Here is a 115,343-nt window from a genome sequence, read left to right as displayed (position 1 = left end):
CCGCGTCCGTGACGAACTGGCCCGTGGCCGGGTTGTAGACCTCGATGGCCGCGATCGGCGCGCCGCTTCCGCGGTTGCTGCTGCCGCCAACGACGACGACGGCCGGCGGCGGGGACGCCGGGGCCGGGGACGGCGCCGGGAGCCTGGCGAGCGCCGTGGCGGTGTGGGCGCCGCGCGCCGCGTCCATGGAGTCGGTGCTCGCGAAGGTGCGGTCGAGGGGGAAGTACAGCTCGGCCGTCGCCAGCGCCGCGCCGGAGGCGCTGAAGCCGCCGGCGATGAGCACGGGGCTCGCCGGGTTCGTCGGGTCGATGACGGTGGCGGTGTGCCGCGTGCGCGGCGCGATCATCTGGTTGCTCGTCGAGACCCATTGTGGATCGAGGAGCGCCGGATACTGCACGCCGGCGGGCTGCCACGCGACGACAACGGTGCACGCCGGCGCGCCGGGCGGCGTGACAGGCCGGCCCCACGGGGCGCGGGGGCTCGCGTCGAACGCGCAGCCCTCGACGGAGAGCGAGGCCGGGACGCGCGCGCCGGTCGCGTCGACGAGGTAGGGCGGCGCGACGCGCAGCCGGGGCGAGCCTGTGGCGTCGAGGAACTCGAGCGTTCGCTCCACGAGGCGGAGGCCTGAAACGGCCGTGACGTCGACGCGGTAACGGAGCTCCTTGCGCTCCGGCTCCTCGTCGAAGACGACGAAGTCCTCGGTGCCGTTCGGCAGGACGCGGTGAAGGACGTCGCGGGCACGACCGCCCTCGGCCCGGAGCGCGCCCGCGTAGAGGACCATGTCGCCATCGACGGCGGCGGGCGCGTCGGTCGTGTCGGCGAGGGAGAAGGCGATCGCGACGCGAGAGGCGCTGTCGGCGAGGCGCACGGGGCCCGCGGCGCGCGGGGGGAGCTCGAGGGTCGCCGCGGCGTCCGGCGCGGCGGCGCGCAGCGCGCCGGACGCGGCCCGGGCGACGGCCACGGCGGCGCCGGGGCCGAAGGCGCCGGCGAAGCGCGCGCGGAGCGCCGCGACGCGGGCGCGCGCGGCGGGCTGCGCCGCCTGCGGCGACGCGGCGCCGGGCGGCGGAGCGCGGCGCGGGGCGCTCTCGTCGGAGCAGCCGAGCACCTGGGGGAGGACGGCGCACGCCGAGAGCAGCGCAGCCGTTCGCAGCCTGGAGCCGAGTCGCAGCACGCGGGGGTCTTGCAAGGGGACGTTCCGTGGTCGGCGCGGCGCGCGCGACGTGAGGGGGTCGGATTGGGCCATCCTAACAGAAGGCCGCTGGCGGCCGAACAGGAGGCGGCGCGCCCGGCGCGGCAGGTGCTTCGAAGCACCGACCGCACCGGTTCTCACCGATTCTCGTAGAGCGCAGCGCGCGGCAGAGGAAAACTTCCCAGGCCGATGGGGAACCCGGATACGCTCGCGGGGGGCGCTGTCGTGTACGGCGCGATCTGTCTGGAGGAGCCGCGATGACCTTCCCCGCTTCGCCTTTCCCTCGCCACCACGCGCACGCCGGCGCCCTGAGCCGCGGCATCTTGCCGCTGCTCGCGGGCCTGCTCGCGCTCGTGGCGCTCGCGCCGACGCCGGCGTGGGCGGCGCTGTGGGACACCGACAACGACCAGGTCGCGAACGAGGTCGATAACTGCCCCGGCGTCAGCAACGCGAGCCAGTACGACGGCGACGGGGATGGTCTCGGTGATGCCTGCGACAACGACGACGACAACGACGACATCCCGGACGACGCGGATACCGACGACGACAACGACGGGATCGAGGACGATACCGACGGGTGTCCGACAATAGCCACGCCCATGGGGGCGATGCCGAACTTCGACGGCGACGGCGACGGAGTCCCCAACGTCTGCGACAATTGCCCCACCGACCGCAACGAGGATCAGCTCGATAGCAACAGCGACGGGGAAGGGAACATCTGCACGTCGGACAACGACGACGACGGGCGCAACGACTTTTCGGACAATTGCATCAACGTCTCCAACCCCGGCCAGGGGAATAGCGACGGCGATGATTTCGGCGACGCCTGCGACAACTGCCCCGGCGCGAGCAACGACAACCAGCGGGACAGCGACAACGACGGCATCGGCGACGCCTGCGACAACTGCGCGAACATCCCCAACACCGCGCAGAGCAACGCCGACGGCGACCTCTATGGCGACGCCTGCGACAACTGCCCCGGGAGCGCCAACACCAGCCAGGTAGACAGGGATGGCGACGGCATCGGCGACGCCTGCGACAACTGCCCCGGCCGCGCGAACCAGAGCCAGGCCAACGTCGACGGCGACACGATCGGCGACGCCTGCGACAACTGCCCTGGCGCTGCCAACAGCGACCAGGCGGACACGGACGGTGACGGGGTCGGCGACGCCTGCGACAACTGCGCGACCCGCGCGAACGATCAGGAGAACGCCGACGGCGACGCCTTCGGCAACGTGTGCGACAACTGCCCTTACGTCGCCACCCTGACCCAGGTCGACACCGACGGCGACGGCGTGGGCGACGCCTGCGACAACTGCCCGCTCCTCATCACCGGCAACCAGGCCGACGGCGACGGCGATGACGTCGGCAACGCCTGCGACAACTGCCCCGAGACGCCCAACGCGACCCAGGTGGACAGCGACGGCGACGATCTCGGCAATGCGTGCGACAACTGCCCCAGCATCGCCAACGCAGGCCAGGCGGACGACGACGGCGATGGAGTCGGCAACGTCTGCGACAACTGCCCGGCGACGCAGAACGCGCCAGGCGCCGACGGCCTTCAGCGCGACAGCGACGGGGACGGGATCGGCGACGCCTGCGACAACTGCCCGGCGGTCCGCAATGCGACCCAGATCAACACCGACGCGGCGACCGGCGATCTGGACGGGGACGAGTGCGACGACGACGACGACGCCGACCTCGTGCCCGACCTGAGCGACAACTGCCCGCTCGTTCCGAATACGAACCAGAGGAACACGGACCGGACCTTCGCCGGCGGCGACGACAGGGGCGACGCGTGCGACAACGACGACGACGCCGACGGCGTACCTGACGCGACCGACAACTGCACGGTCACGCCGAACCCGGATCAGGCGAACACGGACGAGCACCTCTTGGACGGCGACGGCTTCGGCGACGCCTGCGACGACGACGACGACGCAGACGGCGTGCCCGACGTCAACGACAGCTGCGTCACGACGCCGAACCCCGCCCAGCTGAACACCGACGAGAGCCTCCCCGGCGGCGACGCGCTCGGCGACGCGTGCGACGGCGACGACGACGCCGACGGCGTGCTCGACGGGAGCGACAACTGCCCGCTCGCGCCGAACCCCGCCCAGCTGAACACCGACGAGAGCCTCCCCGGCGGCGACGCGCTCGGCGACGCGTGCGACAACGACGACGACGCCGACGGGGTGCCGGACGGCTCCGACAACTGCCGTACCACCCCGAACCCGGACCAGGCGAACAACACGAAGAACGGGCCTGAGGACCTGCTCGGCGATCTCTGCGACGCGGACGACGACAACGATCGCGTCGAGGACCTGGACGACAACTGCCAGTACGACGTCAATACGAACCAGCTCGACACGGACCGCGACGGCGAAGGCGACGTCTGTGACGGCGACGACGACAACGACGGCCTCACGGACGCCGAGGAGGCGGCGCTCGGGACCGATCCGACCAGCGTCGACTCCGACGGTGACACCATCGGGGACATCGAGGAGGTGGCGAACCGCGATGACCCTGCCGATCCTGCCAACAACACCGACGGGGATGCGGCCATCGACGCGGTGGACCCGGACAGCGACAACGACGGGCTGCTCGACTCCGAGGAGGCCGGAGATGCGCTGCTGACGACGCCGGCGTTCGACACCGACGACGCGGACGACATCCCGAACTACCGGGACACCGACTCGGACGACGACGGCGTCCTCGACGGCGACGACAACTGCCCGCTCCTCGCGAACGCCCCGCCGAGCCCGGGCGAGCCGCAGACCGACACCGACGGCGACGGCAAGGGCGATGTCTGCGACGGCGACTCGGACAACGACGGCGTGCTCGACGTCGACGACAACTGCATGCTCCTGCCGAACGCCGGGCAGGAGGACGCCGACGGCGACGGCACAGGCGACGTGTGCGATCCGGACGCCGATCCGGACGGCGACGGGGTGATCAACGCCGACGACAACTGCGACTTCGACGCGAACGCGCCGTCGGCGCCGGGCGAGCCGCAAGACGACCTCGACGGCGACGGCGACGGCGACGCCTGCGATGACGACACCGACGGTGACGACATCCCGGACGCGGCGGACAACTGCCGGGTGATCGTGAATGCCGGGCAGGAAGACGCCGACGGCGACCGCAACGGCGACGCGTGCGACAGCTGCCCGAGCGTGGCGAACGCCGGGCAGGAAGACGAGAACGGCGACGGCATCGGCGACGCCTGTGATCCCGACGGAGACGGGCTGACGAGCGAACTCGACAACTGCCCGAACGTGGCGAACGCCGAACAGGAAGACACCGACGAGGACGGCGTGGGCGACGCCTGTGATGAGGAGGCGCCGACCGGCGGCGGGATGGGCGGCGCTGGCGGCGAAGGCGGCGCGGGCGGCGCGGGCGGCGCCGGTGGCGAGGGCGGGACGACGACGGCGACCACCGGCGGCGGGACGGCGTCAGGGTTCCAGGGCGGCTGCGACTGCCGCACGGGGCGCGCGTCGACCTCTCAGGAGGCGTGGGGCTTGCTGCTGGTCGTCGCCGCCGTGCTCCGGCGGCTCGGGCGGCGGCACCCGCGGCGGGCGGCGTGACCCCGCCCGGCAGCGATTGCGGTATGGCGATCACCCGAGGCACATGTGCGGCGAGCGCGACGGCTTCTCCTCGAAGGAGCCGCCCGGTTCGTCGAGCTGATCACGTAGCTTCAAGGAGGACCCTCATGCAGGCAACTCGGTGGATCGCGGTGTGGATGGCAGTGGGCGCACTCGGCCTCACGGGCGCGGGATGTGGTGGTGACGACCCGCCCGCGAGCTGGACATCGACCACCAGCACGGGCGAGGGAAGCACGAGCAGCGCGGGAACCGGCGGCGACGGCGGCTCGGGAACGGGCGGCGACGGCGGCTCGGGAGCGGGCGGCAACGGCGGCTCGGGAACGGGCGGCGACGGCGGCTCGGGAACGGGCGGCAGCGGCGGCTCGGGAGCGGGCGGCAGCGGCGGCTCGGGAGCGGGCGGCGACGGCGGCTCGGGAGCAGGCGGCAGCGGCGGCTCGATGGGCCAGAGCTACAATTTCACGCTGCGTGGCACCGGGTACGTCCCCGCCTATGACGCCGGCACCGACGTCTACGTCGAGATCATCGCCGCGGGCGAGACCGTGGCGGCCCTCAGCGAATCGGACACGCTCGAGGAGGACGGGACGTTCTCCGTCACGGGGCAAGTGCTCGGCGGCAGAGCCTACAAGATGCACTGGTACGTGGATCTCGTCCCCGACGGCGAATGCACCCCTGAGGATCACGTCTGGACGCAGGACATCCCGATCGTCACCGCGGATGTCACGCGCACCGTCGCCCCCAACACGGCCTTCGGCGCCTGCCCGTAGGGCATCGCGATCGGCCATCCCATGGCCACGGACGCCCTCGACGCGTCGCGCGCCGCTCACGGACCGGCGCGCCATGGCAGCCCGTGGCTTGCAATGGCCGTGATGGCGATGAAAGGCGGAAGGAGATCGAGCGAGATCGACAGGCTCGCCACCCGCCGTCTGGACCGCCCAGCCCCGCCGCCGTGCCGGAGGGAAACCGGATATTGCCCCCCGCCTCGCGCCCCCGCTATCGTGGCCGCCTGATGAGGTCGTCCTCCATCGCAGCGGCAGCGTCCGCGGCCGTCCTGCTGACGCTCGCCAGCGCTTCGAGGGGCCAATCCACCGGCGGCTTCGCGCTGAATCGCCTCGAGCCGGCGCCCGCCGGCGACGTCTTCTTCGGCGTCCCCTCCCCCGCCGCGCCCGGCCAGCTCACGCCGCGCGCCCACGTGATGTTCGATTACTCCCATCGGCCGGTCCGCACCGAGCCCCCCGCGGGGGCCGTCGATGTGCGCGAGGTGGCCGTCGTCGCCTCGCAGGCGTTCCTTCGCCTCGACGCCTCGCTCGCGCTCTGGGACCGCGTGCTGCTCTCCGTCGATGCGCCGCTCGCCGTCGCGCAGAGCGGCGACGACCCCGGGTTCTCTGGCACGCAGTTCACCAGGCTGACCGCGCCCGTGTTCGGCGATCTCCGCCTCGGCGCCCGGGTCCGCCTGCTCGGGCAGGACGCGGGGCCCATCCAGCTCGGGATCGGCAGCTACCTGTTCGTGCCCACCGGATCGCCCGAGCAGTACACCGGTGATCCTGCGGCCCGCGGCAACCTCCACGCGAGCGTCGGCGGCCGTGTCGGCGCGCCGGTCGCGTTCCTCTGGAGCGCGAGCGGCGGCGTGGAGCTCGGCGGCGGCTCGAACAGCCCGTCGCTGTTCACGTTCGGCGGCGCCGCGGGGCTCCTGCTCGCCGGTGATCTGCTCCAGCTCGGCGCCGAGCTGTACGGCGCGGCGCCGCTCGGAGGCGATCTCCTGCTCTCGAGCACACCGCCCACGCGAGCCGACGCCGGCGTCAACGCCGAGCTGCTCTTCGGCGCCAAGCTGCGCGTCCTCGGCGGCCTCACCTTCGGCGCAGCGGCCGGGCCAGGGCTCTTCGACGCTGTCGGCACGCCCAACGTCCGCGCCCTCGGCATGATCGGCTGGGCGCCGCTCCCCGAGCCGGCGCCCCCCGAGCGCGCACCGGCCGCCGCCGCGGGCGACAAGGACGACGACGGTATCAACGACGACATCGACGCTTGCCCCGACGTGAAGGGCGAGCCGTCGCCCGATCCCGCGAGGGACGGCTGCCCCCCGGCCGATCGCGACGGCGACGCTGTGCTCGACGTCGACGACGCCTGCCCGACGACGCCCGGCCCCCGCAGGGCCGAGGCGACGAAGAGCGGCTGCCCGGACGACGCGGACGACGACGGCTTCCACGACGGCATCGACGCCTGCCCGACCGTGGCCGGCGCCGCGAGCGACGACCCGAAGAAGGTCGGTTGCCCGGGCGACGCGGACGGCGACGGCATCGCCGACGCCTCGGACGCCTGCCCGACGGCCAAGGGCCCCGCCAGCCGCGATCCGAAGCAGAACGGCTGCCCCGACGATCCGGACGGCGACGGCATCCGCGGCGCCGCGGACGCGTGCCCGAGGGAGCGCGGCCTGCCCGACCGGGATCCGAAGCAGAACGGCTGCCCGCGGTTCGTCCGCGTGAGCGCCGACGAGATCACCACCTCGAAGCCGGTGCAGTTCATCCCGTACGGCAAGACGCGCAGGGAGACGGTCGACCCCATCTCCGACGAGATCCTCTACGAGGTGCGCGACGTCATCCTGCAGAACCCGGACATCGAGCTCGTCGAGGTGCAAGGGCACACGGACGACAACGGCACCGAGGAGTTCAACCTGCGCCTGTCCCAGGAGCGCGCGGACGCCGTCCTCTCGTGGCTCGTGGCCGCCGGGGTCCCGCGGGAGAAGCTCGTCGCCAAGGGGTACGGCTTCGAGCAGCCGCTCGCGGACAACCGCATCAAGACGGGGCGCCAGAAGAACCGGCGCGTCCAGTTCATGATCATCAAGCGCAAAGGGCAGCAGCCCTAGTTCCGGGCGTCAGCAATCCCTGGCGGGACTCTTCCGCGGGGGCGAACCGTCGCGATCCGTCGCTTCCGCGGGGATCTCGGGAGAGCGTGGCGACTGATCGCACCCGCGCGGTGGGCGTGGACCCAACCCGGGCCCAGCGGCCAAGCCCCGGGCTTGGGGGCGTCGAATGGACGACTCTCTTCGTGAAGAGCACTACCTTACCAGCGTGGTGTAGACAATAGTGTACAGCCGAGTGCCCTCGTTGGATCTGCTGGTGAGGTGGGGGATCGGCGGCGGCCGGGCGCAGGCTGGCCTCGCGCGCGAGCGCCACGAAGGCGCGGAGCTCAGCCGGTCAGACTTTCGCTTCCTACCCGGGACAGGTAGATTTCGACATCATGTTGGCTGTCGCCACCCGTCGTTCTCATCCCATGGGTGCCGCACTTCTGCTTGCCCTGCTCCTCGCCGGCTGCGCTCCGCCGGCGGCGTCCGCGCTCACAACTTGCCAGGCGCTCGCCGCCGCGCGCCTCTCGCGCAACGCGCCCCTGGCCGGCATGCTCGCGGGCTCGCCCGACGCGCTCGCGCGGGCCCTCGCGAAGGCCGCGGGTGACCCCGTGACCCAGGGGCCGCGCGCGGCGGCCGACTTCACGGGGCGTCCGGTCACGCGCTGGGACACGGGCGAGGGGCGCGTCGAGCGCTACAACGACGAAAACGGGCGCTTCCTGCTCTTGCGCTGGTGGAGCAAGCGTCACTTCACGCCCCTCGACGGCTCGCGCGCCGAGAGCGACATCACCAGCGTGCTCACCGCGCTCGGGCTGACGCCTGACGCGCCGCCCGTCCTGCGGCAGCAGCCGGACCGCCTGACCATCCACGTCTCCCGATCCTACCGCGGGACACAGCTCGTCTACTACAAGAGCGACCTCGACGGCGCATTGCAAGCGTACGAGATGGAGCGTGGCAATGAGCCCGAGGGCCTGCGCGCGCAGATCTCTGTCGGGCCGTTCTTCGACCTCTCCAAGGTGACGACGACGATGTCCAGTGAGGACGCGAAGCGCGTCGGGCTGCTCGCGGCGCGGTGCCTGCACGGCGCGCCGGACGACGCGACGTCCGGGAGCCAGCCGATGTTCGGTATTGCCAACGAGACGCTAGCCTACGTAGTCGGCGTCGGCTGGGGTGACGAATGCGAAGATCGACGCTACGTCCCAATACATGTGGACGCGGTCACCGGCGCCGTGGCGGACCCCGGCGTTGTCGGCTCAGGCTGCATCCAATGACGCTGGTCCTCTACCGAGGTTCCACCGAGGTCTTCATCGCCCACGTCACCCGGAGCACCACGGACACCGCCTGCCCGAGGAGCTGGCCGAGGAAGATGCCTTCGTCAGCGCATTGAAGCGCCCGGAAACGGGGCGGCGAGCGAAGGAGAATCCCTCGGCGCGGCGCCGCCGGATGGGCGCTTCGAGATAGATAACGGCGAGGTCGAGCGGCAGCCAAGACGTGTAGCCGAACCAATAGCCGGGGTCACGCCGCGAGCTCCTCAATTTCGGCTCGAACGGCGTGCGCCGCGAATCTGCTCGAGCGTTGGTGGCGTTCGCCCTTCGATTTCAGCGGAGGTACGGGCTCAACGCCTGGAACCAAACCTCGGCCATGCGGTTATACCCCGCCTGGTTCGGGTGGAGATTGTCGGCGAAGAGGGACTGCTTGTAGTTCGGGTCGTTGGTGAACGCTGTGTACATGTCCACCAGCACGATGTGCTGCCCCTTGCTGACGCGCGTCGAAACCAGGTCGGGCATGGCCGCGTTGTAGGCCTTGACGGCGTTGTTCGTGGCGTCCGTTCTCGTCGGCACGATCTGCGCGAGCACCACGAGGATGTTCGGATCACGCATGAAAATCGAGTCGAGCAGCTTGCCCAGGCGATTCGGGGCGTCCGCAACGTTGATGTTACCGTTGATGTCGTTCGTTCCGATCATCAACGTGATGATGTGGGGCTGGTAATTCGGAATGCTGGTGCCCACGAGCTGCGCGATGCCGTTGTTGCCCTCGATCGTCCAGCCGCCGTGACCCTCGTGGTTCCTCGGGAACGTCACTCCGTCCACCATGGGCACGCTGTAATCACTGGCGGAGCCGACGAAGGTGATGTCGCGGTTCGCTTCGAGCGCGAGGTGGAACAGCGGGGCGCGGTAGCCGCCGGCGACGTTGAAACCCTGCGTGATCGAATCGCCGAAGGGCATGATCTTGCAGGGGCCGCTCGCCGGGCAGGGCTGGAATTCCGGGCCGCCGCTCGCGCCAGCGCTGCCCCCTGCGCCTCCGTCGCCCGCGGCACCTCCGCCACCGTCGGATACGCCGCCCATGCCACCCGAGCCCGCTCCGCCGGCGCCGCCGGTGCCGCCGCCGGCCGTGCCTCCACCGGCGTTCTCCGTGCCCCCGCTGGTCGCGCTCGAGCTGGAACTGCCGGTCGAGCCGCCGCCACCCGTCGCTGTCCCGCTGCCGCTCATGGTCCCGGAGCTGGACGTGTTCGCGGTTCCGCCCGTCGTCGTGCCCGGCGAGTCGGCGTCGTCACCGCACGCTGCGACGAGCAGCACCACACACGCGAGGACGGCGGAAGAAGAGAATTTCAGTCGGTGTACGAGCATGTGCTACGCATAGCACGATCGCGTGCTCCACCGCGATTGTGAGGCGCGGCTTACCGAAGTTGCCGTCGTCGTTGAACAATTTCATCGCGAGGGGAACCTGGAGCTCGTGAAGGCGTTCGCGGATGAGGCGTGGGCCGCCACGCACAACGACGTCGAAGGTCGCTCGCAGTGAGCGGTGAACGAGGCCGCCGCCGAGCGAGCGGCCTCGCTCTCGTCGTCTTCTTCGAGCGCGCTCGCGTACGACAAGCCGCTGTGCGCTGCGCTCGATGGCTTCACCTTGCACGCAGCGACGCGCGCCGGTGCGCACCATGCGGCGGCGAGGGAGGCGCTGCTGCGGTACCGATGTCCTCGAGTGCCCAGCTTGCAAGGGGCGGATGACGCTCGTCGCCGTGGTGGCCGAGGCAAGGAACATCGCCCGCTTTCTCTCCGCGCTCGGCGAGCCGACCGATGTTCCAGCACGCTCTCCCAGCGTCCACGCGGCGACCACCGTACTGGAAAAGCACCGTTCTGCGCCGCAAGGCGCCCGGTGACGCCGCATAGCGTCTCGCGACGCGCCTCCCGGGCCAGACCAAGGCCCCGGACGCACACGTGTGCCCATGGCACGCGCGATGCGCCCCCGTAGCGGGCTCGGCGCCGTCCGGACCACGCTCTTTCGACCCAGGACCGAGCCATCACGACGCTCGCGGTCCCACCCTTTCGCTCTGCCGCGCTACACTTCCTCGCGCTGCGATCCGGCTTGATTTGCCTACGCGCCCGCCGGCCCGAGGATCGCGCTGCCCGTCGGTCTCTCGCTGCCGGCGAGTCGGGCTTCGCCGCTCGCCCCGGCGCCTCAGGCGACCGCGTTCTGCCTTGCTGCATCGCTTCGCGATCCTCGGAGGCCGCTGCGCTCGCCCGCTCCTCGGCCGCCGGGGCGGCTCAAGGCTGATAGCGCCTCGGCCATGTGCGCGTGTCCCTGTGGCAAAAGCCGCAGATTTCATTCACCATGGCGCTGCATGCGGCCAGCCGGCATACGGAAGGAATCTTCAGATGTCGTCGCGCCCTCGCCCGATGGCAGCGCCCTGGACGCGAGCGCCGATGACTGCCTCGCCGGGGGCGGCGAGATGGGCGCCCTGATGCGCTCGATCGACTGGTCGAAGACGAAGCTCGGCCCCGTCGCCAACTGGCCGATAAGCCTCAAGACCGTGGTCGGCCTCGTGCTCGGCAATCGGTTTTCCATGATCGCGTTGATCGGGCCGGAATTGCTGCAGATATACAACGATGCCTATCGGCCTATCCTGGGAAATAAGCACCCTGCGTCGATGGGCGCCCCGGCGGCCGAGGTCTGGGCCGAGGTCTGGGACGTCGTAGGTCCGATGGCGCTGAGCGTGCTCGACGGCGGGCCCGCGACGTGGAGCGAGCACCTCCTGCTCCCGGTGCAGAGGCGAGGCTTCGTCGAAGAGACGTATTTCACGCTCTCCTTCAGCCCGATACCGGGCGACACCAAGCGGGTCATCGGCGTCCTCATCACGGTGAAGGAGACCACGGAGCAAGTGCTCGATGCGCGCCAGCTCCATATGCTGCGCGATCTCGCGACCCGCTCTGCCCACGCGAAGTCTGCCGAGGAGGCGTGCTCCACAGCCGCGGAGATCTTCGCGGCGAACGGCGCCGACCTGCCGTTTTCGCTGCTTTACCTCTCGGACGGTGACACGGGCGACGCGCGCCTCGTCGGCGCGAGCGGGCTCGACGAGTATCAGGGAGCCGCGAAGCCTGAGCGCGTCTCCCTCCACGAGCACGCCGACGCGTCCTCGACCTGGCCGCTCGCGGAGGCGGCGCGCGCCTCTGGCGAGCTCCTCGTCGGCGATCTCGCGGCCCGCTTCGGCGCCCTGCCCCTCGGCCGCTGGGGCAGCGCGCCCGAGCGAGCGATCGTTCTGCCCCTCTCGCGGCCAGGACAACCTCGTCCGTATGGCTTCGTCGTCGGCGGCGTGAGCCCGCATCGCCTGCTCGACGAGTCGTATCGCGGGCTGTTTCGGCTGATCACCGATCAGGTGGTAACCGCCATCGCGAACGCGCGGGCCTACGAGGAGGAACGCAGGCGCGCCGAGGAGCTCGCCGCGATCGACAGCGCGAAGACGCTGTTCTTCAGCAACGTCAGCCACGAGTTCCGGACGCCGCTGACGCTGATGCTCGGCCCCATTGAAGACGCGCTCGCGTCGCCGGAGCGCGCGCTGAGCGGTGAGCACCTTTCGCTCGTCCACCGCAACGCGCTGCGCCTGCTCAAGCTGGTCAACACGCTGCTCGACTTCTCGCGCCTCGAGATGGGCCGAGCGCAGGCGTCCTACGAGCCGACGGACCTCGCCGGCCTCACGGCCGATCTCGCGAGCGCGTTTCGCTCCGCGATCGAGCGAGCGGGGCTCGCGTTCAAGGTGGACTGCCCGAAGCTGCCGGAGCCGGTGTTCGTCGACCGGAACATGTGGGAGAAGATCGTCCTGAACCTGCTGTCCAACGCCCTGAAATTCACGTTCGAGGGCGAGGTTCTCCTGTCGCTTTGCTTGCGCGGGGACCACGTCGAGCTCGCGGTGCGCGACACGGGCACAGGCGTCCCCGAGCGCGAGCTGCCGCGCCTCTTCGAGCGCTTCCACCGCGTCCAGGGGGCGCGCTCGCGCACGCACGAGGGCTCCGGGATCGGGCTCGCGCTCGTGCATGAGCTGGTGCGGCTGCACGGCGGCAGCATCCGGGCGGAGAGCCGCCTGGGCGAGGGGACGGCGTTCACGATCGCGATCCCGCGCGGGTGTGCGCACCTGCCGGCGGAGCGCATCCGCGCCGAGAAGACGCTCTCGTCGACGGCGACCGGCGCCGCGCCCTACGTCGAGGAGGCGCTGCGGTGGCAGCTCGTCACGGAGGCGCCCGCCCAGGTGCTCGCCCCGGCCGATCGCGCCGAGCCTGCCCCTGTCGCGGTCCCGCTCGACCCGAGCACGCGCATCCTCGTCGCCGACGACAACGCCGATATGCGCATGTACGTGCGGCACATCCTCGATGAGCGGTGGACCGTCGAGGCCGCCAGCGACGGCGCCGGCGCGCTCGAGATCGCCCGGCGATCGCCGCCGGATCTCGTCATCGCCGACGTGATGATGCCGGGGCTCGACGGCTTCGGCCTGCTCCGGGCGCTGCGCGCCGATCCGGCGACGCGGAGCGTGCCGGTGATCATGCTCTCGGCGCGCGCGGGCGAGGAGTCCCGCGTCGAGGGGCTCGCGGCCGGCGCCGACGATTACCTCGTGAAGCCGTTTTCGGCGCGCGAGCTCATCGCCCGCGTCGCGACCCACCTGCAGCTCGCGGCGCACCGGCGGGAGGCGGAGCGGGAGCGCGAGAGGATGTACGAGCTGTTCGAAAGCGCGCCCGTCGGGATCGCCGTCTACCGTGGCCCGGAGCACGTCGTCGAGATGGCGAATCCGCAACTCGTGTCCATGGTGGGCAATCATCGTGAGGTGATCGGACGCACGTTGGCGCAAGCCTTCCCGGAGATCGTCGGCTCGCCGCTCCGCGAGATCTTCGACCGGGTCTACGCGACGGGCGAGCCGTTCGTCACCCACGAATCCCGGTTCGACCTCGATCGCGGGCGCGACGGGCCGGAAGAGTCGTACTGGAGCTTCAACATGCACCCCATGCGTGAGCCGGGCGGTGCCGTCGTCCGGATCCTGGTCATTTCGCTCGACGTCACCGAGTACGTGCGGGCGCGAAAGAAGCTCGAGGAGGCGGCGCGGGAGCGCGAGGAGCTGCTGCGCCGCGCGGAGGACGCGCGGCGCGACGCGGAGCGAGCGAACCGGGCGAAGGACGAGTTCCTGGCGATGCTCGGCCACGAGCTGCGGAACCCGCTCGCCCCGATCGTCACGGCGCTTCACCTGATGCGCCTCCGCGCCGGGGGGCACGCCGAGCGCGAGCGGCTCGTCATCGAGCGGCAGATCAAGCACCTGACGGCGCTCGTCGAGGACCTGCTCGACGTCTCCCGGATCACGCGGGGCAAGGTCGAGCTGAAGAAGCAGCGTATCGAGCTCGCGGAGGTCGTGGCCAAGGCGGTCGAGCTGGCGAGCCCGCTGATCGAGCAGCGGCGGCACCACCTCACGGTCGCGGTCCCCTCGAGCGGCCTCGCCGTGGACGGCGACGTCACGAGGCTCGCCCAGGTGATCTCGAACCTGCTCACGAACGCCGCGAAGTACACCGAGATCGGCGGCGAGATCGCCGTCCGGGCCGAGCGCACGGGGGGCGAGGTCGTCCTCTCGGTGCGCGACAACGGCATCGGCATCGCCCCCGAGATGCTGGCGAGCGTCTTCGAGCACTTCGTGCAGGAGCGCCAGGCGCTCGACCGCGCCCAGGGCGGCCTGGGCCTGGGCCTCGCCATCGTCCACAACCTCATCGCCTTGCACGGCGGCCGCGTGAGCGCGCACAGCGAGGGCCGCGGGCGTGGGAGCGAGTTCACCGTCCGACTGCCGGCTGTGGCGACCGCGCGCTCGCCCGAGGCCGCCCCGGCGCGCCCGCCGGCCGAGATGCAGGCGACTCCGTCTCCCGCCGACGCGCGCCGCATCCTGCTCGTGGACGATAACCTCGATGCGGTCGAGCTCCTGGCCGAGTCGCTGGGCGCGCTGGGGCACACGACGCGCGTCGCCCCCGACGGCCCGTCCGCGCTCCGGATCGCGGAAGAGTTCGCGCCCGACGTCGCGCTGCTCGACATCGGGCTTCCGGTGATGGACGGCTACGAGCTCGCGCGGCGCCTCCGCGAGCAGCCGGCGGGTGAGCGCGTTCGCCTGATCTCGATCAGCGGTTACGGGCAGGAGGCGGATTTCCAGCGCTCGAAGGGGGCAGGCTTCGAGACGCACCTCGTCAAGCCCATCCAGATCGATCGGTTGACGGAGCTCATCGAGGAGCCTCCGGCCCGCAGGCTCGAGTGATCCACGTCAGAGATCCTCGGCGACGATACGACGTGACCGCGCCCGGACCGCTCTGGCGACGCGCGCCGCGGCGAGATCGAGGCGGCTTCTGACGGAGGAGGAACGATGGCTACGCAACGCATGCGAATTGCGAGGATGGGTGTGCTGATCGTAGGATTCGCCGCGACCGCGGGATGCACGCTGATCTCGGGGGTAGGATCGCTTGATTTCAACGGTGAGGCCGCTGGAGGAGCTGGCGGAAGCGGTGGCGCCGGTGGCGGCGGCGCCGAAGCGGGAGGCGGCGAGGCGGGCGGCGCTGGCGGCGGCGGAGGCGAAGCGGGAGGCGGCGGGGCGGGCGGCGGCACGGGCGGCGGCGGGGCGGGCGGCGACGTGATGGTCCAAGAGTGCGTGCCTGGCAAGGGGGTCGCCGTGGGCGCCCGCGTCTGGGGTGACGCGTGGCTCAACGGGTTCGTTCTTCATTGCGCCGACTTTCAGAGCGACGGTCACACGGGGAACGGATACGATTCCGGCCCGGTGCTCGGCAGCATGGCGGGCTCGCACGTCTCCAAATTCTGCGACTATCCCATGAATGTCGTGGCGTTCAGGTATACGTACGACGCAGAGCATGTGTACCAGGTCCAGTTCGGTTGCTCGACGCCCGAGGTATGGAAATCGTCGACGCCTGGCGTCGAACAATGGCTCGATCCCATCGGCGGGACGACGGCCGGCCCGCAGCAGTACGAAGAGGAATGTGATGAGGGGTCCGCCTATAGCTACTTCACGCTCGACGTCAGCGAAGATGGTCAATCCATACGAAGCTTCGAAGAGCCTCGCTACTGCTTGCAAATGCCCTGATCCCTCCCAAGGCCGTCTCTGGAGACCTGCGCCTCAGCGAGATGATTCCCCTCTGCGAGGCGGCAGCGACCGGGGCCGGACGCGGCGGCGTAGCTCGGCGAGGTTTGGGATGCGGTTGCGGCCGAGGCACTTGGAGGCGGGCGGCGCTGTTCGCGGCCGACGCGGGGCGCGGCGCCGCGGTCGCCGAGGAGGACCTCAAGGAGGCGCTGCACGAGCTCCTCGTCGACGGGGGCCGCTCACCCGGAGCCTCCTCGGCGCTCAGGGCCACCGCCCATCGTGATCACCCCCTGGCCTGACTTCCGGCGGGTGAAACCAGGCCTCACCCCCCCTCCTCGCCGTCGTCCCCCCGCCGAACCAGCGCTGCAGCGTCCGCCGGTCGACGCCGAGCAGCGCCGCCGCCCGCTGCTTCTTGCCGCCCCGCGATCGAGAACCGGTGCGCCACCTCCGAGCGCAGCTCGGTCAGCTCGACCGTCATCGCGCGCTGCCCGAGCGCCCAGTCCATCCGGAGCGCCATGTCCGATGAGCTGTGGCGAGGTCGGCCGCGGCTCGACCTGACGCGCGCCCCGGCCGCCGGAGCGCCGGCCGGTCAGGCGCGTCGCGCCCGGCCATCGGGCGACGCTGCGTCCACACGCGCGAGATGGCCGCGCCTTCAGCGAGAACGCCGCCCAGGTGCGGGCGCAAGGTCAGGCCAGGTTGAGCGCTCCGACCCTGGCGCTCGGGGGCGACGTCCTGCGGCAGCAGCTCGTGCTCGGTTTCTCTGGCGGGATTCCTGACGCACGGAGCGCTCAGAAGTCGTAACGAAGGCTCACGCCGGGCGCGACCATGAACACGAGGTCGCCCATCACGGGCTCGGGCCTGTAGGTGCCGATCCCGTCGGTCGACGCCGGGATCTCGATGGTCGGATCCCACCTGGGCGGCTCGGGCGCGATGAGCACGAGCAGCTTCACCCCGGCCGAGACCTCGAAGTGGTCGGCGAAGCGGGCGCCGATCCGCGCCTCGGGATCCAGGTAGACGTACGTGGCCGACGAGAACGCCGCGGCCGGCTCGGCGTAGATCGCGCTGCCGTCCCGCGCCGTGAACTGGCCCCTCCGCTCGTCGCGCACCTGGCCGAGCAGCACCCCCGCGCCGAGCCGGAACTGCAGGGGGAAGCGCTGCTCCACGTGGTAGCCGATCGTCGCGCCGAGGAGCGCGCCGCTCAGCCGCAGATCGTCGTCCGCGCGGCCTCGATCCGGCTCGGACACGCCCACCGGATAGAGCTCGGCGTCGCGGCCCTCGACCCCCTGGAACGCCATGAGCCCCCCGACCTCGACCCCGAACCCGAGCCCCGAGCCGAGCTCGTAGGCGCCGTGGAGGAAGGCGGCGGCGCCGAGCCCGAGCGAGCGCGAGCAACCGCCGGAGCAACCGGCGACGTCGCCCCCGAGCGTCGGCGCGAGCAGGAACGACGCGCTCGCGTCGAGCGCGATCTTCGGCGGCTTGCGCCAGACCGGCGCGTCCTCGTCCTGCTCGAGCTGCAGCGTGACCACCTCGCGCTCCCCGCTGTCGAGCGTCACGGACCGCGACGCGGTGAGGAACCCGTCGGCCTTCACCTCGACCTGGTGCCGGCCGCTCTTCAGCCGGCCGAGCCACACGCCGTTGCCGACGTTGACCGAGTTGATCCACACGCTCGCGCCCGGCGGCGTGGGGTTGACGCGCAGCGAGGCGTCGAGCTCCTCGGCGAGCAGCGACAGCGTCGTGAGCTCCTGCGGCCGCACCGGCGCGGCGGTCGGCTGGGAGCCGAGCTTCCCCTCCCCGCGCAGCGTGACCATGTGGTTGCCGACCGACAGCGTGCCGAGCCACGGCGTGCGCCCGACGACGACGTTGTCGACGAGCACGTCGACCGTCTTGCCGGTGCGCTCGACGACGCGCAGCCTGCCGGCCCGGGTGAGCCTGCGGAGCCTGGCCTGCACCGGGATCGTCTGGCCGCCGGCGACGTCGACGCGCCGCTCGAACGGCTCGAACCCCTCCTTGAAGACGCGGATCACGTGCGGCCCTGCGGGCACGCGGATCGGCTTGAAGGGCGGATACTGGCCGCGGTCCTCGCCGCTCACGACGATGGACGCGCCGGGCTCGGCGCCGGTGATGTCGATCGTCCCGACGCGCGTCCTGAGCTCGGCGATGTCGCGCTGGACGGCCGCGCGCTCGGCGGCGGACACGTTGAAGTCGCGGAGGAACGCCTCGAACATGTCGAGCGCCTCGTTGTGGCGCCGCAGCTCCCGCAGCGCGATCGCCGCGTTCCTCGTCGCGGCGCGCGTCGGGAACAGCTTGCGCGAGAGCATGAACTCCGCGAGCGCGGGCCCGAGCGCCCCCTGACCGAGGAGCGCGAGCCCCTTCTCGAAGTGCTGAAGCGCCTCCTGGCGGACGGCCTCGGACACCGGGACCTCGTCCCCCAGCGAGCGGGGCGCCGCCGGGTCCTGCGCCGGCGCGGCCTCGCCGGAGGCCGCCGGGGCCGGCCCTGCCCCGCCGGGCGACGGCGCCGCCTGGCCCGGCGACGGCGCCGCCCCGCCCGGCGGCTGCGCCGCCCCGCCCGGCGGCTGCGCCGCCCCGCCCGGCGGCTGCGCCGCCCCGCCCGGCGACGGCGGCGCCCCGCCCGGCGACGGCGGCGCCCCGCCCGGCGACGGCGGCGCGCCGGACTGCGCCCGCGCCGGCAGCGGCGCGAGCGCCGCCAGCAGCCCCGCCGCCAGCGCCGTCCGGAGGGCCGCGCGCCCGCGGGGCGCGCCCCTCGAGCCCGGAAGATCGGCTGCCTCGGATCCCTGCGTCGGCCCGCTTCGCCCGGCCGACGGCCGCTCACGCTCGCCCATCACGTTCGTCTGTCCCGCCCTGCTCCAAGGAGGCTCACTGCTTGAATTCGTCGGTGTCGTGCGTGAACCCCGGAGGCACCGCGGGGCGCGTCGTGCTCGGCGCCGGCGCGGCGCTCGCCTTCGGCGTCGACGCGGGCCGCGCGTGCGCGGTGGGGAGCTCGACCTTCGCGGGGTACGCCCCGCCCTCGGTGATGGCGATCTCGGTCGTCACCTGGGACGAGCCCTTGAACACGCGGACCTTGTACGTCCTGCCGAGGCGCCCGTTGATCTCGAGGACGCCGTCGGAGGTGGCCGCGCGCTCGCCCTCGAGCTCGACGAGCGCGTCTTCCGGCCAGATCACGACGCGCACGCGCCGCTCCGGCGGCGCGTCGGGCGGCTTCGTGGTGCTGGGCGTGCTGGGCGGCGCCTCGACGACCGCGACCGGGGTCGGGGGCGCGGCCTGGCTGGCCGACGCGACGGGCTCCGGCGCCGTGATCGGCGCCGGGGCGACCTCGGGGGTCGCGGAGAAGCGCTGCGCCGCCATCACCCCCAGCCCCACGACGGCGCCGAGCGCGGCGACGCCGCCGACGAGCGCGATGCCCTTGGCGGACCGCCCGAGGCGCGCGCCGCCGCCGGAGCGAGACGCCGTGAGCCCGCCCTGCGTGCCTGCCGGCACGGCGGGGTACGCCCCGCTCGGCAGCGCCGCGCCCGACGCGGCCGGGTACCCGCCGCTCGCGTTCGCGCCCGACGCGGCCGGGTACGCCCCGCTCGCGTTCGCGCCCGACGCGGCCGGGTACGCCCCGCTCGGCAGCGCCGCGCCGCTGACGGCCGGGTACCCGCCGCTCGCGTTCGCGGGGGGTATCGACGCGTGCGGGTTGCTCTGCCGCAGCTCGGGGCCGATCGCGCCGAGGCGCGGGGCCACGTGGTGGCGGTGCGCCTCGGTCAGGGGGCCGAGCATGTCCTCCTGGATGGCCCACCCGTAAGGCAGCATCGGCCGGAGCGTGGCCAGGAGCTCCTGCGCGCTCTGGAACCGGCGCGCCGGGTCCTGCTGGAGGCAGCGGTGCACGATCGCCGCGATCTCTGCCGGGACCCACGGCGCGAAGTCCTGGAGCGGCGGCACGGGCGACGAGCAGATCGAGAGGATGAGCTGCCCGAGCGCCTTGATGTCGTGGAAGGGCGTGCGCCCGGACAGCGCCTGATAGAGGACGGCGCCGAGCGACCAGATGTCGGTGCGGTGGTCGATCTCGCGCTGCCCGACGGCCTGCTCCGGCGACATGTAGAGCGGCGAGCCCACGAGGCTGCCGGTCTTCGTGAGATCGGCCCCCTCGGTGTCGTTCGCCTGGTCCATCTTGACCTTGGCGATCCCGAAATCGAGCAGCTTGACGATGATCTCGCCCGCGTCGCGCCGCGCGAGGAACAGGTTGTGCGGCTTGATGTCGCGGTGGACGACGCCCGCGTCGTGCGCCTTCTGCAGCCCGAGGCAGCAGTGCACGGCGATGCGCAGCGCGACGTGCGGCGCGAGCGGGCCGGTGCGGAGCAGGAGGTGCTGGAGGTCCTCGCCGGAGAGGAACTCCATCGCGAGGAACGGCAGCTTCGTCTCGCGATCGACCCCGGCGTCGAGCACCTGGGTGATGTGCTGCGTGTCGATGGCCCCGGCGGCGCGCGCCTCGCGCTGGAAGCGCTGCACGATCTTCGGATCGCGGGTCAGGTCGAGCGAGCTGATCACCTTGATGGCGCAGCGCCGGCCCGTGGCTGTGTGCTCGGCCTCATACACCGAGCCCATCGCTCCCTCGCCGAGGAGCTTGGCTATCCGGTACTTGCCGTCGATGACCGTGCCGATCACAAGGCTACGATCGACTGTATGCGGTTCCGCCCGGGATCGCAACGCTCGCCCGCCGCGGGGCGAGGCGCCGTGGGGCGTCAGCGCGGCCGGATTTCCAGTGCGGCTACGTCCATGGCTGGCCCGGGCGAGGCATCCGGAGAAAGAGCCGAAATTTCAGCAAGTTGTGCGGCAACACGCGAAACCACGCGCCAGCCACGCGGCGACAGGTCCGGGCGCGGCGCCGGGCGCGCTCGATCGAGCTGTCCTGTCAGCGCGTGTTGCTCACTTGCCGCGGAGCGTCTTCATCGCGCCGCCCCAGGCGAGGAGCTGGTCGAGCATGTTGCCGACCGACTTCTCGTGGCGAGGGTGGGGCTTGAACACGCTGAAGTTCTCGAAATCGTCGTACAGGGAGAGCATGACCTGCGCGCGCACGTCCGCGACCTGGAGCTCGGCCATCACGAGCCGCAGGTGCTCGACGGCGCGAGCGCCTCCCGCGCTGCCGTAGCTCACGAAGCCGGCCGCCTTGTTGTTCCATTCCTTGTACAGGTAATCGATCGCGTTCTTGAGCGCGCCCGAGGTGCCGTGGTTGTACTCCGGCGTGACGAACACGAAGGCGTCGAAGGAATCGATCTTCGCCGCCCACGCCTTCGTATGAGGCTTCGTGTACTGTCCCATCGACGGCGGCGCCGGCTCGTCGAGCAGCGGCAGGTCGAAGTCCTTGATATCGACGAGCTCGTACTCGGCGCCTCCCTTCTTCGTCGCCACGCCGTGGACCCACTTCGCGACGGCCTCGCCGTTTCGTCCCGGCCGCGTGCTCCCCAGAATGATGGCCACCTTCAGCATGATTGCGCTCCAGTCGGTGGCCCCGCTCCGATCGAGCGAGCGGATCGCGCGAACGGGCGGCGGGGCGCACGTTCGCGCGAGCTCGCGGTGATCGACGGGGGCCGTTCGAGGTTGCTACGAACTGCGGTTCAAGGGCGTGTACGTACCGTACCTCCTGGGCGTCAAGTGGGCGGCCAGCCGGAGCTCAGCAGCCAGCGCGGCGACGCCGGCGAGCTCGACCGCCTCACGGTGCGCGCGGCGATGAGCCCGGCGACGAGTGCGGCGATGAGGCGGCGGCCCTGGCCCTGCGGGCGAGGGCCACGTACCGGATGATCAGGCTGACCGCCGACCACAGCGCGAGCACGGCGAGCGGCCACGCGAGGAGCTTCGGAACCCACAGGGCGACCGCCGCGCTGCCGAGCAGCAAGAGCGCCCCGCCGAGCAGGATCCCCCCCTCGGCCGCGCCGAGGACGCGGCGGTTCGTGATCGCCGCGCCCACGGTGTTCGCGAGGCGCAAGGCGCCCGCGGCGGAGCGCCCCGTCCCGGCGCCCTGCGGGGGGCGCGCCCTGCCGGGGGCGGCGCGGCGCCGCGCGTGGAGGACGATCTCCGTCGCGCCGCGGAGGTCTTCCTCGAACTGCGCCTGCATGCGCCCGGCGAACTCCTCATCTTCGATCGCCACGTCGATCTCGCAGTTCTCCAGCCAGCTCGCGATATTGAGGTTGCTCGATCCAACGCGCGCCCAGCGGCCATCCGCCACCGCGGTCTTCGCGTGGAGCATGGATCCGTTCCACTCGTAGACGCGGACCCCGGCCTCGAGCAGCGGGCGATACCCGGCCCGCGACAGCGTGCCCACCGCCGGGATATCGCTCGTGCCCGGGACGAGCAGGCGCACGTCGACTCCATCGCGCGCCGCCGCCGCGAGCGCCTGCACGTACGGCGCGATGCCGACGAAGTACGCGTCCGTGAGCCAGAGCGATCGCTGGGCCAGCGCGGCGATGAGCTGATCGAGCCGGTAGAGCCCGGTCGTGCTCGGCAGCTTCGCCACGACGCGCACGTCCACGTTTCCCACCGGCGGTGGGGCGTCGGCGAGCACGGGCAGGTCGGGGGGCAGGCCGTCGCCGAGCGTCGCCCAGTTGTCGGCGAAGGCGACCGCGAGCGCGTGGACCGCGGGCCCCCGCACGGCGACCCCCGTGTCGCGCCACGGCGGCACGCGGCGCGCCGGGTCGCCGAGCCACCTGCCGCTCACGCAGATGCCGGAGACGAAGCCGACCTCGGCGTCGATGACGAGCAGCTTGCGATGGTCGCGCGTCACCCAGCCGAACGGGCTCGTGAAGCTGAACGGGTTGTAGGTGCGGACCTCGCCGCCCGCCGCGCGCAGCTCTCTCCAGAAGTGGTCCGTCGACGACCCGATGCACCCGAACCAGTCGCGGATCACGCGGACGTCGACGCCCGCCGCGGCGCGCTCGCTGAGCGCGCCGCGGAACTCGCGCGCCAGCGCGTCGTCGTCGAAGATGTAGTTCTCGAGCAGGATCGAGGTGCGCGCCGCCCGTATCGCGGCGAGCCAGGCGTCGAAGTTGGCGCGCCCGTCGATCAGCAGATCGACCGCGTTCCCCCCGATGAGCGGCGCGCCGGCGACCCGGCTGAACGTCTGCCTCGCGACGACGCGCAGCGGGGCGTTCGTCGGGGAAGAGCGCGGGGGAGCGAGGACGGCGGCCATGGCACTCTAGGTGCCAGAGTTCCCGGGTCCCGTCACGCACCGCGCCGACGACGTGCCCCGGTGGCCGCCGTGGCTCCGCGCGCCGCGTGGTCGACGCGCCCGAGCGCTCGCGCTCACCCCCCGGGCGCCCGCGGAGGGACGGATTCGGGAAGGTCCTTGCCCTGGCGCTGGCGGGGGCGGCCCAGCAGGCGCCTGCCCGCGGCGAGGAGGTGCTCGCGCAGCGTGTCGTCGTCGATGCCCGCATACTCGGGATCGCCGCCGGTCATCGCGAGCCCCGTGAACACGACGTGCACGGCGATCGCGTCGGTCAGGCTCGGGTGGGCGCCGGCGAGGACCGCTCTCATTCTGCTCTTGAGGTCCTCGCCTCTCGGCGCCTGGAACGTCCTGTTCATGACCCGCTGGATCCCGGGGTCGCTGTAGTACAGGCCGATGAGCGCGCGCTGGCGGACGATCAGATCGACGAACCCGGCCAGCACGTTGTCGATCTGCGCGCCCCGGCTCCGCTTCGTCCGCGCCTCGTCGATGATCCGCTCGAGCTCCTGCAAGGCGGGCGCGGCGACGGCCTCGGTGATCTCGTCCTTGGTCCTGAAGTGGTAGTACACGGCGGCCTTCGTGACGCCGAGCTCGTCGGCGATCATCTGCAGCGACGTTCCCTCGACCCCGTGCTCGCTGAACAGCTTCAGCGCGGTGTCGAGCAGTCGCGATCGGGTGTCGTGGGCGGCGGTGCTGGCGGTCATACGCCCTCCTCGCGGGACGCGAGACAGTACCCTGCTCCTCACGCCATGGCATGCGCGCCGGACCGTCCGGCATGCGTGCCGGCCGTCCGGGGTGCTTGCCGATCGGCTAGCGGGGCACAGGTCCCAGGCTAGCCGATCGGCTTGCCGATACTAGCCGATCGGCTAGCCTGGGGGCGGCTCGCGGGAAGGACACCTTCCGCTTACGCCCCGAATCGAGGTGGAACCATGTCAGCCGATCCCGTTCCGACGCTCCCCATGACCCGGACCTGCCCCTACGCGCCGCCAGCGGAGCACCGCCGGCTCCGCGACGAGGCGCCCCTCGCCAAGGTGAAATTGCCAAACGGCAGGACCGTGTGGGCCGTTACAAGCCACAAGCACATCCGGGCGATCCTGTCCGACCCCCGGTTCAGCTCGAACCGGCGCGACCCGAACTTCCCCACGCTGGCCAGCGAGCGCCCGGCCTCGAGCCCCCTCAAGCCGCTGCTCCTCGAGCTGGACCCGCCCGAGCACGGGCCTGCGCGCCGGGCCGTGCTCGGGGAGTTCACGGTCCAGCGGACCAACGCGCTCGGGCCGCGCATCCAGCAGATCGTGGACCAGCACATCGACGCCATGCTGGCCGGGCCGCGCCCTGTCGATCTCGTGCAGGCGCTCGCCCTGCCGGTCCCTTCTCTCGTGATCTGCGAGCTGCTCGGCGTGCCCTACGCCGATCACGAGTTCTTCCAGACGCGCTCTGCGCAGCTCGTGAGTCACAAGACGCCTGCCGACGTCGTCGCGCGCTCGGTCGGCGAGCTCATGGCGTATCTGGGCCAGCTCGTGGCGTCCCGGGTGGAGAACCCCACCGACGATCTGATCGGCCGCCAGATCCAGAAGCAGCGCGAGGGCGGCGGCGTCGATTTCGAGGGCCTCATCGGCCTTTCGTTCCTGCTCCTCATCGCCGGGCACGAGACGACCGCGAACATGATCTCGCTGAGCACGCTGGTGCTGCTGAAGCACCCGGAGAAGCTCGCGGCCCTCCGGCAGGATCCCTCGAAGACCGTCGGGGCCGTCGAGGAGCTGCTGCGGTATTTCACGATCGCCGAGTCCGCGCTCGGTCGGATCGCCACGGAGGACGTGGAGATCGGCGGTGTGCTCATCCGGGCCGGCGAGGGCGTCCTCGCGCTGGCCAACACGGCCAACCGCGATCCCGAGGTGTTCGAGGACGCCGACGAGCTCGATCTCGAGCGCGGCTCCCGCAACCACCTCGCGTTCGGCTTCGGCCCGCACCAGTGCCTCGGCCAGAACCTCGCCCGGCTCGAGCTGCAGATCGTCATCGACACGCTGTTCCGGCGGATCCCCGGATTGCGGCCCGCCGTGCCCCTGGAGGAGCTGTCGTTCAAGGACGACGCCACGGTCTACGGCATGCGCGAGTTCCCGGTCACCTGGTGAGGGCACGGGCGCGCGTGACGATCCCCTCTCGCGCGCCCTTCGCCGGCGCCTCCGCCGGCGGCCTCGCCGTCGCGGAGGCGCCTTGTCCTGACCACATCCGCTGCACGGCGCCCACCCCGGCTGCCCCGCTCGCCCCGGAACGCCGCGCCTCAAATTAAGTCACTTGACTTGTAAGTCGATTGCCTTAAAACCGTGGCTGGAGGTCTTGATGTCCACCGATCGCAGCGAGAAGGTCCTGGATTATCCGTTCCGCGCCCCCACCGCCGTCGAGCCCCCGGAGGAGTGGGCGACGCTCCGCCAGGGTTGCCCGGTGGCCCATGTCCGGCTGCCGAGCGGGGACGAGGCGGTGCTCGTCACGCGGTATGACGACGTGCGCCAGGTGCTCTCGGATCCGCGGTTCACCCGGAACCTGAGCCAGGAGGGCGCGGCGAGGATCACGGCCAACGAGGGCGGCAGCGCCTTCGAGAGCGAGGCGGCGGCCGAGATCTCGGGCGGCGAGCAGCACGAGAGGTGGCGGCGCTTCATCAGCCGGTGGTTCACCGTCAAGCGCATCGCGTCCATGCAGCAGAGCATCGAGTCGATGGCGAATGGGCTCATCGACAGGATGGTCGCGAAGGGCCCGCCCGCCGATCTCGTCAGCGAGCTCGCCTTCCCCTTGCCGGTCTGGGTGATCGCCGAGATCCTCGGCATCTCCGTGGACGACCGCGACAGGCTCGCTCACTGGTCCAACGCGATGCTCACCATGACGCAGTTCACCCAGGAGGAGGTGGACAGGGCGCAGGCGGAGTTCGTCCAGTACCTGATGGGCCATATCGCGAAGAAGCGCGCAGAGCCCGGGGATGATCTGCTGAGCGACCTGATCAGGGCCGCCGACCAGGGAGAGCACATCAACGAGAAGATCCTCCTGATGACGGCGCAGGGCGTCCTGGTGGCCGGGCACGAGACCACCTCGAACATGATCGCCAAGATGGTCGCCATGCTGCTCTCGGATCGGAGGCGCTGGGAGCAGCTCCTGGCCGAGCCCTCGCTCGTCCGCACCGCGGTGGAAGAGGCGCTGCGCTTCGACGCCAACGCGGGGTTCGGGCTCCCGCGCTTCATCACCGAGGACATCGAGCTCTCGGGCACGAAGGTGCCGAGCCGCACGACGGTCATCTGCAGCATGGCGGCGGCGAACCGGGACGAGAGGGCTTTTGATCGGGCCGACGAGATGGTGCTGAGCCGGTCGCCGAACCCGCACCTCGCGTTCGGCGCGGGCGGCCATTCGTGCGTGGGTCAGGCGCTCGCGCGGACCGAGCTGCAGACGGTGCTCAGCGTGCTGCTGCGCCGCTTGCCCGCGCTCGATCTCGCGGTCGCCCCCGCGGACTTGCCGCGCCGCGAGGGCCTGCTCGTCGGCGGGATCGAGAGGCTTCTGGTACGCTGGTGAGCATGGCCGGCTCGAGGACGAGGCATGCGCAGGCGACCGAGACGAGGGAGGTGATCCTGGACGCGGCGGAGCGGCTCTTCGCCGAGCACGGGGTGGCCGCGGTGTCGAACCGCCAGGTGAGCGAGGCGGCCGGCCAGGCGAACAACTTCGCTGTCGGGTATCACTTCGGCACCAAGGACGATCTGGTGCTCGCGATCGTGCGGCGGCATGTCCCGGCCATCGAGCGGCGGCGGGAGGCGATGCTGGCGAACATCAAGGGTTCGTCGGACCTGCGCGACTGGCTCGCGTGCCTCGTGCGGCCGACGGTCGACCATATCGCCTCGCTCGGGGTCCCGAGCTGGTATGCGCGCTTCTCCGCGCAGGTCATGACGGACCCTGGCTTGCGCAAGCTCGTGATCGACGAGATGATCGCGACGCCGGCCATGCAGGAGACCATCGCGGGGCTCGAGCGGCTCCGGCCGATCTGGCCCGAGGAGGTGCTGGAGGAGCGCGGCGACATGAGCCGGCACCTCATCGTGCACATGTGCGCGGAGCGGGAGCGCGCGCTCCAGGCGGGGTGCCCGACGCCGCGGGCCACGTGGGACGCGGCGGCGGTGGGCCTCGTCGACGCGCTCGTCGGGCTCTGGACGGCTCCGGTGACCCCGACGGGGTGAACCGTAGGAGGACACGGAATCAGACGTGGAATCAGGCGTGGAATCGGACGCGGTACAAGACGCGAATCACACGCGAAGTCGAACGCGGTACAAGACGCGGGATCGGAATCGGAGGCGAAGAGAACCATGGATGCCAGTTCGAAGCTCACGGTGATCGTCGACTATGAAAAATGCTGCGGCGCTGGCCAATGCGTGATGGTCGCGCCGAAGGTCTTCGATCAGCGGGATGATGGAATCGTGATCCTCCTCGACGCCGAGCCGCCGGCGGAGCAGCACGCGGCGGTCCGGGAGGCGGTCGCCGTTTGCCCGGGCGCCGCGATCCGGCTTGGCGAGAGCGCGTGATGGGAGCGCCGTCGAGCGTCCTCGTCGTCGGCGCCTCCGTGGGCGGCCTCGCCGTCGCGGAGGCGCTGCGGCGCGAGGGGTACGCGGGCGGGCTGACGCTGCTCGGCGCGGAGCGGCACCTGCCCTACGACCGGCCGCCGCTCTCGAAGAAGGTGCTGTCCGGCGCCATGGATCCGGCCGGCACCCAGCTTCGCCCCGAGGCGGCGCTCGCGAAGCTCGACGCGGAGCTCATCCTGGGCGACGCCGCGGTTCGCCTCGACGCGGGGGCGCGCGAGGTGGAGACCGCGACGGGGCGCAGGCTGCGCGCGGAGGTCGTCGTGCTGGCCACCGGCCTCGAGCCGCGCCGGCTGCCGGCGCAGGAGCGATGGGCGGGCGTCCACGTCCTGCGCACCCTGGACGACGCGCTCGCGCTGCGCGCCGACCTGCTCGCCGGGCCACGGGTGGTCGTCGTCGGCGACGGCGTGCTCGGCACGGAGATCGCCGCGACGGCGCGCGGCATGGGCCTCGCGGTGACCCTCGTCGGCCCGCAATCGGCGCCGCTCGAGAGCCAGCTCGGGGCGCTCGTCGGCGGGTATCTCGCCAGCTTGCACACAGCGCAAGGCGTGGCGCTGCGCCTCGGCGTGGCGGTCGAGGGGCTGGTCGGCGCCGAAGGACGGGTCTCCGGGGTGCGTCTGGCGAACGGCGAGGTGCTGCCCGCGGACGTTGTCGTGGTGGCCATTGGCTCCCGCCCGGCAACGGGGTGGCTCGCGGGCAGCGGGCTGCAGATCGCCGACGGGATCGTGTGCGACTCGCGGTGCCGGGCAGCGGAGGGCATCTATGCCGTCGGCGACGTGGCGTTCTGGGTGCACGAGGGGCTGGGAACGGGGCTGCGCCTGGAGAACCGGAGCAACGCCGTCGAGCAGGGGACGGCCGTGGCGGCGAACATCCTCGGCAAGGACAGGCCGTACACGCCGGTGCCGTACTTCTGGACCGATCAGTTCGACGTCAAGATCCAGGTCCATGGTCTGCTGCCGGGTCATTCCGAGGTGGCGGTCGTGGACGGCGACCCTGCGCGGCGTCAGTTCGTCGCGGTCTATGGCCGAAGCGGCAAGGTCACCGGCGTGGTGGGGTGGAACATGGTGAAACAGGCCCGCCTGTACCGGCAGCACGTCGTGGATGGGACGGCGTGGAGCGACGTGGTGCCCGCCGGCGCGCACGGGAGGCCGGTCGGGGCGGCGGTGACCGCGGAGGCGTGACCTGGGCTGTGGGGGGTCCTCGCCCGCTCCCGCGGACAGTCTCACCATACCGCCAGCGCGGTCACGTAGGCCTTCACCTCGTACGCGATAGCGATCACGCAGGCAAGCCGCGAATGCCGTCGTTTGAGGTTGTAGACGGTGTCGATGTAGTCTCCGATCGAGGCGACGGCGGCCGCTCGCGTCGGATCTCGCACTCTAGAGCGGGGAGCAGGTTCGGGGGATACAGGCTCATCCGTGTAATTCGGCTCGCTGCGAGGTGTTCTTCGGCCTGTCGGCTCCGCCCGTGCCCCTCGGACCTGCTCCCCGCTCTAGTTCCAGCCGCTTCACGTCGCTGCCCAGCCGCCGCAGTTCCTCACGCTCCGGCAGCGTCAACGCCCCCGGCGGGCCGTGGCCCGCGTCGGTGTCCGCGCGCTTGGTTTACTCGCGCAACGCCGTCTCGGTCAGGTCGAGATCGTTCGCCACCTGGCCGATGCTCCGGTCGCCCGCCTTCGCCAGCCGTACCGCCTCCGCCTTAAGCTCGGGCGTGAACGCCCTCGTCCTTCTCCGTCCCATCTCTGCGCCATGGTGCCGTCGGGGTGTCCACGGAAGCGGGGGAGGACCACTCCTCCGATGATGGACCACGAATCGAGGAGCGCCCGAAAGGTCGATGCGCATCTCTTCGGGATCGCCACGGTGCGCCAGACTCGTAAACCCTGATACGCAAGGCGGTCAGCAACGCGCCGGAGGTGATGAGATCGCCGGCGGTACCCCGAGCAAAGCCTCGCGTCGGGCTCGCGTGGGACCGGCGCTGGCCTGCCAGCTACGAGGTGCGATGATGTGCGGCTCGAGCAACCGCCTGAATGCGCGTGGATTCGCTCCGGATCGCCAGCCCTCACCATCTGCGGCAACGTGCGCGTGAGTACATACGACGAGGTCGACCCCGGAGTGAACGTAGGGAACGGCGTACCAGCTCGCATCCGTCTGGAGTTACGGACGCAAACAGGTGTATGTTGGTTCGCCTCCCGTTTCATCCCGCGCTGACCAGACTTCCATGCTTCGGAGCCGCCATGACCCCGCTCCCATTGATCACGCAACCGATGGTCGAGTACCTGAACTCGCTCCGCACGCAAGAGCGCGAGGCGAACCCGACCTACGTTTACGAGAATCGCCGTGATTTTCTAGATGCCCTCCGCGCTACCTACCCCTGGTTCCCACCGGATGAGGCACTCCACGTACGTACGAGGCTCGATGCGCTCGCTACGGCGCTCGCCGCGGATCAGATCGAGGTCAACGCGATCTTCCTGACCGGTGACGCTGGCGATGGGAAAACTGCGCTTTGTGCGCTCCTCGCTCGGCAACTCGGTCACGCTGATGAGCTCGCAGAGGTGACGCAGGCGGGCGGCTGGATCATCGTGAAAGACGCCTCCGAAATCGAGGAGGCGCGCCTGAAGGAGCTCATCGAGCAGCACGTGCTCGGGGGGGGCGGAGTAACCCGCCTCCTCGTCGCGATCAACGAGGGAAGGCTCCGGCGCATCATGCGTCAGGAACCAAGATTCGCCGCACTATGGGAGAACCTGGTCCAGCCCTCGCTTGAAGCCTGGATCGACCAGACTGCGGCCGAACGCCTCGACGAACGGATGCGCGCGGAGCGCGTGCTGGTCGTGAACTTCCGGCACCGGTTCCACGTGCGGACAGCGGTTCCGGCGCTGCTCATGGCGTGGACGCCAGAAAAGCTCTGGGAACAGGCCTCATGCGGCTCCTGTACCGCCAGGGAGACCTGTCCCATACTGGCCAACGCGGCGTCGCTGCGTGTACCCGAGACGCAACACCGGATCACGGACGTGCTCACGAGCGCTCATTTCTCGGGGCAGCGCCTGCCCTTTCGGCGGCTTCAAGCCGTGCTGGCGCTCACGATCACCGCGGGCTTGCGCTGTCTGGACGTCCAGACAGGCGCACTCTCCGCGACCAGCACTCTCACGCCCCTCACACGGCTGGGTTATCGGTTCTATGAAGCTCTCTTCCGGACCGAGCGCTCGAAGCCGGTCCAGGTCCAGGCCGAGCCCGTCGTTCGAACTTTCGCCCCGGCTGACGGAGGGCTGGCCGCAGATCTGTCGTTCGATCGTGAGGTGAGCGCGCTGACTGCATCGAACACGCATGGGGCGGGCCAGCCGCTCCTCCGAGGTCAGGCGCTCCCCCCACTCGAGCGTGAGGCTGTGGCGTACGTGCAGCGAGTCGCCATGACCGGCGAGGCATCAAATTTCGGTGTTGAGCTTGCGAGGCTCACCCAGTGCCTCCGAAGGTGGCGGGACCTCACCATCGTGACACCGGAAGCGGAGCGGCCCACCTGGCGCCGAGCGCTCGCGCTCCTCGAAGACTACGCGAATGGCAAGGACGGCGTGCCGCTGAAGCGCGCGGTCGTCGGGGCGCTGAACCGGCTGCACCGGGCTGAGGCCACAACAGAGGACTCGCTGGTACGCAGGCAGCTCGATCCCGCGGGCTTCCGCGATCCCGCGCGGCTCGCGCTCGAGCTCGACCTCGGCGTTCGATTTGAGGCACGGCTGCGCAGGGGACCCGAGTTGCCGCCCGTCATCAAGGAATGGCTCGAGGGGTGCGCGTCGGAGGTCATCCTCGAGGCGCGCCCCGAGCAGTCCAGCGAGTCATGGGCGCAGCTCCCTCTCAACGCGCGCCTTGTCGAGACCCTCCTGGGTGTGCGGGAGGGATTCACCTTCCTGGGAGCGCTCGGCCCATACCGGCGCGACCTCGCCAGATTCTTCAGTCAACTACTCGCGCGCGCGAGCACGTCGGGACACGCACCGCGTGTGATCTTGCGTGCAGACAACAAGAGTTATCACGTCAGCACCACGACCTCTTCCGGTGCCGTCCGGCTCCGCTTCGAAGGAGACGGTTGACCGATGAGCACACCGCCGACCAAGCTCGAAAATCTGACCGAATCCTTGCAGCGCTATCTCGGTCTGCAACAAGCGCAGACGGTCAAGGAGGAGGATATCACGGCTGATGCGCTCGCCCGGCTTCACGGTGCTCGCGGTGACGTTAGTCAGCTTCAGCGGCTCTGGGAGGACCCAGGTGAGGTGGGACCGGATCTGGTCGATGGCTGGAATGAGCGGGAGCACCGGCCCGCGCTGGTGGCCCTGCAGCGGGTACTGGGCGTGAGCCTTGCCGTCAAATGGAATCGACAAGGGCACCCCGATTCCTTTCTCCCCTTCGCCCCTACCTTCGTCGCGAGCAGGAAGGTCAGCACCATCTACCGCGAGCTGGGCCGGAGTGTCGTCGACGGGCTCTGGGGCCGGCCGGGCTTCGAGGAGGTGCGCAAAGGCGTCGCCGCCCGCGCGGCGGAATGGGGGCAGCATCACCCCCTTGCCCTCGTGCTCGCCCCCCTCTGTCCCCGATCGAAGGGCAGCGACGGCAAGTCGTCGGAGAAAGCGCATTTGGCTGAAGTCATCGAGAGCGACGCCAGCCTGCATACGTGGGTCGACAGCGTCGTCGCCGAGGACTGGCGCGCCTGGCTCCAGGCCTCCGCGCGGCTCTCCGTCGACGAGCAGGTCGAGACGATGACCGGGCTGGTCTGCCTCCACCTCCATGTGGCCCTCCTCCGCAGGCTCGCGGTCGCGGAGGGCGTGGTCCCCTGCTTCTTCGTCGTCGTCGAGGGACAGCAGATCGACCCGATGTGCGCACGTGCGGCGTCGAACATCTTCAGCTTCTGGCGTGACCGCGCCGAGGACGCGCTCGGGCTTGTGGCACAGCACGCCATCGCGAATGCCGCTGCTACGGACTTGGCCCTGAAGAGCGCGCTTGAGGCGGGCGACTGGACGACGCCGAGGCTGTGGGCCACGCTAGATATTCGCGGAGGAGCCCCGTCCCGGCGGTCGACCAGCGAGTACCAGCAGTACGTGAAGGAGGCGATCGAGGCACGAGCCGCAGCTGGCGCGCCACCGGCCGCAGGCGAGGTGCACCAGATCGTAGTGCAGGCTCTCCAGCGCGCCTTCACGGGACCGAGCCGCGTTGCTGCGAAGGTGAAGGACCACCTGCGCCTTTACGGTAGGGCCGCGGGAATCGTGGGGCCAGATGACGGCGCCCGTAAGCGCTATCAGCTGGACGAGCGCGCCCTGAATCTGCTCGCGCGCCTGCACGCGATGAGATCACCGGACCATGTGAGATCGGACGAGGAGGATAAGATGTCCGTAGAGGCCCTGCTCGACGACATCTTCGAGCGGTATGGAATTATCGTGACCATCGATCGCGACCGCATCCACCGCGCTCTCGGCGCATCATCCCAGAAAAGCATAATCCAGAGGCTGCGTCTGCTCTTCCCGGGCGAAGAGAGAATGCGACACAACCGCGCGAACCTCGAACGCAGGCTCGACGACCTCCGTTTCGTGCGGCGTTACTCCGATGCGTCAGCCGTAATTCATATCGCGTAAACGAGGCCACCATGATCGCTGACGTCGATGCAATTGTCGTGGACGCCATCTGCCGCTGGACCGAGCGGCTCGTCATGCCAAACAGCCCACCGCGCGTGAACGTGAGGCTCGTCTTCGGGACGGCGGCGCTGGCAGACGCAGTCGGAAAGGAGCTGTCAAGCAGGAGCAGTGAGCGAGCCTGGTATCTCGTCCGCAGCTCGGCGTCTCCGGACGCGGTCCGGCTGCGCCATGGGCGACCAGCTTCCCTCGCCCCGCCGGCGGGCGTGACGGCGAGGACGCCGGTGATCTACGTGCTCTTCTGGCTACCCGGCGAACGCGGGCACGAGCGCAACGCGCAATCCCTTGCGGATATTCGCGCGGTCGACGTCCCCGAGGTGATGGGGAGCTGCGCCGACCTTGTCCTGCCCGCAGAGGAATCGATCCAGGCACGCTGCGACGAGGCAGCGCAGGCCTGGCCTCAAGAAAAAGATCAGCATCGCGCAGCGTATCACCTTCGCGCGGCGTGGCAGGCCATGCTCACGTGCCTCCGAGAGCGATACGGAGGGCGCCAGCGGTCGATCCCGCTGGTTTCGAGCATCGAGAATTATGCGCGCTATCTGCTGGCCGCGACGATTCCGGACCCGGAGTGGAGAACCATCACGCCGGCAGCTCGACCGGGCGCGCTCGTCCGCCGCTGGGGGGAGGCGCTGCCCGAGCTCTCAATGTTCAGGTTCCCCGCCATCGCGAACGCGCTCGGCCTTCAGGTGGATCCTGCCAGGTCGCCGCCTGGCGGCAAGAAGGATCCCACCCCGGGCTGGATCGACACCATGGAGAACATTCTCGCAGAGAACATCGAATGTGCGATGGATTTCGCGAGCCTGCACGACACCGTCGCGGGAAACAGCACGATCGAAAACCGTGTTGGCCAGCTCGCGCAGCAGATCCAGCTCAGCGAAACGGATCAGAACGCTGCCAAAGAGGCCCTCATCCGGTTCTGCCACGACGGTGACCCGACGGCACTCGGCAAGGTCGACTGGCTGTTCTGGGCGGATCGCACGACCCGCCGCAGCGCGTCACTCGGCTTGAAGGGGCTCCTCATCGCACGAGGCCGCAGGAGGCCAGGCGAGAACCCGATCGATAAGGCGGCAGCAGAGACACTGGCATCATTGAAACCGCTTGTCTCCGGGAACGAAGAGGCCATTGCGGGCCTCGAGCAAACGCTAGAATCTTGGGGCCATGCCGTCGCCCGTGATAATCGGGCAGCCAGCGACGTCGCAGGTGCGATGCGAGCTATCGCTTCCGGCGCGGTCCCAGCCGGAATCACGGATCCAAACGTCCGGGCGGCATTCGCCCTGGTGATCGCTTCCGCGGAGCGTAAGCCGGAAGTCTTCGACAACCTCGCGGGAAGGTGGGCGAAGCTTGCGGAGAAGCAGGACCCTGCCGCGATTCGATCGCCGACGCTGCTTCTCGGCTTGGCGCAGCTCTTCGCGCAGCGGCTGCGCGACGGTCGCAGGGATGGTGCTCGGCGGCATCTGGGTAAGGAGGGCGAAGATACAATCGTTCTCACCCTCGACGGCAAAGCTGGTGAGGATACCACCAGCATCGAGATCTCGTCCACCGATTGGCGCAGCGACGCGCTCGACAAGCTGCACCGCTGGCTGAGCAGTAGCGCGGTGCTTCGTACCCTGGCGGCAGACGAGGGCGACGAGGACGAGGACGAAGATACTCAGGCGGAGATCAGCGCGATGCTGATCCGCGTGGCACAGAGGAGCAACAAGGGGCCCGCCGAGAGCATCGGGACGATCGAGCTCGTCTGGCCTCCACGCGAGAGGGGGCTCATCGCCGCAACGCGGCCCGATACGCTCACGTCCTGGAAGCGGACGTTCGGCGAGGGGCTACCGACCGGGCTCCGTCTGATCAACAGCATGCTCGACAAGGCGCACTACACAGCCTCCGGCGAGGCACAGCGTATGCAGTCGGTGTGCCAGGCGTGGAGCGACTACGTGAAGGCGCTCGGCCAGGAGGCCGGGTGGAACGCCGTGTTCCTCGTGGCGCCCATCCCGACCGCAGCACGCGCGTGGGTGAATGCATGGGCACACGCTGTCCGGGCGGCACAATCGAGCGCTGCGGCCGCCGAGCAGGAGCGGCGGAAGACGTACCTGTTGGAGCAGATTCGGAAGACACGTCAGGAGAAAAATTTCGAGGAGATGGTGCGACTGAGCGAGGAGTTCGACGAGCTTTCGTCCTTGCCGGCATCGAAAGCCAAGGCGCCGGATGTCGAGGACGTGCGAAGTCTCCTTCGTGCCTGTACGGTCTCGGCGTTCGAGGTGGAGACGTGCCGCCATGTGGCGCTGACACCGCACCACCCCCTCGTGCTCAGGCTCCGGGGCATCGCCGACGATGTGCTCGCCGATGTCATCGGCACCATGTGGACCGCGGGGTGGCCGGAGGAGGCGTTAGACGACCTCGACGAGACGTTCCATCGATGGGGAATCCCGGAGCCAGTGCACTGCTATGGCTTCTGGTCGGGGGAACCTCTGGTCTTTGAAGGCTGGCTCGGGGGCTCCAGGTTCGGTCTGTTCTCGAAGCTCGGCTCCGGCCGAGACAGCGACGCCGGCCACATCGGCGTACGCGACGTGGTTCGCACCGTGGAGCGCTACATCGGGCTCTTCCCCGAGGCTGCGGATCGGCTGCGGCTGCGGGTGCAGGCCGACCGCGACGGACGCTGGGCCTGGAGGATCATCGACACCCTGCTCGATTCATTCCCGCAACTGCGTTCCGATATTGACCTCGTGACCACGCTCTCAGCAAGGGAGAGCACCGCCATCGAGCGCGGTGTGCAGGAGAGCTACGAGCGCAGGCGTGCCTTCGAGCTCGGCCTAGAGGGGACTAGCCCTCAGATCCGAGTACGCCGCGCCGATCAACCTGTCGGGCCAGCGCACCTCAGCCTGGTCGTGGGTGACGAGATCGATGCGTTCCGGTCGACGCTCGATGCGCTCCCCGCCGAAATAAAGGTCGGCGCCGGAACATGGGACAGCACCATCCTCTTCGCCGAGGCACTGCCCGCCTTGCATCAATATTCATTCTCGGTCGGCGACCCCCTAGACGAGCTATCACAGAGCGTCGCGGCGGCCGTAGGCTTCGCGTCCCATCAGGTCGCCGTCGTCTTCCGGGAGCGGTACGCTTTCGACAAGACCAAGTGCGAGGCACCGCTGCTCCGGCTACAAGGGAATGCGCATTGGCTGGTACTTGCGTCAAGACAGCCGCTGTATAGGGCCGTGCAGCAGGCGGGGCGCCAGGTGGCGAGCCTGTTGGACTTCTATACGAGCAGCGAACGGGGCCGTCCTGTCCACGTCTGCGCCAGTCTCTCCGCGCAGCACGCGAGGGTCGACCTGATCCGTCTGGAGGCTGTGCTCCGAAGCCTCCTTGACGACGAGGCAGCGGATCTAGGCGCCCAAGCCGTCGTGCGCGCTGCGCTCGGATTTGCTCCTGGACTCGCGATGCGATGCGCCGGAGCGGTCACCGCGATCGAGGTGGAAGGCCTACTGGGCTTGCTGCTCACTGGCGAAGCCCTTCGCAAACGTGATCCAGCGGCGCTCATCCTCTCGCTCGATCAGCATCACGATCTGCTCGCCAGTACGGGGCAGCTCGGGGACGTGATTTCGGTCAAGCTTGCTGATGGGGCAATCCGGATCACGGTGGGGGAGTCGAAGTTCACCACCTTGCCCGCCGGCGCTGAAGGTACCGTCGGCGCCGATGCAAGAACCCAAGTGGACTCAACGGTTCGTCGTCTACACCATCTGAGCCTGCAGCATCCACTCTCTCTGAGCGTCCGCGCCAAGCTCGCTCGCGCGATAGTCCATCAGATCCATCTTGCAGGAGTCGACGAGCACCGCGCGAAGGAACTGATATCGCTCGTGACGGCCGCAAGGAACCCTGGGGTACCCATCGTCATCGAGCCGGCGAGCACAGGGAGCGTCTACATCTGGAGCGTGGCCAGCCAGACCGCGGACGCTCACCTGACCTCGGATCGGGCCGCAGAGATCATCCTCCATGGCCGTTCCACGACCCTTGCGCGGTTCAAGGAGCTCGTGGGCACGGCAGCCTACTGACGGGCTCCAGTGTTCACCAGGCGATCGATGCCCACAGGACCGCGTGCACCGTCACCTCCGTCCTCGAGGCCGAGCTCCGGGAGTGGATGCAGAAGACCCATTCCGTAGTCTGGCTCTACATCGCCGTCCGATTCGGCGCATCGCGCACGTCCTTCATCGAGCTCGCAAAGTTTCATCGTGGGTGTCCTCTGATTTCCGCTTCCGACCGTCGTGAAACCCGCACCAGCGGTCGCTGGATACTCAATCAGCTCGCAGGCATGTTCTCGCTGACCGTGACCGACAGGTCGAGCACCGCATGTCCCGGAGCGGCGCGGCCGGGTCGACCGCGCACGGCTCCCGGGGGGGGAGGCGCGGCGGTCTCCGGCGATATGTCCGGCGCAGGCTGGGCCGGCGCGCACGAGCGCAGCGGCAGCCGCGAACGAAAAGCGTCTTTACATAGCGCGCAGATGGTGGATCATGCGGTCCGCACTACGCGGCTGTGGGCTCGCCTTCATCACCGCAGCCGCGGTGATCCGAGGTGTTCCCGCGGAGGCGGCGGCGACACAATCAAGCCCTGCAGGGAGTCGCGCACATGAAGCTGTTTCGGTTTGCTGGCGGTGGCGGGCCGCGCCTCGGGATCGAGGACGAGCGGGGAGCGCGCCACGACCTCACGGCGGCGTCGCCGGAGGCGTTCGCGTCCGTCGCGTCGTGGCTCGCCTTGCCCGATCCCCTCGGCGCGGTGCGCGACGCGCGCGCGCGCGCCGCGGCCCACCCCCTCCCGCCCGACGTCCCGCTGCTCGCCCCGCTCGACGGGCAGGAGGTCTGGGCGGCGGGCGTCACCTACGATCGCTCGCGCAGCGCGCGCAAGGAAGAGAGCGCCGGCGGCGGCGACTTCTACGACCGCGTGTACGACGCCGAGCGCCCGGAGCTGTTCTTCAAGGCGCTGCCCCGCCTCGTCGCCGGCCCGGGCGCGCCGGTGCGAATCCGCCGCGACTCGAGCTGGAACGTGCCCGAGCCGGAGCTCGCGCTGGTCGTGTCCGCGGCGGGCCGCATCGTCGGCTACACGGCCGGCAACGACGTCTCGTCGCGGTCCATCGAGGGCGACAATCCCCTCTACCTGCCGCAGGCGAAGATCTACGACGGCTGCTGCGCGCTCGGCCCCGCCATCGCGCTCGCGGACGAGCCCGGGCTGGATCTGCGCGCGCTCTCCATCCAGCTCGCGATCCAGCGCGGGGGCGAGGCCGTGTTCGCGGGGGAGACCTCGACAGCGAGGATGCGGCGCACGCCCGACGAGCTCGTCGCCTACCTCACGCGCGAGCTGAGCTTCCCCGCGGGCGTCGTCCTGTTGACAGGGACCGGCATCGTACCGCCGGACTCGTTCACGCTGGAGCCTGGCGACGTCGTGGAGATCACGATCCGCGGCGTCGGCACGCTGGCGAACCCGGTATCCCAAGGTTGACGAGGCACCCATGGACTTCTTCGCCCACGACGCCGCCACCGGGGAAAAGCTCGGCGCCTACCGCGACGCCACCGCCGACGAGATCGACGCCGCCGCCCGCGCCGCCGCCGCCGCCGCGCAGGCCTTCGCCGGCCTCGCGCCGGAGGTGCGCGCCCGGTTCCTGGAGACCGTCGCCGACGAGATCATGGCGCTCGGCGATCCCCTGATCCAGACCGCCCACAGGGAGACCGGGCTGCCCGTCGCCCGCCTCGAGGGCGAGCGCGGCCGCACCACCGGCCAGCTGCGCCTCTTCGCCGCTGTCGTGCGCGAGGGCTCCTGGGTCGATGCGCGGATCGATCCGGCGCTGCCGGACCGCAAGCCGCTCCCGCGCCCCGACGTGCGCCGCATGCTGCGGCCGATCGGCCCGGTCGCCGTCTTCGGCGCGAGCAACTTCCCCCTCGCGTTCTCCGTTGCCGGCGGCGACACCGCCTCCGCCCTCGCCGCGGGCAACCCGGTCGTGGTCAAGGCCCACCCGGCGCACCCCGGCACCTCCGACCTCGTGGCCTCGGCCCTGCGCTCCGCCGTGCAGAAGGCGAGCCTGCCCGCGGGCGTCTTCGGCATGGTGCACGGCGCCTCGCCCGAGGTCTCGCTCGCGCTCGTGCGCCACGAGGCCATCCAGGCGGTGGGCTTCACCGGGTCCACCCGCGCCGGCCGCGCCCTCTATGACGCCGCCGCCGCCCGCCCGCGGCCGATCCCCGTCTTTGCCGAGATGAGCAGCATCAACCCGCTCGTCGTGCTGCCCGGCGCGCTGCGCGACCGCCGCGACGCGATCGCCGAAGGGCTGGCCGGCTCGTGTACGCTCGGCGTCGGCCAGTTCTGCACAAAGCCGGGCCTCGTCCTGGGGCTCTCCTCCCCGGAATGGGACGCGTTCGCGCGGTCGGTCGCCGACCGAGCCCGCGCCATCGCTCCCGGCGTGATGCTGCACGCCGGTATCCAGCAGTCGTTCGACCGCGCCGTGCGGGAGCTGAAAGGGGTGGAGTGGCTGACCGACGCCGGCGCGCGCGTCGCTCGCGTCTCCGCCGCCGACTTCGCGCGGCAGCCGCACCTCGCGCACGAGATCTTCGGGCCCTACACGCTGCTCGTCACCGCTGCGAACCGCGGAGAGCTGCTTCAGCTCCTCGGCGCGCTCGAGGGCCAGCTCACCGCCACGCTTCACGGCACCGACGACGATCTCGCTGCCGCCCAGGACCTCGTCGACGTCCTCGGCCGGGTCGCGGGCCGCCTCGTCTTCAATGGCTACCCGACGGGCGTGGAGGTGTCGCACGCCATGCACCACGGCGGGCCGTACCCGGCGACAAGCGACGTGCGCTTCACCTCGGTTGGAACCGCGGCCATCGTCCGCTTCGCGCGTCCCGTTTGCTACCAGTCGTGTCCGCCCGCGCTGCTCCCGCCGGAGCTGCGCGACGACAATCCGCTCGGGATATCGCGTCTCGTCGACGGCCGCCCCACCCGCGACCCCATCCCGCCCCGCGCATGAGCCACGACCCGGTATTCGAGTCTGGCAGCGAGGCGATCTACACCCTGCGCACCACCGCGCCCGGACCGTCGGGGCGCCTCCCGCTCGTGCCCGAGCAGCTCCGTGCGATGTCCAGCGGCGAGCTGTTCGGCATGACGCAGAACGCCGGGATGGGGTGGGATCCTGCGCGCCTGGCCGGGAAGCAGTTCCTCGTGCTCAGCACGCAGGGGGGGATCCGCGCGCCCGACGGCGCGCCGATCGCGCTCGGGTACCACACGGGACACTGGGAGGTGGGGCTGCTCATGGAGGAGGCAGCCCGCACGTTCACGGCCAGCGGGGCCATTCCGTTCGCCGGCTACGTCAGCGATCCGTGCGACGGGCGGACCAATGGCACCGTCGGCATGCTCGACAGCCTCGCTTACCGCAACGACGCCGCCATCGTCTTCCGGCGACTCATACGCTCGCTGCCCACACGCCGCGGCGTGCTCGGCGTCGCCACCTGCGACAAGGGCCTGCCGGCCATGATGATGGCGCTCGCCGGCACCCTCGACCTCCCCACGGTGCTCGTGCCGGGGGGCGTCACGCTCCTCGCGGAGGACGCGGAGGACACCGCCAAGGTCCAGACCCTCGCGGCGCGCTATGCGCGCGGGGAGGTGAGCCTCGACCACGCCGCCGAGATGGGCTGCCGCGCCTGCGGCTCCCCCGGCGGCGGCTGCCAGTTCATGGGGACGGCCGCGACGAGCCAGGTCGTGGCGGAGGCGCTCGGCCTCGCCCTCCCGCACGGCGCGCTCAGCCCGTCGGGCGCCGAGATCTGGCGCGACCTCGCCCGCCGTTCCGCGCACGCGCTCATGGCCCTCGAGCGACGTGGCGTGACAACGCGGGACATCGTCACCGACGACTCGATCCACAACGCCATGGTGCTGCACGCCGCCGTCGGCGGGTCGACCAACCTGGTGCTCCATGTGCCGGCGATCGCCCATGCGGCCGGGCTTCGGCGCCCCACGGTGGACGACTGGGCGCGCATCAACGCGCTCGTTCCGCGCCTCGTGGACGTGTTGCCGAACGGGCCGCGGCACCACGCCACGGTCCAGGTCTTCCTCGCGGGCGGCGTCCCGGAGGTCATGCTTCATCTGCGCGAGCTCGGCTTGCTGCGGCTCGGCGCGCGGACCGTCAGCGGGCGGACCCTGGGTGAGAACCTCGAGTGGTGGGAACGCAGCGAGCGGCGCCGGCGCCTGCGCGACAAGCTACAGCAGCTGGACGGCATCGACCCGGACGACGTGATCATGTCCCCCGGGAAGGCGCGCGAGCGCGGCCTCACCAGCACGGTGACCTTCTTGCGCGGCAACCTCGCGCCCGAGGGAGCGCTCGTGAAGAGCACCGCGATCGCTCCCCAGGTGATCGGACCGGACGGCGTTTATCTGCACGAGGGGCCTGCGCGTGTGTTCGGCAGCGAGGACGCGGCGATCGAGGCGATCAAGACGGGCGCCGTGCAGCCGGGCGACGTGATGGTGCTGATCGGCATCGGTCCCGGCATCGGGATGCCGGAGACCTACCAGATCACCTCCGCCCTGAAGCACGTGAAGGACGGGCACCGCATCGCCCTTGTCACGGACGGCCGTTTCTCCGGCGTCTCCACCGGGGCGTGCATAGGCCACGTCAGCCCGGAGGCGTGGGCCGGTGGCCCCATCGGCCGCGTGCGCGACGGCGACCGCATGAGGCTCCGGATCGACACGCGGAGGCTCGAGGGCACGGTGGACGTCGTGGGCGTGGATGCCGGCGGTCTCGCCGCCCGCTCAGCCAATCCAGCCCTTCAGCCCGACGGCCGTGTGAACGCGGATACGCGACTCTGGGCTGCGCTTCAGGACGCCAGCGGCGGCAGCTGGGGCGGATGCGTCTATGATGCGGAGCGCATCATCGGGCTCCTCGGTCGCGCCATCGCCGCTGAGCGGAGCTCCTCTGGCACATAGGCTTTTGATATAGCCTCATTTTTCCAGGAGGAAGGCGGATCGCGCACGGTTTCATGGTTCAACCAGCGCGTGCAGCGTGGCTGTATGATGGGACGGCCACCACGAGGAGCTTGACTTCCGGATCGCGTTTGGATTTCCTGGGCTCCGAAACCAGAACATCTCTCGTGGTAGGCCCCACGAGCGTCGCCGATCACGTCATTGAATTTCGAGGGCGCTCGCGAGATCCGCGCGGTGCCCCGGGAATGACGCGCGACACCGTCGCTCGCCAATTACGAATCGTTTGTACCCCAGTGCTTTTGCCGTGAGCGATGCGGCGGAACGCCGACATTGCCTCGCAGCTCGTGAGGACGAGGACCTGACGACGCGTGATGGGCCGTAGAGGTCTCCATCCGACCACGTCTCTTTGCTCGAAAGGTAGCGGCACGATGTCGATTGGCCAGTTGAAGTCACGTGGAGCGGCGCGGCGCGCAGCGGCGGTGTTGAGCTGCGCGCTCGGGCTCTGGGGTCTCTCTGCTTGCAAGGGCAAGCCCGACGCCACGCAGGCAGCAGAAGGCTCCGCCAGCGCCGCGGCCGAGCGGGCGCCGAGCGGGCAAGGGCCCAAGGTCGTGCCAGGGCCCGGTCATAACCCGGAGTGCTTCGCGCCGTGGAAGCAGGACACCAAGTATCTGCAGTGGACGGCCCGGAAGCCGCCGTTCCGCCTCGCGCTCGTCAACGGCTACGTCGGTAACGCCTGGCGCATCCAGATGGTCAAGACGGCCAAGGCCTTCGCCAAGGACCCGGCCATCGCGCCGCTGATCAAGGAGTTCAAGGTGGTGTCGACGGGCACCGACGTCGCGGCCCAGCTCGGCGCGATCGAGGACTTCATCAACCAGGGCTTCGACGCCATCGTCACGCTCGCCGTCAGCCCCGACGGCTTCGATCGCGTGATCCGGCTCGCTGACAAGAGGGACGTCATCCTGGTCCCGTTCGACAACGTGCTCGACACCGACAAGGTGATGCAGGTCAACGAGGACCAGCTGGCGATGGGGCGCCAGTGGGGCGAGTTCCTCGACAAGCAGCTCGGTGGGAAGGGCAAGGTGCTCGAGGTCCGCGGCCTGCAGGGCAACTCCGTCGATCGCGACCGCCACGTCGGCTTCCGCCAGGTCATGGAAGCGCCGGGGAAGAGCTACACCATCGTGGAGGTGGTGGGCAGCTGGGACGACGGCAAGGCTCAGAAGGCGGTGGCCGACGCGCTGGCCGTGCACCGCCAGTTCGACGCGCTCTTCGCGCAGGGCGGCTCGACGGGCGCCGTGCGCGCGCTGCTCGACGCCGGACACAAGCCGATCCCGGTCGCCACGGAGGCCGAGAACGGCGTGCGCAAGCTGATCGCGAAGCACCACGAACAGGGCATGAAGGGCCTGTCGCTCGGCCAGTCGCCGGGGCTCGCGGCCATCGCGATGAAGGCGGCGCTCGAGGGCCTGCAAGGCAAGGTGCTGCCGCAGATGATCTCCGTGCCGATCCCCGCCGCCGATCACACAACGCTGAAGGACGGCGAGAGCTTCTTCTCCGAGCTCTCCGACAACTTCTTCACGACCAACGAGTTCCCGCCCTGCGGGGTCAACATCTCGGGCGTGAAGATCATGAACGAGTCGGAGTCCGATGTGAAGTAGACGTGAAGCAGACGTCAAGCAGACGTCAAGCAGACGTCGAGCAGACGTCGAGCAGACGTCGAGTGGACATGAAGTAGCGCCCCGCGGGTGCCCCAGCATCATGACCGAACCGGTGAGCCCTCCGCTTCTCGAGCTCCGGGCCGTCTCCAAGCGCTACGGCGGCGTCACCGCCCTGAGCGGCGTCGACTTCGCCTGCGAGGCGGGGAAGGTGCACGCGATCCTCGGCGAGAACGGCGCGGGCAAGAGCACCCTGATCAAGATCATCGGCGGCGTGGTCAAGCCGAGCGCCGGGGAGCTCTTGCTCCACGGCAAGCCGGTCCGGTTCGACCACCCGATCGAGGCGAACGCCGCCGGCATCGTCTGCGTCTTTCAGGAGCTGTCCCTGATGCCGACGCTGACCGTGGCCGAGAACATCGGCATCACCATGCCGACGAACCGCCTGGGGCTCTTCGATCGCAAGGCGCAGGTCCGCAGGGCCGAGGAGCTCCTGGCGCGCGTCGGCTGCGAGGGCGTGAACCCGAACGCCTGGGTGAGCGACCTGCCGCTCTCGCGCCGCCAGATGGTCGAGATCGCGAAGGCGCTCGGCAAGGACCCGCGGCTCTTGATCCTGGACGAGGCCACCTCCGCGCTGACCAGCAGCGACGTCAAGAAGGTCTACGACCTCCTGGCCGAGCTCAAGGCTCAGGGCGTCGGCATGCTCTACATCTCGCACCGCATGCACGAGATCAGGGAGCTCGGGGACGTGCTGTCGGTCTTCCGCAACGGTCGACACATCGAGACCTTCGCGAAGGGCCAGCGCAGCGACGACCAGATCGTGGAGCTCATGATCGGCCGTGACATGGGTCATGTCTTCCCGCCGAAGCCGGCGGCCCGCAGCTTCCCGGAGACGCTGCTCGAGGTGAGCGACCTGAGCTGGGAGCAGCAGCTCGAGAGCGTGTCGTTCAAGCTCGGCAAGGGCGAGATCCTCGGCATCGGCGGGCTCGACGGCCAGGGGCAGCGCGAGCTGTTGCTCAGCTTGTTCGGTGTGCTCAAGGATGTGCGCGGCGAGATCAAGCTCGACGGCAGGTCGGTCAAGCTGACGAGCCCGCGCCAGGCCAAGGGCCGTGCGCACGGCATCGCCCTCGTGCCCGAGGACAGGAAGACCGAAGGCCTGATGCTGCCGATGGCCATCGCCGCGAACCTGTCGCTGGCGTCGCTCGACAAGCTCACGAGCGGCCTGGTGCTCGACCGCCGGCGCGAGGCCGCGCGCATCGACGAGATGGTGCGCCGCATCCAGATCAAGATCGGCTCGCTCGACCACCCGGTGTCGTCGCTGTCCGGGGGCAACCAGCAGAAGGTCGTGCTGGCCAAGTGGCTGATGACGGAGCCGCGGCTGCTGATGCTCAACGATCCCACCCGCGGCATCGACGTCGGCACGAAGCAAGAGATCTACCAGCTGCTCCGCGAGCTGGCGGACGGCGGCACGTCCATCCTCTTCTACACCACGGACTACGACGAGCTGATCGGCTGCTGCGACCGCGTGCTCGTCCTGTACCGGAACCGCGTGCAGGGCGAGCTCGTGGGCCCCGACATCACCGAGAAGAACATCCTGGACCTGGCCCTCGGTCTGCGCGGCGGGCCCGAGCGCGCGAAGCGCGAAGACGAACGCGCGCCATCAGACGCACGGTGACAGAGGCACGATGACAGAGGCACGATGACAGAGGCACGATGAAGGACTGGAAGCTCCTCCTGCGCCAGAACCAGGGCCTGCTCGTGGCCGTCGGTCTGTGCATCCTGTTCTACGGGCTCTATTCGGTGTCCCATCCCAAGGGCTTCAGCGCGTCGCTCCTGGGGCAGAACGCCAACGAGTCGTTCGTGCTGGTGGCGGCGGCCATGGCCCAGACGATCCCCGTGCTGACCGGCGGCCTGGATCTGTCGGTGGGCGCGGTGATCACGCTCGTCAACTGCGTGGCCTCGCACGTCCTTGCCGGCGGCGCGCTCACGAATCTCCTGGGCATCCTGCTGTGCCTGGCCGTGGGCATGGCGGCGGGCCTGCTCAACGGCTGCCTCGTCGTCTACGGTCGTCTGCAACCGATCATCGCCACCCTGGCCTCGGGCACGATCTTCCTCGGCATCGCGCTGTTCCTGAGACCGACGCCCGGCGGCCAGGTCGACGGCGATCTGGCGTTCGCGGCCACCTTCGATGTCGACGAGCTGCTGCAGGCCGCGGGCGCCGCCCCCCTCGACGGCGCGCTCGGCTTCGTCGGCAAGATCCCGTCGCCCGCGATCTGGATGGCGCTGCTCGCGCTGCTCTGGGCCTACTACCGCCGCACCCGATACGGCCTCGGCGCTTACGCCGTCGGCGCGTCGCCGGAGGCGGCGTACATGTCGGGCGTCCGCATCAAGCGCGTCAAGCTGGCCGCGTACACGCTGTCGGGGTTCTTCGCCAGCGTCGGCGGCCTCTACCTCGCGCTGCAGACGACGTCGGGCAACGCCGACATCCCACAAGCCGGCTCCTACACGCTGAACTCCATCGCCAGCGTCGTGATCGGGGGCACCTCGCTGTACGGAGGCGTCGGCGGCGCCATAGGATCGCTCTTCGGCGCGCTGGTGCTCCGCTCCGTCGCCTTCAACTTCCGCGTCCTCGACGAGGGCTCGGCGCTCGGCCTCCTCGCCAACCCGCTCTACCAGCCGCTGTTCGAGGGCCTCATCCTGCTCGCGGCCGTCTGCCTCGGCGCGCTCTGGGTCGTGCGCGTCAAGAACCGGCTGCACGTCTTCAGGTGAGCTCGATGCGACAGCTCCTCTCCCTCAAGAGCCGTATCGGCGAGATCGACAGGCCGACCCGGTATGCGCTGCTGTCGATCGGCGTCGTCCTGGTGGGCGGCTCGATCGCCACGCTGATCACGCAGGGCACGCTGAGCTTCCTGAACCCGTACTACATCCTGCAACAGCTGCAGATCGCAGCCTTCCTGGGCGTGGCCGCCACGGGCATGATGATCGTGATCCTGCTCGGTCACATCGATCTCTCGCTGCCGTGGGTGCTCACCTCGAGCGCCATGCTGGCCGCGGGGGTCGGCGGCTGGGCCGCGTTGCCCTGCGGCCTGGCCGTCGGCGCCGCCGCGGGTCTGGTGAACGGGCTCGGCGTCGCGACCCTGCGCGTGCCCTCGATGATCTTCACGCTGGGCACGAACACCGTGCTTCAGGGGCTGATGGTGCTCTACACCGGCGGCTTCGCGCCGCGCAGCGAGGCACCGGCGTGGATGGAGGTCCTGGCCGTGGGCAGGACGCTCTCCATCCCGAACTCGCTGTTCGTCTGGATCTTCGTCGGCGGCGTCGTCACCTTCGTGCTGAAGAAGACCGCGCTCGGTCGTTACATCTATGCCGTGGGCAACCAGGAGCAGGCCGTCTACCTCTCGGGCGTCAGAACGCACCTGGTGCTGATCGGCGCCTTCGTGATGAGCGGCGTGTGCTCCGCCATCACCGGGTTGCTGCTGGCAGGTTTCTCGCACAAGGCCTACCAGGCCATGGGCAACGACTACCTCATGCCGGCCATCGCCGCGGTGGTGATCGGCGGAACCAACATCATGGGCGGGCGCGGGACGTACCTCGGTACCGTCCTCGGCACCATCCTGCTCGTGCTGCTCCAGAGCATGCTCAGCGTGCTGCAGATGCCCGAGGCCGGCCGCCAGATCATCTACGGCGCCGTGATCATCGCCATGCTGCTGGTCTACGGCCGACAGCATCAGGAGGGATGATGACCGGTTCCAAGGGGCCTTCGGGCGCGGCGCCAGGCGCATCCAGCGGCGGATCGCCAGGCCCTGGGCACGCCGAGGCCGTGGAGCGGCGTCCGATCCGGCCCTCCTGGACCGCGGACATCGCTGCTCGCTAGCGCCCGGCGCCGCGGGTGTTCAGGTAGACCGCGTACAGCGAGGTCGTTGCGCAGATGAACAGGCGGTTGCGCTTGGCGCCGCCGAAGCAGACGTTGGCCACCGTCTCGGGGATGAGCACCTTGCCGAGCAGCGCGCCGTCGCTCGCGTGGCAGTGCACGCCGTCGCCGGCCGACAGCCACAGGTTGCCGTGCACGTCGACGCGGAAGCCGTCGTACACGCCCACCGGGCAGGTCGCGAGCACCTCGCCGCCGGCCAGCGTGCCGTCCGCGTTGACGCGGAACCTGCGCACGTGGTGCGGGCCGTCCGCCGCGTGCGTCACGCCGGTGTCGGCGATGTACAGCAGCGACTCGTCCGGCGAGAAGGCGAGGCCGTTGGGCTGCACGAAGTCGTCCGCGACGACCGTCAGGGCACCGGAGCTCGGGTCGATGCGGTAGACCCGCTGCGCGCCCTGCTCGTTCGGCGACGCGTCGCCTTCGTAGTCGCTGTCGATGCCGTAGCTCGGGTCGGAGAACCAGATGCTGCCGTCGGACTTCACGACAACGTCGTTCGGCGAGTTCAGCCGCTTGCCGTCGAAGTGCGACGCGAGCACGGTGCGCGAGCCGTCGTGCTCGGTGCGCGAGATGCAGCGGCCGCGGTGCTCGCAGGAGACGAGGCGGCCCTGCAGGTCGACCGTGTGGCCGTTGGCGTTCATCGCGGGCTGACGGAACACCGAGACCGAGCCGTCCGTCTCGTCCCAGCGCATCATGCGGTCGTTCGGGATATCCGACCAGACGAGATAGCGCCCCGCCGGGAACCACGCCGGCCCCTCCGCCCAGCGGCAGCCCGTGTACAGCTTGTCGACGTGCACGTGCGGTAGCGCGACTTTGCGGAAGCGCGGGTCGATCACCACGAAGCTCGGGGTCAGCTCGATGACCATCGGGGTCTCCTCCTGCGGTACAGATGCCTGCAAACGCGACCGGGGACCAGCAGCAGCGTGACGATCGCCGCGCCGTAGTTCACCTGCCGGCCCATCTCCGGGATCGGCATCATGCGGTACACCAGCGGTCGATGGGTATCAAGATAGTTGTCCGTTGACTCGGTCACATCCTCTTGAGCGCTTGGGCCTCGTGACTGTGAGGGTCGAGGGTCACGGGGCCGATGGGCGTCCAGTTGCGTGTCTGGCCGGTCCAGCGCCGGGGCGTCTTGCGGCGGGCCCGCTGGTCGAGGGCGTGGCGGGCGGCGAGCAGCGCGCCGTCGCGACCGCGGTGGCGGTCGTCGGGCGTGACGAAGCGCACGGTCTACGTGCTCATCATCGACGACCTCGCGCTCGAGCCAATGACGCGCGAGGAGAGCCGCGACGTCTACCCGATGTTCGTCGAGCGCAACGCGCGCGCGTCGACGATCGTGACCAGCAACCGCGACACGTCCGACTGGACCGCGACGTTCGACGACCCCCTGCTCGCGCAGAGCGCGATCGACGGGCTCAAGAACAACGCCTACGACCTGGCGATCGAGGGAGAGTCGTACAGGCCGCGGCAGAAGCCGAGCGTGGACCGGGATGGTCCTCCGCCTGCGGCTCCGGTGATCAACCTCGCACCATGTCGCTCTACAACCAGGGCTGCTACTGGTACATAGCCGTCCCCCGGATGAGGGAGGAACGGCTTGCCGTGCTCATCGATGCCCGCGCGGAGGTCCTCCGAGCGCATACGTTCATCCGCGAAATTATCGGTGTAACTTGAGGCGATGCGTCAGGTTGAATGCCTGTGGCGGGCGGGATGCCCCGGAGATCGCGGATCGGATCCAGACTTCAACGCGCGACAGTTCACCGATGGATCCGTCAATTCAACACTGGCGTCCTTGCGACACTGAATGGCGTGAATCTCGGAGGGGGGCGACTTGATGGTTAAAAAAAAGCGTGGATCCACCTGGCCATCTACACGCGACTTACGACAACTGCTCGAAACTCCATTGCAAATAGGAACTGCACCCAAAGCGGTTGCACGCGCGAAAGCGATGTGATACGAGAAACAATCAGCTGAGGCTAGTCAAGCATGAAGGCCACTTACGCCGACAACGAAATCGCGATTTTTGACGATGTGTTGCCGCAGGACCAATTCGCTGAGCTCTGGACCTTTTGCCAGAACGAAGTCTATGCGAGCGTGCACGATGGCGGTCGACAGCCCGTGTGGCGCATTGGCGACGGCGAACCACTCAAGGGGACGACCTTTGCGTGGCCGTCAGTGCCTATCGATGGTTTGATTCCGCCTGGCATCGACCTGAGCAAAGCGCCACTCAAGTTCTACCCAACCCGTACGCCGGTCGATTCTCTGCTCAAAGCAGCCAAGGCGCGCTGCGCCACAGTCGAAAACCTCATCGGAAAAGAGGGGCATGCCTGGGCTGGCATCACTGCTAGTCCCTTCGTCTACCCAGTGGGCACTGGAGTCTCCTGGCACCACGACGCAGGGCCGTATTCGGGCGCCATGATCTATTACGCGCACCCCGAGTGGAACGTGCTCTGGGGCGGCGAGCTGCTCGTTGCCGACCGACCGTCAGGGACTACCGAGCCCGCGAACGTACTTGCCACGCCTTCGCGTCTCCACACCTTTGATAATCGACATGAAAATGACGCTCTCTTTTGCCCTGGGATGGGGCGCTTCGTCATGCCGAAGCCGAACCGGCTCGTATTTCTTGCAGGTGGAACACCGCACATGATCTCAAAAGTCATGCCCGCTGCGGGCAATCACGTACGGGTTTCGATCGCCGGCTTCTTTGTCACGCCGAATGGCGTGGCGCAAATGGCGCAGCAGTATCTTGAGCAACTCGCCGCTCAAGCGTCCCGGAGATGACGACGACCGAAGGCTGAGCTGGTTCTCACCGAAGAGGTGCGCGCGCAGCCCCAAGTGCTTTCGCCACGCCCACCAGCTCGCCTCCTACCTGGGCCTGGTTCCCTTGGAGGACGCCTCCGGCGGGCGCGACAAGCGGCGGCTGGGCTCGATCATCAAACAAGGCAACGCGTATCTGCGCGCGCTGCTGACGCCGGCCGCGCACACGATCCTGCGGCACAAGAACACCAGCGACAGATAGACCCGAGCGCTCGGCGGCAGCGTCAGCACGCGCGGAACGCCCGCGCCAAGGCGGCGACGTAAGCGGGGTCCGTCCCTTCATCGAAGGTGAGGTGAAGCTCGTCCACGAGGAGAGTGCGTCGGCCTCGCGACGCCGGCGAGCTCGTGAGACGAACTGGCACCCAACGCCTCCGGACCCGACACCGCTTCCGGCTCAGCGGCCTTGTTTCGCAAGATCCGCGGTAAAGAGCTCCGGCGGCAACGGGCGCAGGATTCTGACGTCGTTGCCCGTACGGCTCCCCTGCGCCCTCGGGAATGCACAGGAACGCGCGTGCCATCGGGCTCGCCCCATGCGCCGGTTGACACGGCGGAGGTTCTGTCGTTTACTCGATGTCCGAGCGTCGGTCGTTCAGATCAAACCACGATTGATTTTTCGATGACGAAAACTCGAAGCCATTTGCTCGAAGCTATCGGCGGCACTCCCGTCATTTGCTTGGATTTGCCGAACCTTCCACGCGTGCATATCCAGGCGCACCTCGAGTTCACGAATCCGACTGGTAGCGTCAAGGATCGTGCAGCTGCCTTCATCATCGATAGGCTGCTGTCAACAGGCCGCCTGAAGCGCGGCTCGCGGCTCATCGAGTCGTCTTCGGGCAATTTCGGAATTGCCCTGGCCGCGTATGCCCACTACCGCGGGCTCCAGTTCTGCTGCGTCATCGACCCGCGCATCACCCCTGCGAATGAAGCGATTCTCAGGGCCTCGCATGCCGAGTTGATCAGGGTGACCGAGCCGGACGATGCAGGCGGGTTCTTGAAGACACGCCTCGCCAAGGTCCAAGAGATCCTCGCGCGCGAGCCCGACACTTACTGGATCAACCAGTACGCCAATCCGCTCAACGCCGAGGCCTATTCTACGACGCTGGCGGAGGAGATGTGCGCCGCTGCGCCCCGCCTCGACTACGTGTTCCTCGGCGTCAGCTCGGGCGGGACGATCGCGGGTGTGTCGCGACGCGTGAAGGAGCTGCGCCCCAAGGTGCAGGTCATCGCCGTCGACAGCGTCGGCTCGGCGATCTTCGGCGACACGCCTCGCCCGCGGTTCATCCCCGGCATCGGCTCGAGCATCCGGCCCGCGCTCATAGAGACCGCGAAGATCGACCAGGTGATCCTCATCGACGAGGCCACCACGGTGAAGGCGTGCCGCGAGCTCTACAGCGAGTACGGCATCTTCGCCGGTGGCTCGTCGGGCTCGGTCCTCGCCGCGGTGAAGCGTCATTTCAGGACCAACGTCCCCGCAGACGATGTCGTCGTCGCGACCATCTTCGCGGATCGCGGAGAGCGCTACCTCGACACCATCTACAGCCCGTCGTGGTACGCGAACTTCATCGCCTCTTCGAACGTCCCCCCGCCACCCTGACCTCTGCCTGGAGTCGAACGATGCTCTACCTCGACGACAAGGATCTCTCTCCCTATGTAGACGCGTGGGATGACACCATCGCGGTCATCGACTCCGCGGTCGCGTGCCTCGCCAGCGGCGACTTCGCCCAGCCGGTGAAGCCCTACTTGCGCTACCGGAACCCGAAGAACCGCATCATCGCGATGCCAGCGTTCGTCGGCGGCGATAGCAATGCAGCCGGCCTGAAGTGGATCGCGAGCTTCCCGGGCAACCTCGACCGCGGCCTCCCGCGCGCCCACTCCGTCCTCGTCCTTAACGACGCCGACACCGGCGCGCCGACCTGTATCATCAACGGCGCCCTGCTCAGCGTGCTGCGGACGGCCGGCGTGAGCGGGTATATCCTGAAGAAGTGGCTGGCCCGGCGCGCCGGACCGTTGCGCGTGGGCGTGACGGGGTTTGGCCCGATCGGACGGCATCACGTTCGCATGGTCTCGAGCCTCCTCGGCGACCGCCTCGAAGAGGTGGTCGTCTACGATCTCCGGGCGCCTTCGCGCGAAGAGGTCTCCGCGTGCGCGGGAGGCCGACCCGCGCGCAGCGTCGGCTCATGGCAGGAGGCGTACGACGGCGCCGACGTCTTTATGACCTGCACCGTGTCCTCGGAGCGCTACATCGACCGCGCGCCGCGTCCCGGCTCGTTGCACCTCAACGTGTCCCTCCGCGACTATCTTCCCGTGACGTTCCCCTACTTCCAGGGCGGGATCGTGGTCGACGATTGGGACGAGGTCGCTCGCGAGAACACCGATATCGAAGCATTCCAGAAGAGCCACGGTCTCGCCCGCGAGGGGACGATCCCGCTCGCGGAGGTCGCGCGCTCCGGATTGCCGTCGAGCGACGACCGCGGTCGGTCCGATGGCGTGGTCATGTTCAACCCGATGGGCATGGCGGTCTTCGACGTCGCGCTGGGTACGCACTTCCTCGCCCACGCGAAGGCGGCTGGCTTCGGGCGCGAGCTCTGACATGGCTACCCGGGTCATCGTCAATCGCCACGCTCTCCCGTACATCGACCCTGCGCGCGAGCCCGGTGACCCCCGCGCATTCCACGCCTCCTTTTCGGAGTACCAGACCACCGACCTCGTTCTTCTGCCCCGCGCGGCGGCCGAGCTCGGGATCGCGCAGGTGTGGGCGAAGAACGAGAGCGGTCGCATGGGGCTGGGGTCGTTCAAGGTGCTAGGGGCCTCCTGGGGCGCGGCGCGCGCTCTCTCCGCGCCGCTGATGCCGACGACGCTCGAGGCATTGGTGCACCGCACCCGAGACGATTTGCCAACCGTTGTCGCGGCGACGGAGGGCAACCACGGGGAGGCGGTCGCCTTCATGGCGAAGAGGCTCGGGCTGCCCGCGCGCATCCACGTCCCATCCACGATGGCGGAGTGGCGCCGCGCCGCGATCACCGCGCAGGGTGCGGAGCTCGTGAGCGTGGACGGGACCTACGACGACGCCCTCGCGTCGGCCATGAGCGACAGCGACAAGACGCTCATCCTCTCGGACGCTGCCTGGCCTGGCCTCGAGCAGGTTCCGCGGTGGATCACCCAGGGCTACGGGACCCTCTTCGCCGAGATAGACGAGCAGCTCGCCGCGCAAGGCGAATCGGCGCCCGATCTCGTGCTCGTCCAGATCGGAGTCGGTTCGCTCGCCGAGGCGACAGTCCGCCACTACCGGGCGCGCGCGGCCGGCGTCGCGACCACGCAGGTTCTCGGCGTCGAGCCCGAGCGCGCTGCATGCGCGTTTGCATCGATCGAGCGAGGGGAGCCGACGAGCATCCCCGGGCCATTTGCGTCGGCGATGGCTGGCCTGAACTGCGGCGCTCCGTCGCCTGCGGCGTGGCCGACCTTGCTCGCCGGGCTCGCGGCGACCATCGCCATTCCCGATGACCACTTGCCGTGGGCCCAAGCTCACCTCGCGGCAGCCGGTATCGATGCTGGCCCCGCCGGGGCCGCTGGGCTCGCGGGGCTCGCTGCCGTCGCGCTCGAGCCTCGCCTGCGCGAGACGGTCGGGCTGACCGAACGAAGTCGCGTCCTCGTCCTCGTCACGGAGGGCGGGCCGACGCATCGACGCATGCCACGGTCACCCCCCGCGGCATGACCAGGACTCGCGCCGCCACCGGCGGCAACGCCGCGCTCGCCGCGGCGGTGATCGCGCGCGCCCGGGAGCGGTCCCTCGACATCTTCATCCCCGCGGACACCAACCCTCGCGTCGTCGCCGCTCTGTCTCGCCTCGGCGCCACCATCCACGTGTGTGTCCGCGTCTCGGTGTGACCGGCGTCCCCCCCTGATATCGCGCGTTCCGCACCACGGCAGTCGGCGGGGCCCTGTCGTCTTGTTGCCAGGGCAGCGACAACGGGCTCACCGTCGAGGGGCGCGAGGCGCCGGCCTGGGAAATGGTGAGCGAGCTCGTTCACAGGGACGCTCGCTCGACCGCCTCCTCGTGCAGGATGGCGAACGGAGGTCCGCGGAGGTGGTTCCGCTTGCGCGTGCCCCGGATAAACGGGCTCCTTCAGCACGCCGACTTTCCGGTGGGCGTGATGTCTACGCCGCGGACGCGAGCGCGGCCCAGATCGGCGTGGTGCCAGCGGTGAACGGAGAACGCTGGCGATCACATGGCCGCGATCTTCACCGACCCGACGCGGGACACGATGAGCAGCGACAGTACGGGTCCAGAGCTACGCCGCGGCGGGAAGCTACGTCGCGGCGGGAATCGGGCGCAAGATTGCGACGGTGACGAGAGTCGGGCGACGCTTGACTTCGGCAATTATGTGTTCTAGGTCACGATCCCGTCGGCGCCCGTATGCGATAGGAAAGTATTTCACGTGTCCAAATGAAGAAGCCGACCACACGGTTTACAACGTTGTCTTCAACCGTGAAGATCAATATTCCATTTGGCCCGCAGTGCGCGAGCCCCCTGCTGGATGGCGCAGCGCAGGCGTGAGTGGAACAAAGCAGGAATGCCTCGCGCATCAAGCAAGTTTGGACCGACACGCAGGCCCTAAGCCTGCGCAATAATATGAGTTATTTGGGGGAGAGTGCAGGTGTCGACGGCTTTTGAGGTACGGGCGAGCAACGCTGGCGACTCTGCACGATCAGTAATCGACAAGCATAGATTAGGTGCGGAGTGATCTTGCAGATGAGCGAACTCGGCAAGCTAACGGGGGACTTTCCGGAAATTCAGCGCGGTCACGAAGAGCCTTGCCTTCGCGACTTTCCGCTGACCCCGAGCCAGAATCGGCTCTGGGTGCTCACGCAGCTGGATCCCGAAAGCCCGACGCACCATGTGCACACGGCCCTTCGGCTGCGCGGCACGCTCAACGACGAGGTCCTTCGCCGTGCCTTCGGGCTGCTCGTCCGTCGCCACGAGGCGCTGCGGACGCACGTGGCTTTGGTCAATGAATCACCGTGCCAGAGGGTCGCGCCGGAGCAAAATACGTTCGAGCTTTCGCGCCTCTCGCTCGCGTCGCTGCCTGAAGAAGAGCGCGCGCCGCGCTTCGCTGAGATCGCGCTTGAGCACGGCCGCGCGCGCATCGATCTCCTTGCAGCGCCGCTCTGGCGCGCGCTGTTGGTGCAGATCTCCGAGACCGAACACCGCCTCCTCTTCACCGCCCACCACTTCATTCTCGACGGCTGGTCGATCGGCATCCTCACGCGTGAACTCGGCGAGATCTACGCCGCCCTCTTGCGCGAGGAGGCACCGGAGCTGCCGCCGGCACGCGCCTATGCGGCGGCAGCCGCCGAGGAGCTGAGCCGCCTGGAGCCGACGCGCGCGGTGATGACCCGCTTCTTCGAAGACACGCTCGCATCGGCTCCGGGGAACCTGCCGCTGCCGTTCGACGCCTCGCCAGGGCAGACCTCGCGTTCGGATGGAGCGCGGATCATTCGACGCGTCGACCCCGGCGTTGCGGAGCGGCTGGCCGCGGCCGGACAGGCGAACCAGGCGACGACGTTCATGATGTTGCTCGCAGCGCTCGGGCTGTTGATGCAACGTTGGACGGAGCAGGACGACATCGTTCTCGGCACCGTCATCTCGGGACGATCGCTGGCTGCGGTCCGCTCGGTCGTAGGCGACTTCACGAACATCGTCCCGCTCCGCCTCCCGCTGAAGGCGACGAAGTCCGGTGCTGACGCCGTCGCGGTCGCGCGCGACGCGACGATGAAGACGTTCCGCCGCGCCATGCTTCCCTTCCAGGAAATCGTGCGCGCCGCCAAGCGCGAGGGCTTCTCGACGGACAACCCGCTCTTCAACGTGGGCCTCGTGCTCCACTCGTACGAAGCAGCCGAAGGGCAACCCTTCGGCGACGTGCTCCGCGGCGACCTGGAGCTGCTCGACAACGGTACCGCGGAGATCGATCTGCTCTTCGACGTCGCCGTGCGGGACGGCGCGCTCCTGCTTGGTTGCAAGTACCGGAGCGCTGCTTTTCTTCCCGAGACGATCGAGCGCCTGCTCGCCCGCTTCGAGTGTGTCCTCCGTGGGCTCGCGACACCCGAGCTTCCATCGCTGCGGCTCACCGCGCTCCCAGACGCCGAAATTGCGCTTCTCGATTCGTGGAACGAGACGGCACGTCGGTACGAGGGCGGCGATCGATGCCTCCACGAGGTCGTCGAAGCGACTGTCGACGCGATGCCGAACGCCACGGCGATCGAAACCGATGGTGCGACGCTCTCCTACGCCGAGCTCGAGGCACGCGCCAACCGGCTCGCGTCCCGGCTTCGCCGCGCGGGCGTGGGCCCGGGCGCGTACGTGGCCTTGCTGCTTGAGCGCTCGGCGGAGCTCGTCGTCTCGCTGCTGGCTGTCCTCAAGGCGGGCGCCGCATACGTACCCATCGATCCTGGTTATCCTGCGGAACGCATCGCGTTCATCATCGAGGACGCCGGAGCCGCGGCGCTGATCGTCCACGCCGCGACGCGCGGGCGCGCGCCCGCCCCCTCCGCGATCAATATCGTGGATGTTGGCGACGAAGCCGCGCTCGCGCAGGAGCCGCCGGACCGACCGACGTGCGTGACGACTGGGCGCGATCACGCATATGTCATCTACACCTCGGGCTCGACGGGAGCGCCGAAGGGCGCCATCAACCACCACGAAGGCATCACCAACCGCATCCTCTGGATGCGGGAGGCGCTCGACCTCCGTCCAGGCGATCGGGTACTTCAGAAGACGCCGTACACGTTCGACGTCTCGGTCTGGGAATTCTTCTTGCCGCTCGTCGTCGGCGCGACGGTCGTCGTGGCGCCGCGCGACGCGCACCGCGATCTAGCGCTGCTTCTCGAGGTCATGCGCCGCGGGCGCGTGAGCGTGGTGCACTTCGTGCCATCGGTGCTCGGGGCGATCCTCCAGGATCCTGGCTTCGGCGACCTGCCGGCGCTGCGCGTCGTGGTCGCGAGCGGCGAGGCGCTATCGAAGCAGGTGGTGGAGCGCTTCTTCGCCAGGTCGAACGCGTCGCTGGTGAACCTGTACGGCCCGACCGAAGCCGCGGTCGACGTCACGATGTGGCGGTGCGCGGCCGAAGATGTCGCCCGGCCGTCGATTCCGATCGGAAAGCCGATCGCGAACGTGCGCATGTACGTCGTCGATCGGCATGGCGAACGCGCCGCGATTGGCGCGATTGGCGAGCTCGTCATCGGCGGCGTTGCGGTCGGCAACGGCTATTTGAACCGGCTCGACCTCACCCGGTCACACTTCGTGACGGATTGTTTCTCGGGTGTCGGCCGGCTCTACCGCACCGGCGATCGTGCCCGCTTCTTGCCCGACGGCAACATCGAGTTTCACGGCCGCTTCGACGACCAGGTGAAGATCCGCGGCCTGCGCATCGAGCTCGGCGAGATCGAGAGCGCGCTCGCGCAGCTGCCTGCTGTCCGCGGCGCGTGCGTCCTCGCGCGAAGCGACGGCGACGACAAGCGGCTCGTTGCGTACCTCCTCACGGACGGCGCCCCGCCCTCGGCCTCCGCGCTGCGCGCGTTCTTGAAGAACAAGATCCCCGAGTACATGATCCCGTCCGCGTTCATCACGCTTGACGCGTTCCCAGTGACCCCGAACGGGAAGCTGGATCGCGCGGCGCTCCCCGCCCCCGCGGCGTGGGCGGCGGAGATCGAAAGGCGCTACGTCGCGCCCCGCACGCCCACAGAGGAGGCCCTCGCCTCCATCTGGCAGGACGTGCTCGCGGTCGACCGGATCGGCGCGCTCGACCACTTCTTCGACCTGGGTGGCCACTCCCTCCTCGCTACCCAGGTCGTGTCGCGGGTGCGGCAGCGCCTCGCGGTGGAGCTGCCCGTGCGGGCCATCTTCGAGGCGCCGACGCTCGAGCGGATGGCCGCGCACATCGAGGAAGCGTTGCAGGCGGGGGCGGCGGCGAGCGGCCCGCCTCTCGTTCCTGTGGCGCGGTCGGGGCAGGAAATCGTGTCCTACGGGCAGCAGCGGCTTTGGTTCCTCGACCAGCTCCAGCCCGGCAGCGCAGCGTACCACATCGCCGGTGCGGTGCGGCTCAAGGGGGTGCTCGATGTCCCCGCGCTTGAGCGGGCCCTCGGCGCGCTGCTCGCCCGGCACGAGGCGCTCCGGGCTCGGTTCGTCACGTGTGACGGCGAGCCGAGGCAGGTGATCGACGCTGCCGTACGAATGCCGCTCCCACTCGAGGATCTCAGCACGCTCGCCGGCAGCGCGCAGGTCGATATGGTCCAGAGGTGGTCTGAGGAGGTGGCCCGGCAATCCTTCGACCTGTCGAAGGGCCCACTGATCCGCGTCGCTCTGCTCCGCCTGTCAGCCATCGAGCACGTGCTGCAGGTCGGGATGCACCACATCGTGTCCGACGGGTGGTCGCTGGGCATCTTCATCCGGGAGCTCGGGGCGCTGTACGTGGCCGAGGCGCACGGGGGGGAAGCGCTGCTGCCGGCCTTGCCGCTGCAGTATGCCGACTATGCGGCGTGGCAGCGGCGCTGGCTCGAGGCGGGCGTGCTCGATCAGCAACTCGCCTATTGGCAGGGGCAGCTCGCAGGATGCCCGGCCCGCCTCGAGCTGCCGACGGATCGCCCGCGGCCTCGGGTGGCGACGTCGAACGGGGCGTCCATTTCGCTCGTGATCGATGCGGCGCTGGCGGCCCGGCTGCGGGCGCTGGCGAACGAGGAGGGGGCCACGCTGTTCATGGCCCTCCTCGGGGCTTACCAGGCGCTGCTCGGCAGGTACGCAGGGCAGACGGACGTGGTGGTCGGGATCCCGATCGCCAATCGACAGCGGCGCGAGATCGAGGGGCTCATCGGCTTCTTCGTGAACACGCTCGCGCTCAGGACCAGGTTCGAGGACGATCCGACCGTCCGTGAGCTCCTGCGCCGGGTGAAGGAGGCCACGCTCGAGGCTTACGCGCACCAGGATGTGCCGTTCGAGAGGGTGGTGGAGCACGTGAACCCGGAGCGCGCGATGGACCAGACGCCGCTCTTCCAGGCGATGCTGGTTCTGCAGAACGCGCCCGAGGCCGCGCTCGCGCTGCCGGGACTCGCGATCGAGCCGATCGAGCGGGAGGAGACAACCGCCCAGTACGACCTCACCCTGACGCTCACCGAGCGGGACCAGCGGATCCTGGGCACCCTCTGCTATAACACCGACCTGTTCGACCGCTCCACGATCGAGCAAATGGGGCGGCACCTCCTCGTCCTTATCGAGCGGATGGTGGCGGCTCCCGACGCGCGGATCCTCGGCCTGCCCTTGCTCGACGATGATGAGCGATCGCAAATCATCGAGGCCTGGAACGGCACCGCGGTGGAGACCGCACGCAATCTGTGCGCCCACGCCATCTTCGAGGCGCAGGTCGACAAGACGCCCGACGCTGTTGCCGTCGTCTTCGAGGGCAAGCAACTCTCGTATCGCGAGCTGAACGAGCAGGCCAATCAGCTCGCTCACCACCTCCGCAAGCGGGGGGTCGGGCCGGAGATCCTGGTCGGCATCTCCATGCACCGCTCTCCGGAGATGATCATCGCGGTGCTCGGCACGATGAAGGCCGGCGGCGCGTACGTCCCGCTGGATCCCACGTATCCCGCAGATCGCCTGGCGTTCATGCTCGAGGACGCGAGCGTGAAGGTGCTCTTGACGCAGGCCCGCGTCGTCGCCGATCTGCCGGCGCACCGGGCCGAGGTACTCTGTCTCGACAGCGGCTGGAGCGCGATCGCCGCGGAGAGCCGCGAAAACCCTACGCCTCTCGCGTCAGCTCGCAATATCGCTTACGTGATTTACACGTCGGGCTCGACCGGCAAACCCAAGGGGGTGATCGTCGAGCACAACGGCCTCGTCAACGTCGCCGAGGTCCAAGCCAGGGCGTTCGGGGTGGGCCTCGGCTCGCGCGTTCTCCAGCTGGCCTCGCTCAGCTTCGACGCTTCCGTGTGGGAGATCGTGATGGCGCTCCTGAACGGTGGCACTCTTGTGCTCGCCAGCACGGACGCGCTGCTCCCCGGCCCGGATCTGCTGAAGACGCTCATCGACCACCGGATCACGGTGCTCACCATCTCGCCCTCGGTCCTCGCCGCGCTCCCTTCGGCGAGCCTCCCGGATCTCCGCACCATCGTGGTCGCCGGCGAGGCCTGCTCGGAAGAGTTGGTGTCGCAGTGGGCACCGGGGCGTCAGTTCATCGACGCCTATGGCCCGACCGAGGCATCCATCTGCGCCAGCATGGGAGAGTGCTTTGCGGGCGGCGGCAAGCCCAGCATCGGCAAGCCCATCGCCAACACCAGGATAGTGATCCTCGACGCGGAGGGCCAGCTCCTCCCCATCGGCGTCCCGGGGGAGCTCTGCGTCGGCGGCGTCGGCGTCGCTCGTGGTTATCTGAACCTGCCCGAGCTCACGGCCGAGCGCTTCGTGCCGGATCCGTTCGGTACCGAGCTGGGAGCACGTTTGTATCGCACGGGCGACCGCGCGCGCTGGCGCAACAACGGCGAGCTGGAGTTCCTGGGCCGGCTCGACCATCAGGTCAAGCTGCGGGGGTGTCGCGTCGAGATCGGCGAGATCGAGCACACGCTCTCCGCGCATCCGGCGGTGGTGCAGGCTGTGGTCGTCGTCCGGGAGGACAGGCCCGGGGACAGGCGCCTCGTCGCCTACGTCGTCGCGGGCGACGCCCCACCCGAGCCTACCGAGCTCCGTGACTTCCTTGCCGCGCGACTGCCGGAGTACATGGTGCCCTCCGCGTTCGTTCCGCTCGCGGCCCTCCCGTTAACGCCCAACGGGAAGGTGGATCACAAGGCCCTGCCGGCGCCGGAGTGGCGCGGTGACGAGGCAGGGTACGTCGCGCCGCGCGACGTGATCGAGGAGCGCCTGGTCGAGATCTGGCAGGAGGTGCTCGCGGTCGACCGGATTGGCGCGCTCGACCACTTCTTCGAGCTCGGCGGCCACTCCCTCTTGGCCATCCAAATCATCGCGCGCGCTAGAGATGCATTCGAGATCGAGGTGCCGCTCCGTGCGCTCTTCGAGGCGCCCACCGTGGCCACCCTGGCGGCCCGCATCAAGGCGCTGCGGGCCGAGGAGGAGCGCTGCGGAGCGCCCCCCATCGAGCCCGCGCCCCGCGACCGCCCCCTCCCGCTCTCCTTCGCTCAGGAGCGGTTCTGGTTCCTCCACCGGCTCGAGCCGGACCAGGCCCACTACAACATCCCCGCGGCGATCGAGCTCTCGGGTCCGCTCGACGCCGGCGCCCTGGCCCGCGCGCTCGCCGAGATCGTCCGCCGCCATGAAGTCCTGCGCACCACCTTCACGCTCGCCGGCGCGGAGCCGGTGCAGAAGGTCCAGCCTCCCGGGGAGGTGCCCCTTCCGCTCGTCGACCTCGGCGAGCGCCCTCCGGCCGAGCGTGGCGAGGCTCTCCGCGACGTCGCCGCAGCCGAAGCGCGTATCCCCTTCGATCTCGCCGCGAGCCCGATCCGCGCCCTTCTGGTCCGACTGGGCCCGAAGGAGCACGTGCTGCTCCTCACCCTCCACCACATCGTCTGCGACGCTCGCACCGCGGCGATCCTCGATGCCGAGCTGGGGCGGCTCTATGAGGCGTTCCGGCGGGGAGAGCCCTCGCCGCTCGCCGACCCGCCCCTCCAGTACGCGGACTACGCCGTGTGGCAGCGGCGCTCTCTGGCCGGCGAGGTCCTCGATCGCCAGCTCGCCTACTGGAAAAAGCAGCTCGCCGGCGTCCCCCACTCGCTCGACCTGCCCGCGGACCACCCTCGCCCGCCGGTGATGACCTACCGCGGCGCATGCCGCACGGTCTCCTTGCCGGCATCGCTCCGCACCTCGCTCTCCGACCTCTCCCGGCGCCAGGGCGTCACCCTGTTCATCACGCTGCTTGCGGCGTTCGATGTGCTGCTCCACCGCTGGTCGGGGCAGGACGACATCGTGGTGGGCACGCCGATGACCGGCCGCATCCGACCCGAGACCGAGGACATGGTCGGCTGCTTCCTCAACACCCTGGTGATCCGCGCTCGCCTCTCCGACAACGTGCCCTTCGAGGCGCTGCTCCGCTCGGTGCGCGAGGCATGCCTCTCCGCCTACGCACACCAGGACCTGCCCTTCGAGCGGCTGGTGCAGGAGCTTTCGCCGGAGCGCGATCTCTCCCGGACGCCGGTCTTCCAGGTGATGTTCACCCTGCAGTCCACCCCCGGCGGGGAGATGCGCGGGCGCTCCTTGCCCGGCGTGCTGGAGACGGCGAAGGTCGACCTGCTCCTCTCCATGGTCGAGGGCCCGTCCGGGATCACGGCGAGCTTCGAGTACGCCACGGACCTCTTCGACGCCTCCACCATCGACCGCATGGCCGCACAGCTCGGAGTGCTCCTCGAAGCGATCGTGGCGGCGCCCGGAGCCCCCATCGGCGATCTCCCGCTCCTCCCGCAGCCCGAGCTCCACCGCCTCCTCGTGGCGTGGAACGCCACCGCCCGCGCCTACCCGGAAGGCGCCACGCTCGCCGACCTCTTCGAGGCGCAGGTCAACCGCACGCCCGGCGCCCCGGCGCTGCGTTACCCCGGCCCCGACGGCGTCCGGCGCCAGCTCACCTACCGCGAGCTCGAGGCCCGGGTGAACCGACTCGCCGCCCTCCTCCGCGAGCACGGCGTCGGCCCGGACGTCCCCGTGGGCGTGTTCATGGATCGATCCGTCGCGCTGGTCACGTCCGTGCTCGCCATCCTCGCGGCCGGCGGCGCCTACGTGCCCCTCGATCCCTCCTACCCCCGCGAGCGGCTCGCCGTGATGCTGGAGGACACCCGGATTCCCATCCTGCTGGTCCAGGAGCGCTACGCCGACGCTCTGCCCCCCCACGGCGCCCGGCTCCTCCGCGTCGGCGACGAGACGGACACGGCCGCGGCGCCCCGCGTCGACCGCGCCGGCCTCTCCCCGGACAACCTCGCCTACATCGTCTTCACCTCGGGCTCAACCGGCCGGCCCAAGGGCGTGGCCATGCCCCACCGCCCTCTGGTCAACCTCGTTGCCTGGCAGCTCGCCACCTCGCCCGGCGCCCGCCGCACCCTCCAGCTCACCTCGCCGAGCTTCGACGTCTTCTTCCAGGAGCTCTTCACGACGTGGTGTGCGGGCGGCGTCCTCTCGCTCCTCACCGAGGAGCAGCGCCGCGACGTCCACGCGCTGCGCCGGACGATCGCCGACGAGGAGGTCGAGCGCGTCTATCTGCCCCCGGTCGCGCTCTACCAGCTCGCCGAGGCGAAGGGAGCCCCACCGCTGCCGCCCACGCTCCGCGAGATCGTGACCGCGGGCGAGCAGCTCCAGATCACGCCCCAGGTCGCGGCCCTCCTCGGCGCCCTCCCGTCCCTCACGCTGCGCAACCAGTACGGGCCTTCCGAGACCCACGTGGTCACCGAGCACGCGCTCGCGGGCGCGCCCTCGGCCTGGCCTGCCCTGCCGCCCATCGGGCGCCCGGTCGCCAACGCACGCCTCTACGTGCTCGATGCGCACCTCCGTCCGGCGCCCATCGGCGTGCCCGGCCAGCTCTACGTGGGCGGCGTCGCCGTCGCCCGCGGCTACGCCGGCCGGCCCGACCTCACCGCCGAGCGCTTCGTCCCCGATCCTTTCGGCTGCGACGGCGGCCGGCTCTACCGCACCGGCGACCTCGTCCGCTACCGGCAGGATGGGGCGATCGAGTTCCTCGGCCGGGCCGACCACCAGGTCAAGGTGCGCGGCTACCGCGTCGAGCTCGGTGAGATCGAGGTGGTGCTGAGCACCTTCCCCGCAGTCCGCGAGGCGGTGGTGATCGCCCGCGACCAGGGTCTCGGCGACCGCCGTCTCGTCGCCTACTTCACCCGGCGGGACGACGACGCTCCCGCCCCGAGCCGCGAGGACCTGCGCGCCTTCCTGTCCGCGCGGCTCCCCGAGTACATGATCCCCGTCTCGTTCGTCCCGCTCGACGCCCTGCCGCTGACCCCGACAGGGAAGGTCGACCGGCGGGCGCTCCCTGCCCCGGAGGCGCGGGCGGCGGAGAGCGAAAGTCGCTACGTCGCCCCCTGCACGCCCACCGAGGAGGCCCTCGCTGCGATCTGGCAGGAAGTGCTCGCGGTCGACCGGATCGGCGCGCTCGACCACTTCTTCGACCTGGGCGGCCACTCCCTCCTGGCCACCCAGGTCGTGTCGCGGGTGCGGGATCGGCTCCAGGTGGAGCTACCTCTGCGCGCGCTCTTCGAAGCGCCGACCGTCCGCGCGCTCGCATCGCGCGTTCGCGCGCAAGCGATGCACGCCGACGAGGGGCCGATCCGGCGTGTTCCGCGCGGAGGGCTGCTCGCGACGTCGCCTGCCCAAGAGCGCCTGTGGATCTTGCATCAGCTCGATCCGTCGAGCTCGGCGTACAACATGGCGGAGGTGATCAGGCTGCGCGGACCGCTCGATCGGGTCGCGTTGGCGGCAGCGTTCGATGCGCTCGTCTCGCGCCACGAGGTGCTGCGGACCCGCATCGTCGCCACCGACGAAGGCGTTCCGGCGCAGGTCATCGACGAGCCGCGCACCGGCGTGCTTCGGTTCGAAGACGCGCGGGGCTTGAGCGATGAGCGCGTCGACGCGCTCGTCGCCGAGCACGCGCAGCGCCCCTTCGATCTCGCGGGCGGACCGCTCTTCCGTGCGACGCTCTTCGCTCGGTCAGCGGACGAGCACGTGCTCTCAATCGTGCAGCATCACGTGGTGAGCGACGGATGGAGTCACGGCATCCTCGTGGCGGAGCTCACCGCGCTCTACGCCCGCCTCGAGCTCGCGCCGCTCCCCGTTCAGTACGCGGACTATGCAGCCTGGCAGCAGGCGCGACTCGGCAGCGGGCGGCTTGAGGCCGATCTCGCGTACTGGCAGCGCGTGCTAGCGGACGCGCCTCGCGCGCTCGATTTGCCGACGGATCGCCCGCGCCCCGCGGTGGAGAGCTATCGCGGCGGCACGGTGGATGTCCCGGTCGAAGCATCGGTGAGTCGCGCGCTCGTAGAGCTCGCGCGCGCTCACGGTGCAACGTCGTTCATGGTGCTGCTCGCAGCGTTCGGCGTCTTCCTCTCGCGTCACGCCGGGCAATCCGAGATCGTCGTCGGGACGCCGGTCGCCGGCCGCGCGCGTCCCGAGCTCGAAGGCCTTGTCGGGTGCTTCGTCAACACGGTCCCGATCGTCGTGCGCGTCGATGCCGAGGCGTCGTTCGCCAGTCTGCTCGCGGCCGTGAAAGAGTCGACGCTCGAAGCTCTCGCGCACGATGGAGCACCGTTCGAGAAGGTCGTCGAGGCGGTCAGCCCGCCACGCGATCTCGGTCGAAACCCGATCTTCCAGGCGATGCTTGCGCTCCACCGCGCCCCCGCTCCGCCGAAGCGGGTAGCCGACGTGACGTTCGAGCAGGCGGTCAGCGAGACGACGACGACGAAGTTCGATCTCTCTCTCTATGGACGAGAGTCGGATGGATCGATGACTCTCGCGCTCGAGTATGCGAGCGACCTCTTCGAGCGCGCTACCGCGGAACGCTTCGCGGACCGCCTCGCCGTACTGCTCACGTCGATCGCGGAGCCCTTCATCGCCGCTGCGACCGCGACGCCGGACGCCCCGATCGGCTCGCTGCGCATGATGCCGGACGCGGAGCGGGAGCTGGTGCTGAACGGCTTCAACGATACCCGGTTCGACTACGACCTGAGCGTCCCGGTCCCGCAGCTGTTCGAGCGGCAGGCGGCCCTGACCCCGGACCGCGTGGCTACTGTCGACGAGCACCGCCAGCTCACCTACGCGGAGCTTCATGCCGAGTCCAACGCTGTCGCCTGGGCACTCCGGACCCAATACAAGGTGGGCAAGGATGTCATCGTCGCGCTGCTGATGGACCGGTCGGTCAACTTGACCGTGGCCATCCTCGGTATCCTGAAAGCCGGCGGCGCTTACTTGCCGCTCAACAAGAAGGACCCGGCGGACCGCCTGCATGCTGTGCTCGGCGACAGCGGCGCCTCGGTCGCCCTCGTCGATGCCGACTGGGCGCGGCAGCGGCTGGAAGGCACCGCGGTCCTCGACCTCCGGGAGCCACTCGCGCCACATCCGGAGAACCTCCCGCCCGTCGCCACCCCCAGCAATGTGGCGTATTGCATTTACACGTCCGGCTCGACCGGCACGCCGAACGGCGTGCTGGTCGAGCACGGCGCCCTTGTCAACCGCCTCCTCTGGATGCGCGACGAGCTCGCGCTGGCCGAGGACGATGTCATCCTTCAGAAGACTCCCTACAGCTTCGACGTCTCAGTATGGGAGCTGCTGCTACCGCCCATCATCGGCGCGGTGCAGGTGATGCTGCGCCCCGACGGCGAGTCGGATCCGTCCGTCATCCGAGCGACGATCGTCAAGCACGGCGTGACTGCCCTGCACTTCGTGCCAGCGATGCTGAACCAGTACGTCTCGACAGCGGAGGGCGGGTGGACGAGCGTCCGGCACGTTGTCTGTAGCGGCGAAGCCCTCGACCGCGATCTGGCGAACCGCTTCCTGAAGGCCACAGCGGGCGGCAAGACCCAGCTGCACAACTACTATGGGCCCACGGAGGCGACGATCGACGTCAGCCGTTGCCGGATCGAGGCGGGCGCGGCGCCGATCACCATCGGCCGCCCGGCCCCGAACAACCGCCTCTACGTCCTCGGACCGACCGGGCAGCCCTGCCCGATCGGGGTAACGGGCGAGCTCTTCATCGCGGGCGTCCAGCTCGGGCGCGGCTACCTGAACCGCCCGGCCCTCAACGCCGAGCGGTACATCGCCGACCCCTTCCGTCCTGGCGACCGCATGTACCGGACCGGCGACCTGGCGCGATGGCTCCCTTCGGGCGAGCTGCTCTGCCTCGGCCGCACGGACAGCCAGGTGAAGGTCCGCGGCTTCCGCATCGAGCTCGCCGAGGTAGAGCACGCCTTGCGCGGCTGCCCGTGCGTGGACGGCGCGGCCGTCCTGGTGCAGCGGCGCGGCGGCGGCGACGACTTCCTGTGCGCCTATGTGGCCGGCGCCTCGTGTCCGCCGCCGGAGCGGCTGCGGGAACTGCTGGCGGCGCGCCTGCCGGAGTACATGATTCCGTCGCACTACGCATATCTCTCCACGTTCCCCGTGAACCGGAACGGAAAGGTCGACCGGAAGGCGCTCGCCGCCATGTCCGGCTCGGTCACTGCCGCAAAGGGTGGAGAGGCCCCCCGGAGCCGGACGGAGGCTGACCTCCTCGATCTCTGGCGGGCGCTCCTCCCCGACACGCAAGCCGGGGTCACGGATGACTTCTTCGCGGTCGGCGGGACCTCGCTGACGGCGATCCAGCTAGCATCGCGGATCACGAAGCGCTTCGGGGTCCAGGTCGGGATCGCCGAGATCTTCCGGAACCAGACCGTCGCCGCGCAGGCGCGTGTCATCGAGGCCGCGGCCGGCCGCCGCAGCGAGACGGGCGTCACGCTCCGTGCCTACCCGCGCCGGGAGGACCACCGCCTATCGCCCGCCCAGGAGCGCATGTGGTTCCTGCACATGCTGGAGCCCAACAGCGCCGCCTACCATATCCGCATCCTGGTCGAGCTGACCGGGCCTCTCGATCCACGCGTCTTCCGCGAGGCGCTCGCGGACCTGGTGGAGCGGCAGGAGATCCTCCGGACCGTCTTCGTCGCCAACGGCGGCCGCGCCTGCCAGGTACCGCGCCTGGATCTGCCGCTCCCCTTCGAGCTCCGCGAGGTGGGCGCCGGCCCCGACCAGATCGAGCGGATCCGCGCCAGATCCGACGAGCTGGCGCGGCGGCCGTTCAATCTCGAGACGGAGTCACCGCTCCGTGTCGTTCTGTTCGAGGCCAGCCCCGATGAGCACTACCTGCTGGTCGTGCTGCACCACATCGCCGGCGACGGTTGGTCGATGCGCCTGCTGGTCAAGGAGATCTCCCTGCTCTACATGCGGCGGCTCGGCCGCCGGGCCGTCGAGCTCCCGGCCCTGCCGCTTCAATACGTCGACTACGCCGAGTCGCTCGCGGCCGCAGAGCACGAGCGGCGCGTTGCGCAGGACCTCGACTTCTGGCGCGCGCGGCTGCGCGACTGCCCGATCCTGGAGCTGCCCACCGACGTCTCGGCCGGGACTCCGGACCCAACGCCGGCCTCGCCCACCTTCCAGCTCCCCCTCGCCGCCACCGCGCGGTTGAAGGAGCTGGCCAAGGCCACCTCGAGCACCCCGTTCGAGGTCATCATGGCCACGTTGAGCCTCCTGCTGTCGCGCCTCAGCGACCAGCGCGACATCGTCGTCGGCTTCCCCATAGCGAACCGCCAGTTCATCGAACTCGAGTCGGTGATCGGCCTCTTCCTCAACACGCTGGTGGTGCGGACCGACCTGTCGGGCGACCCCACCTTCGCTGAGCTGCTCGGCAAGGTCAGCGCCGGCATCCGCGACGCCTACGACCACCAGCTCGCGCCTTTCGAGCGGGTGGTCGAGGAGGTCAACCCCGTCCGCCGGCTCGACCGGACGCCGATCTTCGACGTCCTGCTCAACTACCTCGAGGACCAGGACGCGGAGCTGCGCATCGATGGCGTTTCGATGAAGGTCGATAGCGGTCACTACGAGGTGACGGCGAAGTACGCGCTGACGGTCTATGTCTGGGAGGAGTCCACGGGGCTGCGCTTCGAACTTGCCTACCGGCGCGACCTCTTCACCCCGGCCCGCGCCGCGACCATGCTCAATCAGCTGCGCGCGCTCCTCGAGCAGGTGATCGAGACGCCGCACGGCGCCTGCTCCACCTTCTCCCTGCTGAACCGCGAGGAGCACGCTGCGGCGCGCGCCGCCATCTCCAGCCGGATCGAGCGGAGCGTTGGGCGGCCCGTCACGGAGTCCATCCTCGGGTGGCGCGCCGACGCAGGGGGCGCGGTCGCCATCGAGCAGGGCGACACCAAGATCACCTACGCCGAGCTCGCCGATCGGGTCGAGGCGTTGGCCCAGAGGCTGGTCGCGTCCGACTGCCGCCCCGGCGATGTCATCGTGCTGACGGGTCCGCGGAGCATCGGCTTCGTCGTCGGGCTCTTGGCGGTCTTCCGCAGCGGCGCGGTGGCGTTCCCCCTGAACCCCGCTCTTCCCGAAGCGCGCCGCCGGCAGCTCATGACGATCGGCAAACCGGTCCGGGCCGTCGTCGTGGAGGACCCGAGTGAGCCCACGGAGCACCCTGACCTCGCGGGCCTGCCGCAGGTCCGGATCGCCGCCGGGACCGGCTCGTCGAGCGGCGGCGTGGTCAGGGAAGCGCGGCTCCCGGCGGTGGACGTTGCCGCGGCCGCCTACCTGTTCTTCACCTCGGGTACGACGGGGACGCCCCGCGGCGTCCTCGGCTGGCACGGGGCCCTTCGCCACTTCTTGGACTGGCAGCGGCAGACCTTCAGGATCGCGACCACTGACCGCTGCGCGCAGACGACCAACGTCTCTTTTGACGTGATGCTGCGCGACACGCTGCTTGCGCTCGTCTCCGGGGGAACCCTCGTGATCCCCGAGCCCACGGAGGAGGGGGGCGGCGACGCCCTCATCCGCTGGCTGGCCCGCAAGCGGATCACCGTCCTCCACGCGGCACCGACGGTGTTCCACACCTGGCTGCTCGACGCGCCCGCCGACGTCGGGCTAGGCGACCTGCGGTGGCTCTTCCTCGCGGGCGAGCCGCTGCGGGCCTCCCTCGTAGACCGGTTCCGGGCCCAATACCCGGGTCCGACGCGGATTGTGAACCTCTATGGCCCCACCGAGACCACCATGGCGAAGTTCTCCTATGAGGTGCCCCGCGGGCCCCTTCCCCCGGTGCTGCCGGTCGGCTTCCCGCAGCCCCAATGCCAGGGCTTTGTCATGCGCGGGGACCGATTCTGCGGCGTTGGCGAGCCTGGTGAGATCGTCATCCGGACTCCGTTTCGCACGCGCGGCTACCTCGACGGCCAGACGGGCGCCGGCGGCTTCGTCCCGAACCCGTTCGACAAGGACGCCGACGACCTGCTGTACCGGACCGGCGACCAGGGCCGACTCCGGCCGGACGGGGCGCTCGAGGTCATCGGTCGGCTCGATCACGAGGTCAAGATCAGCGGCGTGCGGATCCAGCCCGCCGAGGTGGAGAGCGTTCTCGGCCGCCATCCCGCGGTGGCCGCCTGCATCGTGATTCCCCACCGCGAGGCGAACCGCGAGCCGCGGCTCGTGGCCTACGTCATCGCGAGGACCCCCGACGAGCAGCTCTCGGATCGGTTGCGCACCTACCTCGGCACCCAGCTGCCCCAGGCGATGGTACCCGGGGAGTACATCCTGATCGACCGCCTCCCGACCACCGCCAACGGCAAGGTGGACCGCGCGGCACTGCCCCAACCCGGGGCAGCGCTCCGCCGGACGGTGCCGCCCGCCGAGCGGCCGCATACGCCGGTCGAGGCGGACATCGCTGCCATCTGGGCCGAGGTCCTCGAGCGGCCGGTGCCCAGCAAGACCGACAACTTCTTCGAGCTCGGTGGGACGTCGTTGAAGCTTCTCCGCCTTTTCCACCTGTTGAACGCCCGATATCCGGGCGCCTTCCGCGTGGCCCAGCTGTTCAGCTCCCCGACCATCGCCGAGCAGGCGAAGCTGGTAGAAGCCAACTCGAAGGAATCCCAAGAGGACGTGAAAATCCATGATCTCTAAGGATGTCGCAATCATCGGAATGGCGGCGCGTCTGCCAGAGGCCGACACTCTCGACGCCTTCCTGAGCAATTTACGCGCCGGCCGCGACAGCATCCGGGAGCTGAGCGACGACCGGAGAGCGCGAACCTCGCTCCTGCCGAATGAGGCTTATCAGCTGTGCGCCTACATCGACGACATTGACACCTTCGACCACGCGTTCTTCAACATCTCCAAGGGCGAGGCGAAGACAATGGCGCCGCAGCACCGGATGCTGCTCCAGGTAGCCTATCAGGCGCTGGAGAACGCGGGCTACGATCCCGCGTCGCTGCGGGGCTCCCGGACCGCGGTCTACCTTGCCGACACCCGAATCGCCTATCATCTCCTCGCCCAGACGCAGGAGCCAACGCTAGTCATGGGAAGTCATGTGTCGGCGATGGCCGGCCGGATCGCTCGCTTCTTCGACTTGCGTGGCCCCGCTGCGATGATCGACACCGCCTGCTCGTCCTCCCTGGTCGCCCTGCACTTCGCTATGAACGACCTGCTGCTCGGCGAGGCCGACCTCGCTCTGGTCGGGTGCGCGAGCCTGGATATCTTCCCCAGTCCGTTGACGGAAGTGTTTGACATCGGGATCCGGTCGCCCGACGGCAAGACCCGCTGCTTTTCGGCGGAGGCGGCGGGCACTGGCTCCGGCGAGGCGGTCGTGGCCATCGTCCTGAAGCGCTTCGACGCAGCGCAGCGGGACGGCGATCTAGTCCACTCCGTGGTCAAGAGCGTGGCCGTGAATCAGGTCGGCGGCCGCGCCAGCACCCTGACCGCACCGGACGCCCACGCGGAAGCTGAGGTCATGCGCATGGCCTGGGAGAAGGCCGGGATCGATCCCGAGACCGTCTCCTACATCGAGGCGCACGGCACCGCCACCCGCCTTGGCGACCCCATCGAGATAGAGGGCATCGATATGGCGTTCTCCCGGGTCAGCACCCGGAAGCAGTTCTGCGCCCTCTCCTCGGTCAAGAGCAACATTGGGCATACCTGGAGCGCGGCGGGGCTGGTCGGCGTCGTGAAGGCCACGCTGGCGCTGCGGCATCACGAGCTCTTCCCGAACGTCCACTGCGCCAACCTGAGCCCCCTCATCGACTTCGCGCGGTCAGCCGTGACCGTCACCCAGGAGCTCACGCCCTGGGCCCCCGCCTGCGGCGTGCGCCGGGCCGGGGTGAGCTCCTACGGCCTCATGGGCACCAACGCGCACGCGATCCTCGAGGAGGGGCCCCCGCCGTCCGCGTCGTCCCACGCCCCTCATGACAGCGAAAGGGGCTACTGGATCCCCGTCTCGGCTCGCAGCACCGAGTCACTGGCCGCGAACCTGGCCGCGCTGCGTGACTGGCTGCGCGCACGCCCGGCGCTCCGCCCCATCGACCTCCAAAAGACGTTGGTCGGCGGGCGCGGTCACTTCGAGCATCGCTTTGCTGTGGCGGTCGCCGACCTCGCCGAGCTCGACAGGGCGCTGGCGGAGCCCACACGGCATCAAGGTCGGATACAGGCGGCCAACGCGGAGACCGTCGTCGCTTTGATCTTCTCGGGGCAGTGCCATACATCCGCCGCGCTCACGGGGGCGCTCCGGGCAGCCCACCCCGCCTTCGACCGCCTGTACGCCGAGTGCGAGCGCGCCGGGGCCGAGTGCCCGCCAGCGCGCATCGCGGAGTTCGCGTTTCAATACGCGTTCCACGGCTGGCTCCGGGAGCTGGGCTTCAAGTTCGAGCATCTGATCGGCGAGGGAGCAGGACGCTATGTGACCGCGGCCATCGGCGGGCGCGTCTCCCTCCCCGAAGCGATCCGGCAGAGCTGCCACGTCGCGCCGGATCCGGTGCCGCTGCGCGCGCGCGTCGAACGCCTGCTATCCGGCCTCGCGGATCAACGCATCGTCTTCGTCGAGGCGGGGCCGCTCGCCGCCGTGACGAAGCTGCTCCTCGAGCTGCGAGCGGGGGAGGTCGTGGCGCTCGACGACCACGCGCACGCCGTGCCCCGGCTCCTGGCCGACCTCTATCGCGCCGGAGCCACGTGGACGTTCGCGTCCTGCGCCGGCGACGGGCGGCGAACTGAGCTGCCTAGCTACCAGTTCCAAAAGATCCGGTGTTGGCTCAACGAAATCAGCGCGCCGACCAGCGCGCCGACCGGCGTGCGGACCGACGCGCCGGTCCCCCGGAAGGACGCCCGGGACGCGGGCGCTGCGGATGCCGCGTTGGACACGCTGACCGTAGTGCGCCAGATCTGGAGCGAGATTCTCGGCGTGGACGACGTGAGCCCCGACGCGACATTTTTCGCGCTCGGCGGCGATTCGATCGCCGGGTTGCGCAGCGTCGCCCGCATCAACGCGATGCTCGGCGTAAACCTCGACGACTTCGCCATCTATGACGACATGACATTGAGCGACCTGGTCGCGAGGATCGACGCCCTCCGCGTCCCGGCGCCGACCGAGGCCCAGCCTCCGACGTCGCCGCCAGCGGAGCCCGAGTTCTTTCCGGCCACACCGGCGCAGGAACAGGTGTGGCTCGCCGCCCAGTTCGAAGGCGGCTCCGTCGCCTTCAACTTGACGCGCAGCTTCAAGCTCACTGGCCACATCGATCCGGCTCGACTCCAGCGCGCGGTGAACGCACTCGTCGCCCGCAACGAGGCGCTCAGGGCGACGTTCCGGATGGTCGGCGATGCCCTGATGCAGCGGGTAACGCCGCTCACGGAGTGCGTCGTCGCCGTCGAGGTCGTCCAGCACGAGGGTCCGTCGGATGAAGTCGCGCTCGGCGATGCGGTCCGGCGCTTCGCCGCGCTGCCGTTCGACCTGGACCGAGGGCCCCTGGTCAGGGTCCAGCTACGTCAACTCGGCCGCGACACGCAGGTGCTCACGCTCGTCACCCACCACATCGTGGCGGACGGCTGGTCCCTCGGACTCCTCGTCCGGGATCTGGGCGCCTTGGTCGCGAACGACCGGGCCGATCTGCCGCCCATCGCCGTTAGGTACCGAGAGCAGGTGGTCGCTGACGGCGACGGTCCGGCAGGCGCCGCAGGCTCGGCCGACTACTGGCTTGGCCTGTATGCCGACGTGCCCTCCCTGATCGACTTGCCGCTCCGCACCAAGAAGGGATCGGCCGCTTTCCAGGGGGCCTACCTCAAGCGCCAATTCCCCGAGGCGTTGAGCGGCCAGCTCAAGAAGTTCAGCCGCGAGCAGGGCGGCACCCACTTCGCGGCTCTCTTGACCCTGTTCGCAGCGTACCTGGCGCGCCACACCGACGATGGTCGTATGGTGCTCGGCACCTCCATCGTGGAGCGCGGAAACCAGGCGGCCGAGCAGCTCGTCGGCATGTTGGTCCGGACGATCCCCTTGCGCCTCGCTGTGTCTCAGGAGGCCTCCCTGAACGACCTCTACGGCGCCGTGCGGGCGACGTTCGGCGAGGCGTTGCGCCACCGGGCCTATCCGTACGAGCAGCTGATCAAGGAGCTGCGGCTGCGCAACCGGCTCCAGACCCCGCACCTCTTCAACGTCCTGATCGAGTACGAGCAGTTCGGCGAGGTGGACGCGAGCGCGGACGCCTTTCTGGAGGGTACCGGGATTGCCGCTACGCCGCTCGACGTCAACCTGGACACGAGCGTCTTCCCCTTGAACATCATGCTCTCGGAGCAACCCGACGGGTTCAACGCGGTGTTCCGCTTCGACACGAGTCTCCTCGAGCAGAACGAGATCGAGCGCCTGTGGCGGAACTTCGTCGAGCTGGCGACGGTGCTCCTGCAGACGCCGGCACAGCCCATGGGCGCCCTGCCGCTCCTCACAGACGCCGAGGCCCGGAGGATCCGCGCCCTCGGGCACCGCTCCCTGCCGTTCGACCCGACCCGCTTGGTGCACCGTGAGCTCGAGCGGCACGCGGCCGTGCGGCCGAACGAAGTCTGCCTCTCGAGCCCGGACGGGGCATCCACCTTCGCCGAGCTGAACCGCCGCGCCAATCGGCTGGCCCGACACTTCCGTGACCGACACGCCGTCCGGCCGGGCGACCTCGTGGCGCTCGTCATGGACCGGAGCCGGCTGCTCGTGGAGTCGATCCTCGCGCTCTGGAAGTGTGGCGCCGCTTACCTTCCGATCGACCCCGCTTATCCACCCGCCTTCATCGCGCAGATCCTCGGCTCGGCGCGGGTGGCGACGGCGCTGTATGACCCTTGCCAGCTCGGTCGAGCAGCGGCGGAGCAGCTCCGGCAAGAAGGTCGGCACCTCGTGCCGCTCACCCCGGAGAGCGGCGCCGAGGAGTCCGCGGACAACATCGATACGCCAGTGGCGCCGGACCAGCTGGCGTATGTCATCTACACCTCAGGCTCGACCGGGGTTCCGAAAGGCGCAATGATCGAGCACAGAGGGATGCTCAATCACCTCCACGCGAAGATCGCGGACCTCCAGCTGTCCGATCGCAGCGTCGTGGCGCACAACGCGCCCAGCAGCTTCGACATCTCCGTCTGGCAGATGTTCGCGGGGCCGTTCGTCGGTGGGCGGACGGTGATCTACCCGCAGGCCGTCCAGATGGACCCCCGCGGGTTCGCCGAGCAGCTCCAGAGGGCGGCCGTCACCGTGTTGGAGGTCGTCCCTTCTTACCTGAGTCCCATGCTGGACGTCTGGGAGCAGATGGAAGTCCAGCCGATGCTCGCCGCCCTGGAGTACCTGCTCGTCACCGGGGAGGAGGTCCAGCCGCGGGTCGTGAACCGGTGGCTCGAGCGCTATCCGACGGTGCCGGTGGTGAACGCCTACGGACCGACGGAAGCCTCCGACGACATCACCCATCACGTCATCACCCAGCCCGTGATGAGCGGCTCGGTGCCGGTGGGGCGTCCCATCCCGAACACCTTCATCTACCTCCTCGACGCCTTACGCCGGGTGGTGCCCGAAGGCAGCGTCGGGGACATCTACGTCTCCGGCATCTGCGTCGGGCGCGGCTACCTACACGATCCGGAGCAGACGGCGCGCGTCTTCACACCCGACCCGTTCGAGCCGGAACAGCGCATGTATCGTACCGGTGACCGCGGCCGCTGGACCACCGAGGGGGCCCTTGAGTTCCTAGGCCGCACGGACCACCAGGTGAAGGTACGCGGCTTTCGCCTCGACGTCGGCGAGATCGAGCGCCGCCTCGGCGAGTGTCCTGGCGTCAAGGCCGCCACCATCACGCCCACCCCCGGCGCCAAGGATCAGCTCAGCGCCTACGTCGTGCTCGAGCGCGGTGCATCCGTCGAAGCCTGCCGATCGTTTCTCTCCCAACGGCTGCCCCACTATATGGTTCCGGCGACCTTCGTCGAGCTGGCGAAGCTGCCGCTCACCCCCAACGGCAAGGTCGACCGCAAGGCCCTCGCGAAGATTGCGCCGCCCCCCGCCGACGCCGCCGCGGCCCCGGCGGAAGGCGCCGACGGGGAGACCCTGGCGACGCTCTCGGGAATCTGGGCCGAGGTGCTTGGCCGAACGGACATCCGCCCCGAGGACGGATTCTTCGATGTCGGCGGCAACTCGCTGAGGGCCATCCAGGTGCTCTCTCGGATCCGCAGCCGGCTGATGGTCGACCTGCCGCTCGAGGTGCTCTTCGTCCAGCCGAACCTCGCGGCCCTGACGGCGGAGGTCATGCGCCGACGGCCGGCCGAGATCGAGGCTATCCCGACGGTGGCGGGCACGGGGACGTTCCCGGTGGCGCCTACCCAGGAGCTGCTGCTCCAAGTCGACCGCGACTACGAAGAGCGGGCGGCCTTCAACCGGAACGATCTCTACCGCGTGCATGGCCGCCTCGATGTGGACCTGCTCGCGAAAGCCTTTGCGGATGTCATCGAGCGGCACGAGAGCCTGCGGACGACCTTTGGCTACGAGTCGGGCGCCCCTGTCCAGATCGTCCACGCGCCGGGGGAGCTGCCCCTGCCGCTCAAACTGGAGGATTTCACCGGAGCGAAGGAGCCGAGTGAGGCCGCCAGGCACTTCGTAGAGCGCCGGATCCGGACGCCCTTCGCGATCCGCCGCGAGGCCCTGGTCCGCGCGGATCTCCTGAAGACCAGCTCCGACACCTTCTTGCTGCTCGTGTCGATGCACCAGCTGATCTCCGACGGACGTTCCGCCGAGGTATTTGTGGATGATTGGCTGACCCGCTACCTCGATCTGGCGCAGGGTCGGCCGGCGGCCGTCCCACCCCTTCCCGTCCAGGCGAAGGACGTCGCCAGCTGGCGGCGGCGGCTGTTGACGCCGCAGCAGAAGAGCCGCCACCGCGCCTTCTGGCGCTCTCGACTGGAGGGGGCGTCGTCCCTCATTTCGCTCCCTACGGACCTGGAGCGCCCGCGCATCGCGACATTGAACGGGGTCAGGCTGCGCGTGGATGTTCCTGACTCGTGGACCTCCCGGCTCGCGGCCTTGGCCAGCGAGCTCGGGATCACCGAGTTCGTCGTGGCGCACGTGGCGGTGTCTCTCATGCTCCTCGCGTGCACGGGTGGCACGGATGTCACAATCGGCACGTACGCCCGCGGCCGGGAGCGGCTGGAGCTCGAGAACCAGATCGGCCTTTACATCAACACGATGCCGCTCCGGCTCCGCCTCGGGCCCGAGGACGAGGTCCGCCCGCTCCTGGTCCGCGCGCAGAAGGAGCTGCTAGAAGCCTTTGAGCATCAGACGTACCCGTACGGGTGGACGATGGAGGACCTAGGCTGGCGCCGCGGCCTCGAGCGGAGCCCTATCTTCGACGTCATGATCGCGTTCGACGACCTCGACGACGACATGAAGAAGCGGCAGGATCCGGGCGCCGCGCTCCGGTTCGAGTCACTCGATCTGCCGCGCCGCTCGAAGGAGGGGGATCTCCTCATCGTCTTCATGCGGACGAAGGGGCGGCTGGAGCTGATGATGACCTACAATACCGACGTGTTCTCGCCCGAGCTGGCTCGACGGTACGCGGATCGGCTCGTCGAGACCCTTACGGACGTGTTGGAAGCGCGTTCGTTGGCAGAGATCCTCGCACGAGGAAAGGTCACATGAAGGACAGCGAGCGCAAGCACCTCCTCAAGCGCCTCGATCACCACCGCCTGTGTCTCGCGGAGCCTGGGATCGTGGCGCGGGAGTTCTCCCCCGACCGCTCGGAGTGCCGGATCCTCCTGGCGCCGGCGGCGCCCGCGGAGATCGCGACGCTGATCGCCGAAGAGAAGGCGTTGGCCGACCGGCACCGGTACACACTCGAGTGGAAGGTGTACGGTCACGACGGCCCGGCGAACCTCGTGGACAGCCTGCTCGCGGCGGGGTTCGAGTCCGACGACGAGGAGCAGGTGCTGGTGCTCCCTCTCGCGAACGCGGGCGGAGCGTCGATGGGCGCCGGCGCCTTGCCCCCGGGAACGGACATCGTGCGCGTCGAGGACGAGCGCGGCCTGGCGTACGTCGCCGAGATCTCCCGCGACATCGGCCGCCGGAACGTCGACGCGGAAACGCGGCGCCTGGCGGGCATCCTACGGGATACGCCGGACGGGATGACCGTCCACGTGCTGCGCTTCAACGGCGAGCCGGTCGCCTGCGGGCGCACGCACTACGCCGAGGGCAGCGAGTTCGCTGAGCTGGCGGGCGGCCGGACCAAATGCGCCCACCGCAGGCGCGGCTACTTCAGCGCCCTGGTCCGGCACCGGCTGGCCGAAGCCTTGGCGCGCGGCCGCACGTATGCGCTGGTCGACGCGCTGCCCACCTCCGAGCCGATCATGCGGCGGCTCGGCTTCACGACTCTGACCAGCACCCGACCGTATGTCTACGAGCCGACGGGAGGTGCGCCCTGAGCACGAATGGGCTCGGGCTCCTCTGGGCGGAGGTGCTCCGCGTCAAGGTGCTCGCCCTGAGCGCCCTCGCCGTTCTCGTCTTGGGCACGCTGGCCACCCTCGTCGGCCCGGCGATCGTCCAGCGCTTCGTCGACCGCGCTGAATCCGGCGGGACCCAAGGTGAGCTCATCGCCTATGCCCTGAGCTACCTCGCGATCGCCCTTCTCGGGGGCGCTGCGCGCCTCGGCGCCAACTCCCTCGGCGTGTGGGCCGGCTGGCGGATCGCCGACAGCCTCCGGTCCCGTCTCCTCCGGCGCATCCTCCACGAGGATCCCGTTCTGGACGTGGAGCGGCGGCCGGTGGGCGAGGTGCTGGAGCGCGTCGAGGGCAATGCCGACATCATTGGCCGCTCTATCACCGAGTCCGGGCTCAGCCTCCTCGGCAACGGCGCCATCGTTCTGGGCACGCTGATCGTCCTGTTCTTCAAGATCCCCGCTGCGGGCCTCGGCATTGGCGTCCTTCTCGCCGTCACCTTCTTCGTCGTTCGGCTGCTCGGCCGGATCTCGGTCAGGCGGTGGAAGGCGGCCCGCGATGCCCAGGCAGAGGTCTTCGGGCTGGTCGGCGACGTGCTCGCGGCCCGCAACGATCTCGTCCTGCTCGGCGAGTCGGAGTGGGCCGTCGAGCGCATCCGGCGGTCCCTGGACGAGCTCTACCGGACCGAGCGGCGGGCCTACATCAGCGGCCGGGCGTACTGGCCGGTGACGCAGCTCTTCGTGGCAGCAGCGTTCGGGCTTGGTTTCGCCTTCGGGCTGCGGGGCCTCGAGCTCGGCACGATCAGCATCGGCACGATCACTGCCATCTATCTCTACTTTGATCTCCTGCAAAAACCCCTCGAGGAGATGTCCTCCCAGGCTGGCCAGCTGCAGCAGATGATGGCGGTGCTCGCCATGACGGCGCAATCCCTTGCGGCTCGACCGCCTCCGAACCAGTCCTCGGAGCCGCTGCCTGCCAGAGCCCTGTCGGTGGCGTTCGACGGCGTGACCTTCGGCTACGACGGCAGCGCCCCTGTGCTCCACGACGTCTCGTTCGTCGTGGCGGCCGGGCGCCGACTCGGCATCGTCGGGCGCACGGGCGCGGGCAAGAGCACGATCGTCAATCTTCTCTGCGGGCTTGTCCGTCCCACCAGGGGGCGTGTCCTCATCGGTGGCGTGGACGCCCACCGCATCCCAGTCGACGCGTTTGCGCGGCAGGTGACGGTTCTCAGCCAGCGGTCCCACGTGTTCTCTGCGTCGGTCAGGGACAACGTGACGCTGTTCCGGGAAGAGATCGACGAGCGGCAGATCTGGGACGTCCTCGAGCGCCTCGACGCCGCGCGCTGGGTCCGGGATCTCCCCCAGGGGCTCGACACCCCGATCGGCACGGGTGGGCGCACCCTCTCCGTGGGAGAGCAGCAGCTCCTCATCGGCGCGCGTGCGCTGCTCCGGCCCGGCAACCTCCTGATCATCGACGAGGGGACCTCGCAGATGGATGCGCAGACGGAGCAAAGCTGGGCGAAGCTGATCGAGGCGGTGTCTCCGGGACGCACGGTGATCATGGTCGAGCACCGCAAAGCGGCGCTCGGGCAGGTGGATGAGGTGCTACGGATGGAGAACGGACGGGTGGCCGAACTCCGCGCCCGCTCGAGCACGACGGCATGAGCGACGGTAGCGCAGACGCGCGCGGCATCCCGCTCGTCCGCTTCTTGGTCCGGCAAGGCCTCCGGATCAAGGGGTACTACATCGCCACCCTGACGTCGTGGGTTGTGGTTTACGCCTTGCCTCTCGTCATCGGCTCCACGGCCGCAGCGCTGATCGACAAGGCCGGCGGCAAGCCCATGAACCCGGGTATATGGGGGGTTCTTGCCCTCGTCGTCGCACTCATGGCCCTCAGAGCCATCGCGCTGTTACTCGGGCTCCAGCTCACGTTCGAGACGATCTTCAGGACCAGCGCTTGGCTCAAGGTTGACGTGCTCGACCGCCTGCTGCGGCGGCCCAGCAGCGTCGTTCAAGCAGGCAGCGGCGAGATCCTGAATCGGCTGCGCGACGATACGGAGGAGATCGGCAGCCTGCTCGAGTGGACGACCGATCTCATCTACCGTTCGGTGCTCACGGTCATCGCGGTGACCGTGCTGGCGACAACCGATCTCGTGATGACCATCCCCCTCGCGCTCCTGGCGAGCGGCCTCCTGGTCTCGGCCTACCTGAAAGGGCGGGTGACGGCGCTGCGCGCCGAGACGCGCCGGCAGCAGGGGCGGATCGGCTCGATGATCGCCGACTCCCTGCACGGCATCCGGGATCTGCGACTCGCCGGCGCCGTTGAAAACCACCTGGCGCGGCTCGAGACACGCTTCGACGAGCGGCGCCGGGTCCTCGTCCGCCAGAGGCTGTTCGCCGACCTGCTGTCCAACCTCTTTCGCAACCTGGTGCTGGTGGGCACGTCGGTCGTACTCGTGACCATGAGCCTGCGCCGGGACGGCGATTTCGACGTTGGCAAGCTGGTACTCTTCCTCACTTATTCGTCGTGGCTCGGCCAGCAGATGTACTTCTTCGGGAAGATCCTTGCGGCCTACCAGAACGGCAAGGTCTCCTACGGCCGGCTGAGCGAGCTCTACCTTGACGGACTGCACGAGACCGCGGCGGCCCCCGGGAGCGCTGAGCCCCTGCGCGCGTTCGTTGTGGATGGCTTCACCTTCCGCGCCCCGCCCGGGGCCTCCGCGCCGGCGCCGGTGAGCTTCCAGGTGCGTCCGGGGGAGCTCGTCGCCATCACCGGTGAAATCGGCGCCGGCAAAAGCCGGCTCCTGCATGGCCTCCTTGGTTTGGATCCGGACGTTGTGGGGCGAGTTCGCTGGAACGAGGTCGACGTGACCGGTAAGCCGGAGGCGATGCGGGCCCCGCAGGTCGCCTACGCGGCGCAGTCCCCGCGCTTCCTGCGGGGCACCCTCGCGCAGAACATCGTCCTCGGCTCCGCTGGCCTCACCGCGACGGATTTGGAGGCCATCATGCGGATCGTCCAGCTCGATCCCGGCTCGGCCGAGTTGACCCAGGGGCTCGACACCAAACTCGACTCCGGCGACGCCGGCCAGCTCTCGGGCGGGCAGCGCCAGCGGCTCGCGCTGGCACGCATGCTGGCGCGGCGCGCCGAGCTGTTCTTGGTGGACGCCTGCGACTCCTCGCTGGACGGCCCCACGGCCCGGCGCATCTGGCAAGCGATGCGCGCCGACCGCCGGTCCGCCTGGATCGTGGTTTCCCAGAACCCCGACCTCCTCGCGCTCGCCGATCGGGTCGTCGTCCTTACCCGCAGTGCCTCGTAATGGTCTGATGTTCCCGCGACGGCGCCCACGCGTTTCGAGTTTCTCCCGCGATCTTGGTCGAGCGCATGTTCATCTTCGCGGCCGCTCTCTACCTCGGGATCACGCTCGTCGTGCGCGGCGCCCATAAGAAGATCCTCTGCCACGCTCCGGATGTGGTTTTTCTCTTGATGCCTCCGGGGGGCAGAGCTCTTCGAGCGCCGACGCAAAGGAGATTTGTACCCAATGCAATTCAGCGCCCTCTTCTTTGACCACCCCCCGATCTCCGGCAGCGTCCGCGCCGTTTTCTACGGAGGCCTCCTTATCCTCTGCCTTGTCGACTATCCGTCGCCGCTGCACGCGCCGAAGATCCTCCACGGCGTCTCGCCGCTTTTCTATACTCCATCGAGGATCCTCCGCCTCCTGGGCTCCCCCTGGCAGCGGCCGGCGCTGCTCCGCATCGTTCGCCTCTTGACCATCGGCGTCTGGATCGCGGCGACCTTGGGGCTGCTCCAGCCGCTCACGGGGGTGCTGACTTTTCTTGGCTTCGCGTTCCTTCACGCCGCCAACGCAGGCGCGTTGGGCGCGAACCATTCCACCCATTCCGCACTCTACGCCCTGTTCGCGCTGTGCTTCTCCGTCTCCAACGACGCGTTCTCGCTGGACGCCTGGCTGAGCGAGCGGATGCCCTGGCCGCGGCTCGTGGCGCCGGGCTCGGTGCTCGAGTCGGGGTTCGCCAGGGAGCTCCTGCTTATCTCCTTCGTGTACGTGATGTTCGCCGGCGGCGTCGCGAAGCTACGCAACGGGGGAAAAGCCTGGTTCACTGGGAAGATGCTGCGGTTCTACATGGACGAGTCGGTTGCGTTCGCGCGCAGCCCCTGGGTGTCGAAGCAGCTCCGGTCCCGGCCCCACCTGTGCCAAGCGCTCGCCGGTTTAACAGTCGTCATCGAGATGTCCGGCGTCCTGTCCCTGGTTTTCCCCAGGCTCACGCCTTACGTGGTGCTCGGCTGGATCGGCCTCCACGTTGGCATCCTCCTCGTCATGGCGCCCGCGTACTGGGTACAGATGTGGTGCTACATGCTCCTCATCGACTGGGGCTCGCTGCTCGGAATCGGCGGCGCCACCCCGTGGGTCCCCGCGGCCACCGACCGAGGCGCCATGACGACGCTCACTGCGTTCACGGGTCTTTATTGCCTGACCCTGCTGATCGTCCTCCTTCGCCGTTACGAGGAGTGGCCGTTCACCAGCGTCCCGATGTACTCCAACGGGACGCCGCCGGCCGATCGGCGCCTTCCGGCGCGGGCCGAACTACAATCGAAGGCCGTCGCCGCGCAGCGCGGCGACTTGACGGCGTGGCACTGCCCATGGGTGCCGGCCGAAGTGGGCGAGGAGATCCAGATCGTTCCCGCCGGCGGCGGCTCCCCGAGGCCGCTCATCGAGCTGCTGGCTGAGCAGGGCGCGACACCCGTCCGCTGGTCGCAGTGGAGCAAGGTGGTCCGCCGCGTTGCGATCGACGATATCGCCGCGAAGCCCGCAGGCCAGCCGGGGGCGACCGGCCCCGATTATCCCGCCGCGATGTTCCTCGGGCAGCTCGCCGCGCTCCTGCGGGAGCGCCTGCCCAGCGCCGGAGATTACCAGAGGCTCGATATGGTCGTCCACACCGCGGAAGGACCATTGGTGATTGGATCCGCCAGGCTGGCCAACGTGGCTACGTACGCCTGTCAACCGCGTACTGCGGATTTCACGCCATCGTGATCACCGGGATCACCGCATCGTGATCGCTCGGATCACCGCATCGTGATCACCCGGATCACCATCGTGATCAGCGGGATCACGGAATGGCCCCGGGCGGCTCACCTGGGAGCGCCCGGGCCCCTCGGCGAAATCCTCAATCGTTTCAGCGGAGGAGAAGGGATTCGAACCCCTGGTTGAGTTGCCCCAACGGCGGTTTTCAAAACCGCTGCCTTCGACCGCTCGGCCACTCCTCCAAATACCCAGAACGACTTGCTTTTGTGCCCGTTCCTGCGCCGCCTGTCAACGCCGCCCTTCCGCCGTCACCCCTGCCCTCCCCACGCGCCGCCCTGGTCGCACATCCGCGCTCGCCTTCGCCCCCTCCCCGCTCGCCTCCCCTCCCCCTCTCGCCCTACTGCCGCCCCTTCGCCCCCTCCCCGCTCGCCCCGCCCCGCGCCCCTCCCTTCATCACCTCCGCCAGCCACGCCTTCGCCCCCGCGCACGTCCCCACCGCGCTGACCTCCCCGCCCCCGCGCCGCTCGTACGGCCCCGCGACGATCGCCATGTCGCTCCCGCGCGCCGTCCACGCGACCGGCCCGAGCCCCGCGCGCTGCTTGCACGCTTTCCCGAAGCGACGCTCGATCACCTTCCCCGCCTCTGCCGCGTCGGCCGCGCTATCGAACCGCAGCCGCCAGGCCAGCGCGAACTCGCGCCGGGTCGGGTCCTGCGGGTCGTCCCGTCGCGCCACCGCGTACCGGTCCCCGCCCCACCCTGCCGCCGCGCCGATGGCCGCGTCGCGGTGCGCATAGGCTGCGAACGAGATGCGCAGCGCCTGCTCGCCCATCACGTCGTCGAACACGACGCGGAACCCTGGGCCGAGCGCGGCGGCCGTCGGCACGGCCACCTCCACGGCGGGCTCGCGCGCGGCGAGCTTCTCCGGGTGCAGCAGCTGCTCGGTGGTCTCCGGCAGCGCGCGCCACACAGCGTCCACGGAGGCCCAGCCGCCCTCGCGGCGCAGCGCCTGCACGAAGGCGAAGCCGTCCGTGTACGGCGCGCCGAGCGACTCCTGCAGCACGAGCGGCGTGTCGCCGACCGACGACATCGCCGTCGACATCGCCACGAGCTTCCGGAGCATCGACTCGTCGATCTGGAACGCCGAGCCGACCAGCACATCGAACATCGCGCTCATCGCCTCGCCCTCGACAAGCGCGTGCGTCGCCGCCAGCCTGTCGCTGTCGCCGGCCTTGTAGTCGAGCAGCTTCCCCAGCGAGAAGCTCTGGTCTTGCAGCGCGTGGACGAGCTCGTGCGCCAGCGTCTCCTCGGCCTCGCTCTCGCTGAGGTCGTCGACGAGGTACATCGTCTGGTCGTCCGGCTCGTAGAAGCCGGCGATGCGGCCCTCGAGCAGGCGGTACATCCCGGCGGTGAAGTCGTAGTCGGCCGGGATGAGCTCGAGCGCCGCGAGCACCTCGCGCTGGTGATCGAGCACGCCCTCGGGGATCTCTCGCTCCACGTGCGCGCGGATCCGCTGGAGGATCTCGCCGCGGGCGAGCACGCGGCTGCGCACGTCGCGGAGCACCGGCAGGCCGCGCGCCTTCGCGACCAGCGCGAGCACCCGCGCCACCTCTTCCTTCGTCAGGCGGGCCTCCTCCGGGTCGATCTCGCCCCCCCCGATCGGGCCTGCGCCTCCCGCTGGCGGACGCGTGGCAGGCGCCGCGGGGCGCGCCGCGTCCGGGGTCTGCGCGCTCGCCGGCGCCGCGGGCGCGCTCGCCGGCGTGCACCCGACCAGCGCCGCCGTCGCCGCGAGCACGGCGCCGATCACCGCGGCAACTGCTCCCCCGCCGCGCCCCCGCACCCCCCTGCGCTCTCGCACCCCGCCGCGCTCTCGCACCCCGCCGCGCTCTCGCACCCCGCCGCGCTCTCGCACCCCGCTGCGCTCTCGCACCCCGCTGCGCTCGCTCACGCCTGCTCCCCGGCGGCCGCGCGGAGCGCGCGGATCGCCTCCGCGTACCGCGCCACGCGCGCGTCGAACGGCAGCTCCTCCCCCGGCTTCACCGCGCCAAACACCGCCGAGCCGGCGACGAGCGCCCGCGCGCCGGCGGCGACCACCTGCCCGGCGGTCGACGGCGCGATCCCGCCGTCGACCTCGAGCGTGATGTCCAGGCCCGCCTCATCGATCGCCCGGCGCAGGCTGCGCAGCTTGGAGAGCGCCCCCGGGATGAACCGCTGTCCGCCGAACCCCGGGTTGACGCTCATCACGAGCACCAGATCCAGATCGGGCAGCACGTGCCGGATCGACTCCTCCGACGTGTGCGGGTTCAGCACGACGCCGGGGCGCGCGCCCGCGTCCCGGATCTGCTGCAGCGTCCGGTGCAGGTGCGGCGACGCCTCGACGTGGACCGAGATCCTGTCGGCACCGGCGGCCGCGAACTCCGCGACATAGCGCTCGGGCTCGACGATCATCAGGTGGACGTCGACCGGAAGACGCGTCGCGGCGCGGACCGCGCGGACGATCAGCGGGCCGATCGTAATATTCGGCACAAACCGGCCATCCATCACATCGACGTGGATCCAGTCGGCGCCGGCGGCCTCGGCGGCGCGCACCTCGTCGGCGAGGCGGCCGAAGTCAGCGGACAGGATCGACGGGGCGACGAGGACGCTTTCGTGACGCACATGCTAGCGCTAGCAGGCGTGACGCGCGGCGGCTAGCGAGGCATCCCACGGCGTGCTTACGGGGAGGCCGGCGTGGCTGCTAGGCTGCGCTTGTCTGCGCCAGGGGCTCGTGCCCTGCGCGCCGACGCTGCAGACAAGGCACGATTCCGAACCGCTCGAGTGAGGTGATGCATGGAGACACGGCCGCTGACGAAGCCCGACTACGACCGGATCGTGGGCGAGATCGATCGGTGGTGGGCAGGCCCGACCAGCGCCCTCGCGCACCCGATCTTCTTCTACGAGCTCGGCCGTCTGGCCCGCGTCGTCGAAGATCGCGGCTTGCTTGTCGGCTTCCTCCTGGGGTTCAGGTGCCCGGACGCGGCGATCGGGTACGTACACCTCGTGGGCATTCACCCTGACTACCGCCGCCGCGGGGTCGGCCGGATGCTCTACTCCGCGTTCGAGGACGACTGCCGCCGCGAGGGGTGCCGGCAGCTCAAGGCGATCACGACGCTGGGCAACGAGGGCTCGGTGCGCTTCCACGCGGCGGTCGGCTGGTCGGCGGCCGAGGTCGAGGACTACGCCGGACCCGGGCGTCCACGGATCGTGTTCACGAAGGACCTCTGAGCGTCGCCTCTGAGCGTCGCCTCTGCATGTCGATCGCGCGATGCGCGTCCGGCGGTGGAGCGGCCGCGACGCGGGTCCGGCGCGCGGGGTGAACGCCCGAGCCGACAGGGCGCGCGTCGCGCGCATCGGGCGGCGGAACGGCCGGGCGGCGACATGACATCGAGCGGGACGTCGCGCGCGTCGCGCGGGCGAGCGTTGACGTCCCCATGTTGCGGCGTACCCTATCGAGCGGTACATCGGCGCGGTGCCACGAGGTGGAGCGATGCGAGAAGGCGGGCATTTGGGCGCGGTGTGGACGGGCGGCGTCGGGCCGCGGGCAGGTGGCGTCGGATCGGCCGACTTGACGGCCGCTGCGAGCGTCCTCGGGGCATCCCGGTGAGCCGCAATCCTGAGCTGGTCGCGCAGCTCCGCGACATCGGCCTCTTCGGAGGGCTGGGCGACCATGTCCTTCAGGGCCTCGCCGACACGCTGGAGCTCGTCGAGCTGCAGCCGGGGGCTGTCGCCTTTCGCGAGGGCGACAGCGGGCGCGAGATGTTCGTGCTCCTCGCGGGCGAGATGGAGGTGCTCAAGCGCTCGAAGCGCGACGTCGAGGCGAGGGTCGCCGTCCTGGGGCCGAACGACTGGTTCGGCGAGATGTCGATCCTCGACGTGATGCCCCGCTCGGCGACGGTCCGAGCGATCGCCCCGTCGCGCTTGATGCGCGTCACCGCGCACGACCTCGATGCGCTCTACCGGCGCGATCTCAGGTCGTACACCCTCCTCGTGCTGAACATCGCGCGCGAGATGTCGCGCCGCCTTCGCGTGGCGGACAGCCTGCTCGCCGAGCTCGTCGCGAACATGCTCGACGAGTACGCGCGGCCTCGGCGCCCCGGGATCTGAGCCGGTCCGATCGCCGCGTCGCGGGAGCACGTTGCTGCCTGCCGCAGCGATCGCCGGCAGCCGGAGCCGCCCCCCGGGGCGAGCCGGCAGCCGCGGCGCTCCAGCAGCCGCCTCCCGCGCGAGCCGGCAGCCGGCAGCCTTGGGGCAGCCGCCCCCGGGCGAGCCGGGGGTGCGGCGGCGCCGCGCGGGGCTGCCCGGAGCGCCGCCGACAGCCGGCAGCCTTGGGGCAGCCGCCCCCGGGCGAGCCGGGGGTGCGGCGGCGCCGCGCGGGGCTGCCCGGAGCGCGTGGCGTGAGAGGGGTCAGCCCGTCGGTCGCGTCACGCGCCGCCCTGACCGATCACACCACCCGCGCCGCCGGCTCCACCCGCGCCGCCGTCGCCGCCACCGCCATTCCCACCGGCGCCGCCATCCCCACCGGCGCCGCCATCCCCACCGGCGCCGCCATCCCCACCGGCTCCACCGGCGCCGCCCTCACCGTCAGCACCACCAGCGTCGCCCTCGCCGCCAACGCCGCCGCCGCCAGTCGGGGCATTCTCGCCGGATGAACCCGTGCTGCCGGATCCCGCCGTGGCGGTGCTGGTCGGGCCTACCTCACCGCCGGGGGCGTGTCCGGCGTCTCCGTCGATGCCTGCGGCATCTCCCCCGCCTGCCCCTGTCGCGCCGACGCCCTCACAATCGACGCAGCCGATATCCGGGACCGGGAGAGGTGGCTCGGGTTGTGGGTTGAAGCAGCCCGCAAGCACCACCCCGAACACAGGGACGACAAGCTTACGCATAAGCTCTCTCCTCATAGCACCCTGCGTGCTTCCTGCCGCATGCGCCGCGCTCCGTCCGCCGGGAGGGCGGCGTCCGGCGCGATCATCGTCAGCCTTCGGTAGCTCTCGCAACACGCCGCGCGATCGGCGCCGGCGTCAGGCTCGGCCAGCGTGCCTGGTCAGCCGCAGACCACGCCGCCGGCGCCTCCTCCGCCGCACGGCTCGCCGTCCCCGCCGCCCTGCCCACCGGCACCACCCGTGCCGCCAGCCCCGCCCTCGCCGCTGCCCTGCCCGCCGGCACCGCCGTCGCCCCCGGCACCGCCGTCGCCCCCGGCACCGCCGTCGCCCCCGGCACCGCCCTGCCCGCCGGCACCGCCGTCTCCGTTGGCGCCGCCCCCGCCGCCGCTTCCCGCGGGGTCGCCGGTGCTGTGGCCGCCGGCACCGCTGCTGCTGCTCCCTGCGACCGCGCCGACCCCGCCGCCGCCCCCCGCGCCGCTTGCAGTGCCCGCGCCTGTCGGGCTGCCAGCGCCTGTACCGGCCCCCGCGGGCGTCGGCTCGTTGTCCCTGCCGTCCTGGAACGGCGGCTCGGGTTGCGGGTTGAACGTGCATCCAACCGCGAGGAGCAGGATAAGGAACGACAGGCTTCGCATCGCGGCTGCGTAGCATCGCAATCGACGTGCCACGCAAAAATCGCCGGAAGCAGCGCGATCGCTCCGCTGTCGAAGCGGTCCTCAGGCACACTCTGGCACGCCCCCCGGGCGGGTGGATCCGACGTGCGCCTGGTCGCCGGCCGCGGCCCGCCCTGCAGTGCCCGGTTCAGGGGTCCACCCGCGTGTCCACGGCGGCCGCCCGCGGTATCGTGCCGTGATGTCGGAAGACCTGGGGAACATCGCGTCGCGGCTCGAAGAGGTGCGACGCCGGATCGCCGGCGCCGCGGCGCGGGCCGGGCGCAGGCCGGAGGAGGTCCGGCTCATCGCCGTGTCCAAGGGCAAGCCCGCCGAGGCCATCCGCGCCGCCTATGCCGCCGGGCAGCGCGATTTCGGGGAGAACTACGCGCAGGAGCTCGCCGAAAAGGCCGAGGCGCTCGCCGACCTCGACGGGATCGTGTGGCACGCCATCGGCCAGATCCAGCGGAACAAGGCGAAGCTCGTCGCGCGCGTCGCGCAGGTCGTGCACTCGGTCGATCGCGAGGAGCTCGCCATCGAGCTCGACCGCCGCGCCGCCGCGCTCACCCGCACGCTCGACGTCCTGCTCGAGGTGAACGTCGGCGACGAGGCCTCGAAGGGCGGCTGCGCGCCCGCCGATCTGGCGCCGCTCCTCGGCGCGGTGGCCCGGTGCGCGCACCTCCGCCCTGTCGGCCTGATGGCCATCGCCCCGTTCCGCGAGGACCCGAACGACGTCGTCCCGTTCTTCGCAGAGCTCCGCGCCCTTCGCGACGCGCACGGCGGCCAGGCGGCGCTGCCCGAGCTCTCGATGGGCATGTCGCACGATTTCGAGGCGGCCATCGCCGAGGGCGCGACCTTCGTCCGCGTCGGCACCGCCATCTTCGGGGCCCGCGGATAGCGCTTTTCCTCCCGCGCCCCTCGGACAAGCCGCGGCGGGAACGTTAGACTCCCGGCGTGGTGCAGGCGAAGGCGGCGAGCAGATCCTCCTCGATCGGCGACCTCGGCGGCGCTGTCGCGACGCTCGTCGCGGCCGCGAGCTCCGCCGCGTCGCGCCTCGGCGCGGCCATCGCGCCCGGCGCGGCCGCGGCGGCCGCGCTGCTCGCGCTCGGCTGCGGGCCGGGCGCGATGCCCGCGTCCGTGCGCCACCCGCTCGTGGGCAGCGCCGCGCCGGAGTTCCACGCGGAGTCGACCTCGGCGGTCACGGTGGGCGTGCCCGGCGCGCGGAGGACGCGGGTCACCGTGATCGACTTCTGGGCGTCCTGGTGCGCGTCGTGCAGCCGGACGATGCCGGCGCTCGACAGGCTGTGGCGCGACCGCAAGGCCGACGGCGTGGCCGTCATCGGCGTCAACGTCGACGACTCGGAGGCCGCCGCCGCCGCGGCCGCCCACGAGCTCGGCGCGACGTTCCCCATCGTCGCCGACCTCGGCCAGCGGCTCACCGGGACCTACGGCGTCGCGCAGGTCCCCCTCACGTTCGTCGTCGACGGCGCGGGCACGGTGCGCTGGGTCGGACGCGATCCGGAAGGCGCGCGCCGCGCCGTGGAGGTCCTGCTCTCGGAGCGGTCAGCCGGCGCGCGCGCGCGGACGGTCTTCGAATGAGCGCGGCGCGCGGCGGCGGCGGCGCGCGGCGGCGCCCCGCGGACGACGAGCCGACCCTCTTCGACGCCGCCCGGCAGCGCGACCCCGAGCTCCGGGCCGCGGTGCCCCTCGCCGAACGCATGCGCCCCCGCACGCTCGCGGACATGATCGGCCAGGGCCACCTGCTCGGCGAGGGCAAGCTGCTCGCGCGCGCGATCGCCGCCGACCGGATCCCCTCCATGATCCTGTGGGGCCCCCCGGGCGCCGGGAAGACCACGCTCGCGCGCGTCGTCGCGCACACGACGAACGCCCGCTTCGTCCCCTTCAACGCCGTGCTGGGCGGCGTGCCGGAGCTCCGCGAGATCCTCGCCCAGGCGCGCGCGGCGCGCTCGTACGAGGGCAAGCGGACGATCCTGTTCGTCGACGAGATCCACCGCTTCAACAAGGCCCAGCAGGACGCGTTCCTCCCGCACGTCGAGGACGGCACCATCACGCTGATCGGCGCGACGACGGAGAACCCCTCGTTCGCGGTGAACGCGCCGCTGCTCTCCCGGTGCAAGGTCTTCCGGCTCCAGGGCCTCGCCGCCCCGGAGCTCGTCGAGCTCTTGCGCCGCGCGCTCGAGTCGCCCGCGGGGCTCGCCGGCGCGGTCGCCGCCGACGACGACGCGCTCTCCGCGATCGCGGCGCTCGCGCAGGGCGACGCCCGCAGGGCGCTCACCACGCTGGAGATCGCCGCGGACGAGGCCGCGCGCGCGGGCGCCGCCACGATCACGCGCGAGCTCATCGCCGGCGCGAGCGAGCACAAGACGCTGCTCTACGACAAGGCCGGCGAGGAGCACTACAACGTCATCAGCGCCTTCATCAAGTCGATGCGCGGCTCCGATCCCGACGCCGCCGTCTACTGGCTGATGCGCATGATCGAGGCCGGCGACGACCCGCTGTTCTTGCTGCGCCGGATGATGATCTTCGCCTCCGAGGACATCGGCAACGCCGACCCGCGCGCCCTCGAGGTCGCCGTCGCGTCGGACGCCGCGTTCCGGCGCATGGGGATGCCGGAGGGGCTCTACCCGCTCACGCAGGCGGCGCTGTACCTCGCCACGGCGCCGAAATCGAACGCGTGCAAGGTGGCCTGGCAGTCGGCGCAGGCCGCCGTGCGCGAGCACGGCGCGCTCCCGGTCCCGCTCACGCTGCGCAACGCCGTCACCCGGCTGATGCGCGACGAGGGCTACGGCGAGGGCTACCGCTACGCGCACGACGAGCCGGGCGGCGTCGCCCTCGGCGAGGCCTACCTGCCCGAGCCGCTCGCCGGCAGCCGGTTCTACGAGCCGACCGATCGCGGCTACGAGCGGACCATCGGCGAGCGCCTCCGCCGGATCCGCGGCGAGGGTGGGGGCGAGGGCGGCTGAGGCGCCGCGCCCGGCTCCACCCCGGGCCGCCGCCCGCGCGCCTCAGTCCTCGGCGCCGCCCGCGCCCGCGAGCGCCTGCTGGAGCTCGCTCAGCGCGTGCTGATCTCCCTTGCTGCGCGCGGCGCCGATGCCGTCGCTCAGCCAGGCGCGCCCCTCGTCGACGCGGCCTGCCTTCACGAGCATCGTCCCGCACATGAGGTACATCGGCACGTAGGTCGGGTCCATCGCCCGGAGCGCGTTGAACGTCGCGAGCGCGTCCTCGTGACGGTCCATCCCCGCGTACTCCAGCGCGAGCGCGTACCAGTGGAACGGATCCTTCGACCCGCCCTGGGTCATCTTCTCGAGCATCAACAGCCGCTTGCTCACGTCGCCTCCACAACGCCGATGTACGGCAGGTTCCGGTAACGCTCGGCCCAGTCGAGCCCGTAGCCGACGACGAACTTGTCCTCGATCGTGAAGCCCAGGTAGTCGACGGGCACCTGGACCTTGGCGCGCGCCGGTTTGTGCAGGAGCGCGCAGACCTTCACGCTGCTCGGCATCCTCGTGCGGAGCAGCTGGAGCAGGTGCGAGATCGTGAGGCCCGTGTCGACGATGTCCTCGACGACGAGGATGTCCTCGCCCTCGATCGGGCGGGTGAGGTCCTGCGTGATCTGGACGACGCCGGTCGAGTCGGTGCCCTCGCCGTAGCTGCGCACGCCGAGGAACTCGATCCGCACCGGGAGATCGATGTGCCGCGCGAGGTCGGCCGTGAAGACGTAGCTCCCCTTGAGCACGGAGACGAGCACGAGCCGCCGCTCCGCGTAGTCCCTTGTGATCTGCGCGCCGAGCTCGCGCACGCGGGCGCCGATCTGCTCGGCGGACAGGAGCGTCCGGACATTGGCCATGGCCGCCCGCTAACACCGCGGCGCCCTCGCGGCCAGCCCGACGCGGACCCCCGTCCCCGTGCGCCGCGCCTCCCGCTCGCGCGGCCGCTCCGTCGCCGCCCGGGCCGGACCTGGGCTAGTCTCGGCGCCCTCGTGATGCAGCCCCCTCCGCCCGACGCGCCCCCGCACCTCACCTCGCGCATGCCGCTGGCCGTCCGCTTCTGCGAGACGGACCTGATGGGCATCGTCCACCACGCCAACTACGTCGTGTACCTGGAGGCGGGCCGCATCGACTGGCTGCAGCGCCGCGGCATCTCCTACGACGAGATGGTGCGGCGCAACCTCCACCTCGCGGTCGCGGAGCTGCGGATCAAGTACCGGCAGCCGGCGCGGTTCGGGGACACCCTCGTCGTCGAGACGACCTGCCGCGAGCTCCAGCGGGTCACCGCGCGCTTCAGCTACCGCATCCTCCGGGGCGAGGACGTGATCTGCGACGGCGACATCCTCCTCGCGTGCCTCGGATCGAGCCTCACGCTGACGCGGATCCCCGACGACATCGCCCGCCTCCTGTCGAGCCCCGAGGTCACGCCCGCGGGCTAGCGGCCGCCGCGCCGCTCAGCCGCCGTTCGCGGCTTCCTCGTCGGCCCCGCTGCGCACGAGGCGCGCCGGCATCTCGACCGTCTGCGGCGGCTCGATGATGTCGCCGAGGAACGTGCGCCACTGGACCACGTAGAGCCCGCGCTGCGGGCCGCTGACGTAGCGCTCGCCCATCGGCGGCACCGCGACCGCGGGGATGCCGTCGACGAGCAGGTAGAGCAGCGCGTCCGTCTGGTTCACAGCGACGAACCCCTCGCCGGGCGCCCCCGGGTCGACGCTCGCGGGCAGGGGGAGCGGCCCCGTCCGGATCGCCGCGAGCTCGTCGCGCGACAGGAACACGCCGCCCTGCGCCGACGGGAGCCCCGCCGCGGCGAACGCGGCGCTCGGGGGCGGCATCAGCATGTCGGTCGAGACGAGGTCGGTGCGCCGGGCGATCGACGTCACCTCGAACCCGACGCCGCCGCCGCCCTGCCACGCGTAGCTCGCGTGGAGCGGCACCTCGCCGGCCACGCACTCGGGCGACTTCGGGTCGACGCCGAGGATCTCCATCAGCGCCCGGCAGAGCAGGGGACCGCCCTCGCCGGCCTCCGGCATCTTGCCGAGCTCCAGGTGCAGCGTGCCGAGGCTCGCGTGCACCTCGACCTTGCGGACGTCGACCTCGAGCCGCCTGCCCTCGCCGACCGGGCGCGCCGAGCCCGACGACAGCGGCGTCACGTCGATGCGCCGCTCGCCGAGCAGCGTGCGGAGCGCCCCCGGGGGCAGCACCCGGTACTGGGTCAAGCCCGGCCACAGCAGCGCCTCGCCGTGGACGTCGTGGCGGGCGCGCAGCTCGGAGCCGGAGGGCAACGGGAGCGCCCGCGACGTGAACTGCACGCGCATGCGGCCCGTCTCCGCGAGATCGATCTTCCACGTCAGCCCGGTGACCTCCTGCGCGGCCTCCAGCCCGGCGGTCGCCACCTCGGGCGCCTTCGGGGGCTGCGGCACGTCGCGCCAGCGGAAGGCGGCCTCGAGCGTGACGCCGGAGAGCTCGCGGGGCGGGAGCGTGTCCTCCGGCAGCGGCGCCGCCGGCGGCAGCGGGAGCGGCGACTGCTGGCTCGCCTCGGACATGATGAGCCGGCCGTAGTCGTCGGACACGAGCTTCGCGCTCGCCTCGGCGGCCGACGCGTCGAGCAGGTCCGGCGTCTCGCTCGCGAGCGGCGCCGGGAGGATCCTCGCGTTCGGGCTCGCGCCCGCCTCCACCGGATCGGCCGGCGGCTGGCGCGGCGGCTCGCACCCGGCGCAGGCGGCGAGCAGCAGCCCCAGGGCGGCGACGCGCGCCCGGCTCACGGCGCCCGCTCGAAGGTGTGGATCACCTTCACCCGCGGATCGAGCGGCGGCGGGTCGGGCGCGTACTGCGTGTCCAGGAAGACGGCGGTGCAGCGGGGGTGGCACTCCACCATCAGGTTGCAGTTCGCCGCCTCGTTGTCGAACGCCGCGATGACGTGCCCGAGCCGGGAGAGCTGCGGGGCGACGCTCCGCTTGAACTCGGTGTCGGGCATCTCGAACCGCGGCTTCACGACGAGCTCGGTGCCGATGATCCCGATGGGGAAGCCGAGGTCCCGCAGGCTCGCGAACGAGCCGAGCGCCATGTTCGGCAGGTCGCGCCCGGTGAGATACACGAGGGTCGCCCCCGCCGCGTGGCACGCGCGCGCATACTGGCTCGCGCCCGGCACCTCCACGTCGTGCCGGATGTGCGGATCATTGAAGAAGCGCGCCTTCCAGAACTCGAACGCGTGCAGGTGGAGCGCCTCGTCGTGAACGCCGAGCCGGCGCAGGTTGTCCTGGAACCCGTACACGATGCCGTCGGGCGCCGCGCGCTCCAGGAGGGCGGCGGCGTGCGGGTGCTTCCGGCGCCACTCCTCGGCGAGCTCGTGGAGGATCGCGACGACCCGCGGCCGGTTGTCCATGAGGGTGCCGTCGAGATCGAAGACGATCACGGGCGGCCCCGCCGACCGGTCGCCCGCGCGCTCGACGATGGAGTCCAGGAGCCGCGTCCGTTCGAGGGGGACGAGGCGCTTTTCGTGGAACAGCGTGCTCAAGGTCGTGGCGCCGTGAAGGAGCGCGCCCGCCGCGCGCTCCTCGGGCGGAACCCTAGCGCGAACTCGCCCCCCTCAGAAGCCGCGGCGCCACCTCCGCCGCAGAGCCCCGGCGCGTCGGCAAGTGTGCCGAAACATCCTACATTGTTGGCCCAATCCTTCCGTTCTTCTTAGGATTTTCCACAGCCGGGACGCGTCGAGGTCCCGAAGGAAGGCCCATGCAGAACCGCATCAAGACCGCTCTGGCCCTGACGATGGCCCTGACCGCTGTGGCGGGCTGCTCGAAGACCCCTCGCGATCGCCTGCAGGGGCGCTGGTATGGCGAGTCCATCGAGAACGCCCCCGTCGAGCAGCTCACCAAGGCGACCGGCTGGGTGAAGGGGGCAGCGATCGAGTTCAACGGCAGCAAGGTGACGGTGACCGTGCCGGCGGAGACGCCGCGCAGCGGGACCTTCAAGGTGACGAAGGCGGAGGGCGACCAGGTGACGGTCGCGTTCCTCCGGCCCGAGGGCGGCCTCGACGAGGCGCAGTTCCGCTTCGCCACGGATCACGCGCTCCACTGGGAGATCGGCGACGGCCGCGCGATCGTGCTGGCCAAGGCGAAGACCAACTGAGGCCGGCGCGCTGGCCGAGGCGAAGCGCCGAGGCCGGCCGCCTACCGCCGCACCTTCTCGCGCCGCACCCGCGTGAGCCACCGCGCCTCGCCGCGGTCGCCGTCGCGCGCGAGCAGCACGACGACGTCCTCCGAGAGCGGCCCCGTGAGCCGCCGCCGCGCCTCCTCGATGGAGCGCACCTCGACGCCGTTCACCGACAGCAGCCGATCGCCCGGCTCGACGCCCGCCTCCTCGGCCTCGCTCCCCGGCGGCACCGACACGACGGTCACGGTCCGGCGCTCCTCGCCGAGCGTCACCGCCAGGCTCCCCGCGCCCTTCGGGTCCTGCCGCGCGCCGTCTCCCGGCAGCGCGATCCTGACCCGATCGGTCGTCCTTCCGGCCCGCACCTGCACCGGCTGCGACTCGGCGCGCCCGAGATCCGCGCTGTACGCCTCGATCACCGCCGTCCCCTCCGGCAGCCCGCCGAGCTGGAACCGCCCGTCCCGGTCCGTGATCACGACGCCCGGCGGCAAGGGGCCGAGCGGCAGGTACGTCGGCACCCGGTCGCGCGCCACGCGGGCCCCCGCGACCGGGTCGCCGCGCTGGTCGACGACCTCGCCGGCGACCTCGCCCGCCTCGAACAGGTCGATGCGCCCGAGGTCCGTCGGGCGATCGGGATCGCCGGCGATCGTGACCCGCAGCGTCGCCGGCGCGAACCCGTCGCGGCCCACGGTGACGCGGAACCGGCCCGGCGCGAGGTCCCCGATCGTGAAGGCGCCGTCCGCGTCGCTCGTCGCGCGGCGCGGCCCCGTCGGCGAGAACAGCGTGATCCGCGCGCCCTCGATCCGGTCCCGCCCGCCGCGCGCGGTCACGGTGCCCGTCGCCTTCAGGGCGCCGCTCATCTCGAGCCGCAGCTCCTTCGGCGCCGCGTCGACCTGCTCGACGCGCGGCGCCCTGCCGGAGCGCACGAGGCTGATCCTGAGCGGCAGCCCGGCGGCGTCGGGCAGCAGCGCGTCGCCGCCGTCGTCCGTGAAGAGCGTCTTGCGGAGCGGGACCGCGACGTCGAGCGAGAGGACGCGCACCTCCGCGCGATCGAGCGGGTAGCCGCGATCGTCGGTGACGCGGATGGCCACCGCCTCGCGCACCTTCGGCAGGACGACCTCGATCTCCTTGCGGTCGCGCTCCGGCACCTCGACGACGAGGCGCGCCACCACGTCCCCGGGCGACTCGGGCCGCGACACCGAGACGAGCACCTCGTCCGGGACCGCGGCGAAGGCGAACGTGCCGTCGTCCGCGGAGTACGTCACCCGCTCGAGCGAGCCGGCCGTGGCGGCCAGCTCCACGCGCGCGCCGGCGACCGGCTTGCGGTCCTCCTCGAGGACGCGGCCCTCGAGCAGGCCGCCCTGGCGCATCACCACGCGCACGTGCGCCTCGCCGCCCGGCTGCAGCGTCACGACCTCGCTGAGCGTCTCCACGTACTCCGGGTGCCGCACGATGGCGTGGACGCGCCCCGGGGTGACCGGCTCGGCCCGGAAGGTGCCGTCGGCGCGCGTCACCCACGGGTCGCCCGATCGCACCGAGGCCGCCGGGATGAACACGTCCCCGCGCGGCAGGTCCGGGATCGGGCCGGGCATGACCCCGAGCTCGCCCGCGGGGATCAGCGGCGCCGGGCCGGGCAGGGCGCGCTCGAACTGCGCGTCCCTGAACTCGGACATGGCGGTCGTCTCGTCGATGGGCATGCCCTCCGCGTCGGCGCCGACGACCTCGATGGTCGCGCCCGGCACCGGGTAGCCGCGGTCGTCGACGACCTCGCCAGCGAGCGCGCCGCCGCGGAGCAGCGGGATGCGGGCCTCTGTGGCGCCCGCGTCGACCTCCACGGCGTTGCGCGGCACGAACCCGGCTGCCAGGGCCGACGCGGCCGCGTACCCCGGCGCGATCGGCCCGAGCGTCACCGACCCGTCGTCGCCCGTGCGGCCGTGCAGCGGGAACGCCGACAGCCCCTGCTCGACGAGCACCACGTTCGCGCCCTTCACGGCCGGCGCGCCCTCGCCGTCGCCGTCGGTCACGAGGATCCGCACGTGGCGGCCGGGCCCGAGGACGAGCTTCACCTCCTTGCCCTCGCCGCGCTTCACGGGCACGGCGAGCGCCGTCGCGCTCACGGCGCCCCCGCGCCGCGCCTTGAGGTCGTACACCCCGTCGCGGAGCCCGGAGATCCTCGCCGCGCCGGTCGCGTCCGTCGTCGTGCTGCGCGCCGGCCAGAGGCCGGTGCCGGCGGCCAGCACGGTCGCGCCGTCGGCCGGCTGCCCCTCCGCGTCGACCACCCGCACGGTGAGGGCGCCGAGCCGGTCGAGGCGCAGCCGGAGCGGCACCGCCCCGGGCACGATGCCGGTCCGCACGGTGTCCTCGAAGCCAAGCGCCGACGCGCGGACGACGTACGGCGTCGCGCCGAGCCGATCGAACCGCGCGCGGCCGCCGTCCGCGGTGGTCGCCACGAAGGGCAGGGGATCGCCCGTCGCGACGGCGACCTCCGCGCCGTCGACCGGGCGCTCCGCGTCGTCGACGACGAGCACCTCGAGCACCTTCGCGGGCCTCAGCACGAGGTCCACGGCGCGCGGGCCCGGCTCGAGCGCGAGGCGCGTCGAGGCGCGCGCCCGCTCCACGCCGTACGCCATCACCCACGCCTCGCCGGACGGCAGCCCTGCGAAGCGCGCCTCGCCCGCCGCGTCGGTCTTCCGCTCTCCAGCGAAGTAGGCCCGGTCCTCGCGCACGGAGAAGACGCGCACGGCAGCGTCCTGGAGCGGGCGCCCCTGCTCGTCGCGCACGGTCGCTGTGAGCTCGGCCGCGCGCCCCTCCACCGACGCGGGCACCGGCGGCGCCGGGATCGGCGCCTGCGGCAGGAACCGCGGGCCCACGTCGCGCAGCGTCGTCGCGGCGAAGAAGCACACGAGCGCGGCGATCACGGCGAGGACGGTATCGATCCGCGATCGGCGCTCGGGCCGGTCGGCTTCCGGTGCGGTTTGCTTGTCCTGCTCGGCCACGGCCTGGATTCTCTACCCCGGATCCGCGAAAACGCCGAACGTCCCGGGGCCGTTCCCGCGGGCGGGGCCGCGCCGGATCAGGCCTGGCGGCCGCGGTGCTGCTCGATCACGGCCTGGATCTCCTCCTCGCAGAGGATGTGATCCGTGGCCTTGGCCTTGGCCAGGATGGCGTCGACGAGCTCCTTCGAGGGCTCGATCTTCCGCTGCCTGAGCCAGTAGTTCACGTTGGAGGCGCCGGACATGTACCCGACGCAGATCTCCTGCTTGCGCCCGAACATGCCGGCGGGGACGCCGGAGTAGATCCGGTCGGCCATCCACGCGTCGCCCTTCGACTCGGCCTTGATGATGGCGGCCGCGTGCACGCCGGTCGCCGTGCGGAAGGCGTCCCGTCCGACCAGGGGGTAATTGATGGGCACCTCCCAGCCGACCGCCTGCGCGGCGGTCGTGCAGTACTCGAGGAGGTGGGTGAGGTCCTGGTGCTCGAGCAGGCCGAGGAGCTTCATGTTGAGCAGGATGAGCTCCATCGCCGCGTTGCCGACCCGCTCGCCGATGCCGAGGGCGGTGCCGTGCACGCGGTCCGCGCCGAACTGGAGCGCCCAGATCGCGTTCTCGAGCGCGAGCCCCCGGTCGTTGTGGCCGTGCCAGTCGATGCCGACCGACGCCCCGGCGCCCGCGACGATGGCCCGCGTGAAGTTGATCAGGTTGCGGACCCCGTCGGGCGTCGCGTGCCCCACGGTGTCGCAGAGGCACAGCCGGGACGCGCCGTGATCGATGGCGACCTTGAAGAGCGTCGCCAGCACCTCGGGCCTCGATCGCGTCGTGTCTTCCGTGACATAGGCCACAGGGAGCCCGGCCTTCACGCCCGCGTCGATGGCGGCGGCGCTGCGCTGCGCGATGAGGTCGACGTCCCACGCCTCCGCGAGCTGGCGGATCGGGCTGGATCCGATGAAGGCGTAGATCTCGACGGGGATCCCCGCGCGCTGGGAGATCTCGATCATCGGGGTGATGTCCGAGACGACCGTGCGGCCTGCGCAGGCGATGCGGATCGGCAGGTGGTTGTCCGCCACCTCCTTGCACATCCGGAGCACGTCCTCGAACGCCCGCTGCGAGCTGCCGGGCAGGCCGACATCGGCGACGTGGATGCCGATCTTGGCCATCAGGTGGAGCAGCTTGAGCTTGCTCTCGATGTTCGGGTCGGCGACGGAGGGGTTCTGCAGGCCGTCGCGCAGGGTCTCGTCGAAGAAGCCGATCTCCTTCGGGATGACCCGCCCGACGCGGCCCACCTCGTTCCAGTCGTAGATGAGCTCGGTCGGGCGGATGCCGGCGGGATCGGTCGCCATGCTCCGAGTATAGTGCGCCGCGCGCAACGCCGAGCCTGAAACGAAGCCTTTCCGGAGCGATCGACATGACGCGCGGCGCTGGCGAACACGTGATGAAGACGGTGACGACCCCGCAATGCGTGCTCCGTCACATCGGCCACATGGGGGGTCGCGCGCCGCGCCGCGGAGCCGAGCGATCGCGATCGGCCAGGGTGCTGACGAGGGCGACCGCATCGCCGCGCCCAACGCCGCGGAGCGGGGCAGGGTCCAGCCGGGCCAGAAAAAACGCCGGGGCAAGGAAGGCGCCGCCGCGCGCGAGCGCGGCGCGCGCACAGCGCGGCAGAGCGGCGGTGCGAGCGCGCTCGGCGGGCGCGGGCGGGCGCTCGCCTGCGCGGCGCGGTGCGCTGGCCCTGCGCGCCTGGCAAGCCTAAGCTTGGCGCCACGACGATGTGGCAATCCCTTCCTGAGTTCGGGACCGGCGTCCTTTACGCCATTCTGGTGACCGCGGCGTATACCTTCGCCGTCGGGCTCGCGTCGGCGCGCGGGCGGCCGCGGCTGCTCCAGGCGGCGCGCCTCGGCGCGTACGGCACGATCGCGCTCGTCGGCCTCGCGGTGCTCGTGCTCGCGTACGCCTTCGTCAGCCACGATTTCCGCATCGCCTACGTCGCCCAGTACAGCGACCGATCCATGAGCACGCCGTACCTCATCGCGGCGCTCTGGGGAGGCCAGGACGGCTCGCTGCTCTGGTGGATGTTCCTGACCGCGCTGTTCTCCGGCGGCTGCGTCTTCTGGCTGCGGCGCCGGTACCTGGAGCTCCAGCCCTACGTCATCGCGACGCTGATGAGCGTCCTCATCTTCTTCGCGGCGCTGATGATCTTCGCGGTGAACCCGTTCCGGACGAGCGTGGCGGGCGCCCCGCTCGACGGCAACGGGCTGAACTACCAGCTCCGCAACTTCTACATGATCATCCACCCGCCGAGCCTCTACATCGGCTTCACGAGCGCGGCGGTCCCGTTCGCGTTCGCGATCGCCGCGCTCGCCACGGGCCGCCTCGACAGCGAGTGGATCGTGGCGACGCGCAAGTGGATGCTCTTCTCCTGGCTCTTCCTCTCGATCGGCAACGTGCTCGGGATGCTGTGGGCCTACGAGGAGCTCGGCTGGGGCGGCCCCTGGGCGTGGGATCCGGTCGAGAACGCCGCGTTCCTCCCGTGGCTCACCGCGAGCGCGTACGTGCACTCGACGATGATCCAGGAGCGCCGCGGCATGCTGAAGGTGTGGAACGTCTCGCTCATCTGCGGGACGTTCTTCCTCACGATCTTCGGCACCTGGCTCACGCGGTCGGGCCTCATCGCCAGCGTGCACTCCTTCGCCCAGTCGGGCATCGGCATCTGGTTCGTCTTCTTCATGGCCGTGATCCTGGCGACGTGCACCGCGCTGATCGTCTACCGCCTGCCGCTGCTGCGCAGCGAGGGGCACTTCGAGTCGCTCCTGTCGCGCGAGGCCGCGTTCCTCTTCAACAACTGGGGCCTCTTCAGCATCATGATCTTCATCGCGGTCGCGACGGTGTGGCCGCGCATCAGCGAGTGGCTGCTCGACCAGAAGTCGACGCTCGGGCCGACGTTCTACAACATGTGGCTCCCGCCGGTCGCGCTCGTGGTCTTCCTGCTGATGGGGATCGCGCCGCTGCTCGGGTGGCGGAAGACGTCGCCGGAGCTCTTCCGGAAGAGCTTCCGCTGGCCGGTGCTGGCCACCGTGATCACGGCGGGGCTCCACCTCACGCTCGGGAAGAAGGTGGGCTTCGCCCCGTTCGTCCCCGTCGACCCGATCTACCCCGGCCAGCTCGGCGACGCGCTCGCCGCGCTCGCGTCGACGTACCCGTTCTTCACGGTGGCGTTCGCGGCGTTCAACGTCGCCGTGGTCGTCCAGGAGTTCGCCCGCGGCATCGCCGCGCGGCAGAAGCGGGGGGGCGAGTCGCCCTTCGCCTCGTTCTACAACCTGGTCGCGAGGTCGCGGCGCCGCTACGGCGGCTACATCGTGCACGTCGGCATCGCGGTGATGTTCGTCGGGTTCGCTGGCCGCGCCTGGACGGTCGACAAGGAGATCAGCCTCCACCCGGGCGAGTCGGTGCAGATCGAGGAGTACCGCCTCGTCTACGCCGGCCCGCGCATGGAGGTCGACAGCGAGAAGCGCATGGTCTTCGCCGATCTCGACGTCGAGCGGCACGGCGTGCCGGTCGGCCGGATCAGCCCGGCGAAGTACATCTACAAGGCGACCCCGGAGGCGCCGTCGACCGAGGTCGCCCGGCACATCACGCTCAAGAACGATCTCTACGTGATCATCGGGATGGCGAACCCGCAGACGAAGGTCGCCTCGTTCCAGATGCACGTGAACAACCTGATCTCGTTCATGTGGTTCGGCGCGGGGATCCTGGTCCTCGGGGCGCTCATCGCGATGTGGCCCGACATCGCGCTCGAGGAGGCCGGGGCGTTCGGCTATGTAAGGGCGGCGGGGTCGGTCACGGCGTCTGTCGTGTTCGCCTTCCTGCTCGCCGGCGGCCCGTCGCTGGCCTACGGGCACCCCGTCCAGGAGGGGTTCGGCCGGCCGACCCTTGTCGATCCAGGTGAAGCCGGCGTCGAGGGCCGCGCCCCGCCGTCCGGCGAGTCCGTTCATGCCGGGCAGGCGCCCGCGATCGATGCCATGCTCCCGACCGCTGCCGAGCTGAGGCAGCCAGCCTTCGAATGAGCCGCACCCGAAAACTGATCCACGGCATCACCCTCCTCGCCGCGGGCGTCATCGCCCTCGTCGTCATGGTCCGCTCGCCGGAGTTCGCCCACGGCCAGCAGCTCGGGGAGGGGATGGTGCGCACCGGCACCGTCGGCATCCAGAACGACACCGAGCGCAAGCTCTTCTGGAGCCTGATCTGCACGTGCGGCTGTCCGCGCGAGACCCTCGGGACGTGCACCTGCGGCACCGCGCACGAGCGCCGGGACGCGCTCCGCGTCGCGCTCGCGGCGGGGAGCACGATCGAGCAGATCCAGGCGGCCTACGCCGAGCGCTACGGCCCGGAGGCGCTCGCGGTGCCGCCGAACAAGGGGAGCCAGCGGCTGCTCTACCTCTTCCCGCTGGCCGCCATCGCGCTCGGCGCCGGTCTGGTCATCGTGACGCTGCGCCGCTGGAAGCAGCGCAGCGACCAGGCGAGCGCCGCCGCCGGGCAGGGATCCCCGAAGGGCGCGGCCCCCGCCGCGCGCGACGATTACGACGACAAGCTCGACGACGAGCTCAAGAGCCTCGACCGCGAATGAGCGCTGAAACCCCCGCCAGGAGCGCCGCCTCGGCCGCGGCCCAGGAGACCGTGAGCCGCGGCGCTGACTCGCCGCTGGAGCGGCAGATCGTCCACTACGCCCGCTTCGGGGTGCCGCTCGCGGCGCTCGTGGGCGCCGGGGTCGCGGGGCTCGTCGCCGGGCCGCCCGCGGCGATCCTCGTGCTCGCCGGCGGCGCCCTCGTCGCGGTCATCGCCATCTTCTGGGCGAGCCTCCGCGTGCTGCTCGGCGAGACGCCGCTGAGCGGGGCCGACGCGTATGCGATCGGCGCGCCGCGCACCGAGGAGGAGCAGAAGCAGGCCGTGCTGCGGGCGCTCAAGGACCTGGAGTTCGAGCGCAGCGTCGGCAAGATCAGCGACGAGGACTACGCCGAGCTGGTCGCGAAGTACCGCGCCGAGGCGAAGCGGCTGCTCCGCATCCTGGACGCCGATGCGCAGCCGCGGCGCGAGCAGGTCGCCGCGCTCGTCGCGAGGCACCTCCGGCGCGCCGGTCTCCAGGACGACACCGGCGCGCCCGAGGCGCCGGAGCAGGACGCGGACGCCGCCGCGAGCGAGGCGGACGGCGCCGCCGCGGGCGAGACGGACGGCGCGGGCGAGGCCGACGGCGCCGCCGCGGAGGCCAGGCCGGCGAAGCGGAAGCGCGCCAAGGCCAGGCGGCCGGAGAGGCAAGAGCTCGATCACGAGCCGGCGCCCGTCGCGGAGCGCGACGACGTTGCGGCGGCGGACGACGGCGAGGCGGCGCGCGCCTCTGCGTGCGCGGTCTGCGGCACGCTCAACGACGAAGATGCCGTGTTTTGCAAGAAGTGCGGGACGAAGCGCGCGGTCGACGCGCCCCTTCCGGAGCAGGCGGCGGCCGACGAGGCCGCGGCCGGCGGTGACGTGAACGAGAGCAGGAGGGCGCCGTGATGCGCTGGACCAGGTGCACCGCGCTGGCGGCGATCGCCTCGCTGGGCGTGATCGCCGCGCCGGCTGCGCACGCGCAGCCGGCTGCTTCAGCGCAGACCGCAGCGGCGACGGCCGCCCCGGCGCAACCGGCGGCTGCGAGGGCGGCTCCAGCGCAGACCGCAGCGGCGACGGCCGCTCCGGCGCAACCCGCGGCCGCCAGGCAGGACGCGAAGGCGGCGGCGCCGGGCGCGACGACCCCTTCGGGGACAGCCGCTGCCGGCGGGACCGCGAGCCCCGCCGCGGCCCCGCCGGCGGGCGCCGCGGACGCGGGCGCGCCCGCGTCCGCGGCGCCCGCCGGCGCGCTACCGCCGGGCCATCCCGAGGTCGGGCAGGGGCTGCCGTCCGGTCACCCGCCGGTAGGGAACGCCGGCGCCGGAGCGGCCGCGTCGCGGCGCGCTGCGGAGGAGCTGACGGGCCTCTTCGACGCGCCCGAGGACATCGTTCAGGACGACGCCGGCCTCCCGCCCGGCGTCCTCGTGCTCACGGTGCAGGACGCGGACGGGCAGCCTGTTCCTCGCCTCCCGGTCGACATCGACATCCTGCACAGCTCGGTGGCGAAGGGCGACTCGCGCGAGCGCGTGAAGCGGGAGACGGACGACGCGGGCGCCATCCGTCTCGACAACCTCACGATCGGCGGCGGCACGAGCTACGGCATCTCGGTCACGCGCGAGGGCGCCACGTTCACGCTGCCGCATTTCGGGCTCGGCGCCGAGGCCGGGAAGCGCGCCGTGCTCCACGTCTACGAGGCCACGCCGGACGTGAACGGCCTGCTCGTCGGGACGCAGGGCATCATCTACCTCCAGCTCCGGCAGGACTCGATCTCGGTCGAGCAGCTCTTCCAGGTCTACAACCTCGGCCGCGTCGCCTGGTTGCCCAACGAGACGTTCGCCCTGCCGCCCGACTACAAGGCCTTCAACAAGACGGAGACCATGGACGACATGCGCTTCGACGAGGTCAAGGGCACCGGCGTCGCGCTGCGCGGCACCGTGAGCCCTGGCCGGCACGAAGGGCAGTTCCGCTGGCAGGTCCCGCTCAACAAGGAAGAGAGCCAGACGATCCGCATCGAGCTGCCGCCGCGCATGGCCCAGTTCCGGGTGATGGCCGAGGCGTCGAAGTCGATGACGCTGAACGTCGCCGGCTTCCCCGCGGCGCAGCGCACCCAGAACCGCGACGGCAAGAAGATCCTGATCACCGAGAAGCAGAGCTCCCGCGCCGAGGGCGGTCTGCGGACGGTCGAGATCACGCTCGCCGGGCTGCCCACGCCGGGCTGGGGCCGGTGGATCGCGCTGTCCCTGGCCGGAGCGGCCGTGGCCCTGGGCGCCGGGGTGAACCTGGTTCGGCGGCGCGACGGACATCGCGGGCCCGACGACGAGGAGCGGCGGGAGCTGATGGAGGCGCGCGACGCGCTGCTCGACGAGTTCGTCGAGCTCGAGCGCGCGCGGAGGCGGGGCGACGTCGGCCCGAAGACGTACGAGCGCGTCCGGACGGCGCTCCTCGACGCGCTCGCGCGCATCGTCGCCATGATCGAGTCGAAGCCGGCGCGCGGGAAGGCCGCGGGCGCGCGCAAAGCACCCGGCTCGTCGCTCACGTCGAGCGCTGACACGCCGCCCCCCTGAGGTGGGGTCGGCGCCGATCCTCGGATCGATGCCTGGCTGGAAGGTCGCTCTCCCCGCGGCCGCGGCCCTCCTGACGATCGCCGGCGTCGCCGTGCTGGCCCGCCATCGCGGCGGGCCACCGGCGCGCTGCGCGCCAGGGATGGTCGCGCTCGGCCCGCGATGTTGCGGCGCCGGCCAGCGCCTCGAGGGCGGACGCTGCGCCGGCGCGCCGAGCCGCTGCGGCGCCGGGCTCACGCTCACCCCCGCCGGGTGCGCCGCGCCGCGCGCGATCGTGCGCATCGCCGCCGGCACGCTGCGCCTCGGGCCGAGCGACTGGGAGGCGCAGGGCATCGTCGAGGCGCGCGAGGTGTTCGTCCCGGCGTTCTCGCTCGACGCGTTCGAGGTCACCGAGCAGCCTTACGCGGCCTGCGTGGACGCCGGCGCGTGCGCGCCCTTGCCGCTGCGCGGCGAGCCGGGCGTCCCCGTGACGGGGATCACCATGGAAGAAGCCGCCCGCTTCTGCGCCTTCGCGGGCGGAGCGCTCCCCACGGGCGATCAGCTCGCGTTCGCCGCGGCCGGCCCGTCGGGCCGGCGGTACCCGTGGGGTGACACAGGCGCCGTCTGCCGGCGCGTCGTCTTCGGCTTGCGAGCGGGCCCATGCGGATGGAACGCGACCGGCCCGGAGCTCGCCGGCGCGCGACCCGACGGCGCCGCGGTCCACGCGACCGGGCGCCTGTTCGACCTGGCCGGCAACGTCGCCGAGTGGGCGGCCCCCGACCTGCCAGGAGCGGAGATCTCGGGAACTCACGGCGGATCGTGGGCTGACGAGGCGGCCGCGGCGCTCCGCGCCTGGAATCGGCGGCTTCTCCCCGTCTCGACCCGCGCGCCGGATATCGGCTTCCGGTGCGCCTATGCCCCTTGAGCCTCCAGCGCGCTGCGGGGGGCTCGGGCGGGGAAGCAGGGAAGGCGGGGAAGGTGGGGAAGCGGGAAGGGCAGAGGGTGAGGGCAGAGGGTGAGGGCAGAGGGTGAGGGGCAGACGCGACCTCGGCGCAAAACCCTCCGGAAACGCGCTCCGTCTGCTCCGGATTGGGTTACAGTCCCCAGTCCCAATGACTGTCGCGCTTCTCTCGATCGGGACCGAGCTCACCCGGGGCGAGATCATCAACACCAACGCGACCTGGCTCGCTGCGGAGCTCACGGCGGCGGGCTTCACGGTCAGCGAGTCGATCACGGTCGACGACGACGTCGATCGCATCGCCGCGACGATCCGCCAGCTCGCGAGCGCTCACCGGCTGGTCATCGCCACCGGCGGCCTCGGCCCCACGACGGACGACCTCACGGCGCTGGCCGCCGCGCGCGCCGCGGGCACCGACATCGTGCGCGACGAGAGCACGCTCCTCGCCATCCGCCGCCGCGTGGAGAGCCGCGGCAAGACGATGAACGCGGGCCACGAGAAGCAGGCCGAGGTCCCCGCCGGCTCGGAGATCCTTCCGAACTCCTCCGGCACCGCGCCCGGCTTCGGGGTCCACCTCGGCGAGTCCACGGTCTTCTTCCTCCCGGGCGTGCCGCGGGAGATGAAGAGCATGTTCGCCGAGCAGGTGCTGCCGCGCGTGCGGCCGGCCGCGCCGAACAACACCTTCCAGGTGCGTCTCCGCACCTACAGTCTCCCCGAATCCGCGCTGGGCGAGCTCCTCAAGGGCGTGGAGGAGGCCTATCCCGGCATCACGCTCGGCTACCGCGTGCATTACCCGGAGGTCGACGTGAAGGTCCACGCCCGCGCCGCCACCCAGTCGATGGCGCACGAGCTGGCCTTGAGGGCGACGGCCGACGTCCGCGAGCGGCTCGGCACGGCCGTGTACGGGGAGGGGACCGACGCCTTTCCGGAGATTGTCGGCCGCTCCGTGCGCGCCCGTGGCTGGCGGCTCGCCGTGTCGGAGTCGTGCACCGGCGGGCTGATCTCGCACCTGCTCACCAGCTACCCGGCGAGCGACTACCTCGTCGGCGCCGCGGTCACGTACGCGAACAGCGCCAAGACCCGGCTGCTCGGCGTCGCCGAGGACACGCTGCGCGGCCATGGCGCCGTGTCCGCCGAGGTCGCCGCCGAGATGGCCCAGGGGGTTCGCCGCCTCTGCGAGGTTGACGTCGGCATCTCCGTGACCGGCATCGCCGGCCCGACGGGCGGCACGGCGACGAAGCCGGTCGGCCTTTGCTACTGGGCCGTGTCGCACCCCGGCGGCCTGGTCGTTCGCGACCGCGTGTTCTCCGGGGATCGCGAGGAGGTCCAGCTCGGCGCGGCCTACGCCGTCCTGGACCTCCTCCGCCGGATCGCCGGCAACCTCCCCGAGCGCTGACGCGGGCGCGTCAGTTCGGCGCTGAGCGCGTGAACGTCAGCGCCTCGCCCCCGCGGTCGATCCGCACCGTGTCTCCCTGCTTGAACTCGCCGCCGAGGATCCGCTTTGCGAGCTCGTCCTCGATGCTCCGCTGAATCGCCCGCTTCAGCGGCCTCGCGCCGTACTGCGGGTCCCACCCCTGCTCGATGAGGTAGCCCTTCGCCTCCGGCGAGATGGTGAACTGCAGCCCGCGCCGGTCCAGCCGCTTTCGCAGCAGATCGAGCTGGATGTCGACGATCTTCTCCATCTGCTCGCGCGCGAGCCGCCGGAACACGATGAGATCGTCGAGCCGATTCAAGAACTCCGGGCGGAAGTGCTTCCGCACCTCCTCGATGACGGCGCTCCTCACGAGCTCGGCCTTCTCGTCCGCCGGCAGGTTGGAGCGCTCCTCGATCGCCGCGGCCGCAGGCGTCCCGAGGTTGGATGTCAGGATGATGATCGTGTTCTTGAAATCGACCGTGTGCCCCTGCCCGTCGGTCAGGCGTCCATCGTCGAGCACCTGGAGCAGCGTATTCCAGATGTCCGGGTGCGCCTTCTCGATCTCGTCGAACAGCACGACGCTGTACGGCCGCCGCCGCACCGGCTCCGTGAGCTGGCCGCCCTCCTCGTAGCCGACGTACCCGGGCGGCGCGCCGATCAGGCGGGCCACCGCGTGGCGCTCCCCGTACTCGCTCATGTCGAGCCGCACCATGGCCCGCTCGTCATCGAACAGGATCTCGGCGAGCGCGCGCGCCAGCTCGGTCTTGCCGACGCCCGTCGGCCCGAGGAACAGGAACGATCCTATCGGCCGCCGCTCGTCGCCGAGGCCGGCCCGCGAGCGCCGGATGGCGTTCGACACCGCGCGGAGCGCGTCCTCCTGCCCGACGACGCGCCGGCGCAGCCCTTCCTCCAGGTGCAGGAGCTTCTGCATCTCGCTCTCGAGCATCTTGGACACCGGGATCCCGGTCCACTTCGACACGACAGCGGCGATGTCCTCGTCCGTGACCTCCTCCTTCAGGTAGCTCTGCTTCGACTGCACCTGCGAGAGGGTGGAGCGGATCGACTCGAGCTTCTTCTCGATCTCCGGGATCGTGCCGTAATGGATCTCCGCCGCGCGCCCGAGATCGCCGGCGCGCTTCAGGCGCTCTTCCTCCAGCTTGAGCTCCTCGATCTGCGGCTTGAGCTGGCGCAGCTCGGAGATGAGCTCCTTCTCGCGCATCCACTGCGCCCGCATCGCGTCGCGCTGCCCCTGGAGATCGGCGATCTCGCGCCGCACCTCGTCGAGGCGCGCCTTGCTCACCTTGTCGCTCTCGCGCTTGAGCGCCTGCTCCTCCATCTGCAGCTTGAGCAGGTCGCGCTCGACCTGGTCGATCGGCGTGGGCAGGCTGTCGATCTCCATGCGGATCTTCGACGCCGCCTCGTCGACGAGGTCGATCGCCTTGTCCGGCAGGAACCGCTCGGTGATGTACCGGTTCGACAGCACCGACGCCGCCACGAGCGCAGCGTCCTGGATGCGGATCCCGTGGTGGACCTCGTACTTCTCCTTGAGGCCTCGGAGGATGGCGATGGTGTCCTCGACGCTCGGCTGCGCCACGAGCACCTGCTGGAACCGCCGCTCCAGCGCCGCGTCCTTCTCGATCCGCTTCCGGTACTCGTCGAGCGTCGTCGCGCCGATGCACCGGAGCTCGCCGCGCGCCAGCGCGGGCTTCAGCATGTTGGCCGCGTCCATCGCGCCCTCGGCCGCGCCGGCGCCCACGAGCGTGTGGAGCTCGTCGATGAACAGGATGATCCGCCCGTTCGAGCCCTCGATCTCCTTGAGCACGGCCTTGAGCCGGTCCTCGAACTCGCCGCGGAACTTCGAGCCTGCGACCATGGCGGCGAGGTCGAGCGCGGCGAGGGTCTTGTCCTTGAGCGACTCGGGCACATCGCCCGCGACGATCCTGTGGGCGATGCCCTCGACGATGGCCGTCTTGCCGACGCCCGGCTCACCGATGAGCACCGGGTTGTTCTTCGTTCGCCGCGAGAGCACCTGGATCACGCGCCGGATCTCCTCGTCTCGGCCGATCACCGGGTCGATCTTGCCCTGTCGGGCGAGCTTCGTGAGATCGCGCGTGTACTTCTCGAGCGCCTGGAACTTCCCCTCCGGGTCCCTGTCCGTCACGCGCTGATTGCCGCGCACGGCCGCGAGCGACGACAGCAGCTTGTCGTACGAGAGCCCCGCTCGCTCGAAGATCGACTGGATCTCCTTGTCGACCTTCGTCGCCGCGAGCAGCACGTGCTCCGTCGAGATGTAGTCGTCCTTGAGCGCCTTCGCCTCGTCTTCGGCCTTCTGCACGACCGCGAGCGCGCGCCGCGACAGGTTCGGCTCGGCGCCGCCGCTCACGCGAGGGTAGGTATCGATCTTGGCATCGAGCAGGCGCAAGAGCCCCGCGGGATCGGCGCCTGCTTTCTGCACCAGGGGAGCGCCGACGCCGCCGTCCTGGCCGACGATCGCCCGCACGAGGTGCTCGGGATAGAGTTCGGGGTTTCCCCGGCGGCTGCCGAAGTCGACAGCCTCTCGTATGGCCTCTTGGGCCTTCGTCGTCATCCGGTCGATTCTCATGGCACCCCGAAGCTAAGGCGCGTGCTTGCGCTAGCAAGGGGCCGGCCAAAGCAAGCAGCTTGCCAGACGTGCCAGGCGGACTCGACGGGTTGGTGCGTGATCGACGGGTGATCGATGCAGCATCGACGCCGGGTCAACCCCCCGAACAGGGCGCCTCGGCTCCGACCTTCGACGCGCTGCGCGCCACGGGCGCGCGGGGCTCGGTGCGCCCGCGCGCCGCAAACGCAGGTCAGATGTCGAGGTTCTTCACGTTGAGCGCGTTCTGCTCGATGAAGTTGCGCCGCGGCTCGACCTGATCGCCCATGAGGATCGTGAAGAGCTCGTCCGTCTTCACCGCATCGTCGATGCGGACTTGGAGGAGGGTCCGTGCGTCCGGGTTCATCGTCGTTTCCCAGAGCTCGTCGGCGTTCATCTCGCCGAGGCCCTTGTAACGGCTGATCGCGATACCCTTCTTGCCCCGCTCTTCGATGTACTCGACGAGCGCCTCTCCGTTCTCGATCGTCTCCTCGCCGCTCGAGGTGCGCGCCCGGTACGGCGGCGCCCCGATCGACCGGAGGTCCTGCTCGATCGACCACGCCTCCTGGTACTCCGGCGAGTTCACCAGATCCCAGTCGATGACGCTCCTCCGCGCGCTCGCGCCGGGGCGGGGCACGACCTCGATGCGGCTCGTCCCGTGCTCGGTGTCCCGGGGCGTAGCCAGCGTGAGCGGGAACAGGTCCGGATACCGCTGCTTCAGGTAAGCCCGGAGCTCGTCGGCCGCCGCGGCGACCTTCTTCGTCTCGCGCAGATCATCGCGTCCGAGCCCGCTCGACCGCAGCACCGCCGCCACGATCCGCGCGTCACAGCGCTTGTCGATGTTGGACAGCACCGCGCGGAAGCGCTTCAGCCGCTGCGCGAGCCGGTAGAGCGGCTGCCCCGCGATGCCCGACTGGGCGCCGCTGGCGAGGATCTCGAGCCCGTCCACGGCGTTGCCCACGAGGAACTCGTCCAGCGCGGCCTGATCCTTGAGGTACAGGTCCCGCTTGCCCTTGCGCACGCGGTAGAGCGGCGGCTGCGCGATGAACAGATACCCCTTCTCCATGATCTCCGGCATCTGCCGGAAGAAGAAGGTCAGGAGCAGCGTCCGGATGTGGGAGCCGTCGACGTCGGCGTCCGTCATCAGGATGATCTTGTGGTAGCGGAGCTTGTCGATCTCGAACCCGCCGGCATCGTTGATCCCGCAGCCAAGGGCGGTGATCAGCGTGCCGACCTCGGCGGAGCTCAGCATCCGGTCGAGCCGCGCCCGCTCCACGTTCAGGATCTTCCCCTTGAGCGGGAGGATCGCCTGGAAGTGCCGGTCGCGCCCCATCTTGGCGCTGCCGCCGGCGCTCTCGCCCTCGACGATGTAGATCTCGCTCTTCTCCGGGTCCTTGGACTGGCAGTCCGCGAGCTTGCCCGAGAGCGACGTCACGTCGAGCGAGCCCTTGCGGATCACCTCGCGCGCCTTGCGGGCCGCCTCGCGCGCCTTGGCCGCGACGACCGCCTTCTCGATGATCTTCTTCGCGCTCTGCGGGTTCTCCTCGAAGTACTGCGCGAGCTTGTCGCTGACGGCGGCCTCGACGATCCCCTTGACCTCGCTGGAGACGAGCTTGGATTTCGTCTGCGAGTCGAACGACGGGTCCGGGTGCTTGATGCTGAGCACGCACGTCAGGCCCTCGCGCGCGTCCTCGCCCTGGAGGCCCTGCTTCAGCTCCTTGAAGAGGTTGTGCGCGCTCCCGTAGTTGTTGATCGTCTTCGTGAGCGCGGCGCGGAGCCCGGTGAGGTGCGTGCCGCCGTCCCTGTTGTGAACGTTGTTCGTGTAACAGAAGATCGCCTCGGTGTACGAGCCGTTCCACTGCAGCGCGACCTCCACGCCGACCGGCGGCGCCGCCGCGGTCCCGCGGCTGCCCGCGCCCTCGCCCGAGGCGCCGATCTCGTGCTGCGACACGAAGCTGATCACGTCGTCGTGAATCGGCTCCTTCGTCTTGTTGAGGAGCGCAACGAACTCCCCGATGCCGCCCTTGTACTCGTAGACTTCCGCCCTCCCGTCCGGGCGCTGGTCGTCGAGGTGGATGATGAGCCCGGCGTTCAGGAACGCGAGCTCGCGCAGGCGGCTCGCGAGGATGTCGAAGCTGAACTCGACCGAGCTGAAGATGACCGGATCGGGCTTGAAGGTGAGCTTCGTCCCCGTCTTGTCCGTCACGCCGATCGCCTTGAGCGGCGCCTTCGGCACGCCCCGGCCGTACTCCTGGAACCAGAGCTTGCCCTCCCGCTTGATCTCCAGCTTCAGCCATTCGGAGACGGCGTTCACGGCGCTCACACCGACGCCGTGCAGGCCCGCAGAGACCTTGTAGCTGGAGTTGTCGAACTTGCCGCCGGCGTGGAGGACGGTCATGACGACCTCCGCGGCGCTCACGCCCTTGGCGTGCATCCCGACCGGGATGCCGCGGCCGTTGTCCTCGATCGAGACCGAGCCGTCGAAGTGGACGGTGACCCTGATCTCGGTGCACGCGCCGGCGAGGTGCTCGTCGACGGCGTTGTCCACCGCCTCCCAGACGAGGTGATGCAGCCCCGATCCGTCGTGCACATCGCCGATGTACATGCCGGGGCGCTTTCGCACCGCTTCAAGGCCTTCGAGCGCCGTGATGCTGTGGGCGTCGTACGACGGCTTGGTGAGATCGGTCGGCTGGCTGAGGGTGGGTTCCGTCATCTCGGTCCTGGTGGGCGCGCCCGCCGCCTCTCACCGGGGGGCGCAGAGCGGCGGAGGCCGCTCGGGTGGCCGGAGTTCTTGCAGGGGGAGGGGCCGGCTGGATGGCAGATCGTCGGGTGGACCCGGGGTCGCGGCCGCGGCGCCGGATCGCGTCGGGGGCGCACGAACGATCATGTGCGGACCGCTCGTCGATGCCCCGTAAAGACTGCGGAAATGTAGCCGAAATCAGCGGCTCGGGCAAGCGTTTCGCCGGGTCCGGAGGCCTTGTAACACCGTATTTTCGGCGGCTCGCGCGGGCGCGTCCGGAGCATTCCAACTCGCGCCCTGGCGGGGTGGATCAACGCCTCTGGCGGGGGTCGCTGTTCCGTGTCGGCGCGCGCGGGGGCCGCCGCGCGTCGAGCCGCCGAGTGCGCGCCCCACGCCGCGCCGCGCGGGCCGGGCGCCCTAGCCGAGCGCGCCGGCCTCG

Annotated in this window: 74 protein-coding genes, 1 tRNA gene and 1 pseudogene (2 of these 76 only partly in view); 50 read left to right on the top strand and 26 right to left on the bottom strand. The window is 70.3% G+C overall.

Going from position 1 to position 115,343, the window contains the following annotated elements; translation table 11 throughout:
* A protein-coding gene (locus WMF24_RS42825; protein ID WP_437733242.1) for a kelch repeat-containing protein crosses the window boundary here: on the bottom strand, positions 1 to 1,186 show its beginning. Its footprint begins 2,495 nt before the window's first position; the window shows 1,186 of its 3,681 coding nt (coding positions 1–1,186); it begins with the start codon at positions 1,184 to 1,186; its stop codon lies off the left edge, out of view.
* A gap of 260 nt (positions 1,187 to 1,446) precedes the next feature.
* On the opposite strand from WMF24_RS42825, the gene WMF24_RS42820 reads away from it, so the two are divergent.
* The 4 genes from WMF24_RS42820 to WMF24_RS42805 all read left to right on the top strand — a co-directional run bounded on the left by WMF24_RS42820 (position 1,447) and on the right by WMF24_RS42805 (position 8,901).
* On the top strand, positions 1,447 to 4,776 hold the full coding sequence (locus WMF24_RS42820) for a thrombospondin type 3 repeat-containing protein (protein ID WP_437733241.1): 3,330 nt from the start codon (positions 1,447 to 1,449) through the stop codon (positions 4,774 to 4,776).
* Between the two features lie 125 nt (positions 4,777 to 4,901).
* Entirely contained in the window at positions 4,902 to 5,558 is a 657-nt protein-coding gene (locus WMF24_RS42815; RefSeq protein WP_437733240.1) for a hypothetical protein, read from the top strand.
* A 242-nt stretch (positions 5,559 to 5,800) separates the two neighbouring features.
* On the top strand, positions 5,801 to 7,651 hold the full coding sequence (locus WMF24_RS42810; protein ID WP_437733239.1) for an OmpA family protein: 1,851 nt from the start codon (positions 5,801 to 5,803) through the stop codon (positions 7,649 to 7,651).
* 407 nt (positions 7,652 to 8,058) lie between these two features.
* Positions 8,059 to 8,901, top strand: coding sequence for a hypothetical protein (locus WMF24_RS42805; protein ID WP_437733238.1), 843 nt, complete (start codon positions 8,059 to 8,061; stop codon positions 8,899 to 8,901).
* A 327-nt stretch (positions 8,902 to 9,228) separates the two neighbouring features.
* On the opposite strand, the gene WMF24_RS42800 is transcribed toward WMF24_RS42805, so the two are convergent.
* The gene (locus tag WMF24_RS42800) at positions 9,229 to 10,257 is read right to left on the bottom strand and encodes an SGNH/GDSL hydrolase family protein (protein WP_437733237.1); all 1,029 of its coding nucleotides are present in this window, start codon (positions 10,255 to 10,257) and stop codon (positions 9,229 to 9,231) included.
* Between the two features lie 22 nt (positions 10,258 to 10,279).
* Between WMF24_RS42800 and WMF24_RS42795 the strand changes: the two genes are divergently transcribed.
* The 4 genes from WMF24_RS42795 to WMF24_RS42780 all read left to right on the top strand — a co-directional run bounded on the left by WMF24_RS42795 (position 10,280) and on the right by WMF24_RS42780 (position 16,010).
* On the top strand, positions 10,280 to 10,429 hold the full coding sequence (locus tag WMF24_RS42795) for a hypothetical protein (RefSeq protein WP_437733236.1): 150 nt from the start codon (positions 10,280 to 10,282) through the stop codon (positions 10,427 to 10,429).
* A gap of 202 nt (positions 10,430 to 10,631) precedes the next feature.
* Positions 10,632 to 10,787 carry a hypothetical protein gene (locus WMF24_RS42790; protein ID WP_437733235.1) on the top strand — a complete coding sequence of 52 codons (156 nt, stop codon included), beginning with the start codon at positions 10,632 to 10,634 and terminating at the stop codon, positions 10,785 to 10,787.
* Positions 10,788 to 11,369: 582 nt separating this feature from the next.
* Positions 11,370 to 15,176 carry an ATP-binding protein gene (locus tag WMF24_RS42785; protein WP_437733234.1) on the top strand — a complete coding sequence of 1,269 codons (3,807 nt, stop codon included), beginning with the start codon at positions 11,370 to 11,372 and terminating at the stop codon, positions 15,174 to 15,176.
* Positions 15,177 to 15,281: 105 nt separating this feature from the next.
* Positions 15,282 to 16,010 carry a hypothetical protein gene (locus WMF24_RS42780; protein ID WP_437733233.1) on the top strand — a complete coding sequence of 243 codons (729 nt, stop codon included), beginning with the start codon at positions 15,282 to 15,284 and terminating at the stop codon, positions 16,008 to 16,010.
* Positions 16,011 to 16,268: 258 nt separating this feature from the next.
* Here WMF24_RS42780 and WMF24_RS42775 read toward each other — a convergent pair.
* The 6 genes and pseudogenes from WMF24_RS42775 to WMF24_RS42750 form a co-directional block, all read right to left on the bottom strand.
* Positions 16,269 to 16,403 (bottom strand): annotated as a pseudogene (locus tag WMF24_RS42775) (hypothetical protein); the annotation flags it as partial.
* A gap of 392 nt (positions 16,404 to 16,795) precedes the next feature.
* The gene (locus WMF24_RS42770) at positions 16,796 to 18,847 is read right to left on the bottom strand and encodes a PEGA domain-containing protein (RefSeq protein WP_437733232.1); all 2,052 of its coding nucleotides are present in this window, start codon (positions 18,845 to 18,847) and stop codon (positions 16,796 to 16,798) included.
* A 34-nt stretch (positions 18,848 to 18,881) separates the two neighbouring features.
* Positions 18,882 to 20,669 carry a protein kinase domain-containing protein gene (locus tag WMF24_RS42765; RefSeq protein WP_437733231.1) on the bottom strand — a complete coding sequence of 596 codons (1,788 nt, stop codon included), beginning with the start codon at positions 20,667 to 20,669 and terminating at the stop codon, positions 18,882 to 18,884.
* Positions 20,670 to 20,930: 261 nt separating this feature from the next.
* On the bottom strand, positions 20,931 to 21,491 hold the full coding sequence (locus tag WMF24_RS42760; protein ID WP_437733230.1) for an NADPH-dependent FMN reductase: 561 nt from the start codon (positions 21,489 to 21,491) through the stop codon (positions 20,931 to 20,933).
* A gap of 223 nt (positions 21,492 to 21,714) precedes the next feature.
* Positions 21,715 to 23,187, bottom strand: a complete 1,473-nt coding sequence (locus tag WMF24_RS42755) for a phospholipase D-like domain-containing protein (RefSeq protein WP_437733229.1) — start codon at positions 23,185 to 23,187, stop codon at positions 21,715 to 21,717.
* A 113-nt stretch (positions 23,188 to 23,300) separates the two neighbouring features.
* Positions 23,301 to 23,924, bottom strand: a complete 624-nt coding sequence (locus WMF24_RS42750) for a TetR/AcrR family transcriptional regulator (RefSeq protein WP_437733228.1) — start codon at positions 23,922 to 23,924, stop codon at positions 23,301 to 23,303.
* Positions 23,925 to 24,149: 225 nt separating this feature from the next.
* Between WMF24_RS42750 and WMF24_RS42745 the strand changes: the two genes are divergently transcribed.
* The 5 genes from WMF24_RS42745 to WMF24_RS42725 all read left to right on the top strand — a co-directional run bounded on the left by WMF24_RS42745 (position 24,150) and on the right by WMF24_RS42725 (position 29,002).
* Positions 24,150 to 25,349: a cytochrome P450 gene (locus WMF24_RS42745; RefSeq protein ID WP_437733227.1), complete on the top strand. Its 1,200-nt coding sequence runs from the start codon at positions 24,150 to 24,152 to the stop codon at positions 25,347 to 25,349.
* Positions 25,350 to 25,557: 208 nt separating this feature from the next.
* Entirely contained in the window at positions 25,558 to 26,772 is a 1,215-nt protein-coding gene (locus WMF24_RS42740) for a cytochrome P450 (RefSeq protein WP_437733226.1), read from the top strand.
* 2 nt (positions 26,773 to 26,774) lie between these two features.
* The gene (locus WMF24_RS42735) at positions 26,775 to 27,425 is read left to right on the top strand and encodes a TetR/AcrR family transcriptional regulator (RefSeq protein ID WP_437733225.1); all 651 of its coding nucleotides are present in this window, start codon (positions 26,775 to 26,777) and stop codon (positions 27,423 to 27,425) included.
* A 126-nt stretch (positions 27,426 to 27,551) separates the two neighbouring features.
* Positions 27,552 to 27,767, top strand: coding sequence for a ferredoxin (locus tag WMF24_RS42730; protein WP_437733224.1), 216 nt, complete (start codon positions 27,552 to 27,554; stop codon positions 27,765 to 27,767).
* Entirely contained in the window at positions 27,767 to 29,002 is a 1,236-nt protein-coding gene (locus WMF24_RS42725; RefSeq protein ID WP_437733223.1) for an NAD(P)/FAD-dependent oxidoreductase, read from the top strand. The genes WMF24_RS42730 and WMF24_RS42725 overlap by 1 nt, the downstream gene beginning before the upstream one ends.
* A gap of 41 nt (positions 29,003 to 29,043) precedes the next feature.
* On the opposite strand, the gene WMF24_RS42720 is transcribed toward WMF24_RS42725, so the two are convergent.
* Both WMF24_RS42720 and WMF24_RS42715 read right to left on the bottom strand, forming a co-directional pair.
* Positions 29,044 to 29,196 (bottom strand): hypothetical protein, encoded by a 153-nt coding sequence (locus WMF24_RS42720; protein WP_437733222.1) that lies wholly within the window; start codon positions 29,194 to 29,196, stop codon positions 29,044 to 29,046.
* A 223-nt stretch (positions 29,197 to 29,419) separates the two neighbouring features.
* The gene (locus WMF24_RS42715) at positions 29,420 to 29,554 is read right to left on the bottom strand and encodes a transposase (protein ID WP_437733221.1); all 135 of its coding nucleotides are present in this window, start codon (positions 29,552 to 29,554) and stop codon (positions 29,420 to 29,422) included.
* Positions 29,555 to 30,048: 494 nt separating this feature from the next.
* Between WMF24_RS42715 and WMF24_RS42710 the strand changes: the two genes are divergently transcribed.
* The 10 genes from WMF24_RS42710 to WMF24_RS42665 all read left to right on the top strand — a co-directional run bounded on the left by WMF24_RS42710 (position 30,049) and on the right by WMF24_RS42665 (position 47,794).
* Positions 30,049 to 31,890: a hypothetical protein gene (locus WMF24_RS42710; RefSeq protein WP_437733220.1), complete on the top strand. Its 1,842-nt coding sequence runs from the start codon at positions 30,049 to 30,051 to the stop codon at positions 31,888 to 31,890.
* 3 nt (positions 31,891 to 31,893) lie between these two features.
* Positions 31,894 to 33,420 carry a hypothetical protein gene (locus WMF24_RS42705; RefSeq protein ID WP_437733219.1) on the top strand — a complete coding sequence of 509 codons (1,527 nt, stop codon included), beginning with the start codon at positions 31,894 to 31,896 and terminating at the stop codon, positions 33,418 to 33,420.
* Positions 33,421 to 33,431: 11 nt separating this feature from the next.
* Positions 33,432 to 37,511 (top strand): hypothetical protein, encoded by a 4,080-nt coding sequence (locus WMF24_RS42700; protein WP_437733218.1) that lies wholly within the window; start codon positions 33,432 to 33,434, stop codon positions 37,509 to 37,511.
* A 571-nt stretch (positions 37,512 to 38,082) separates the two neighbouring features.
* Positions 38,083 to 38,949: a fumarylacetoacetate hydrolase family protein gene (locus WMF24_RS42695; protein WP_437733217.1), complete on the top strand. Its 867-nt coding sequence runs from the start codon at positions 38,083 to 38,085 to the stop codon at positions 38,947 to 38,949.
* 10 nt (positions 38,950 to 38,959) lie between these two features.
* Positions 38,960 to 40,465, top strand: coding sequence for an aldehyde dehydrogenase (NADP(+)) (locus WMF24_RS42690; RefSeq protein WP_437733216.1), 1,506 nt, complete (start codon positions 38,960 to 38,962; stop codon positions 40,463 to 40,465).
* Complete coding sequence (locus WMF24_RS42685) at positions 40,462 to 42,411, top strand: YjhG/YagF family D-xylonate dehydratase (RefSeq protein ID WP_437733215.1); 1,950 nt, start codon at positions 40,462 to 40,464, stop codon at positions 42,409 to 42,411. The genes WMF24_RS42690 and WMF24_RS42685 overlap by 4 nt, the downstream gene beginning before the upstream one ends.
* Positions 42,412 to 42,851: 440 nt before the next feature.
* A complete protein-coding gene (locus WMF24_RS42680; protein ID WP_437733214.1) occupies positions 42,852 to 44,060 on the top strand; it encodes a sugar ABC transporter substrate-binding protein in 1,209 nt (402 codons plus the stop codon).
* A 100-nt stretch (positions 44,061 to 44,160) separates the two neighbouring features.
* Complete coding sequence (locus WMF24_RS42675; protein WP_437733213.1) at positions 44,161 to 45,729, top strand: sugar ABC transporter ATP-binding protein; 1,569 nt, start codon at positions 44,161 to 44,163, stop codon at positions 45,727 to 45,729.
* 38 nt (positions 45,730 to 45,767) lie between these two features.
* Positions 45,768 to 46,823 carry an ABC transporter permease gene (locus WMF24_RS42670; protein WP_437733212.1) on the top strand — a complete coding sequence of 352 codons (1,056 nt, stop codon included), beginning with the start codon at positions 45,768 to 45,770 and terminating at the stop codon, positions 46,821 to 46,823.
* Positions 46,824 to 46,828: 5 nt separating this feature from the next.
* Positions 46,829 to 47,794, top strand: coding sequence for an ABC transporter permease (locus WMF24_RS42665; protein ID WP_437733211.1), 966 nt, complete (start codon positions 46,829 to 46,831; stop codon positions 47,792 to 47,794).
* 130 nt (positions 47,795 to 47,924) lie between these two features.
* Here WMF24_RS42665 and WMF24_RS42660 read toward each other — a convergent pair whose 3' ends face one another.
* Both WMF24_RS42660 and WMF24_RS42655 read right to left on the bottom strand, forming a co-directional pair.
* On the bottom strand, positions 47,925 to 48,845 hold the full coding sequence (locus WMF24_RS42660; RefSeq protein ID WP_437733210.1) for an SMP-30/gluconolactonase/LRE family protein: 921 nt from the start codon (positions 48,843 to 48,845) through the stop codon (positions 47,925 to 47,927).
* Positions 48,846 to 49,008: 163 nt separating this feature from the next.
* Entirely contained in the window at positions 49,009 to 49,203 is a 195-nt protein-coding gene (locus WMF24_RS42655; protein WP_437733209.1) for a hypothetical protein, read from the bottom strand.
* On the opposite strand from WMF24_RS42655, the gene WMF24_RS42650 reads away from it, so the two are divergent.
* The 14 genes from WMF24_RS42650 (at position 49,190) to WMF24_RS42585 (ending at position 84,299) form a co-directional block, all read left to right on the top strand.
* Positions 49,190 to 49,543 (top strand): ATP-binding protein, encoded by a 354-nt coding sequence (locus tag WMF24_RS42650; RefSeq protein ID WP_437733208.1) that lies wholly within the window; start codon positions 49,190 to 49,192, stop codon positions 49,541 to 49,543. The two genes, WMF24_RS42655 and WMF24_RS42650, sit on opposite strands and share 14 nt — an antisense overlap.
* Before the next feature lie 416 nt (positions 49,544 to 49,959).
* Positions 49,960 to 50,754, top strand: coding sequence for a hypothetical protein (locus WMF24_RS42645; protein ID WP_437733207.1), 795 nt, complete (start codon positions 49,960 to 49,962; stop codon positions 50,752 to 50,754).
* On the top strand, positions 50,690 to 50,992 hold the full coding sequence (locus tag WMF24_RS42640) for a transposase (RefSeq protein ID WP_437733206.1): 303 nt from the start codon (positions 50,690 to 50,692) through the stop codon (positions 50,990 to 50,992). The genes WMF24_RS42645 and WMF24_RS42640 overlap by 65 nt, the downstream gene beginning before the upstream one ends.
* A 414-nt stretch (positions 50,993 to 51,406) precedes the next feature.
* Positions 51,407 to 52,384 (top strand): 2,3-diaminopropionate biosynthesis protein SbnA, encoded by a 978-nt coding sequence (gene sbnA, locus WMF24_RS42635; RefSeq protein ID WP_437733205.1) that lies wholly within the window; start codon positions 51,407 to 51,409, stop codon positions 52,382 to 52,384.
* A 20-nt stretch (positions 52,385 to 52,404) separates the two neighbouring features.
* Entirely contained in the window at positions 52,405 to 53,379 is a 975-nt protein-coding gene (locus WMF24_RS42630; protein WP_437733204.1) for a 2,3-diaminopropionate biosynthesis protein SbnB, read from the top strand.
* 1 nt (position 53,380) lies between these two features.
* The gene (locus WMF24_RS42625) at positions 53,381 to 54,502 is read left to right on the top strand and encodes a diaminopropionate ammonia-lyase (protein ID WP_437733203.1); all 1,122 of its coding nucleotides are present in this window, start codon (positions 53,381 to 53,383) and stop codon (positions 54,500 to 54,502) included.
* A complete protein-coding gene (locus WMF24_RS42620) occupies positions 54,499 to 54,675 on the top strand; it encodes a hypothetical protein (RefSeq protein WP_437733202.1) in 177 nt (58 codons plus the stop codon). The genes WMF24_RS42625 and WMF24_RS42620 overlap by 4 nt, the downstream gene beginning before the upstream one ends.
* Positions 54,676 to 55,170: 495 nt before the next feature.
* Positions 55,171 to 55,419: an MbtH family protein gene (locus WMF24_RS42615; protein WP_437738921.1), complete on the top strand. Its 249-nt coding sequence runs from the start codon at positions 55,171 to 55,173 to the stop codon at positions 55,417 to 55,419.
* A gap of 121 nt (positions 55,420 to 55,540) precedes the next feature.
* Positions 55,541 to 71,461: a non-ribosomal peptide synthase/polyketide synthase gene (locus tag WMF24_RS42610; RefSeq protein ID WP_437738920.1), complete on the top strand. Its 15,921-nt coding sequence runs from the start codon at positions 55,541 to 55,543 to the stop codon at positions 71,459 to 71,461.
* The gene (locus tag WMF24_RS42605) at positions 71,451 to 78,461 is read left to right on the top strand and encodes an amino acid adenylation domain-containing protein (protein WP_437733201.1); all 7,011 of its coding nucleotides are present in this window, start codon (positions 71,451 to 71,453) and stop codon (positions 78,459 to 78,461) included. The genes WMF24_RS42610 and WMF24_RS42605 overlap by 11 nt, the downstream gene beginning before the upstream one ends.
* Positions 78,458 to 79,240 carry a GNAT family N-acetyltransferase gene (locus WMF24_RS42600; protein WP_437733200.1) on the top strand — a complete coding sequence of 261 codons (783 nt, stop codon included), beginning with the start codon at positions 78,458 to 78,460 and terminating at the stop codon, positions 79,238 to 79,240. The genes WMF24_RS42605 and WMF24_RS42600 overlap by 4 nt, the downstream gene beginning before the upstream one ends.
* A gap of 32 nt (positions 79,241 to 79,272) precedes the next feature.
* Positions 79,273 to 80,916 (top strand): ABC transporter ATP-binding protein, encoded by a 1,644-nt coding sequence (locus WMF24_RS42595; protein WP_437733199.1) that lies wholly within the window; start codon positions 79,273 to 79,275, stop codon positions 80,914 to 80,916.
* Positions 80,913 to 82,568 (top strand): ATP-binding cassette domain-containing protein, encoded by a 1,656-nt coding sequence (locus tag WMF24_RS42590; RefSeq protein ID WP_437733198.1) that lies wholly within the window; start codon positions 80,913 to 80,915, stop codon positions 82,566 to 82,568. Before WMF24_RS42595 ends, WMF24_RS42590 begins: the two co-directional genes overlap by 4 nt.
* 222 nt (positions 82,569 to 82,790) lie before the next feature.
* The gene (locus tag WMF24_RS42585) at positions 82,791 to 84,299 is read left to right on the top strand and encodes a hypothetical protein (protein WP_437733197.1); all 1,509 of its coding nucleotides are present in this window, start codon (positions 82,791 to 82,793) and stop codon (positions 84,297 to 84,299) included.
* A gap of 146 nt (positions 84,300 to 84,445) precedes the next feature.
* On the opposite strand, the gene WMF24_RS42580 is transcribed toward WMF24_RS42585, so the two are convergent.
* From WMF24_RS42580 to rpe, 3 genes are all read right to left on the bottom strand, one after another.
* Positions 84,446 to 84,532, bottom strand: a tRNA-Ser gene (locus tag WMF24_RS42580).
* Between the two features lie 155 nt (positions 84,533 to 84,687).
* The gene (locus WMF24_RS42575) at positions 84,688 to 86,094 is read right to left on the bottom strand and encodes a hypothetical protein (protein ID WP_437733196.1); all 1,407 of its coding nucleotides are present in this window, start codon (positions 86,092 to 86,094) and stop codon (positions 84,688 to 84,690) included.
* Between the two features lie 137 nt (positions 86,095 to 86,231).
* Positions 86,232 to 86,945 carry a ribulose-phosphate 3-epimerase gene (rpe, locus tag WMF24_RS42570; RefSeq protein WP_437733195.1) on the bottom strand — a complete coding sequence of 238 codons (714 nt, stop codon included), beginning with the start codon at positions 86,943 to 86,945 and terminating at the stop codon, positions 86,232 to 86,234.
* 171 nt (positions 86,946 to 87,116) lie between these two features.
* On the opposite strand from rpe, the gene WMF24_RS42565 reads away from it, so the two are divergent.
* Positions 87,117 to 87,551, top strand: coding sequence for an N-acetyltransferase family protein (locus WMF24_RS42565; protein WP_437733194.1), 435 nt, complete (start codon positions 87,117 to 87,119; stop codon positions 87,549 to 87,551).
* 375 nt (positions 87,552 to 87,926) lie between these two features.
* Positions 87,927 to 88,430 carry a cyclic nucleotide-binding domain-containing protein gene (locus WMF24_RS42560; RefSeq protein WP_437733193.1) on the top strand — a complete coding sequence of 168 codons (504 nt, stop codon included), beginning with the start codon at positions 87,927 to 87,929 and terminating at the stop codon, positions 88,428 to 88,430.
* 337 nt (positions 88,431 to 88,767) lie between these two features.
* Here the strand turns inward: WMF24_RS42560 and WMF24_RS42555 are convergent, their stop codons facing one another.
* Together WMF24_RS42555 and WMF24_RS42550 are read right to left on the bottom strand one after the other, a co-directional pair.
* A complete protein-coding gene (locus WMF24_RS42555) occupies positions 88,768 to 88,962 on the bottom strand; it encodes a hypothetical protein (protein WP_437733192.1) in 195 nt (64 codons plus the stop codon).
* A gap of 402 nt (positions 88,963 to 89,364) precedes the next feature.
* Positions 89,365 to 89,835 (bottom strand): hypothetical protein, encoded by a 471-nt coding sequence (locus WMF24_RS42550; protein ID WP_437733191.1) that lies wholly within the window; start codon positions 89,833 to 89,835, stop codon positions 89,365 to 89,367.
* A 217-nt stretch (positions 89,836 to 90,052) separates the two neighbouring features.
* Between WMF24_RS42550 and WMF24_RS42545 the strand changes: the two genes are divergently transcribed.
* Genes WMF24_RS42545 through WMF24_RS42535 form a run of 3 tightly spaced genes read left to right on the top strand, consistent with a single transcriptional unit; the run spans position 90,053 to position 92,834 of the window.
* On the top strand, positions 90,053 to 90,748 hold the full coding sequence (locus WMF24_RS42545) for a YggS family pyridoxal phosphate-dependent enzyme (RefSeq protein ID WP_437733190.1): 696 nt from the start codon (positions 90,053 to 90,055) through the stop codon (positions 90,746 to 90,748).
* 56 nt (positions 90,749 to 90,804) lie between these two features.
* The gene (locus WMF24_RS42540; RefSeq protein WP_437733189.1) at positions 90,805 to 91,449 is read left to right on the top strand and encodes a TlpA family protein disulfide reductase; all 645 of its coding nucleotides are present in this window, start codon (positions 90,805 to 90,807) and stop codon (positions 91,447 to 91,449) included.
* On the top strand, positions 91,446 to 92,834 hold the full coding sequence (locus tag WMF24_RS42535) for a replication-associated recombination protein A (RefSeq protein ID WP_437733188.1): 1,389 nt from the start codon (positions 91,446 to 91,448) through the stop codon (positions 92,832 to 92,834). The genes WMF24_RS42540 and WMF24_RS42535 overlap by 4 nt, the downstream gene beginning before the upstream one ends.
* 42 nt (positions 92,835 to 92,876) lie before the next feature.
* Here WMF24_RS42535 and WMF24_RS42530 read toward each other — a convergent pair whose 3' ends face one another.
* Together WMF24_RS42530 and hpt are read right to left on the bottom strand one after the other, a co-directional pair.
* Positions 92,877 to 93,200, bottom strand: a complete 324-nt coding sequence (locus WMF24_RS42530; RefSeq protein WP_437733187.1) for a tetratricopeptide repeat protein — start codon at positions 93,198 to 93,200, stop codon at positions 92,877 to 92,879.
* The gene (gene hpt / locus WMF24_RS42525; protein WP_437733186.1) at positions 93,197 to 93,718 is read right to left on the bottom strand and encodes a hypoxanthine phosphoribosyltransferase; all 522 of its coding nucleotides are present in this window, start codon (positions 93,716 to 93,718) and stop codon (positions 93,197 to 93,199) included. Before hpt ends, WMF24_RS42530 begins: the two co-directional genes overlap by 4 nt.
* A gap of 135 nt (positions 93,719 to 93,853) precedes the next feature.
* On the opposite strand from hpt, the gene WMF24_RS42520 reads away from it, so the two are divergent.
* On the top strand, positions 93,854 to 94,297 hold the full coding sequence (locus tag WMF24_RS42520; protein WP_437738919.1) for an acyl-CoA thioesterase: 444 nt from the start codon (positions 93,854 to 93,856) through the stop codon (positions 94,295 to 94,297).
* Between the two features lie 15 nt (positions 94,298 to 94,312).
* Here the strand turns inward: WMF24_RS42520 and WMF24_RS42515 are convergent, their stop codons facing one another.
* Positions 94,313 to 95,620, bottom strand: a complete 1,308-nt coding sequence (locus WMF24_RS42515) for a hypothetical protein (protein ID WP_437733185.1) — start codon at positions 95,618 to 95,620, stop codon at positions 94,313 to 94,315.
* The gene (locus tag WMF24_RS42510) at positions 95,617 to 96,372 is read right to left on the bottom strand and encodes an HAD family hydrolase (RefSeq protein WP_437733184.1); all 756 of its coding nucleotides are present in this window, start codon (positions 96,370 to 96,372) and stop codon (positions 95,617 to 95,619) included. Before WMF24_RS42510 ends, WMF24_RS42515 begins: the two co-directional genes overlap by 4 nt.
* A 215-nt stretch (positions 96,373 to 96,587) precedes the next feature.
* Here WMF24_RS42510 and WMF24_RS42505 point away from each other — a divergent pair, with 215 nt between their 5' ends.
* The gene (locus WMF24_RS42505) at positions 96,588 to 96,983 is read left to right on the top strand and encodes a hypothetical protein (RefSeq protein ID WP_437733183.1); all 396 of its coding nucleotides are present in this window, start codon (positions 96,588 to 96,590) and stop codon (positions 96,981 to 96,983) included.
* 41 nt (positions 96,984 to 97,024) lie between these two features.
* Here WMF24_RS42505 and WMF24_RS42500 read toward each other — a convergent pair whose 3' ends face one another.
* Together WMF24_RS42500 and WMF24_RS42495 are read right to left on the bottom strand one after the other, a co-directional pair.
* Positions 97,025 to 100,000: a carboxypeptidase regulatory-like domain-containing protein gene (locus tag WMF24_RS42500; protein WP_437733182.1), complete on the bottom strand. Its 2,976-nt coding sequence runs from the start codon at positions 99,998 to 100,000 to the stop codon at positions 97,025 to 97,027.
* Positions 100,001 to 100,077: 77 nt separating this feature from the next.
* Positions 100,078 to 101,340, bottom strand: coding sequence for a LeuA family protein (locus WMF24_RS42495; protein ID WP_437733181.1), 1,263 nt, complete (start codon positions 101,338 to 101,340; stop codon positions 100,078 to 100,080).
* A gap of 426 nt (positions 101,341 to 101,766) precedes the next feature.
* Here WMF24_RS42495 and WMF24_RS42490 point away from each other — a divergent pair, with 426 nt between their 5' ends.
* From WMF24_RS42490 to WMF24_RS42465, 6 genes are all read left to right on the top strand, one after another.
* Positions 101,767 to 104,061, top strand: coding sequence for a heme lyase CcmF/NrfE family subunit (locus WMF24_RS42490; protein WP_437733180.1), 2,295 nt, complete (start codon positions 101,767 to 101,769; stop codon positions 104,059 to 104,061).
* A complete protein-coding gene (locus tag WMF24_RS42485) occupies positions 104,058 to 104,621 on the top strand; it encodes a cytochrome c-type biogenesis protein (RefSeq protein ID WP_437733179.1) in 564 nt (187 codons plus the stop codon). The genes WMF24_RS42490 and WMF24_RS42485 overlap by 4 nt, the downstream gene beginning before the upstream one ends.
* Positions 104,618 to 105,544: a hypothetical protein gene (locus WMF24_RS42480; protein ID WP_437733178.1), complete on the top strand. Its 927-nt coding sequence runs from the start codon at positions 104,618 to 104,620 to the stop codon at positions 105,542 to 105,544. The genes WMF24_RS42485 and WMF24_RS42480 overlap by 4 nt, the downstream gene beginning before the upstream one ends.
* A complete protein-coding gene (locus WMF24_RS42475) occupies positions 105,541 to 107,199 on the top strand; it encodes a hypothetical protein (protein ID WP_437733177.1) in 1,659 nt (552 codons plus the stop codon). Before WMF24_RS42480 ends, WMF24_RS42475 begins: the two co-directional genes overlap by 4 nt.
* A gap of 28 nt (positions 107,200 to 107,227) precedes the next feature.
* Positions 107,228 to 108,100, top strand: a complete 873-nt coding sequence (locus tag WMF24_RS42470) for a formylglycine-generating enzyme family protein (RefSeq protein WP_437733176.1) — start codon at positions 107,228 to 107,230, stop codon at positions 108,098 to 108,100.
* Positions 108,101 to 108,287: 187 nt separating this feature from the next.
* On the top strand, positions 108,288 to 109,529 hold the full coding sequence (locus tag WMF24_RS42465; RefSeq protein ID WP_437733175.1) for a CinA family nicotinamide mononucleotide deamidase-related protein: 1,242 nt from the start codon (positions 108,288 to 108,290) through the stop codon (positions 109,527 to 109,529).
* 10 nt (positions 109,530 to 109,539) lie between these two features.
* On the opposite strand, the gene clpB is transcribed toward WMF24_RS42465, so the two are convergent.
* The 3 genes from clpB to recF form a co-directional block, all read right to left on the bottom strand.
* The gene (gene clpB / locus WMF24_RS42460) at positions 109,540 to 112,149 is read right to left on the bottom strand and encodes an ATP-dependent chaperone ClpB (protein WP_437733174.1); all 2,610 of its coding nucleotides are present in this window, start codon (positions 112,147 to 112,149) and stop codon (positions 109,540 to 109,542) included.
* 229 nt (positions 112,150 to 112,378) lie between these two features.
* Positions 112,379 to 114,877 (bottom strand): DNA topoisomerase (ATP-hydrolyzing) subunit B, encoded by a 2,499-nt coding sequence (gene gyrB / locus WMF24_RS42455; protein WP_437733173.1) that lies wholly within the window; start codon positions 114,875 to 114,877, stop codon positions 112,379 to 112,381.
* A gap of 444 nt (positions 114,878 to 115,321) precedes the next feature.
* Positions 115,322 to 115,343, bottom strand: partial view of a DNA replication/repair protein RecF gene (gene recF, locus WMF24_RS42450; RefSeq protein WP_437733172.1) — the 3' end only. Its footprint extends 1,130 nt past the window's final position; the window shows 22 of its 1,152 coding nt (coding positions 1,131–1,152); its start codon lies off the right edge, out of view; it ends in the stop codon at positions 115,322 to 115,324.

This window comes from Sorangium sp. So ce1335, from assembly GCF_051521615.1.
Lineage (GTDB): Bacteria > Myxococcota_A > Polyangia > Polyangiales > Polyangiaceae > Sorangium.
Note: the sequence above shows the minus strand (reverse complement) of the source record. Positions and strands in the feature narration are given on the sequence as shown.

What these genes read in the sequence shown, in the direction of transcription:
- WMF24_RS42820 (WP_437733241.1), top strand. Translation starts at nt 1,447, where the DNA reads ATGACCTTCCCCGCTTCGCCTTTCCCTCGCCACCACGCGCACGCCGGC.
- WMF24_RS42815 (WP_437733240.1), top strand. Translation starts at nt 4,902, where the DNA reads ATGCAGGCAACTCGGTGGATCGCGGTGTGGATGGCAGTGGGCGCACTC.
- WMF24_RS42810 (WP_437733239.1), top strand. Translation starts at nt 5,801, where the DNA reads ATGAGGTCGTCCTCCATCGCAGCGGCAGCGTCCGCGGCCGTCCTGCTG.
- WMF24_RS42805 (WP_437733238.1), top strand. Translation starts at nt 8,059, where the DNA reads ATGGGTGCCGCACTTCTGCTTGCCCTGCTCCTCGCCGGCTGCGCTCCG.
- WMF24_RS42800 (WP_437733237.1), bottom strand. Translation starts at nt 10,257, where the DNA reads ATGCTCGTACACCGACTGAAATTCTCTTCTTCCGCCGTCCTCGCGTGT.
- WMF24_RS42790 (WP_437733235.1), top strand. Translation starts at nt 10,632, where the DNA reads ATGACGCTCGTCGCCGTGGTGGCCGAGGCAAGGAACATCGCCCGCTTT.
- WMF24_RS42785 (WP_437733234.1), top strand. Translation starts at nt 11,370, where the DNA reads ATGCGCTCGATCGACTGGTCGAAGACGAAGCTCGGCCCCGTCGCCAAC.
- WMF24_RS42780 (WP_437733233.1), top strand. Translation starts at nt 15,282, where the DNA reads ATGGCTACGCAACGCATGCGAATTGCGAGGATGGGTGTGCTGATCGTA.
- WMF24_RS42770 (WP_437733232.1), bottom strand. Translation starts at nt 18,847, where the DNA reads ATGGGCGAGCGTGAGCGGCCGTCGGCCGGGCGAAGCGGGCCGACGCAG.
- WMF24_RS42760 (WP_437733230.1), bottom strand. Translation starts at nt 21,491, where the DNA reads ATGCTGAAGGTGGCCATCATTCTGGGGAGCACGCGGCCGGGACGAAAC.
- WMF24_RS42755 (WP_437733229.1), bottom strand. Translation starts at nt 23,187, where the DNA reads ATGGCCGCCGTCCTCGCTCCCCCGCGCTCTTCCCCGACGAACGCCCCG.
- WMF24_RS42750 (WP_437733228.1), bottom strand. Translation starts at nt 23,924, where the DNA reads ATGACCGCCAGCACCGCCGCCCACGACACCCGATCGCGACTGCTCGAC.
- WMF24_RS42745 (WP_437733227.1), top strand. Translation starts at nt 24,150, where the DNA reads ATGTCAGCCGATCCCGTTCCGACGCTCCCCATGACCCGGACCTGCCCC.
- WMF24_RS42740 (WP_437733226.1), top strand. Translation starts at nt 25,558, where the DNA reads ATGTCCACCGATCGCAGCGAGAAGGTCCTGGATTATCCGTTCCGCGCC.
- WMF24_RS42735 (WP_437733225.1), top strand. Translation starts at nt 26,775, where the DNA reads ATGGCCGGCTCGAGGACGAGGCATGCGCAGGCGACCGAGACGAGGGAG.
- WMF24_RS42730 (WP_437733224.1), top strand. Translation starts at nt 27,552, where the DNA reads ATGGATGCCAGTTCGAAGCTCACGGTGATCGTCGACTATGAAAAATGC.
- WMF24_RS42725 (WP_437733223.1), top strand. Translation starts at nt 27,767, where the DNA reads ATGGGAGCGCCGTCGAGCGTCCTCGTCGTCGGCGCCTCCGTGGGCGGC.
- WMF24_RS42715 (WP_437733221.1), bottom strand. Translation starts at nt 29,554, where the DNA reads ATGGGACGGAGAAGGACGAGGGCGTTCACGCCCGAGCTTAAGGCGGAG.
- WMF24_RS42710 (WP_437733220.1), top strand. Translation starts at nt 30,049, where the DNA reads ATGACCCCGCTCCCATTGATCACGCAACCGATGGTCGAGTACCTGAAC.
- WMF24_RS42705 (WP_437733219.1), top strand. Translation starts at nt 31,894, where the DNA reads ATGAGCACACCGCCGACCAAGCTCGAAAATCTGACCGAATCCTTGCAG.
- WMF24_RS42700 (WP_437733218.1), top strand. Translation starts at nt 33,432, where the DNA reads ATGATCGCTGACGTCGATGCAATTGTCGTGGACGCCATCTGCCGCTGG.
- WMF24_RS42695 (WP_437733217.1), top strand. Translation starts at nt 38,083, where the DNA reads ATGAAGCTGTTTCGGTTTGCTGGCGGTGGCGGGCCGCGCCTCGGGATC.
- WMF24_RS42690 (WP_437733216.1), top strand. Translation starts at nt 38,960, where the DNA reads ATGGACTTCTTCGCCCACGACGCCGCCACCGGGGAAAAGCTCGGCGCC.
- WMF24_RS42685 (WP_437733215.1), top strand. Translation starts at nt 40,462, where the DNA reads ATGAGCCACGACCCGGTATTCGAGTCTGGCAGCGAGGCGATCTACACC.
- WMF24_RS42675 (WP_437733213.1), top strand. Translation starts at nt 44,161, where the DNA reads ATGACCGAACCGGTGAGCCCTCCGCTTCTCGAGCTCCGGGCCGTCTCC.
- WMF24_RS42670 (WP_437733212.1), top strand. Translation starts at nt 45,768, where the DNA reads ATGAAGGACTGGAAGCTCCTCCTGCGCCAGAACCAGGGCCTGCTCGTG.
- WMF24_RS42665 (WP_437733211.1), top strand. Translation starts at nt 46,829, where the DNA reads ATGCGACAGCTCCTCTCCCTCAAGAGCCGTATCGGCGAGATCGACAGG.
- WMF24_RS42660 (WP_437733210.1), bottom strand. Translation starts at nt 48,845, where the DNA reads ATGGTCATCGAGCTGACCCCGAGCTTCGTGGTGATCGACCCGCGCTTC.
- WMF24_RS42645 (WP_437733207.1), top strand. Translation starts at nt 49,960, where the DNA reads ATGAAGGCCACTTACGCCGACAACGAAATCGCGATTTTTGACGATGTG.
- WMF24_RS42640 (WP_437733206.1), top strand. Translation starts at nt 50,690, where the DNA reads ATGGCGTGGCGCAAATGGCGCAGCAGTATCTTGAGCAACTCGCCGCTC.
- sbnA (WP_437733205.1), top strand. Translation starts at nt 51,407, where the DNA reads ATGACGAAAACTCGAAGCCATTTGCTCGAAGCTATCGGCGGCACTCCC.
- WMF24_RS42630 (WP_437733204.1), top strand. Translation starts at nt 52,405, where the DNA reads ATGCTCTACCTCGACGACAAGGATCTCTCTCCCTATGTAGACGCGTGG.
- WMF24_RS42625 (WP_437733203.1), top strand. Translation starts at nt 53,381, where the DNA reads ATGGCTACCCGGGTCATCGTCAATCGCCACGCTCTCCCGTACATCGAC.
- WMF24_RS42620 (WP_437733202.1), top strand. Translation starts at nt 54,499, where the DNA reads ATGACCAGGACTCGCGCCGCCACCGGCGGCAACGCCGCGCTCGCCGCG.
- WMF24_RS42615 (WP_437738921.1), top strand. Translation starts at nt 55,171, where the DNA reads ATGTGTTCTAGGTCACGATCCCGTCGGCGCCCGTATGCGATAGGAAAG.
- WMF24_RS42610 (WP_437738920.1), top strand. Translation starts at nt 55,541, where the DNA reads ATGAGCGAACTCGGCAAGCTAACGGGGGACTTTCCGGAAATTCAGCGC.
- WMF24_RS42605 (WP_437733201.1), top strand. Translation starts at nt 71,451, where the DNA reads ATGATCTCTAAGGATGTCGCAATCATCGGAATGGCGGCGCGTCTGCCA.
- WMF24_RS42600 (WP_437733200.1), top strand. Translation starts at nt 78,458, where the DNA reads ATGAAGGACAGCGAGCGCAAGCACCTCCTCAAGCGCCTCGATCACCAC.
- WMF24_RS42590 (WP_437733198.1), top strand. Translation starts at nt 80,913, where the DNA reads ATGAGCGACGGTAGCGCAGACGCGCGCGGCATCCCGCTCGTCCGCTTC.
- WMF24_RS42585 (WP_437733197.1), top strand. Translation starts at nt 82,791, where the DNA reads ATGCAATTCAGCGCCCTCTTCTTTGACCACCCCCCGATCTCCGGCAGC.
- WMF24_RS42565 (WP_437733194.1), top strand. Translation starts at nt 87,117, where the DNA reads ATGGAGACACGGCCGCTGACGAAGCCCGACTACGACCGGATCGTGGGC.
- WMF24_RS42555 (WP_437733192.1), bottom strand. Translation starts at nt 88,962, where the DNA reads ATGCCCCGACTGGCGGCGGCGGCGTTGGCGGCGAGGGCGACGCTGGTG.
- WMF24_RS42550 (WP_437733191.1), bottom strand. Translation starts at nt 89,835, where the DNA reads ATGCGAAGCCTGTCGTTCCTTATCCTGCTCCTCGCGGTTGGATGCACG.
- WMF24_RS42545 (WP_437733190.1), top strand. Translation starts at nt 90,053, where the DNA reads ATGTCGGAAGACCTGGGGAACATCGCGTCGCGGCTCGAAGAGGTGCGA.
- WMF24_RS42535 (WP_437733188.1), top strand. Translation starts at nt 91,446, where the DNA reads ATGAGCGCGGCGCGCGGCGGCGGCGGCGCGCGGCGGCGCCCCGCGGAC.
- hpt (WP_437733186.1), bottom strand. Translation starts at nt 93,718, where the DNA reads ATGGCCAATGTCCGGACGCTCCTGTCCGCCGAGCAGATCGGCGCCCGC.
- WMF24_RS42520 (WP_437738919.1), top strand. Translation starts at nt 93,854, where the DNA reads ATGCAGCCCCCTCCGCCCGACGCGCCCCCGCACCTCACCTCGCGCATG.
- WMF24_RS42505 (WP_437733183.1), top strand. Translation starts at nt 96,588, where the DNA reads ATGCAGAACCGCATCAAGACCGCTCTGGCCCTGACGATGGCCCTGACC.
- WMF24_RS42495 (WP_437733181.1), bottom strand. Translation starts at nt 101,340, where the DNA reads ATGGCGACCGATCCCGCCGGCATCCGCCCGACCGAGCTCATCTACGAC.
- WMF24_RS42490 (WP_437733180.1), top strand. Translation starts at nt 101,767, where the DNA reads ATGTGGCAATCCCTTCCTGAGTTCGGGACCGGCGTCCTTTACGCCATT.
- WMF24_RS42485 (WP_437733179.1), top strand. Translation starts at nt 104,058, where the DNA reads ATGAGCCGCACCCGAAAACTGATCCACGGCATCACCCTCCTCGCCGCG.
- WMF24_RS42480 (WP_437733178.1), top strand. Translation starts at nt 104,618, where the DNA reads ATGAGCGCTGAAACCCCCGCCAGGAGCGCCGCCTCGGCCGCGGCCCAG.
- WMF24_RS42470 (WP_437733176.1), top strand. Translation starts at nt 107,228, where the DNA reads ATGCCTGGCTGGAAGGTCGCTCTCCCCGCGGCCGCGGCCCTCCTGACG.
- WMF24_RS42465 (WP_437733175.1), top strand. Translation starts at nt 108,288, where the DNA reads ATGACTGTCGCGCTTCTCTCGATCGGGACCGAGCTCACCCGGGGCGAG.
- clpB (WP_437733174.1), bottom strand. Translation starts at nt 112,149, where the DNA reads ATGAGAATCGACCGGATGACGACGAAGGCCCAAGAGGCCATACGAGAG.
- gyrB (WP_437733173.1), bottom strand. Translation starts at nt 114,877, where the DNA reads ATGACGGAACCCACCCTCAGCCAGCCGACCGATCTCACCAAGCCGTCG.